Origin of the sequence: Maribacter sp. TH_r10 (genome assembly GCF_033101095.1) — a bacterium.
GTDB classification, from domain to species: Bacteria; Bacteroidota; Bacteroidia; order Flavobacteriales; family Flavobacteriaceae; genus Maribacter_A; species Maribacter_A luteus.
In genome coordinates, this window is the sequence record NZ_JAWMPY010000007.1 from 1 (window position 1) to 115,343 (window position 115,343).

General features: G+C 39.7%; 92 protein-coding genes and 2 tRNA genes (1 of these 94 running past the window's edge). 54 read left to right on the forward strand and 40 right to left on the reverse strand.

What is annotated here, in order from left to right; all coding sequences use genetic code 11:
* The 3 genes from R3X28_RS14925 to R3X28_RS14935 form a co-directional block, all read left to right on the forward strand.
* Positions 1–3,304, forward strand: a 3,304-nt coding sequence (locus tag R3X28_RS14925) for a Calx-beta domain-containing protein (RefSeq protein WP_317665354.1), incomplete at its 5' end; no start/stop codon positions are given.
* Positions 3,305–3,308: 4 nt separating this feature from the next.
* Positions 3,309–4,301: a type IX secretion system membrane protein PorP/SprF gene (locus R3X28_RS14930; protein ID WP_317665356.1), complete on the forward strand. Its 993-nt coding sequence runs from the start codon at positions 3,309–3,311 to the stop codon at positions 4,299–4,301.
* A 90-nt stretch (positions 4,302–4,391) separates the two neighbouring features.
* Complete coding sequence (locus R3X28_RS14935; RefSeq protein ID WP_317665358.1) at positions 4,392–6,320, forward strand: OmpA family protein; 1,929 nt, start codon at positions 4,392–4,394, stop codon at positions 6,318–6,320.
* Positions 6,321–6,344: 24 nt separating this feature from the next.
* Here R3X28_RS14935 and R3X28_RS14940 read toward each other — a convergent pair whose 3' ends face one another.
* The 3 genes from R3X28_RS14940 to R3X28_RS14950 form a co-directional block, all read right to left on the reverse strand.
* Positions 6,345–7,604: an NRAMP family divalent metal transporter gene (locus R3X28_RS14940; RefSeq protein ID WP_317665360.1), complete on the reverse strand. Its 1,260-nt coding sequence runs from the start codon at positions 7,602–7,604 to the stop codon at positions 6,345–6,347.
* Positions 7,605–7,658: 54 nt separating this feature from the next.
* Complete coding sequence (locus tag R3X28_RS14945) at positions 7,659–8,306, reverse strand: vancomycin high temperature exclusion protein (protein WP_317665362.1); 648 nt, start codon at positions 8,304–8,306, stop codon at positions 7,659–7,661.
* Between the two features lie 106 nt (positions 8,307–8,412).
* Positions 8,413–8,724 carry a hypothetical protein gene (locus R3X28_RS14950; protein WP_317665363.1) on the reverse strand — a complete coding sequence of 104 codons (312 nt, stop codon included), beginning with the start codon at positions 8,722–8,724 and terminating at the stop codon, positions 8,413–8,415.
* A 354-nt stretch (positions 8,725–9,078) separates the two neighbouring features.
* Here R3X28_RS14950 and R3X28_RS14955 point away from each other — a divergent pair, with 354 nt between their 5' ends.
* The 25 genes from R3X28_RS14955 to R3X28_RS15075 all read left to right on the forward strand — a co-directional run bounded on the left by R3X28_RS14955 (position 9,079) and on the right by R3X28_RS15075 (position 36,615).
* Complete coding sequence (locus R3X28_RS14955; protein WP_317665364.1) at positions 9,079–9,552, forward strand: UpxY family transcription antiterminator; 474 nt, start codon at positions 9,079–9,081, stop codon at positions 9,550–9,552.
* A gap of 629 nt (positions 9,553–10,181) precedes the next feature.
* Positions 10,182–11,294 (forward strand): GDP-mannose 4,6-dehydratase, encoded by a 1,113-nt coding sequence (gene gmd, locus R3X28_RS14960; protein WP_317665366.1) that lies wholly within the window; start codon positions 10,182–10,184, stop codon positions 11,292–11,294.
* A 91-nt stretch (positions 11,295–11,385) separates the two neighbouring features.
* Entirely contained in the window at positions 11,386–12,468 is a 1,083-nt protein-coding gene (locus R3X28_RS14965) for a GDP-L-fucose synthase (protein ID WP_317665368.1), read from the forward strand.
* 221 nt (positions 12,469–12,689) lie between these two features.
* Positions 12,690–14,036, forward strand: a complete 1,347-nt coding sequence (locus R3X28_RS14970; RefSeq protein WP_317665370.1) for an undecaprenyl-phosphate glucose phosphotransferase — start codon at positions 12,690–12,692, stop codon at positions 14,034–14,036.
* Positions 14,037–14,043: 7 nt separating this feature from the next.
* Positions 14,044–14,805 carry a hypothetical protein gene (locus R3X28_RS14975; RefSeq protein WP_317665372.1) on the forward strand — a complete coding sequence of 254 codons (762 nt, stop codon included), beginning with the start codon at positions 14,044–14,046 and terminating at the stop codon, positions 14,803–14,805.
* 129 nt (positions 14,806–14,934) lie between these two features.
* Positions 14,935–16,473 (forward strand): hypothetical protein, encoded by a 1,539-nt coding sequence (locus tag R3X28_RS14980; RefSeq protein ID WP_317665374.1) that lies wholly within the window; start codon positions 14,935–14,937, stop codon positions 16,471–16,473.
* The gene (locus R3X28_RS14985) at positions 16,473–17,447 is read left to right on the forward strand and encodes a nitroreductase family protein (protein ID WP_317665376.1); all 975 of its coding nucleotides are present in this window, start codon (positions 16,473–16,475) and stop codon (positions 17,445–17,447) included. Before R3X28_RS14980 ends, R3X28_RS14985 begins: the two co-directional genes overlap by 1 nt.
* Before the next feature lie 44 nt (positions 17,448–17,491).
* Positions 17,492–18,550 carry a polysaccharide pyruvyl transferase family protein gene (locus tag R3X28_RS14990; protein ID WP_317665604.1) on the forward strand — a complete coding sequence of 353 codons (1,059 nt, stop codon included), beginning with the start codon at positions 17,492–17,494 and terminating at the stop codon, positions 18,548–18,550.
* Between the two features lie 80 nt (positions 18,551–18,630).
* Complete coding sequence (locus R3X28_RS14995; RefSeq protein WP_317665378.1) at positions 18,631–19,551, forward strand: hypothetical protein; 921 nt, start codon at positions 18,631–18,633, stop codon at positions 19,549–19,551.
* 12 nt (positions 19,552–19,563) lie between these two features.
* Complete coding sequence (locus R3X28_RS15000; RefSeq protein ID WP_317665380.1) at positions 19,564–20,244, forward strand: CatB-related O-acetyltransferase; 681 nt, start codon at positions 19,564–19,566, stop codon at positions 20,242–20,244.
* A 24-nt stretch (positions 20,245–20,268) separates the two neighbouring features.
* Positions 20,269–20,940 carry an acyltransferase gene (locus R3X28_RS15005; protein ID WP_317665382.1) on the forward strand — a complete coding sequence of 224 codons (672 nt, stop codon included), beginning with the start codon at positions 20,269–20,271 and terminating at the stop codon, positions 20,938–20,940.
* A 15-nt stretch (positions 20,941–20,955) separates the two neighbouring features.
* Positions 20,956–22,068, forward strand: coding sequence for a glycosyltransferase family 4 protein (locus R3X28_RS15010; protein ID WP_317665384.1), 1,113 nt, complete (start codon positions 20,956–20,958; stop codon positions 22,066–22,068).
* Between the two features lie 74 nt (positions 22,069–22,142).
* Positions 22,143–23,420, forward strand: a complete 1,278-nt coding sequence (locus R3X28_RS15015; protein ID WP_317665386.1) for a hypothetical protein — start codon at positions 22,143–22,145, stop codon at positions 23,418–23,420.
* A complete protein-coding gene (locus R3X28_RS15020) occupies positions 23,420–24,247 on the forward strand; it encodes a glycosyltransferase family 2 protein (protein ID WP_317665388.1) in 828 nt (275 codons plus the stop codon). The genes R3X28_RS15015 and R3X28_RS15020 overlap by 1 nt, the downstream gene beginning before the upstream one ends.
* Positions 24,238–25,116 (forward strand): hypothetical protein, encoded by an 879-nt coding sequence (locus R3X28_RS15025; protein WP_317665390.1) that lies wholly within the window; start codon positions 24,238–24,240, stop codon positions 25,114–25,116. The genes R3X28_RS15020 and R3X28_RS15025 overlap by 10 nt, the downstream gene beginning before the upstream one ends.
* 34 nt (positions 25,117–25,150) lie before the next feature.
* Positions 25,151–25,405 (forward strand): hypothetical protein, encoded by a 255-nt coding sequence (locus R3X28_RS15030; RefSeq protein WP_317665391.1) that lies wholly within the window; start codon positions 25,151–25,153, stop codon positions 25,403–25,405.
* Between the two features lie 171 nt (positions 25,406–25,576).
* Positions 25,577–27,055, forward strand: a complete 1,479-nt coding sequence (locus R3X28_RS15035; protein ID WP_317665392.1) for a hypothetical protein — start codon at positions 25,577–25,579, stop codon at positions 27,053–27,055.
* Positions 27,056–27,105: 50 nt separating this feature from the next.
* Positions 27,106–27,255, forward strand: coding sequence for a hypothetical protein (locus R3X28_RS15040; protein ID WP_317665394.1), 150 nt, complete (start codon positions 27,106–27,108; stop codon positions 27,253–27,255).
* Between the two features lie 401 nt (positions 27,256–27,656).
* Positions 27,657–28,778, forward strand: a complete 1,122-nt coding sequence (locus R3X28_RS15045) for a glycosyltransferase (protein ID WP_317665396.1) — start codon at positions 27,657–27,659, stop codon at positions 28,776–28,778.
* Positions 28,779–28,786: 8 nt separating this feature from the next.
* Positions 28,787–29,353 carry an acyltransferase gene (locus tag R3X28_RS15050; RefSeq protein WP_317665398.1) on the forward strand — a complete coding sequence of 189 codons (567 nt, stop codon included), beginning with the start codon at positions 28,787–28,789 and terminating at the stop codon, positions 29,351–29,353.
* Positions 29,346–30,197, forward strand: coding sequence for an NAD-dependent epimerase/dehydratase family protein (locus R3X28_RS15055; RefSeq protein ID WP_317665400.1), 852 nt, complete (start codon positions 29,346–29,348; stop codon positions 30,195–30,197). The genes R3X28_RS15050 and R3X28_RS15055 overlap by 8 nt, the downstream gene beginning before the upstream one ends.
* A gap of 3 nt (positions 30,198–30,200) precedes the next feature.
* Positions 30,201–31,574 (forward strand): hypothetical protein, encoded by a 1,374-nt coding sequence (locus R3X28_RS15060; protein ID WP_317665402.1) that lies wholly within the window; start codon positions 30,201–30,203, stop codon positions 31,572–31,574.
* Between the two features lie 17 nt (positions 31,575–31,591).
* Positions 31,592–32,842: a glycosyltransferase gene (locus R3X28_RS15065; protein WP_317665403.1), complete on the forward strand. Its 1,251-nt coding sequence runs from the start codon at positions 31,592–31,594 to the stop codon at positions 32,840–32,842.
* A gap of 349 nt (positions 32,843–33,191) precedes the next feature.
* The gene (locus tag R3X28_RS15070; RefSeq protein WP_317665404.1) at positions 33,192–33,926 is read left to right on the forward strand and encodes a WecB/TagA/CpsF family glycosyltransferase; all 735 of its coding nucleotides are present in this window, start codon (positions 33,192–33,194) and stop codon (positions 33,924–33,926) included.
* Between the two features lie 289 nt (positions 33,927–34,215).
* A complete protein-coding gene (locus R3X28_RS15075) occupies positions 34,216–36,615 on the forward strand; it encodes a polysaccharide biosynthesis tyrosine autokinase (RefSeq protein WP_317665406.1) in 2,400 nt (799 codons plus the stop codon).
* Positions 36,616–37,090: 475 nt separating this feature from the next.
* On the opposite strand, the gene R3X28_RS15080 is transcribed toward R3X28_RS15075, so the two are convergent.
* The 4 genes from R3X28_RS15080 to mutS form a co-directional block, all read right to left on the reverse strand.
* Entirely contained in the window at positions 37,091–38,857 is a 1,767-nt protein-coding gene (locus R3X28_RS15080; RefSeq protein ID WP_317665408.1) for an Ig-like domain-containing protein, read from the reverse strand.
* A gap of 1,116 nt (positions 38,858–39,973) precedes the next feature.
* Positions 39,974–40,057, reverse strand: a tRNA-Leu gene (locus R3X28_RS15085).
* A 101-nt stretch (positions 40,058–40,158) separates the two neighbouring features.
* Positions 40,159–40,231, reverse strand: a tRNA-Gly gene (locus tag R3X28_RS15090).
* A 190-nt stretch (positions 40,232–40,421) separates the two neighbouring features.
* Positions 40,422–43,004 (reverse strand): DNA mismatch repair protein MutS, encoded by a 2,583-nt coding sequence (mutS, locus tag R3X28_RS15095; protein WP_317665606.1) that lies wholly within the window; start codon positions 43,002–43,004, stop codon positions 40,422–40,424.
* 180 nt (positions 43,005–43,184) lie between these two features.
* Between mutS and R3X28_RS15100 the strand changes: the two genes are divergently transcribed.
* On the forward strand, positions 43,185–43,715 hold the full coding sequence (locus R3X28_RS15100) for an RNA methyltransferase (RefSeq protein WP_317665410.1): 531 nt from the start codon (positions 43,185–43,187) through the stop codon (positions 43,713–43,715).
* A 122-nt stretch (positions 43,716–43,837) separates the two neighbouring features.
* Here R3X28_RS15100 and folK read toward each other — a convergent pair whose 3' ends face one another.
* A complete protein-coding gene (folK, locus tag R3X28_RS15105; RefSeq protein WP_317665412.1) occupies positions 43,838–44,983 on the reverse strand; it encodes a 2-amino-4-hydroxy-6-hydroxymethyldihydropteridine diphosphokinase in 1,146 nt (381 codons plus the stop codon).
* A gap of 71 nt (positions 44,984–45,054) precedes the next feature.
* On the opposite strand from folK, the gene sppA reads away from it, so the two are divergent.
* From sppA to R3X28_RS15120, 3 genes are read left to right on the forward strand one after another with little or no spacing between them, the layout of a single operon-like run.
* A complete protein-coding gene (gene sppA / locus R3X28_RS15110; RefSeq protein WP_317665414.1) occupies positions 45,055–46,815 on the forward strand; it encodes a signal peptide peptidase SppA in 1,761 nt (586 codons plus the stop codon).
* A gap of 3 nt (positions 46,816–46,818) precedes the next feature.
* On the forward strand, positions 46,819–47,529 hold the full coding sequence (locus R3X28_RS15115) for a queuosine precursor transporter (protein ID WP_317665416.1): 711 nt from the start codon (positions 46,819–46,821) through the stop codon (positions 47,527–47,529).
* Between the two features lie 51 nt (positions 47,530–47,580).
* Positions 47,581–50,316, forward strand: a complete 2,736-nt coding sequence (locus R3X28_RS15120) for an AsmA-like C-terminal region-containing protein (protein ID WP_317665418.1) — start codon at positions 47,581–47,583, stop codon at positions 50,314–50,316.
* Here R3X28_RS15120 and R3X28_RS15125 read toward each other — a convergent pair.
* Positions 50,309–51,103 (reverse strand): DUF2797 domain-containing protein, encoded by a 795-nt coding sequence (locus tag R3X28_RS15125; protein WP_317665420.1) that lies wholly within the window; start codon positions 51,101–51,103, stop codon positions 50,309–50,311. The two genes, R3X28_RS15120 and R3X28_RS15125, sit on opposite strands and share 8 nt — an antisense overlap.
* A gap of 79 nt (positions 51,104–51,182) precedes the next feature.
* On the opposite strand from R3X28_RS15125, the gene R3X28_RS15130 reads away from it, so the two are divergent.
* Together R3X28_RS15130 and R3X28_RS15135 are read left to right on the forward strand one after the other, a co-directional pair.
* Positions 51,183–52,697, forward strand: a complete 1,515-nt coding sequence (locus R3X28_RS15130) for a GH3 auxin-responsive promoter family protein (protein ID WP_282054657.1) — start codon at positions 51,183–51,185, stop codon at positions 52,695–52,697.
* Positions 52,698–52,757: 60 nt separating this feature from the next.
* Entirely contained in the window at positions 52,758–53,351 is a 594-nt protein-coding gene (locus R3X28_RS15135) for a hypothetical protein (protein WP_317665423.1), read from the forward strand.
* On the opposite strand, the gene clpX is transcribed toward R3X28_RS15135, so the two are convergent.
* The 7 genes from clpX to R3X28_RS15170 form a co-directional block, all read right to left on the reverse strand.
* Positions 53,326–54,561, reverse strand: coding sequence for an ATP-dependent Clp protease ATP-binding subunit ClpX (gene clpX / locus R3X28_RS15140; RefSeq protein WP_154363988.1), 1,236 nt, complete (start codon positions 54,559–54,561; stop codon positions 53,326–53,328). The genes R3X28_RS15135 and clpX overlap by 26 nt on opposite strands.
* 91 nt (positions 54,562–54,652) lie before the next feature.
* Positions 54,653–55,333 (reverse strand): ATP-dependent Clp endopeptidase proteolytic subunit ClpP, encoded by a 681-nt coding sequence (clpP, locus tag R3X28_RS15145; RefSeq protein ID WP_154364727.1) that lies wholly within the window; start codon positions 55,331–55,333, stop codon positions 54,653–54,655.
* A gap of 118 nt (positions 55,334–55,451) precedes the next feature.
* Positions 55,452–56,774: a trigger factor gene (gene tig, locus R3X28_RS15150; protein WP_154363986.1), complete on the reverse strand. Its 1,323-nt coding sequence runs from the start codon at positions 56,772–56,774 to the stop codon at positions 55,452–55,454.
* Positions 56,775–56,988: 214 nt separating this feature from the next.
* Positions 56,989–57,330, reverse strand: coding sequence for a phage holin family protein (locus R3X28_RS15155; RefSeq protein ID WP_282054654.1), 342 nt, complete (start codon positions 57,328–57,330; stop codon positions 56,989–56,991).
* A 73-nt stretch (positions 57,331–57,403) separates the two neighbouring features.
* Entirely contained in the window at positions 57,404–58,987 is a 1,584-nt protein-coding gene (locus tag R3X28_RS15160; RefSeq protein ID WP_317665427.1) for a G-D-S-L family lipolytic protein, read from the reverse strand.
* A 114-nt stretch (positions 58,988–59,101) separates the two neighbouring features.
* Positions 59,102–59,875, reverse strand: coding sequence for an alpha/beta fold hydrolase (locus R3X28_RS15165; RefSeq protein WP_317665429.1), 774 nt, complete (start codon positions 59,873–59,875; stop codon positions 59,102–59,104).
* The gene (locus R3X28_RS15170; RefSeq protein ID WP_317665431.1) at positions 59,872–60,585 is read right to left on the reverse strand and encodes a pyridoxine 5'-phosphate synthase; all 714 of its coding nucleotides are present in this window, start codon (positions 60,583–60,585) and stop codon (positions 59,872–59,874) included. The genes R3X28_RS15165 and R3X28_RS15170 overlap by 4 nt, the downstream gene beginning before the upstream one ends.
* Before the next feature lie 91 nt (positions 60,586–60,676).
* On the opposite strand from R3X28_RS15170, the gene R3X28_RS15175 reads away from it, so the two are divergent.
* The 7 genes from R3X28_RS15175 (at position 60,677) to R3X28_RS15205 (ending at position 68,004) form a co-directional block, all read left to right on the forward strand.
* Positions 60,677–61,333: a CBS domain-containing protein gene (locus tag R3X28_RS15175; RefSeq protein WP_154363970.1), complete on the forward strand. Its 657-nt coding sequence runs from the start codon at positions 60,677–60,679 to the stop codon at positions 61,331–61,333.
* 136 nt (positions 61,334–61,469) lie between these two features.
* Positions 61,470–62,351, forward strand: a complete 882-nt coding sequence (locus R3X28_RS15180; RefSeq protein WP_154363968.1) for an NAD kinase — start codon at positions 61,470–61,472, stop codon at positions 62,349–62,351.
* A gap of 114 nt (positions 62,352–62,465) precedes the next feature.
* Positions 62,466–63,161, forward strand: a complete 696-nt coding sequence (locus R3X28_RS15185; protein ID WP_154363966.1) for a DUF6089 family protein — start codon at positions 62,466–62,468, stop codon at positions 63,159–63,161.
* A gap of 7 nt (positions 63,162–63,168) precedes the next feature.
* A complete protein-coding gene (locus tag R3X28_RS15190; protein WP_154363964.1) occupies positions 63,169–63,909 on the forward strand; it encodes an isoprenyl transferase in 741 nt (246 codons plus the stop codon).
* Between the two features lie 4 nt (positions 63,910–63,913).
* On the forward strand, positions 63,914–66,511 hold the full coding sequence (locus tag R3X28_RS15195; protein WP_154364725.1) for an outer membrane protein assembly factor: 2,598 nt from the start codon (positions 63,914–63,916) through the stop codon (positions 66,509–66,511).
* Between the two features lie 91 nt (positions 66,512–66,602).
* A complete protein-coding gene (locus tag R3X28_RS15200) occupies positions 66,603–67,442 on the forward strand; it encodes an OmpH family outer membrane protein (RefSeq protein WP_154363962.1) in 840 nt (279 codons plus the stop codon).
* Positions 67,443–67,494: 52 nt separating this feature from the next.
* Positions 67,495–68,004 (forward strand): OmpH family outer membrane protein, encoded by a 510-nt coding sequence (locus tag R3X28_RS15205; RefSeq protein WP_109649605.1) that lies wholly within the window; start codon positions 67,495–67,497, stop codon positions 68,002–68,004.
* A gap of 61 nt (positions 68,005–68,065) precedes the next feature.
* Here the strand turns inward: R3X28_RS15205 and R3X28_RS15210 are convergent, their stop codons facing one another.
* The 4 genes from R3X28_RS15210 to gcvP all read right to left on the reverse strand — a co-directional run bounded on the left by R3X28_RS15210 (position 68,066) and on the right by gcvP (position 73,669).
* Positions 68,066–68,920, reverse strand: a complete 855-nt coding sequence (locus R3X28_RS15210; RefSeq protein WP_317665437.1) for a glycosyltransferase family 2 protein — start codon at positions 68,918–68,920, stop codon at positions 68,066–68,068.
* Positions 68,921–68,931: 11 nt separating this feature from the next.
* Positions 68,932–69,465, reverse strand: a complete 534-nt coding sequence (locus tag R3X28_RS15215; RefSeq protein WP_317665439.1) for a methyltransferase — start codon at positions 69,463–69,465, stop codon at positions 68,932–68,934.
* Between the two features lie 131 nt (positions 69,466–69,596).
* Positions 69,597–70,655: a 3-oxoacyl-ACP synthase III family protein gene (locus R3X28_RS15220; protein WP_154363955.1), complete on the reverse strand. Its 1,059-nt coding sequence runs from the start codon at positions 70,653–70,655 to the stop codon at positions 69,597–69,599.
* 158 nt (positions 70,656–70,813) lie between these two features.
* Complete coding sequence (gene gcvP / locus R3X28_RS15225; RefSeq protein ID WP_317665442.1) at positions 70,814–73,669, reverse strand: aminomethyl-transferring glycine dehydrogenase; 2,856 nt, start codon at positions 73,667–73,669, stop codon at positions 70,814–70,816.
* Positions 73,670–73,795: 126 nt separating this feature from the next.
* Between gcvP and R3X28_RS15230 the strand changes: the two genes are divergently transcribed.
* Entirely contained in the window at positions 73,796–74,620 is an 825-nt protein-coding gene (locus R3X28_RS15230; protein ID WP_317665444.1) for a hypothetical protein, read from the forward strand.
* Here R3X28_RS15230 and R3X28_RS15235 read toward each other — a convergent pair.
* Together R3X28_RS15235 and R3X28_RS15240 are read right to left on the reverse strand one after the other, a co-directional pair.
* Entirely contained in the window at positions 74,617–74,841 is a 225-nt protein-coding gene (locus tag R3X28_RS15235; protein WP_317665446.1) for a hypothetical protein, read from the reverse strand. The two genes, R3X28_RS15230 and R3X28_RS15235, sit on opposite strands and share 4 nt — an antisense overlap.
* A gap of 2 nt (positions 74,842–74,843) precedes the next feature.
* Entirely contained in the window at positions 74,844–75,398 is a 555-nt protein-coding gene (locus R3X28_RS15240) for a sigma-70 family RNA polymerase sigma factor (protein WP_317665447.1), read from the reverse strand.
* Between the two features lie 73 nt (positions 75,399–75,471).
* On the opposite strand from R3X28_RS15240, the gene R3X28_RS15245 reads away from it, so the two are divergent.
* Positions 75,472–75,828 carry a rhodanese-like domain-containing protein gene (locus R3X28_RS15245; protein ID WP_317665449.1) on the forward strand — a complete coding sequence of 119 codons (357 nt, stop codon included), beginning with the start codon at positions 75,472–75,474 and terminating at the stop codon, positions 75,826–75,828.
* Positions 75,829–75,958: 130 nt separating this feature from the next.
* Here the strand turns inward: R3X28_RS15245 and R3X28_RS15250 are convergent, their stop codons facing one another.
* Genes R3X28_RS15250 through R3X28_RS15260 form a run of 3 tightly spaced genes read right to left on the reverse strand, consistent with a single transcriptional unit; the run spans position 75,959 to position 79,714 of the window.
* Positions 75,959–77,977, reverse strand: coding sequence for a M3 family metallopeptidase (locus R3X28_RS15250; protein WP_317665451.1), 2,019 nt, complete (start codon positions 77,975–77,977; stop codon positions 75,959–75,961).
* Between the two features lie 27 nt (positions 77,978–78,004).
* Positions 78,005–78,496, reverse strand: a complete 492-nt coding sequence (gene purE, locus R3X28_RS15255; RefSeq protein ID WP_154363941.1) for a 5-(carboxyamino)imidazole ribonucleotide mutase — start codon at positions 78,494–78,496, stop codon at positions 78,005–78,007.
* A 54-nt stretch (positions 78,497–78,550) separates the two neighbouring features.
* Positions 78,551–79,714 carry a 5-(carboxyamino)imidazole ribonucleotide synthase gene (locus R3X28_RS15260; protein ID WP_317665453.1) on the reverse strand — a complete coding sequence of 388 codons (1,164 nt, stop codon included), beginning with the start codon at positions 79,712–79,714 and terminating at the stop codon, positions 78,551–78,553.
* A 138-nt stretch (positions 79,715–79,852) separates the two neighbouring features.
* On the opposite strand from R3X28_RS15260, the gene R3X28_RS15265 reads away from it, so the two are divergent.
* From R3X28_RS15265 to R3X28_RS15275, 3 genes are all read left to right on the forward strand, one after another.
* The gene (locus R3X28_RS15265; RefSeq protein ID WP_154363938.1) at positions 79,853–80,959 is read left to right on the forward strand and encodes an adenylate kinase; all 1,107 of its coding nucleotides are present in this window, start codon (positions 79,853–79,855) and stop codon (positions 80,957–80,959) included.
* 121 nt (positions 80,960–81,080) lie between these two features.
* Positions 81,081–82,082 carry a GTPase ObgE gene (gene obgE, locus R3X28_RS15270; RefSeq protein ID WP_317665454.1) on the forward strand — a complete coding sequence of 334 codons (1,002 nt, stop codon included), beginning with the start codon at positions 81,081–81,083 and terminating at the stop codon, positions 82,080–82,082.
* Positions 82,083–82,148: 66 nt separating this feature from the next.
* Positions 82,149–82,673 (forward strand): DUF4136 domain-containing protein, encoded by a 525-nt coding sequence (locus R3X28_RS15275; RefSeq protein ID WP_282054630.1) that lies wholly within the window; start codon positions 82,149–82,151, stop codon positions 82,671–82,673.
* 53 nt (positions 82,674–82,726) lie between these two features.
* Here the strand turns inward: R3X28_RS15275 and R3X28_RS15280 are convergent, their stop codons facing one another.
* The 9 genes from R3X28_RS15280 to R3X28_RS15320 all read right to left on the reverse strand — a co-directional run bounded on the left by R3X28_RS15280 (position 82,727) and on the right by R3X28_RS15320 (position 99,342).
* Positions 82,727–83,101: a DoxX family membrane protein gene (locus R3X28_RS15280; RefSeq protein WP_317665456.1), complete on the reverse strand. Its 375-nt coding sequence runs from the start codon at positions 83,099–83,101 to the stop codon at positions 82,727–82,729.
* Between the two features lie 100 nt (positions 83,102–83,201).
* Positions 83,202–89,246 (reverse strand): alpha-2-macroglobulin family protein, encoded by a 6,045-nt coding sequence (locus R3X28_RS15285; protein WP_317665458.1) that lies wholly within the window; start codon positions 89,244–89,246, stop codon positions 83,202–83,204.
* Between the two features lie 116 nt (positions 89,247–89,362).
* Positions 89,363–90,148, reverse strand: coding sequence for an SDR family oxidoreductase (locus tag R3X28_RS15290; RefSeq protein WP_317665459.1), 786 nt, complete (start codon positions 90,146–90,148; stop codon positions 89,363–89,365).
* A gap of 86 nt (positions 90,149–90,234) precedes the next feature.
* A complete protein-coding gene (locus tag R3X28_RS15295) occupies positions 90,235–92,313 on the reverse strand; it encodes a prolyl oligopeptidase family serine peptidase (protein ID WP_317665461.1) in 2,079 nt (692 codons plus the stop codon).
* A gap of 10 nt (positions 92,314–92,323) precedes the next feature.
* The gene (locus R3X28_RS15300) at positions 92,324–92,638 is read right to left on the reverse strand and encodes a cupin domain-containing protein (protein ID WP_317665463.1); all 315 of its coding nucleotides are present in this window, start codon (positions 92,636–92,638) and stop codon (positions 92,324–92,326) included.
* 94 nt (positions 92,639–92,732) lie between these two features.
* Positions 92,733–93,221: a GNAT family N-acetyltransferase gene (locus R3X28_RS15305; RefSeq protein ID WP_317665464.1), complete on the reverse strand. Its 489-nt coding sequence runs from the start codon at positions 93,219–93,221 to the stop codon at positions 92,733–92,735.
* Positions 93,222–93,367: 146 nt separating this feature from the next.
* Entirely contained in the window at positions 93,368–95,512 is a 2,145-nt protein-coding gene (locus R3X28_RS15310) for an OmpA family protein (RefSeq protein WP_317665465.1), read from the reverse strand.
* A 2-nt stretch (positions 95,513–95,514) separates the two neighbouring features.
* Positions 95,515–96,453 carry a type IX secretion system membrane protein PorP/SprF gene (locus R3X28_RS15315; RefSeq protein WP_317665466.1) on the reverse strand — a complete coding sequence of 313 codons (939 nt, stop codon included), beginning with the start codon at positions 96,451–96,453 and terminating at the stop codon, positions 95,515–95,517.
* 3 nt (positions 96,454–96,456) lie between these two features.
* Positions 96,457–99,342, reverse strand: coding sequence for a gliding motility-associated C-terminal domain-containing protein (locus R3X28_RS15320; RefSeq protein WP_317665468.1), 2,886 nt, complete (start codon positions 99,340–99,342; stop codon positions 96,457–96,459).
* Between the two features lie 257 nt (positions 99,343–99,599).
* On the opposite strand from R3X28_RS15320, the gene R3X28_RS15325 reads away from it, so the two are divergent.
* Genes R3X28_RS15325 through R3X28_RS15355 form a run of 7 tightly spaced genes read left to right on the forward strand, consistent with a single transcriptional unit; the run spans position 99,600 to position 106,608 of the window.
* The gene (locus R3X28_RS15325) at positions 99,600–100,961 is read left to right on the forward strand and encodes a UDP-N-acetylmuramate--L-alanine ligase (RefSeq protein ID WP_317665470.1); all 1,362 of its coding nucleotides are present in this window, start codon (positions 99,600–99,602) and stop codon (positions 100,959–100,961) included.
* A gap of 55 nt (positions 100,962–101,016) precedes the next feature.
* Positions 101,017–101,715: a RadC family protein gene (gene radC, locus R3X28_RS15330; RefSeq protein WP_282054612.1), complete on the forward strand. Its 699-nt coding sequence runs from the start codon at positions 101,017–101,019 to the stop codon at positions 101,713–101,715.
* A gap of 15 nt (positions 101,716–101,730) precedes the next feature.
* Entirely contained in the window at positions 101,731–103,026 is a 1,296-nt protein-coding gene (locus R3X28_RS15335; protein WP_317665472.1) for a polysaccharide deacetylase family protein, read from the forward strand.
* Entirely contained in the window at positions 103,019–103,708 is a 690-nt protein-coding gene (locus R3X28_RS15340; protein ID WP_317665474.1) for a YjjG family noncanonical pyrimidine nucleotidase, read from the forward strand. The genes R3X28_RS15335 and R3X28_RS15340 overlap by 8 nt, the downstream gene beginning before the upstream one ends.
* Before the next feature lie 53 nt (positions 103,709–103,761).
* Positions 103,762–104,310, forward strand: a complete 549-nt coding sequence (locus R3X28_RS15345) for a hypothetical protein (protein WP_317665475.1) — start codon at positions 103,762–103,764, stop codon at positions 104,308–104,310.
* Positions 104,307–105,740, forward strand: a complete 1,434-nt coding sequence (locus tag R3X28_RS15350; protein WP_317665476.1) for a DUF5723 family protein — start codon at positions 104,307–104,309, stop codon at positions 105,738–105,740. The genes R3X28_RS15345 and R3X28_RS15350 overlap by 4 nt, the downstream gene beginning before the upstream one ends.
* 13 nt (positions 105,741–105,753) lie before the next feature.
* Positions 105,754–106,608 (forward strand): hypothetical protein, encoded by an 855-nt coding sequence (locus R3X28_RS15355; RefSeq protein ID WP_317665478.1) that lies wholly within the window; start codon positions 105,754–105,756, stop codon positions 106,606–106,608.
* On the opposite strand, the gene R3X28_RS15360 is transcribed toward R3X28_RS15355, so the two are convergent.
* On the reverse strand, positions 106,605–107,882 hold the full coding sequence (locus R3X28_RS15360; RefSeq protein ID WP_317665480.1) for a replication-associated recombination protein A: 1,278 nt from the start codon (positions 107,880–107,882) through the stop codon (positions 106,605–106,607). The two genes, R3X28_RS15355 and R3X28_RS15360, sit on opposite strands and share 4 nt — an antisense overlap.
* A gap of 150 nt (positions 107,883–108,032) precedes the next feature.
* Between R3X28_RS15360 and R3X28_RS15365 the strand changes: the two genes are divergently transcribed.
* Complete coding sequence (locus tag R3X28_RS15365; RefSeq protein ID WP_317665482.1) at positions 108,033–108,782, forward strand: rhomboid family intramembrane serine protease; 750 nt, start codon at positions 108,033–108,035, stop codon at positions 108,780–108,782.
* Here R3X28_RS15365 and rlmB read toward each other — a convergent pair whose 3' ends face one another.
* From rlmB to R3X28_RS15390, 5 genes are all read right to left on the reverse strand, one after another.
* Positions 108,783–109,520: a 23S rRNA (guanosine(2251)-2'-O)-methyltransferase RlmB gene (rlmB, locus tag R3X28_RS15370; RefSeq protein ID WP_317665484.1), complete on the reverse strand. Its 738-nt coding sequence runs from the start codon at positions 109,518–109,520 to the stop codon at positions 108,783–108,785.
* 66 nt (positions 109,521–109,586) lie between these two features.
* Positions 109,587–110,093 (reverse strand): lipid-binding protein, encoded by a 507-nt coding sequence (locus tag R3X28_RS15375; protein WP_317665486.1) that lies wholly within the window; start codon positions 110,091–110,093, stop codon positions 109,587–109,589.
* Positions 110,094–110,104: 11 nt separating this feature from the next.
* Positions 110,105–110,845, reverse strand: a complete 741-nt coding sequence (locus tag R3X28_RS15380) for a BT_2262 family domain-containing protein (protein WP_317665488.1) — start codon at positions 110,843–110,845, stop codon at positions 110,105–110,107.
* 11 nt (positions 110,846–110,856) lie between these two features.
* Positions 110,857–112,299 (reverse strand): SusD/RagB family nutrient-binding outer membrane lipoprotein, encoded by a 1,443-nt coding sequence (locus R3X28_RS15385; RefSeq protein ID WP_317665490.1) that lies wholly within the window; start codon positions 112,297–112,299, stop codon positions 110,857–110,859.
* An 11-nt stretch (positions 112,300–112,310) separates the two neighbouring features.
* Positions 112,311–115,343, reverse strand: the 3' portion of a protein-coding gene (locus R3X28_RS15390; protein WP_317665492.1) for a SusC/RagA family TonB-linked outer membrane protein. It continues 147 nt past the right edge of the window; the window shows 3,033 of its 3,180 coding nt (coding positions 148–3,180); its start codon lies beyond the right edge, outside the window — the gene reads right to left on this strand; it ends in the stop codon at positions 112,311–112,313.

A 115,343-nucleotide genomic window follows, 5' to 3' on the forward strand; every position in this document is an offset into this window, starting at 1 on the left:
TGTTCCTTTAAGTGTGACAATTCCGGTATCGTCCTGGGCTTCGGGAGTGGATGTAACGGTTACGGGAGTGAATGATGGAATAGTGGATGGGCCACAGGCTTATACTATTAACACGGGGGATGTCACCTCCGCAGATACGGTGTACGATGTATTGGGAGCAGGGGATGTTACAAATGTATTGGTTACAAATACCGATGATGATAATTTTACAGCTACGATTATAGCGACTGCCAATACTGCTACGGAAGCAGGAACGGTCAATAATGGGACCTTTACGGTAGATTTGGGGGAGATAAACACCACAGGCAGTGCCATAATGGTGAATTTTAACCGGTCAGGTTCGGCGACCCACATTACGGATTATGCGAATATAGGTACGAGTGTAGCAATAGATAACGGACAGCGGACAGGTACAGTTACCATAGATCCTGTAGACGATTCATTGGTCGAAGGCTCTGAGACAGTTACCTTGACCTTGGATATGGGCACGGGTTATGTGATAGGTACGCCTTCGAATGCTACTGTGAACATCACTGACAATGACAATTATACGGCGACTATTACAGCACCTGACAATACTGCTGCCGAAGCAGGCACTACGGATAATGGGACCTTTACGGTCGATTTGGGATTTATCAATACCACAGGGAGTGCTATAACAGTGGACTTTACCCGGTCAGGTTCGGCGACCCACATTACGGACTACGCAAATATAGGTTCGAGTGTGCCGATAGCCAATGGACAGCAAACAGGTACAGTTACGATAAATCCGGTTGACGATGCGTTGGTCGAAGGTTCTGAGACGGTTACCTTAACCTTGGACGCAGGTACGGGTTATGTTGTTGGTACGCCTTCAAGTGCCACGGTAACAATTACAAGTGATGATACTTCAACAATTAGTGTTAACGACCCAGCAGCGGTCAACGAAGGTGATACCGGGACTGCTATATTGAATTTTACAGTAAGTATTGATGCTTCCGATCCTGGGGCAGCAATTACAGTGGATTATACCATAAGTGGAGGCAATGAAGATAGCGATACCGGTACATTGACTTTTCCTGCAGGTACGACCATTCTTTCCCAGACGATTTCCGTAACTACCAATGGGGATACAGTAGTCGAGTCCGATGAGGATGTAAGTGTTACATTAAGTAATCCTAGTTCTAATGCAGCCCTTGCTGCAGATAATGTGGGGGAAAGCAGCTTTACCGATGATGATTCCGCAGGTTTGGTTATTGATGATATTTTTGTGAACGAGGAGGATGGTACGGCAACATTTACTATTACCTTAAATGGCAATGTGTTTTTTGGCACAACGGTTACTTATCAAACGGCTGATGATACGGCAGTTTCTGGGGATGATTACACGGCTACCTCAGGAAGTGTGACTTTTGGATCGGGGAATAATCAAACAAGGACGATAAATATTACATTAATTGATGATGATGTTTTAGAGTCTACGGAAACCTTTTTTGTTGAATTGTCCAATTCATCCAGTTTATTTGTTCCTATAATTGATAATAGGGGGATTGCAACCATTGAAGATGACGACAATTGCGTTGCGGCACCCATTTTAAATACCGAGGTGCAAACCATATTCTGTGGCACGTTAACATATGATGACGGTTCTTTAATGAGTCTGAATGATTATACCGATTCTACTGCTCCGGCAGGTACCGTATTGACATGGAGTTTACTTTCCGATCCTTTGAACGAAAACGCACATTTGACTCCTGCAGAGGTAAATAACCCAACAAACGATGGTTCGTATTTCGGTTTCTTTTATGATGCCGCCAATGATTGCGCCAGTGGTACCATAGAGGTCGAATTAACCTTGAACCCTATTCCTGTAATCGCCGAGACTTTGGGTGATGAACGTTGCGGAGCAGGGGAAGTGACCCTTTCGGCCAGTGGGGCACCGGATGCGGATCAGCCACCGACATTTACTTGGTATGATAGTGCAACCGCCACAACTCCTATTGCCACAGGACCAAGTATCACGAGAAATATATCTAGTACCTCTTCTTATTTTGTAGAAGCAGAGGCCAATGGCTGTGTGTCTGAACGAGAGGAAGTTATAGCAACGATTTACCCTACGCCCTCGGCAGGTACGGTTACGAATTCCTCAGCATGTAGCATAGCGGCCAATGGCACGTCAATTAGGGATTTGGATGATTTGATAACGGGGCAAAGTAGTGGTTCATGGAGTGTGACCACAGACCCTTCCAACTCCATAGTCTTGGGTAGTGATAATATTATTGATTTTGAAGGTTTGACCGAAGGTAGTTATGTGTTTACGTATACCACCGATGATGCAACCCCGCCATTTTGTGAAAACGTAAGTTCGGAAGTGACCATTACGGTAAATGATTGTGATGTGGATACGGATGGTGACGGACTTTTTGATGGTGTAGAGTCAGTTTTGGGTACGGACCCGAATCTAGTGGATACCGATGGTGATGGTATTGACGATGCCACCGAAGTAGGTGATGATTCCGCGGATCCCTTAGACGGGGATGAAGATGGTATTATCGATGCCTTGGATTCCAATATTCTGGATACCGATATGGATGGGGTCGTTGATCAATTGGATCCGGCAAATACAAACCCGTGCTTACCGAACCCTGATAGTGAATTCTGTGAGGCTACCGTAGACTTGGAAATCCTAAAAACAACAAATTTAGAATACTTAAGGATTAATGAGCAATTGACATTTACCGTTACACTAAACAATGTTTCCGACGAAATTGCGAGTGATATTCAGGTAAGTGAGATGCTAGATGCGACTGGTTTTGAATATGTTTCCCATTTTATCGCAAGTGGTGGAGGGGTGTATGATGAGGTTACGGGAATTTGGGATATTCCAGAATTGGGTGCTCGTGAAAGTATAAGCCTTGTTATTTTGGTCAACGCCATTACGGCAGGTACTTTTGAAAACACGGCAACGATTGCAGCGGTTTCCCCATTTGATATTGAGACTGGTAATAATGAGGCAACCGTAACCGTCGAAATAGGGGAACGTAGTAATAATGAATGTGGTTTCTTGTTCAACCAGTTTTCACCCAATGGCGATGGTACCAATGATTTTCTGTATATAAATTGTATTACCGATCCTGAATATGCCGATAATACGTTGGAAATCTATGACCGCTACGGCAATCAGGTGTTCGCCACCAAAGGCTATGATAATACATGGGACGGTACACGCAAGAACGAACAATTACCAAAGGGCACTTACTTCTATGTTTTGGATTTAGGTGATGGGTCCGAGGTTAAAAAAGGATGGATCCAAATCATAAGATAATACAATGATGAACTACAGAACACATATTTCTTCTTTTAAAACAGTCTGTTTAGTCTTTATATTGGCATTAACCGTATCCTTTACCGTACATGGGCAAAAAGAACCCCAATATACCCAGTATATGTACAATATCGGCAGTTTTAACCCGGCCTATGTGGGTACGGTAGAGAAGCCGGAAATCATGGGAATGTACCGTGCACAATGGCTGGATGTTGATGGGGCACCCAGGACATTGCGTTTCGGGGTCAATGTTCCTTTCTCTAACGATAAGACGGGTCTGGGCTTTAACGTGGTCAGTGATCAATTAGGTCCGTCTACCCAAACATACGTAGATGTTGCCTATTCGTATCAAGTAAGTGTATCCGACGAAACCAAACTTTCCTTTGGATTGGATGTAGGGGGTTCTTTCTTGAATGTGGACTATAGTAAAGGGGATTTCGAAATAGAAAATGAACCCTTGGTTAATGAACAGACCGTAAATAAATTTTACCCTACTATTGGGGCAGGGGCATTTCTGTATGCCGACAATTGGTATACCGGTATTTCCATTCCAAATTTTCTTACCAATGGTATTTATGGTGATGAGGTTGCTGTTTTGGTCGAGGATAAAGTACAATTCAATTTTATTGGCGGATATGTTTTCGATCTGTCGAAAAAATTGAAATTTAAACCCGCCTTTATGGTCAATTACCTTCAAGGGGCACCGGTTAATGTGAATGTGTCATCTAACTTCTTGATCAATGATGTGTTGACATTGGGCGCATCTTATAGGGTAGATAATGCGGTAAGTGGTTTGGCAGGTTTCCAGGTCTCTGATAGTATGTTCGTAGGCTATTCATATGATTACAGTACCAATGGCTGGGGAGATTATAACAATGGTTCGCATGAGGTTATACTTAAATTTTATCTTGGAGGAGGAGCGGCACGTAGCAGGCAACCCAAGATCAACAAAGCCAAGGGCCAACCAAAACAAATAGACAGTCCACGATTCTTTTAACTGGTTTCGAGGTAAACCCTAATAGCCAAAGGTTGTAAAAGAAATCATCAATGGTTGTTTGTGATGGGAAAAAATATTGAAAAGAAATACATGAAAACAAAGGCTTTACTAGTATTCAGTTTTATGATCTTGGCCAATTTAATGGCCCAAGAAGAAAAGTCGAAGGCAGATATATTGTTTTATGGCTATGACTATAAAAATGCAATTGCGGAGTATCAACGGGAAATGTCAAAAGCACCCTTGAAGAACGATCAATTGTTGAATCTTGCGGATTCCTATTATAAGGTGGGTAATTATAAAGAAGCGTCCAGGATATATTTGGATGTGAACAAAAAAGATACCATTGCATCTACCCTTCGTTTTAATATGATGCTACAGAGTTTGGCAAAGACCTCCGATGTGGAAAGGGTTAAATCTTTTTTGAGCACAAAACGCGATGTATTTGCAAATGAATTGCTAGAAAATGCCGAATTTAATTATAGTTTATTGGCTTCCGGCGAGAGTGACAATGATGGGTTTCAGGCCATCAACATAAATGCCAATAGTCCGCAAGCCGATTTCGCCCCTAGTTTTTATAAAGACAGGTTGTTGTTCAGCAGCTCAAGGGGAAAAAAGTCAAAAGAAGTGTATAAACCTACTGGTGAGGCCTATTTGGATATTTATATCAGCAGGTTGCGTGCCGATGGCAATGTTCTGAATGCAAATCCTTTTGTCGGTATACCCAATAGCGAATTCCATGAGGCCACTCCATATTATTCGGAGGAATTGGATAAGCTCTTTTTCGTTACTTCGAATACATATGAAGGAGAACTTCGTTTTGATGATAAGGGAAAAAATGCTTTGGCTATTGCCATGGCCGATACTGAGGGGGATGTGCGTTATTTGTTGATGGATTTCAGTATATCATTCTATTATCCATTTTATGATTCCAAAACAACAAGGTTGTATTTTGCTGCCAATTTTGAAGATGGGTATGGGGGAACCGATATTTATTATGTGCTTACGAACAATGGGCAGATAGTGAGTGCACCTCGCAATTTAGGCCCTAGCATCAATACCCCCGGAAACGAGATAGCACCTTATATTTTTAATAATAGCTTATATTTTTCATCCGATGTTTTCTACGGATTGGGGGGGATGGACATGTATAAGGCCAATATGTATGCAGATGGCACATATGGTATTCCCATTAATTTGGGTAAAGGTATCAATACTCCAGCTGATGATTTTGGACTTATTATCAAAGAAGATGGCTCTGGCGGTCTAATGGGGTACTTTTCTTCCAATAGGCCAGGAGGGAAAGGCAATGATGATATTTATGGGTTCAAGATCGCGGAAGAATTGGGTATGAAGACCCTTTCCTTGAAGGGTGTGGTCACTGATTTAAGATACGATCAAGGAATAAACAAGGCGCAGGTACAGATGTTGAATAAGGCCGGTGAGGTGTTGAAAGAGGTGTATACTAATGAAAAAGGTGTGTTTAGGATTGAAATTCCATGGGAAGATCAAGTTACCATAAAATCCACAAAAGAGCGGTATTCCATATTTTCGACTACATACACAGAAAGCCATTATTCTGAAATGGAAGGAAAAAATATAAACATAGCACTTTCGTTGATTGATGATCTTTTGACCGAGACGGAAGGTAAGGAAGTCCTAAGATTACAGAAGTTCTATTTTGCAAGGAACAAGGCGGATATTACCATGGAGATAGCTGCCGAACTTGATAAGGTAGTAGCTGCCGTACAACGTTTCCCTCAAATGAAATTGGCCATTGAAACCTATACGAACAGTAAAGGGGCCAAAAGCACCAATTTAAAACTTTCGCAAAAGCGGGCAGACGCCATATATGCATATCTTATTGGTAAGGGTGTTGATAACTCCAATATCGTATCGAGTGTGGGTTATGGGGAGGAGAAATTGGTCAACAAATGTAGTGATGGAGTGTATTGCTTGGATTTTCTGCACAAACAGAATGATAGGTCACTTATCATAGTCACCAATGCCAGTGAGCTTTAAACAGAGGCTTAAAGTGGTTTTCGTTTAATCTTGGAAAATGACCATCCAAAAATAGTAAACCGAAAAAAGGGCAAGGAAAAGAATGCCAGCGTAAGTCAATACCTGTAATCCTTTTGTAGGTCTTAGTTGTTTCGGAATTTCAGCGCTCATTACGTTTTTAAGGTTCATGTAGCCGATGATGGGAGCTACCACGAAAGATACAAAAGTCGCTAAGGCAACCAACTTCCCCATATTGGAACTAAAACCCAATACCACGGTCAAATTGATTAGTGATAAGAGAATGACAAGTAGGGCAAAAGGCCATTTTTTGTTCTTTAAGTTCACTTTCGGTGCCAAGAGATCTATGATATCAACACTTACCCGGGCAATGGCATCATGGGCGCTCATGCAAGTACTGAACATGGTCGCAAAAGCTGCCGTTGCTATGAAGATATAGGCCCAGGCGCCTATATGGGTAGTGAACAATTGAACTACTTGATCCGCAAAACTCACGGCATTACCACTTAATATCGTATTGGTACCATAAAGGGTGAACCAACCTATGATCATAAAGAAAATGGCCAATGTCCCGGTAAGGATATAACCGATGTTGAATTCTAAAAGGGAATCTTTTAGGGAAGGTTTCAATTTGCCGCTTTTCCATTTTTCAATACTCCATAAGCTCACCCAACTGGAAGCTTCAACCGTAGTGGGCATCCATCCCATTAAACCGATTAAAAATAAAATACCTACTTCATTGAAAATCGGGATAGGTTCAAATCCCGCTACCGGGGTAACCCTGCCATTTAACATCACTAGGACGGTCGTTACCATTAAGGCGATGAACAAAAGGGAAACTACAAGTTTAAGTGAGATTTCCAAGAAACGATACCTGCCGATGATCAATAATCCCGATATGAATAAAAACAATACCAATGCCACCATACTAATGGGGATATCGGTTATTTTAAATAGATTGATGAAAAGTCCGGCGGTAACTGTGTATAATGCCGCGAGAATGGTAAACGTGGAAACGAAAGTGATCAAGGCGTAAAACCACAAGAAGACCTTGCCTCGCTTTAGATACCCTTCAATCAAGGATGTATTGGTGATATTGGTATAACGTACCCCGAATTCAAAGAAAGGATATTTAAAAATATTGGCTAGAATAATGGGTATGACCATAATCCAACCATATTGGGCACCCGCTTTGGTAGATAACACCAAATGGGAAGTTCCAATGGCCATTCCGGCGAACAAAAGCCCGGGACCAAGGTTTTTGATAAGTAGTTTTAATTGGGTCATAAGGCTAGGAAAAGTACACCAAAATACATTTTTTGCGCCAGTTGTTCTAAGGTGTTATTTGATTTCAATCGGATTTCCATAGAATTTAGGTTCCGTTTTCATAAGTAGGTCAATAAAGACCTTTACCCTGGCCAGGTATTCCCGTAGCTGAACCTTTAACCCTTGCTTTCTAGAAATATCCTCTGCGTTGTATCCTATAGCGTTCAGTCCCTTTTGGTTGGCGATGTAAATAGCGCGTTCGTTATGGAATTTCTGGGAGATTACCGTTACATTGTCCAAACCAAAGACCACATTGGCCCGTACCATGGAATCGAGGGTTCTAAACCCTGCATAATCCAAAAATATACGTTCGGAAGGAATCCCTTCGGCGACAAGGTCTTTTTTTATGGTTGAAGGTTCGTTGTAGTAAATCGTTCCATTGTCTCCGCTCACCAATACGAATTCGATTTTATTGGCCTTATAAAGTTCAACGGTAGCATGTATGCGATTTGAATAATAAGGGTTGGGTTGGCCCCCAACAAGTTTTTTTGCGGTACCAAGAACCAGACCTACCTTATTTTTGGGAATAGCGGTCAGCCCGGAATAGGTTTTGCCCTTTGCCCCCGATTCAATTACCGCATTACAGGTAAGGATAAGTAAGAAACCAATAGCGAAGAGTCCGCCTATTTTCTTTGCCAATCCCTTTGTGAATATTTTTCGCATAGTGTGGTATAAAGGTAGCTAATTAGGAAAAGTTAGGGGAGTAAATGAAACAAAAAAGTCCCGACTTTTGTCAGGACTTTTTTGTTTATAGTATCGTCGATAGGTCTTATCGATGAAGTAAAACGATTTTATCTTTCTTTTTCGTCCGGTGTGCCGCGTTCATTCTTTCAGACAGCAATTTGGAATAGGCCAGTTGGTTCTGTGCTATTTTATCGATATCCATTTGAGGGTGGTATGGGTATGGGGCCATACTTTTTTTCGTATCTGGCATAGGGTATTCGGCCACAAAGTTTTCACGGAATATAACGCCGAGATTGGCCCAAAATCGTTGTATACGGGAAGTATGGGCGCGGTGGGTCACTGGCCAATATTTACGCAATGTGTTTTTTTCCTTTTTGGAATGTAGTGTAAGTAACATAAGCATTGGATTTGGGATTGTTACTGAATAACGTAAAATAACGACGAATCGTATATTAATCCGATGAAAAGCAAAGAAAATACTTACAAAATATTGAATAATAAAAAATTTTATATCAGAATAGTTTGGGTGATTGCCGCATTTTTGTTCACAAATAAGCCGGGCTCTCTTAGCATTTTGTTTTTCTGTAAAGAAACGATGTGGTAACATCCTCAGATATATGGTGAAATCAAGGAACTTGAATCCTATTTGTTACTGTCATGGGATAGGCCGGTCATTTAAATAGTAGATGTGTTGGAATAATTTTGGAATTACCGCGTTATTCTTGTAAATTCAAAAATTACAGCAACATCTATGAATTGGTATGTCTTATACGTAAAACCCAAATCTGAGAAAAAAGTGGCCGAAACGCTACGAACAATGGGCGTGGAGGTATACTGTCCTTTGGTTAAGGAGATTCGAAAATGGAGCGATCGAAAAAAAACCGTGGAGAGCCCTTTGTTTAAATCATATGTGTTCGTCCGTCTTAAGGATAGGGAACGGCAAATGGTTTTTGGAGTACATGGTGTAGTGCGTTATTTATTTTGGCTTGGAAAGCCCGCTATTGTTAAGGATGAGGAAATTCGGGCGATAGAGCAATGGTTGAATGATGATGCCGTCGAGAATATTACATTGACCAAATTGATTCCTGGGGATGAACTGTACCTTAAAAATGGCATTTTAAAAGACCATAAGGCGATTATTCATGAAGTGGGGAAAAAACGGATTCGTTTGATTATACCTGGTTTGGGGATGGTTCTTAATGCCAAGATTAGAGATGTGGTTTAGTTCAATTATTTGATCTCCAAGATATACAATGATGTTATGGTTTTTTGATATTAACAGTCTTGTACTATTCGAAAAAGATATATTCTAAGCTATTGATTATATGAGAGTTGGCTTAAAATCAATAGCTTTAGTAGATTTTTTAAATTGACATCTGCATTTTGTCGAAAAAAAGGAGCATTATATCATGACTTTGTTTTTTTATGGTCAATTTCCTATTTGCTATATCTCAAAGTTAAGAGGGCATATCTTCTATATGTTCATTCAATTATTTCTAAAATTATGTACTTCGTAAATCTTAGAGGAGTTTCAATTAAAATATTGCGTTAAAGGAATATGCCTCTTATTTTCGGCAATTGAAAATTTCCCGTAATGGATACTAATATTTTGGGGAATGTTCGGGATTGTCATAAGTGTCCCATTATTAATAGTTTAGAGAATAATTGTCGCCAGGGTTATGTGGCTGACAATGCGTAGCGCTTCTTGCTACTCAAGTTTCAGAGCCAAAAAATCGATGTTCCCCCTCATTGGATTTGTCAATTATATCATATAAAATTTTCTAGTAAACCCATAATGTGTAGTGGGTCTTAAGCAAATAAAAAAATAACCTTTAACATAATTCAACATTTAGTATGAAAGTAGCATTTATCACCGGAGTGACGGGACAGGATGGAGCTTATTTGAGTGAGTTCTTATTGAAAAAAGGCTATGAGGTCCATGGTCTCAAAAGAAGGGCCTCCTTGTTCAATACGGATCGTGTAGATCATTTATACCAAGATCCCCATGTGGAGCACCGTAATTTTATATTGCACTATGGTGATATGACCGATAGTACCAACCTTATAAGGTTGATACAAGAAATCCAACCCGATGAAATCTATAACTTGGCCGCAATGAGCCATGTTCAAGTATCGTTCGAGGTTCCTGAGTATACCGGTAATGCCGATGGTTTGGGTACGCTTCGTATTTTGGATGCCGTTCGTTTATTGGGCTTGGAAAAGAAAACACGTATTTATCAAGCATCCACATCGGAATTATATGGTAAGGTACAGGAAGTACCACAATCGGAAACCACACCTTTTTACCCCCGTAGTCCTTACGCTGTGGCCAAGATGTATGCCTATTGGATTACCGTTAATTATAGGGAAGCTTATGGTATGTATGCCTGTAACGGTATTTTGTTCAATCACGAATCGCCGATTCGAGGGGAAACTTTCGTAACACGAAAGATTACAAGGGCAGCAGCCCGTATCGCTTTGGGACTACAAGACAAGTTGTATTTGGGTAATTTGGATGCCAAAAGGGATTGGGGCCATGCCAAGGATTACGTGCGAATGATGTGGATGATCCTTCAGGCCGAAGAAGCGGAAGATTGGGTAATCGCTACGGGTAAGACTACCCCAGTACGGGATTTTGTGCGAATGGCTTTTGCTGAAGTAGGTATTGACTTGGAATTTAAGGGTGAGGGCGTAAATGAGAAAGGCTATGTAAAAGCGTGCTCCAATCCTGAATTCCAATTGGAAATAGGAAAAGAGGTATTGGCCGTAGATCCTAAATACTTTAGGCCTACCGAGGTAGATTTGTTGATCGGGGACGCCACCAAGGCAAACACCAAGTTGGGTTGGATTCCTGAATACGATCTTCAGGCCCTTGTAAAGGATATGATGGAGAGCGATGTGAAACTCATGCAAAAAGACCAGCATTTGAAAAAAGGAGGGTATGAGACCTTCAACTATTACGAATAGATTCCCGTTAAGGGAACACATCAAATAATGTTTGGGCCTATGGCTACCGGCCATAGGCTTTTTATAGTCTTTAACGGTTTAAAAGATAAAAATGAAGAAAGACGCTAAAATCTATATCGCGGGCCACAGGGGTTTGGTAGGTAGTGCCATACTGAAAAACCTAGAGGCCAAGGGGTATTCGAATTTTATAACACGTACCCATAAAGAGTTGGACCTTACCGATAGCACCGCCGTAGCAAGTTTATTTACTTCGGAAAAACCGGAGTATGTGTTTTTGGCAGCGGCCAAGGTAGGGGGTATTGTGGCCAATAATACCTATAGGGGCGATTTTATATATGCGAACCTAATGATCCAAAACAATGTGATCCACCAAGCTTATGTGCATGGGGTTAAGAAACTCATGTTCTTGGGGAGCACCTGTATTTATCCAAAGAACTGCCCGCAACCCATGAAAGAGGATTATCTTTTGACCGATGTTTTGGAATATACCAATGAGCCTTATGCCATTGCCAAGATAGCGGGTATAAAGATGTGCGAGAGTTATAATTTACAGTACGGTACCAATTTTATATCGGTAATGCCCACGAATTTGTACGGCCCCAATGATAATTTTGATTTGGAAAAATCCCATGTGTTACCTGCATTGATCCGTAAAATGCATTTGGGAAAGGCCTTGGAAAATAACGATTGGGAGGCCATTCGCAAAGATTTGGACCAATTGCCCATAGAAGGTGTTGATGGCTCTGCCGATACCGATGATATATACAGTGTACTCGATAAATACGGCATACAGCGCAAAGGTAATTCGGTACATCTCGAAATCTGGGGTACGGGGAACCCCATGCGCGAATTCCTTTGGAGCGAGGATATGGCCGATGCCTGTGTTTTTCTTATGGAGAACAGGGATTTTAAAGATTGCTATGCCCAGGGTGCCCGGGAAATCCGAAATACGCATATCAATATCGGAACCGGGGAGGATATCGCCATAAAAGACCTTGCCCAAGTCATCAAGGAAAGTATTGGGTTCAAGGGGGTGCTCTTTTTCAATACCGATAAACCGGATGGCACCATGAAAAAATTGACCGACCCTTCAAAATTACACGGTCTCGGATGGAAACATACCATTGCTTTGGAAGAGGGGGTTAAGAAAGTTTACGAATGGTATACACGGTAACATTATAGAACCGGATCGTCAATTGCGCAAAGCTTGCTAATCATGTATTGGTCTAAATTTTGATATGGAATAAGGGTCAAGGGTGGTAAAATAATCGGAACGTACTGTCTTTTCCTATTGTTTGCCATAAGCGGCAAAATACCCCTTGCTTTTTTAACTATGGTTTTTTTAGAATTGCCCTGACGATTGTTCATTGAATATTATATTTTAAGTATATGAAAATGAAAAATTCCTATTTCATTATTCCCATCTCTTTGGTTTTTCATATCGCAACGATAAATTTTTTGTTGTATATGTTTATTCCTGAGGTGTATCTTAATGTTTTCAGTGTTGTCTATTTGAATACGACATGGGTGATGGTGACCCATATGTTGGATTTTTATCCTACAGCAAGGCGGGAAGGTTTTATGACCCATCTTAATAATTTTCTTCGTCTCTTCTTTTTTTATGCCTTTGCTTATTTTGCCTTATTCGCATTGGTGGGGAATGATTCGTATAACATAGATTATTTAACAATGATCTATTTGTTCATATGTACGCTGTTCACGCTGTATAGATTGTTTTTCTTTTGGGCAAGGAACAAGTATCGTTCCCAAGGGCACAACACTGTAAAGGTTGTCGTAATCGGCAGGGACAAGAATTTGAAAAAAATAAGGAACGTCTTCGATAATTCGAACTTTGGGTACCGGTATTTAGGGTATTTCGATAATTACAAATCTAAAAGCCCTACGTATTTGGGGGATATTAAAACCGCCTTTACGTATATTTTCGAAAATGATATCGATGAGGTATATTGTATGGCTTCTCGCTTATCTAAGGAAGAGTTGCGGCAATTGATGTCGATAGCAGATAACAGTTTAAAACGGATCAAGATCATCCCGGATAATAAGGAATTGATATCAAGGGCCATGTCCATAGAGCTTTATGATAGCGTACCCGTATTGAATTTAAGGGCATCCCCGTTAGAGGTGGAGTACGCAACAATGTTGAAACGAATTTTTGATATTTTGTTTTCAAGTCTGGTCATTGTATTCGTGCTTTCTTGGCTTACCCCTTTGGTTTTTATCCTTTTGAAATTGGATTCTAAAGGCCCATTGTTCTTTAAGCAAAAAAGGCATGGGGTCAATCGCCAAAGCTTTTGGTGTTATAAATTCCGATCCATGACGCAAAGTAAGGAGAGCGATACGCAAATGGCTACCAAAAATGATATGCGGATTACCCGCCTGGGTAGAATATTACGAAAAACAAGTATCGATGAACTGCCTCAATTTTTCAACGTTCTTCTAGGTGATATGAGTGTAGTGGGGCCTAGGCCACATATGGAGTTCCATACCGAACAATACGAAAAATCCGTGGATAAATATTTGGTTCGCCATTTTCTAAAACCGGGAATTACCGGTTTGGCACAGATAAAAGGATATCGAGGGGAAATCGTTGAGCAGTCCGATATCGTGAACAGAGTGCGTTATGATATCTTTTATTTAGAAAAATGGTCCATCCTATTGGATTTAAGAATTATATTCGACACCGTTTTTAATGCCGTACGGGGCGAGGAAAAGGCCTATTGATGGTACAATGAACATTATTCCTTGGCTAAATATAAAAACGATTAAGAGTTCCGGTGTTTTATTACGGGTAATACTCCTGTTGGATGTCCTGTTTATCCTTGGGCATGTCTATACCGAATGGGTTTTGGGAGGGGCATATGATTTATTCTTATTGGATGCCAAAGGCTTTGGTTTCCCCGAAGGTTTCCAATATGTAAAGTACATTGGGGTAATAGGAATTATAACCTACCTTATGGGGCGTAAAAAACGATTCGCTTATTTACCCCTACTGGTATTGTTTGGGTTTTTATTGGTAGACGATATTTTTCAATTGCACAACCAGGCCCGTTGGCTTTTTGTCCATCTGCTTCATTTACATTCGTTGTTTGGGGTAAAGGCTTCAAATTTAGGTTTGTTGGCCTATACGGCGACCATGGTAGTGTTTTTTTTCGGTCTTTGCCTATGGCATTATAAATCAGCTTCTGAAGGTACTCGCAAATCGTTTTTGGATATCTTCGTGCTCTTGGGAATTTTCCTGTTTTTTGCAGTAGGGGTGGATCTGGTACAAAGCTTCTTTGAGGGGCATCGCCGTATCGGTTTTGTGTTGACTGTGATTGAAGAAGGGGGCGAAATGGTATCGTTAAGTTTTTTGGTGTGGTATTTTTATCGTTTGATCCGTACTCCCCTTGGGCAACAAGACCAGCTATGGACACGCTGGTTTACAAAATGGGTGTCGGGAGAAATTTGGCAGAACAATAAGGCGACGAAGATCTTTAAATGCACTAAATAGCAAAGTACGGTCTATTCGGGGGTAACGGTTTAAATGTCAATTGTGCTTAAAATCTGATAAGTTGAGTGATTTATGTTCTGTGGAATGTTGGAGCCATGGTTAAAGCATGGGAATAAAAAAAAATAAATTTTGGAACAAGCAAAAAGAGTAGCTAAGAATACGGGTATTTTATATGTGCAGATGGCCATAACAGTTGTTATGTCCTTATATGCCACACGTTTGGTTTTGGCGGCTCTGGGAGCAGAAGATTTTGGCATTTTCAATGTAGTAGGGGGGGCCATAGCAATGCTAACTTTTCTAAATACGGCTATGACTACGGCATCCCAACGCTTTATGTCTTTCGCCCAAGGGGAAGGGAAGTTTGAAAATCAGAAGAAAATTTTCAATGTTAGTTTGCTACTTCACTTCCTTATTGCAATTGCTGTGGTTGTCATACTTGAGGGGGTAGGCTATTATCTTTTTGAAGAAATATTGAAAATAGCTGCAGATCGAATGGATGTAGCAAAATCGATTTATCAATTTTTAATAATCAGCACCTTTTTTACTATTGCTTCCGTTCCCTTTGATGCCGTGATCAATGCCCATGAGAATATGTTTTTGGTCGCCATTCTGAGAATCATGGAGGTTGTCTTGAAATTAACAATAGCTATATACATAACACATGCTATGGTGGATAAATTGTATGTGTACGGTTTGTTAATGGCTACCCTATCGGTTATTTTAATGCTTTTTAAACAGATGTATTGTCATAGGGTTTATAATGAGGTTCGTATCAATTTAAAGAAATACTATAGTAGGTCTATCTTTAAAGAAATGACAAGTTTTGCCGGATGGTCTTTATTGACCAGTGCATCAAGTATGATTACCATGCAAGGGATGACCATATTGATTAATTCGTTTTTCGGGGTTATCGTTAATGCAGCCCAGGCCATTGCACTTCAAATAACAGGGCAAGTAATGGCTTTTTCTACTACCATGCTTAAGGCGTTAAACCCGGTGATTGTTAAAAGTGAAGGGGAGAACAACCGGGATAAAATGTTAAAAGCCTCCATGGCGGGTAACAAATTATCATTTTTCTTGATGGCCTTTTTTGGAATACCGATAATTGTGGAAATGCCGTTTATATTGAATTTATGGCTTAAAGATGTACCGGAATTTGCGATAATTTTTTGTAGACTTAACCTTTTCAGGTCAATATTGTCGCAATTAACCGTTACATTTCCGACGGCTATTGGGGCTATAGGGAATATTAAGAGAAGTCAACAAATTGAATCAGTAATTTGGCTTTTATTACTTCCGGTCAGTTATATCATGTTCAAATGGGGTGCAGTTCCGGAGATGATTTATGTAAACTTGATTTTTATGGTAATGGCTTTGTCCTTCTCAAGAATCTATTTCGCACATCGTATTTGTGGTATGTCGGTGAAGGCCTATTTTTCGGATGTTATTACCAAGGCATTTCTTGTCGTCGTTGGGATGTCGATTATGGCGTTTCTACCAGTTTTGCTTATGCAGGAGAGTTATATGCGATTGTTTTTAGTACTCACGATTAGTTCAATGGCATTTATTGTTTTGTCCCTAAATTTTGGATTAAACCATTCAGAAAAAATACTAATGTTGGCCATGGGTAAAAATGCCTTAAAAAAAATAAAAAAAATAGAAGCCTAATGAATTTATACAAGAAAACTAGAGCCTTATTGGCGATGTTCAAATATTTCTCATACGATATCCGTCGCTATTTCAAACACTTTAACTACATCAATAAAAAAAATAGTCTTGACAAATTCAAGGGAGAATTAATTATGAACTACCATGTGATTGAAAAAGGGTTGACAATGCCGGAAACAAGATTGGGTTTTGGACAAGCGGCCCAAGTTCCTAATTTAATAGGCCTATTAGAAGAATATTTGTCACAGGGATACTCTGTTAAAGAACTTGAATTTGTATATAGTTTAAAAACATTGAATGAGTATTTAGGTTTTCATAAAAAACATGATTTTTCAATCAAGGAAGATTTAATTAGGAGAATTGAAGCACTAAATGAAAAATGTAATATAAGGGAGCAATCAAAGCAGTGCTTATATACGGAACAAGAGTACTTTAAAAACAAAGATGCCGCTTTTGATTTATTTGCCATAACACGTCATTCGGTACGCAATTATTCTTCAAAGGATATCCCAGAAGATATTATCGCACATTGTGTTAAGGTAGCCCAAAAGTCACCATCTTCCTGTAATAGACAGCCAATAAAAGTATATGCCGTTAAAGACGAGGCCAAGAAAATTGAAATCCTCAAATTACAAAGTGGTAACAGAGGCTTCGGACATTTAGCTAATACCATTTTTGTAATCACCTCCAATTTATCCCTTTTTCAAAATTTTCCCGAAAGAAATGAGCCCGCGCTAAATGCCGGTTTGTTTACGATGTCATTTTTATACGCTTTACATCAACAAAAAATCGGAGCTTGTTCTTTAAACTGGTGTGTATCAGTTGATGGCGATAGGGCATTAAGAAAATTACTTGAAATTCCGGATAATGAACAGGTTCATTTAGTGATTTCCAGTGGGTATTTACCTGAGAGATTGGAAGTTGCGGCTTCTCCTAGGCAAACTGTTGATAAAGTTTTAAAAGTAATACAATGAGGATAGGTATTTATACAATTCATGCAGCTTACAATTATGGAGCCATGTTCCAAGCATATGGGACCCAAAGGGCCTTGGAAAAGCTGGGCTACGATTCGGAATTCATTAATTTATATACAAGGGAAGAGGAGAAGAAAAATGAAAACAAATCGTTTGCATTAAAACTGAAACCTTTGCTGATTTATATGTATGCGAGGCTAAATCCGAAACTGCAATTAAAGTATAAAAGATTTAGGGAGTTTCATGGTCTAATGAAACTTACGAAAAGGTATTATAATATAGAAGAAATATATAATAACCCACCAAATTTTGATCTACACTTGGTAGGTAGTGATCAAGTGTGGAATCTTCAGCGTGGATTTCAAAATCCTCCGTATTATTTCTTGGGTTTTTTAGGCAAAGATGAAAAAAGAATATCCTATGCCTCTAGTTTTGGAACTAAAAATATTGATAAAAAATATAATTCCAGACTAAAGGAATTATTGTCTTGTTTTAGTGCTATTTCGGTCAGGGAAGATGATGGTGTACAAATCATTAAAGAAGCTTGTGACTTGGAAGCAACTCAAGTTCTAGATCCTACCTTTTTAATGAATGCGAAAGAGTGGGGGGAGTTGGCAACTAAGGAAAGATTGATCAAAGAAGATTATGTTCTATATTATGGTTTTGATAATTCAGAGCTTTCGCGCCAATTGATAATAAATCTAAAAAAAAGATTGGGTTTACCTGTAGTTGCGGTTTCAGGGGGTGTTTCTTTTCCTTTTAAAGTCGATTATTTTGTTAAAGAGGCAGGTCCAAGGGAGTTTCTATCGTTATTCAAGAATGCTAGTTTTATTTGCACAAGCTCCTTTCACGGTTTAGCTTTTGCAATTCACTTTAGGAAAAGTTTTTTAACCATAAAACATCCGCAGAGAAATTCAAGAATGGAAACGGTTCTCAATAAATTTGATTTATTTGATAGACAGGTTAAAAACGCTAATGATTTATTGATTCAATCTGATGAGGAATTTTTTGTTGACTATTCCAAAATAGAAGATAAAATAGAATTTGAAAGGACAAGATCATTGAATTGGCTTGAAAATAATATAGCAAATCTCATTGAATAAGTTTATCTCGTATTTTTATAATAATGACTGATATCTCCACATATATAATTAAAGCCCTCCGTAAGATCTATCAAAAGTTGATGGGTCAGCAAACTAAATTAGTATGGTGCGAACAAGACCCGGATAATGCTTCCCAATTAATTTATGATACTTTGGTCTCCAAAAAATCGTGTATGATTGCCCGTTTTGGGGGGTTTGAACTCAGTACGGTTGTAAATTATCTTGGGGTTAACAATGACAAAAAAAACATTTTAGAGTACATTAAAGGGGGGCAACCGGATTGGTGGTGGAATAAGTCTTTAATAGGTTTTATGCACACCAACGCAGGGTTTTTCCCCCAAACCATTGCCAAGATCGAGCAATTTTCGGAATTAATGCTTCAGGATATACTACTTGTCGATATTTTGGGGTCTTGGTTAGCCGAGGAGCGTTTTGTCGATAACCGACTAACGGCAAAAAAAGTGCACCTAAGACTCTTGGAACCTTTTTGGAGTGATACCCCATGGACAAAGGCACTCGAAAATAAAAAAGTATTGGTGGTACACCCTTTTCATAAAACGATTGAAGCGCAATATAAAAACAGAAAGCTATTATTTGATAAGGAAGTACTTCCCGAGTTTGAATTGTACACCATCCCCGCGGTACAAAGTATCGGAAATATGGATAATCGTTTTTCTGATTGGTTTGAAGCCTTGGACCATATGAAAAATGGGATAGACAAGGTTGATTACGATATTTGTTTGATCGGCGCCGGGGCCTATGGTTTTCCCTTGGCGGCCCATGTAAAGCGAAGCGGTAAAAAAGCGGTGCATTTAGGGGGAAGTTTACAATTATTGTTTGGTATTAAGGGCAATAGATGGGAAGACCCCAATTACGGCGTTGAAGAATGGGGTATACCTGTGGGGAGTTATGTTAAATTGATGAATGAACATTGGGTACGCCCCAGAGACAATGAAAAGCCTAAAAACGCCAATGTGGTAGAAGGGGCCTGTTATTGGTAATATTGCTGCAACATGAAGCTAAAACAAAGAATAGCAAGAGTATTTTGGTTGCCCTTGGGTTTAGTAAAAGGTTTACTGGAGCTTGCCAATGAAAAGGCACGGGATATTCAAAATAAACGACGGTTTCCCCAAGCCATCATCGATAAGGGATCTAGTTTTACCGAGGATGTTACCATTGGTCAAAACGCACATGTCTGTAATGATTGTACCATCAACAATAGCCATATAGGAGCCTATTCTTATATCAATTATGGGACGTTGCTCCAACATACCACAATTGGTAATTATTGTTCCATAGCCCATAATGTGAAAATGGGTTTAGGGAGTCATCCGCTACACTTGCCTTCAACCTCTCCCATTTTTTATAAGAAGCAAAATGCATTGGGTATACAGGTGATCAATGAAGATGTTGAATTTCAAGAATATACCCCAATTCAAATTGGACATGATGTTTGGGTCGGTGCCAATGCGATTATCATGGATGGGGTTCACATAGGGAATGGAGCGGTAGTAGCTGCTGGGGCCGTGGTTTCAAAGGATGTATCGGCTTATGCCATCGTAGGGGGCGTCCCGGCAAAAATAATAAAATATCGATTTGAAGAGGCCATCAGAAGAACATTGGAAAACTCCGAATGGTGGCTAAACGATCCCGAAAATGTAAATCAAATCAAAGATTCCTTGTTTACTATGTAAACAAAAGAATAATATAAATCAAGAATGATTAAAAAAGTTATTGCTGCCATGAACGGTTTATACCTCTGCGTAATAAGAGGGTCTCAAGATACTTATTCAGGTTTCTTCTTCCTAACTAGGATAAAAAAGGACAGGGACAATATAATTAGTCTTGTTGGGGTAAATATGACAAAAAATCACATCAAAGTTACCGGTAGGGGTAACCTTATAGAGTCAAAAAATAACCTCATTGAAAATTCAAAACTTGTCATCAATGGCGAAAATAATAAGCTGATTCTACATCCGAATGTTAAACTAAGAAATGCAGATGTAGTTATAAGAGGGTCGGATAATGTAGTGGAAATTGGTAAGGGGACCACTTTTGGTGGTGTCCGAATTGTAAATGTAGGCCAAGGAAATGTTGTGGATATAGGGGAGAATTGTCTTTTTTCAGACCATATTGAAGTTTGGGCCAGTGATACCCATAGTATCTTTAATGAGGAAAACGTAAAGATTAATACGGAAAAACCAATACATATTGGCGACAACGTTTGGGTGGGGAGCCGCGTGATTGTTTTAAAAGGAGTGAAAATTGGGGATGGAGGCATTGTGGGAATGGGAACCCTGGTTTCCAAAGATATCCCGCCTAAATCCATTGTTGTAGGAAACCCTAATAGAGTTGTTAAGAATAATGTGTATTGGACTAACGAATATTAATAGGAAAAAGAAATTATGCGCGTTTTACATATTTTTAATGAATTGAAATTTTCCGGGGCCGAGATCATGTATGCCAATGCAGCCTCGTTATTCCAAAAAAAAGGGGTAGAAATGTTGGTCTTAAGTACTGGGGAACAAATCGGTGATTTCCTGCCTCAATTTGAAGCGGAGAATATTGAAGTGCATTATAGGAAGCTTTCGATAAATGAAGCCAACCCACTACGTTTGATGAGCTATTTTCAAAAAGTCTATTTATTTGTAAAGACCAATAATATAGAGGTAATTCATATACATCGTTCAAAACATTTTTGGTTTTTTTCTTTGGTAGGTTTTCTATCGGGAACCCGAACGATTCGCACAGTTCATAATAATTTTAAACACCGAAAATTAACATGGATCAAAGGTTTTCTTGAACGTTATACGGCAACGAAATTTTTTAATGTTAAATTTCAGACTATTGGAAGGAGTGTCTATGAAAATGAATTACATTATTATAAAAACAATTCATATATCGTGAATAATTGGTACGATAGTACTAAGTTTTATCCATTATTGAATTTAGAAGAAAAATTCAAGATTCGTGAATCTTTGGGCATAGCTAAAAATCAATTTGTAATTATCTCAAGCGGTGGTTGTAGTTATGTTAAAAATCATCATGATATCATTAAAGCTTTAGCCATTGTAGATAAGAAAATTGATTGTGTCTATTTACATTTAGGTCAGGGACTTACCGAAAATGAAGAAAAAGATCTTGCAAAACAGTTAGGTGTATATGGCAAGATCAAATTTTTGGGAAACAAGCAAAATGTGAGAGATTATCTGATTGCTTCAGATGTGTATTTGATGCCCTCCCAATTTGAAGGTTTGAGTATTGCGGCAATAGAAGCAATGGCCAGTGGTTTACCATCTGTATTGTACAATTCACCAGGTTTAAGGGATTTGATAGATAAAGATGATAACGGGTTGTTGATTAATCCTGACTATAAGGAATTGGCAAGTTCTCTACTTCAATTATATTATGAGCCTAATATGCGTCTGGAAATGGGAAATCGAGCAGAAGTGTTCGTGAAAAATAATTTTTCAGTGAGAAAAGGAGTGGATGGTATAATGGATTTATATAAGAAATAATTTACTATGGTGAGTAAAACAAACTTTTTACTTTTCAAAAGGAATGTATCTATAAAAAAATAAAATATTTCAGGTTGATTTCCAGACAGGATAAAATATTTTTAACTATTGTATTGTTTTTGATTGCATTACAGACAGTTTCTCCTTGGGGTACCATGCCCCTTGGCAACATCGTTTTATGGTGGGGTATGGATGTATTAGTGTTGGCCCTCATTTTGAAGGTAAGGCCTAGGTTTTATGACCGCGCAAACAAAACAACCTATATCATATTTGCCTACCTCTATTGGAATATAAGCTGTATAGTAAGGGGTGGTTTTGTGGCGGAGAATTATTGGGAATGGAAGAACTTGTTCACTATGGGCTTTGTGCTGTTGCTACCGACAACCATTTTTATAAGCACCAACAGGTTGTTGGTACAGACTATTTTTAATGTGTTTATAAAATACCTGCTTCCGGCATTTATTTTATTTACGGCCATAACATACCCAATTGCATGGGGGGTTTATTTGATTCCCATTAGTGTTTTGCTCCTCTTTTTGCCATTGTTGACACGAAAATGGCAAATAGCCCTTTTGGGAATCGCATTGTTCGCGGCTACGGCCAGTATCGCTGCCAGGAGTAACGTGATTAAATTTGCAGTTCCATTTTTATTCGGACTGTTGTTTTATGTAAGGCCTTTTGTAGGTGTTAGACTATTGGGTTTAGGACGACTGCTCTTGTTAGGGTTGCCTATTACACTCTTTATTTTAGCGCTTACCGGTACCTTTAATGTCTTTAAAATAGACCAATATATGAAAGGGGATTATACCACTGTTCAAGAAAGTGGTGAAACCGAGGATCTTACCGCGGATACCCGAACCGGTTTATATGTAGAAGTATTGGCTTCCGCTATATATAATGAGTATGTGTGGTTGGGGCGTACCCCGGCCCGGGGCAATGATTCTGAATTGTTCGGCGCGGAAATCGAAGCCCAAACCAAGACGGGTAAATTTGAGCGGTATGCGAATGAGGTTTCTGTCTTGAATGTGTTTACTTGGACCGGGTTGATTGGGGTAGTGCTATATTTCTTGGTTTTTTTCCGAGCAACATTCTTAGCGGTTCATCGCTCCAAGAGTTGGTATATGAAAATTTTAGGGCTGTATGTGGCTTTTCGATGGAGTTATGCTTGGGTAGAGGATTTTAGCCGTTTTGACCTTTCTTATATTTTGCTTTGGATCCTGATCGGGATGTGCTTTTCCTCCTCTTTTAGAAATATGACCGATATGGAATTCAAGTATTGGGCCAGGGGTATTTTCGATATCCGTTATAGAAAGGCCACCTTGAAAAAAGTGCGGGTTAAAAAACAGTTTTAATGATGAAATATAAGATTGCCGTATTGCTTACCTGTTTTAATAGGAAGCAAAAAACCTTGGCTTGTCTCGATAATCTATGGCAGACGGTTCCCGACAATGTAGGTATGGACGTTTTTTTGGTAGACGATGGTTCTACGGATGGAACAGGGGAAACGGTACGAAAAAAGTTTCCGGAAGTCACCGTAATCCAAGGTACCGGGAGTTTGTATTGGAACAGGGGCATGCATCTGGCTTGGGAGACAGCGGCCAAGACCGCCCAATATGATTACTATGTGTTATTGAACGATGATACCTTCCTGTATTCCAGTGCCATGGAGGAACTCTTGGAATGTGCTATTGAACGAAATGATGGGGTTGTGGTCTGTGCGGCTTTTTGTGGTGAGCAAAGCGGTGACTATACCTATGGGGGCCGTGATAAGTCGGGTAACCCGGTTATCCCTAATGGTGAGGTGCAACCCTGTTTCCATATAAACGGCAATTGCTTATTGGTGCCTAAAACGGTATATGATGAAGTAGGGAATTTAGATCCGATCTTTCCGCATGCTATTGGTGATTTTGATTATGGTCAACGTGCTATGGACAAGGGCTTTGAATTGGTGACGACCAAAAGATATTTAGGAACTTGTGAAAGCAATGCGCTATTACCTAAGTGGTGTTATGCCCACGTACCCTTAAAGGAGCGAATCAAGGCCTTGTACTCCCCCTTGGGCAATAGCCATCCCAAATACTATTTTATTTATGTGAAGCGGCATTTTGGCTGGTTCTTGGCGATAAAACAATTTTGTTCCATTCATTTACGATTACTAATACCGAACTTGTGGAAGTAAAAAAAGAACCTATTTTTCAGATTGACGACCCTGCCGTAAAAAAGATATACCGGGAAGCGGATAATTATAAGGTCAAATTCCATTCGGGTCCCGCTGTCCAAGAAGACCTTTGTATCATTTACTTTAGTAGTAACGACCTCTATTACCCCAACACCCCAAAGGCCTTTGAAAATAGTATTGTAGCCAAGGACAAGTTTGAATGGCAGCGGAATTATATCCAATACGCCAAAAAACATATTTTTTTACGCGATGTACAAAAACAATGGTATATCGAAGGGATCAGCGAAAAACACGACAATCCCGAGGCGCTATGGGAACTTTTACGGGAATTGACCTCAGGTTTTAGAGTGTATGTCATGGGAAGTTCCGCGGGGGGATTTGCGGCCCTATTGTATGGCAGTCTGTTGCGGGCAGATCGGGTATATGCCTTTAACGCCCAATTGAACCTGAATGTCATCATTGAGGGGTCAAACGCCAAGGTGGATCCCATCCTGTTTCGATATAAAGATCAAGAGCGCTCTAAATATTTTGTCATTGAGGATTTCTTGGATACCGAAAGGGATTATTTCTATTTTCAATCGTCCAAGTCCATTCTCGATATCAAACAATACAATGCCCTTAAAAATACCACCTTGTTGACCCGTATTCCCTTTAAAACCGGCAATCACGGTTTTCCGTTTTTACGCCATAATTTAAGGTATGTCTTGGGGTTATCCAAGGAGGAATTGCACCAACTGTCATTTAAGTCGTATCACCCCATTGCATTTGCGGCTAGTATAGACGGATGGGCAAAGACCGTACAGGTGGTCGTCACGACAGTAGTTAATCGATTTAAAAAGAAATTGAAAGAGAAAAAGGCGGCTTTCTGAATCCTTTTAATAAGTTTGGTACTTTATTGGTAGTATGCAAAAAGAAGTACTTTCCGCCCATGCCTGTGATTCCTCAAAAGGATTCGAACCGGGTAGGGGCATTAAGATTCCCATGGGGGATGAAGAACAGTTCATAGCTGATTTTGCCCAAGCCACAATACGATTAAACGAAGATTGTGAATTGCTTGGGGCCATGGCAAAAAATACGTTTAAGTATAGCAAACAATTCGTCTGGGAGGAGAAAACTAAAAATATGGCCGAAACATTTTATCCTTCTAGATCCTTATAAGTTACTTCTTATAATTGATGTTGTGTGTACAGTGGTTTTTAGCATATTTTTGGAACAGTATTGTGTGCTGTATAGTACTCCCCTTGTCAAGGGTTTTAATACATGTATAGGTGTATTTGTTTAAGGTTTTTTCAAACCGGACAATAGTAGTAGTTAAAGAATTTTTAAGAAATGAATGGATTAAAATTTAGAAGACAGTTCTTGTTAAGCCCATTTACAACGGATGGGTTGCTTCAATGGAATCAATATACCTTAGGGGCGTATTTTTTATATACACATCCTGATTTAATCGTAACGCAAACAAAACGATCGGATAAGGAAATATTTTTATTAGGGCATGTTCTGGATCCAAAAAACCATGAACTCAGTACGCTAGATATTCTTAATAAAATAGCGGAGGCCTCATCGGAATCAGACACCGCAAAAGTACTTTACGGTTTGGTCGGGCGATACGTACTCATAATTAAAACAGGGGAACGTCTGGTTTTTTTCAATGACGCCTGTGGTCTTAAATCATTTTTTTATACACAATATGAGGGCCAACTCTGCCTTGCATCCCAGCCCTTGCTATTAAAATTAGTTACAGGGGATTTGATTTCCAAACAAGAGCGCTATTATAGTTATTTTGAATCCGAGTATGTAAAGAACAGCAAGGAGCATTGGTTTCCAAGTGGTACGTCCCTCTACGAAAAGGTACATCATTTGGTGCCCAACCACTATTTGGATTCGGCTACCATGCAACAGATACGCTATTGGCCTTTAGAACAATTGGAAATAGGGGATTATGAAACCGGTTTAAGAAAATTCTCGGAACTGCTGCGCCAGACCTTGATTGCGGGCAGTAAAAAATATAATTTAGCATTAGGGCTTACCAGTGGTTATGACAGTAGGATATTGTTAAGTGCCAGTAAGGATGTTTCGGAAAACATGCAATATTATACTCTTTTGTATAGAGATCTTAATTGTGAATCCAATGATGTCAAAATCCCTACACTACTTTCGAAGACATTGGGTATAAAGTACAAGAAATTGGATTGTAGGATAGAATTGGACGAGCGTTTTAAAAAACGCTACTTGGAAAGTACTGACATGGCCCATCTGGATGATTGGGGTTATATTGCCTATGGAATTTCAAAAAAACTAACAAAGGATGTAGTTTCCGTTAAGGGAAGTTGTTCCGAAACGGGCCGTTGCTTTTTTTACAAGAATGGAAAACATCCCAAATTAACCGCTGGAGATGATATTTTAAACATTAACCCCAAATGGAAAGGGATACCGTTTATTGTAGATCGTATGCATCAATGGTTTGATGAGGTAAAGGAAAGTACCGTGAACAAAGGATATAATATTCTGGATCTATTCCATTGGGAAGTGAGTACAGGGAGTTGGCAATCCCAAAGTCAAATGGAGTGGGATTTAGTACATGATACTTTTACCCCTTTTAACAATAGGGAACTTTTGGATATCATGCTACATATAGATACGAAATACCGATGTAAACCTAATTATACGATGTATCGAGATAGTATGAATATACTATGGCCAGAGGTGTTGAGCCAACCCATAAATCCACTTACGCCTAAATTGGCCTTAAAGGCCAAATTAAAAAGTCTTTTAGTGGAGGTTGGCTTCGAAAAATATAATAAATAATAGTTGTCACCCTAGTTAGGTTCAAAATAAGAAACTTTAATCCATTGAAAATGAGTAAGCCTGCAGCTGTATTATTATTTGCCTATAAAAGGTTAAATGCTTTAAAGAATACAGTAGCGGCTTTGCAAAAGAATACCTTGACTTCTGAATCCGATGTATTTGTTTTTTCAGATGGAGCACTGCAGAAAGATGAGCAATGAATTGAGGAAATCGAACCGTTTTCTTAAAACAGTTGATGTTTTAAGGTAGTAAGCATTATAGAAGCAACAACATAGGGCTGGCAAATTCTATTATTGGAGGAGTGACTAAAGTAATGGAACGATAAGACTAGGTCATCATTTTGGAAGATGATTTGGTGACAGCACAAATTTTTTAGATTCCCGGGTCAAAGTACTTAGATGTCAAACCTTTTATTAATGAAAATTCAGAAGTTTGTTACTTTTTGTCAGCTCAACCTAAATGGGGTGTAAAATTGCATGTAACACCAAGAATAATGGTATTACCTTTTTAATAACGGCATTGCATATGATCATTGATTTAAATAAAGTCTAGTTTTTAAGGTTTGGATGATCGGTTTAAAGAAAACAATTAAAAGTTTAGAATGAATTTTAAAAAGCCGAAGGCAATAATTTTTTTTCAGTATCTACCACCTTGGCGTATAGACGTTTTTAATGAAATGGCAAAGTACTACCAATTGACTATTGTGTACACAAATGCCGAAACTGAAGGTTTCAAATACGATAGAGAGGATTTATTGAATAGGTTGGACAAGGATATTGAAAATATATTTTTAACGAATGGTTTTAAAATAGGTAAACGTCCTATCAGATTAGGTATTTTCAAATTGATTAAAACAATTAAGCCAGATATTGTTTTTTCACATGAGTATTCACCAGTAAGTATAATCTTGGCTACCTTTTTAAAATTAAACTATTTTAATTTTCAATATGTTATAACGACATCGGATAATACTTTTATTTCAGAAGGAGTTAAAGGGGTGAAATTTTTTTTTAGAAAATATGTATTATCCGTAGCAGATGCTTTGGTGGTTTACAGTAAGGCTGTAAAAGAATTTTACAAAGGCAATTTTTCAGGATTAAGAGTAGAGATATGTCCAAACATACAAAACCCGGATACCTTACTTGAATATAGACAGTATTTCCCTAGTATTTTAAACAATTACATTAATAAGTTTGGCTTAAAAGAGAGTAAAATTATATTATATACCGGTAGGCTGGAAAATGTAAAAGGATTGGATCTATTACTCGAAGCCTTTGCAAAATCGATGAATAGTGGTTTTAAGATTGTATTGGTTGGAGATGGTAATGAAAAAGAAAATTTAAAACAAAAATGTAAAGATTTGAATATTGAAGATCAAGTAATATTTGCCGGCTTTTGTTCAGGTAAGGAATTATATGCTTGGTATGATCTAGCAAATTTTTACGTACTTCCTAGTAGGTTTGAACCCTTTGGGGCAGTAGTAAATGAAGCTTTGGTATTTGGCTGTCCAGTAATGGCGAGTAAATACATAGGAGCGGTAGATTTTGTTAATAGATCTAATGGTTTACTGTTTGATCCCTTAAATGAGCATCAATTTGTGGAAAATTTGAATATTTTTTATGAAAGAACCCGGAAATTAAATAGCAAAGAAAAAATGAATTTGATGCCGGTTTCTTTTAGTGAGTATGTTAAAGTATTTTATGAAATTTATAAAGTGAACTAAATTTTTTCATGATAAAAATTGAATATAACAATATGCCTCAGGGTAGTAGTAAATTTAAATTTGCTTTGCGGTTTTATTTTAATATTTTAAGAACTTGGTACTGTTTTAATATTAAATATCCTTGGGTAGAGTATAGCGGATTTGTACGGGTAATGGGAAAAACGCATTTCGTTAAAAGAGACATTAAAATTGGCAACAATGTACAATTTGGTAGAGGAACGTGGGTTACTACGGATGCACATTTCGGTAACAATATATTGATTGCAGGCAAGGTTAATTTTGTAGGAAAAAACGACCATATTTTTAATATACCAGGAGTTACTATGTGGCATGCAGGCCGGGGTGTTGATAAACCTATTATTGTGAACGATGATGTTTGGATAGGTACAAGTGCAATTATTGTGGCAGGGGTTACAATTGGCAAAGGAGCAATTATAGCTGCAGGGTCTGTGGTTAATAAGAATGTGCCAGAATGCGAAATATGGGGGGGTGTTCCGGCCAAAAAAATTAAGGATAGATTTGAAAATGAAGATTTGAGAATGAAGCATTTAGTTTATTTAAATAAGCATGCCTAAAAAAATATTGATTGTTGGCAGTAGTTCATTTGTGGCAACTGGTCTGTATGAAAAAATGATACAAAATGGTCTTCAGGTAGATTGCTTTTCAAGAGGGCAGGAAAAAAGAGTTGGGGATAAAGTATTCGGTGATGTACTTAATTTAAAGAAAAATAAATTCTTAGAAAAGAATTATGATGTTATCATCAATTATATCCTTATTAAGGATGGTGGTGAATCAAAGAATTTAGCGTTCATAAAGGGGTTGGTTTTGTTTTGTGAAACCGTAAACGCAAAACAATTACTTCATTTTTCGTCTATTATGGTGTATCCCAACACTGAGGTATTAATAAATGAAAATACAGCAATTGAAACGAATACCTATAAGAATGGGTATGCCGCTAATAAAATAGCAACGGATACGTATTTGGAATCTTTAAATGGTTTGCCATTTCAAATTTCATTTATACGTCCAAGTTATGTGTTGTCAGCCGACAGAGCTGCACCTTTTATTAAAAAATTACCATTCGGTTTTATATTGTTGAAAGGACATAAAAAAGCAATTATGCCCATCGTAAAACGTGAAAGTATTCATAAGGCAGTTATTGCAATTATAGCTTTAGAGTCAAAGCAACCAGTATATCTTTTTTTACCAAATAGTAATACTACCAAATATGCATATGCTAAAGGCATTGGATATAAACGCGTAATAACACTGCCTAAATGGTTAGTGTTGGGTACTGCAAAATTATGTCTGAAAGTTGGTGTTTTACCAGCATCATTTTATGTACGTATTGAGAGTAAGTTCATTGAATCAAAATACGATTCATCGATTACTGAAAATGAATTACAATTAACATTTTAAATAATGCATATGAATATTTGTGTAATTGGATCAGGTGCATATGGAAGTTATACAATAGACGCCTTACTTAATAAGTATCCCAATGCAAACATCACGCTATTCGATGTTGGGGATGCTACAATTAAAAGTGAAAAGGAAATTGGTTATTTATCAAACCTGAAAAGAAGGATATATAAAGGGTTAAGTGACGGAAGGTATTTCGGTTTTGGTGGGGCAACAGATAAATGGGGAGGTCAATTGTTAACATTTACAAAAAACGATTTTAAAAATCCAAATCGCTTTTTGTCCGATGTTATTAAGTTGAATGAAAAGTACAAAGATACTATGCTTCAAAAATTTAATATCACCAATGAACATAGTGAAAAATTTGTTACTGATGTCCTTTTCACAAAAACGGGAGTTTGGTTAAGCGCATTTAACAGGAATTTTTTTAAAATTTTTAAAATTCAACAACGGAAGCAAGTAACAATAATATCCAATGCCCGTGTATCGCATGTAAAAACCAATGGAGATAAAAGAATAACAAAAGTTTATTATATAAAGGATGGTATTGAAAAATCAAGTTCTTTTGATTTTTATTTTTTAACTGCAGGTGCTTTTGAAAGTGCTCGTATTTTACTGTCGTCCGATATAATTCCTGAAAAGAAAGTATATTTTTCAGACCATCTTTCCCAAAAGATATTTAAGATTAAAAAGAGTACATATATCGGTAAGGAGGATTTTGTTTTTAAAATGAAAGGGTTTTCATTGATTACCAAAAGACTTATTGGAGAATATAACAATTGTTCTTTTTATGTGCACCCTGTATTTAATATGGATTTTCCTTTTTTTCAAAGTTTAAAAACTATTTTATTTAAAAAACAGATTACACTACAAGCCTTAAAAAATATCATAATTAGTATTCCTCAGGCGATTGGTTTTGCTTGGACTGTTTTGGTTCATCGTCGTATTTATGTATATAAAAATGAATGGTTTTTATATATTGATATAGATAATCCAACAGAGGATAGTTTTATTTCCCTTTCAAAAGAAAAAGATGCATTTGGCATTAGAGGTTTGGATGTAACCTATTCTATAGGAGAAGATGCAGCAGGAGTTTACAAAAAAGCAAAAGATGAGGTTATTGGTCACCTGACACGTTCTAAAGTTGATTTTGAAGTATTGGCGGAGGAAATTGATGTTCAGAATACGGAAGACATATACCATCCCCATAAGATGTTTCTTTATGATGATATGGAAGATTATTATACCGAATTCGATAATATGTTACTTGTTAATACGGGAATCTTACCGCGATCAGGAGGTATTAATCCAACAGCTGCATTGTTACCTTTAATAGATGAATTTATCAATGAAAAGTTGATTAATAAACTATAATTTGTTGAAATAAAACTATGATTTCTGTATTGATCAATGCTTATGCTTGCGCGCCGAATATGGGTTCTGAACCTGGAATGGCTTGGAATTGGATTATCAATTTGGCTAATTATTGTAAAGTAACGGTAATTACCGAAGGAGAATGGCGTAAGGAAATAGAAGTAGCTGTCAAGGAATTGCCTCAAGGGACTAATTTGACATTTCATTACAATCCTGTGAGTGCTGAAATTAGAGCAATGTGTTGGAATCAGGGCGATTGGCGATTTTATAAACACTACAGGAAATGGCAATTTAAGACCTATCAAATAGCTAAGGAAATTACAAAAACAAATAAAATTGATGTACTGCATCAATTAAATATGATTGGTTTTAGAGAACCTGGGTATTTATGGAAAATAACGGATATTCCATTTATTTGGGGGCCAATAGGAGGGTTAAAACAGATGCCACTTGCATATCTGGAGAATGCCGGTTTCAAAATGAAGTTATTCAGTAGGTTAAAAAATATTTTAAATGTTTTACAACTTAAATATGACAAAAGAGTAACAAAAGCTCTAACACGGGCAGATTTTTTGATTAGTTCAATACCAGATTCATATCATGCGATTAAGAAGCATAAACATTTAGAAAGTATAATAATTCCGGAAACAGGTTGTTATGTGACAGAGGATATCTCTAATAACCGTTTTGATAATGATGAATTTCATGTAATGTGGGTTGGTAAATTTGATTTTAGAAAGCAGTTACCATTGGCTTTAAGAACTATAAACAAAACAAAAAACAAAAGAATTATTTTAAATGTTTTTGGAAAAGGAACTGCAGCCCAAGAAAAAGATGTTAAACAATTGGCTCATGCTTTGGGTATTTTAGAACAAGTTGTTTGGCATGGAAACCAAAGTAACGAACTTGTATTGAAAACAATGAGAAAAGCACAGCTTTTTTTCTTTACAAGCATTAGTGAAGATACTTCTACTGTTGTTTTAGAAGCGATTAGTAATCGTCTTCCGGTATTATGCTTTAATGCTTGTGGTTTTGGTGCGGTAATAGACAATAAGGTAGGTCGTAAAATACCTTTGTCAAATCCTAGTATATCTGTTAATGATTTTGCAAAAGAATTGAATTATTTAGAAAATAACAGACATCTTTTAAAGGAGATGTCCATTAATTGTAAAGAACGCCAAATAGAACTTTCTTGGACTGTAAAAGTGAAAAAAGTATTGGAATTATACAATAGGAGTATACAATTAAAAATTTATCAAGAAGATTAGAATATTTATTGATTGTTTGAAAATATATTAATTGTAAAAAAATATCATCAATCCAGGTATTTTATTTATTGGAATAACAGTTCCCTAATTGGAAAAATGGAAATACTTGCCTGTACTAGAAGAGCCCAATGAACTTAAACTGTCAGTAATTTTGGTTTAATATAAGGGGTATTGGCCTTGGTACATACGAGCAACAATTTTGTTGGTAGAATTAGCCTTATACTAGATAAAATACGCACCACATCACTATACCATTGTAGTCAATAAGTTAGTTATATTGCTGATAATTTAAAATTAGTATTTATTTAGGATAGTATCTATTTACATTAAATGCAAAAAGTTATAACATATGACTAAATTTTCTACCCTTACATGCATGGGATATAAGGTCTTTATCGATGATTTAGGCGTTGTTTATTCAAAAAGTAAAACGATCATCAATACGGTAAATCAATATTCGTATTGTATGGCCGAAAAAGACCCTTTATTTAAAGAGGCATTACATGCCTCCGATGTGTTGTTGCCCGATGGGGTAGGGATCGTTGCCGCTGCAAAATGGCTTAAAGGTAAAAGGATAAAGAAAATCGCCGGGGCAGACCTACATGCTTTCCTCCTACACCGATTGAACGAAGAAGGGGGGTCTTGTTTTTATATGGGGTCGGCCCCTGAAACCCTGAAAAAAATCGAGCAACGTTTGGCCAAGGAATATCCCCATATACGGGTCGGGAGTTATTCCCCCCCGTATAAGAAAGTATTTACATCGGAGGAAAATGCCGAAATTATTAGCGCGGTAAATACCTTTCGACCCGATGTGTTGTTCGTAGGGATGACCGCCCCCAAACAGGAAAAGTGGAGTATGGCGCACAAAGAAGCCTTAGTGGTCAATGGCCCCATTTGTGCCATAGGTGCCGTTTTTGATTTTTATGCGGGTACCGTAGAACGGCCCGGTAAGGTATGGAGGGACCTGGGCCTTGAATGGTTCGGCCGCTTGGTAAAGGAGCCCAAGCGGATGTGGAAAAGGTATATCTACTACGGATTGGTTTTTGGAGGGTACTTGATTAAGGTAAAGGTCAAAGGTAAATGAGTATTTCAACCAAAGAATTTCAATGTTCAACGAATATTCCGAAAAGTCGTAGGCTAGCTCAGTAGTTACTGCGCGATTGTCTTAGATTTTGGGATTAAAGAAATCGCAGATAGTGGTAACGAAGCATGATTTGTAAAAAGAAAGTTCAGATAGCCTAAAGGAACCGTATCTGTATATCTCTGGGAAATTACATAGGTATACTGTGAATGGTTTTAATACTGTGGATAGGGGTGGTCATTAACAAACAGAAGAATTTATAAATAAACAGAAATTAAATTTCGTATAACTTATGAGTAAGGAGCAGTATAAATATTTACCCATTGCGGAAGAAGAATCGGAATTCAATGTACGGGAAATATTGGATCGGTATTTACGGTATTGGCCGTGGTTCATCATCGTGGGGGGCTTGGCCGTGGGTATGGCATTCCTATATCTCAAATATACCGAACCCACCTATCGGACGGTTTCGACCATTATCATCAAAGATGAGGATAAGGGCACGGGTTCGGATCCATCGGCCATGGTCGATTTGGGGATGATGGGGGGTATGGCCACCAATAGTATCAGTAATGAACTGGGGTTGTTGACCTCAAAAAGAATCATGTGGAACACCGTAAAGGCCCTGGATCTGAACGTGCAGTATTGGAGTGATGAGGAGTTGCTTTCCAAAGAACTCTATGATTTCAGTCCGATCAAGGTCGAGATTTTCCGATTGGACGATCGGGGGCTCGAAAAGGCCATCTTAAGCGAAAGTAATGTATATAAAGTGCATAATCTTGGCGGGGGCAAGTTGAGCGTGGTCAATGAAGCCACCGAACAGGAGGTGCAGACCGACTTGGGGCAGATGGTGGAACTCGATTATGTGGATTTCAATATTCAGGAAAAGGAAGATATGGAGGGGATGGCCCAAGACGAAGCTTGGACGACCGTACGTATCAAATTTGTATCCCTGGGTAGTGTGGTGAATCAATATCGGGGCAAATTAGAGGTCGAGGTGGTCGAAGACCAATCGACCTTAATCCAATTGAGTTTGATTGATGCCGTTCCGAAGAAGGCCCAAGATGTCTTGAACCAAGTGGTTTTTGAATACAATCGGGACGCCATTGATGAAAAGAACCTGATCGCCAAGAACACGGCTGATTTTATAGATGAGCGTTTGGCCATCATCAATCGGGAGTTGGATTCGGTGGAAACAGGCAAAGAACAATTCAAGGCGGCCAATAGCCTTACCGATATCGGGGCAGAATCCAATATGATCATTCAAAACGTTAGCGAATACAATAAGCGGCAACAAGAGGTGCAGACCCAATTGGAACTTACCAATTCGATGTTGAATTATATGAATACCGATCAAATGGTGCTGTTCCCTTCCAATCTCGGTATTGAGGAAACCAGTGTCAACCAGTTGATCGCCGAATATAACAGTATGGTGGTACAACGGAACCGGCTTATGGCGGGATCCACCGAAAAAAACCCGATTATTGTTCGTTTGGATGCCCAGATAGCGCAGATGAAGAACAGTGTTCGAAGTAGTTTACAGGGTAGGCGTGACAATCTGCTTATCTCAAGTGGTAATTTACGTAGGCAATCGGGAAGACTGGGGTCCCAGATATCCGCCGTACCGGGTCAGGAACGTAAATTCCGGGGAATTGAGCGGCAACAGGGCATAAAGGAATCGTTATACCTGTATTTATTGCAGAAGAGGGAAGAGAATACCTTAAAATTAACGGTACGGGCGCCGAAAGCCAAATTGGTAGATCAGGCCTACAGCAATTACTCCCCTGTTTCGCCCAATCCTAAAAAGGCCTTGGCCATAGCCCTGTTCCTCGGTTTGTTGCTGCCCGTAATGGTGATAGAGGGGAAAGAACTCTTGAACAACAAAATACGCAACCGTAGCGATTTGGAGAAAAAGGTAAAAGGGATTCCCATTTTGGGGGAATTGCCTAAATTGGGCCGTAAGGATAAAGAGCTCGATTTAAATAGCAGTAGGTCCCTCTTGTCCGAATCCTGTAGGATCGTTTTGGCGAACCTACAATATACCATGGTAAAGCACGATACGAAAAAAGGGGGGGTCTGTGTGTTCGTGACCTCTACGGTAAAAGGGGAGGGGAAGACATTTACGACGATGAACCTCGCGCATACCCTGGCGACGACCGGGAAGAAAGTGATCGTGGTGGGCGCCGATTTACGCAATCCGCAATTGCAGCGCTATAAAGATGGGTTGAACAAGGTTCTGGGGGTCAGTGACTACTTGGTAAGCCGAAACCAGGAGCTGAAGCATTTGATCCAAGACTCGGAACAACATCCCAACCTAAAGTTCTTGCCTTCGGGGAGTATCCCCCCGAACCCGGCCGAATTGTTGCAGTTGGATAAAATGGGAACCATGTTACAGGAATTGGAAGCGGAATACGACTATGTGTTCGTAGATACGGCCCCATCCATGCTATTGGCCGATACCTTTTTGATCAGTAAATATGCCGATGTAACCCTCTATGTGGTACGTACCGGGTTTACCAAAAAGAACGTCATTAATTTTGCGGTGGATGCCAGTAAGGAAGGTAAATTAAAGAACATGAACTTCGTACTCAATGATGTGGGCTTGGACAATCTGGGCTATGGTAGTAAATACGGCTATGTATATGGGGAAGACCAACCCGGGTTCTGGCAGAAGTTAAAACATAGTTTTTAAAGAAAACCGTAAAGGGCTTAGTTTATAGAGACCGTTTTTAAGAAAAAGATGAAGGGTCGGGTACCATTTTTATGGTCTCCGACCCTTTTTATTTATAGGGGTATTATTCCGAAGTGGCTGTATATGGCACTATTCAAAGGCTGGGCTGGGCAAAAGGATATAGCTATGCTATTTCAATAGTAGAAAACATATCATTATTTCCCATTTTTACGTCATTCAACAACCCTTCAATTTCGCTTTTTTCCTTAAACTATATTCTTATAATCGGTAAAGATGAAAAAACCTATGCGTATGCGAATTTTTGGTGTAAGGGTAAGGATCACAGCGGCCCAACTATGGGGCGCTACTTTCTTTTTTATGTAGGCTATTACCCAGCTAAGGGCCCGTGCTATTTGTATAATTGTATGTGGCCATATAAAATAGAGTACGGGCAATAAGTTGTAATTAACTGCTGGTTATAAAGTAAACGCTAGGTTTAGTTAAAGAAATACACCTCCATTTCTAACCATGCGGCGCCTAATAAAAATTTTCCTATAGCACCATCAGAACCTTGGTAAACTCCGTCCAAATAACTGTTTTTTGATGGGTACCCTGCACTTGTATTGTATAAATAGAAATCCTTGATGTCCTGATCTTTGTAGTATAGATTGGCAATGGCCTGAGGTATTGAATAATCCCTTTCGCTTAAACCAGTCATATTTAAAGGGGAGCCATCATAAAATCGTATGTCATTCCATCCGCCTTTGGCTGAACTTCGGTAATATTTAGATTGGCCCATTATAAAGGTTTTTAAAGATTTTGGGGTAACACCATCTGTCGTACTACTTCCGACATAACCATTTGGAGCTGTAGGGGTTAGATTCGTGGATCCGTTTAAAATCCCCTCAGTGGTTTCGTAATCATATAATAAATCATCGGGATAATGTTGTGCCATGGCATCTTCATGCGCCATTTTTACCATAGATTGTAATGTGGAAAAAGAATAATGAACTCCAAGAGCATTAATGTTATATACATTCTTATTCCTTATCAATTCCCAAAAAGTGCCATCAGGGAACAATCCATATTTTAGGGCGTTTTTAAACCATTCCCTTGTAAGGTGTTCATACGTTGTGTCCCCATAATTAATCGACCAAGAATGTAGAAAAGCTATACTTTCTGAAATTCTATTGTTAAAATTATTCTGCGCCCCTGCCATTGCATAATCCATGTTAGGGTTTCCGTTTATATCTTCAATAGGATAGCCCGTTTGGTATTCTGTTTCGTTAGTTTCATTTTCGCCCATAAATTTTTGTAATCCAATGTTCTCCCAATCTTTACCCCAATAGCCGTCGTAATAAGGGTCAATCCATGATTTAACATGAAATGCATAATCACTGAACCAATCTTCTATAGTTGTTTTGTCAGCATTGGATAAAACAGTCTGTATATTTTCAATAAGATGATAAGAATCCATTAACTTCCCTATTTCTGTAGATTGCACCCATAGATTATTATCAGTTCCGAAATTAGGATTCGTATCCCAATAAGACTCGCTCATACTGTTTGCTTTTACAGTGGATAGCAATTCGGTCATTACGGTATTCGCAACAGGAATATCATCCGTAGCATATGCATATAATGCTGCATAGTGAAAGTTTTGTCTTATCGAATTTGATATATAGCTATATTTAGAGCCAAAGTTTTGTCTATTGGATGAAGGTGAAGATAAAAATGAATCTTTTCCATTAATAGCTCTTGTTATATCATCGGAAAACCCTGGGCCCGTGACATACCCTTTTTCAAAACGTTCTTTAAGTATATTTTTGGCTTCCGTTGTGAATAGGTAATTACCGTCTACCCCAGCTTTAATGGTGACGCTTCCCGTATCTGCAATTGTTGATCCGTTGGCATCGGGAGCTTCGGTATTGTACGTAAACGTATCCATGACCTCACCCTCCGTTAGTTGTTCTGTTACTTCGCTATTGGGGGTGTACGTTAAGGTCTCGTCATCATTGATTACCACCGTACCGTTAGAGGGTGTCGAGGTTTCCGTTATTATGACCTCGGCTTCATTTTCAAAAGTGTCATTCGACAAGACATCGAGGACCATAGCAGTATTGGAAAACACCTGAAAAGAGTCATCTACAGCCACGTTCGAGATGTTTATGGCATCCTGCGTTTCTGAAAGCACATAATCTGTAAGGAGGTCGTTGTCCTTAGAACAAGAAAAGTGCAGTAAGATTATGCATAGTACTATCATACAATGGATCAGTGGGGTGGGGCGGTTGGTCATAGCAATGTAGGTAATTTAAATAATATGTAAATTCTATCTGGGAACATAAAATTATTTAAAAAATAGACATTGTCGATGAAAAGATATGTTTATTCGATGAACTACACTGTTGACGTCAAAAAAAGTGTTGTTTACCGATAAAATTTGAGTTGGAAGCCAGAATTCCAATAGATTGGAAAAGTGTAAATTGTTTCTCATACCATATAAATAATTGTAGTGCCCATTAAATCAATTACTTCCTGACCGTGTTTTTAGGTTTAAAAAACGTTTGGCCTGGAATACGTTTTACTTGTATTACAATACGTTGGGGGAACAATGCCTTATGATAGTAACGTAAATATATACGACCTAGTTTTATAAACGGTTTTTTCAATTTCACTTTTGCCATAAATTTTTATTTTGATGTATTTTGATGCGGATACTACAGAAAAATGTGTTCTCATTTAAATATCTACAAGATTTCAAGGATTCGGGAATGGGGTTATGCAAGAGGCTGTTTTTTTAGATTTTTTTCTGCAAGTGCCTCACAAACCTATTGGGAAGAAAAGACCGGTTCTTTCGATATAATGTCGTAGCCATAAATAGATGTGAAGCGGCCTATTTTAAATTTGGTAAGAAATCAAGGGCTTTCCACTAGGGCTTTTGGAATCCATCCAAAGAGCATTTCACGGTAGTGAAAGCGGCCTGGATGGTGCGGCCGTGGAAAGATTGTAGATTTCAAGAAATTAAAAATCAGCCTAGATTTTTTTGGATACTTTTTTGATCAATACAAAAAAGTATTGTACCGAACAGGATACGTTTGTTTTAGGTTATTTGTAACTTTTGAATACATTCATTTTATAAAGGATATATGCCGTTGGAAGTGGTGAAGCGGTCTAATTTTTATTAGAATAAAAATAGGAAGTCATTTCTAAGACGGGAATTACCTCCTTCGTCGGTGAGTCCCGTACGAACATGTTGAAGTTGAAAAAGTCCTCATTTCATGAGGCTTTTTTGTTTCGTCCACCTTCACCCAAGCTAGCTTGGCTCGGTTACCGGAAACAAAAAAGTCCCGACTATTGTCAGGACTTTTTCAACTATCTGTACTCGAGATGGGACTTGAACCCATACGGACTAATGTCCATTGGATTTTAAGTCCAACGTGTCTACCAATTCCACCACTCGAGCCTTTAGGCCGGCCTTTTTAAGTTTTAGTTGATTCCCGAAAGCCTTCGGGGCCAATACTTAAGGCGAACTTAAATAAAAAAACGCTGACAAGCAGCGTTTTGAGCGAAAAACGGGATTCGAACCCGCGACCTCCACCTTGGCAAGGTGATGCTCTACCAACTGAGCTATTTTCGCATTTTAAAGAACGTCACATCGTTTGTGATGCGGATGCAAATTTAATACAATTCTATAAAACGCAAAGAAAATTCTTTTTAAAATGTTCAAACTTGTTAAATCCTAGAAACAGGTGGGGTTATCACTCTTAAAATACCAAAACTGCTCGATTTTAAAAGTTATGTAGGTTTGTTTCTATTATACAAATTACTTAGGAAGTAGCTTTTTTGTTTTTGGTGAGCAATCGTTTAATTTCATTCAGTTTCATCAAAGCCTCGACCGGAGTAAGGGTGTTGATGTCCAAATGGATTATTTCCTCTTTTATCTGTTCCAGTAGGGGGTCGTCCAGATTAAAGAAACTCAATTGCATCTCATCTTGTACGGCATGCAGCTTATCGGTCAGCTCCTCACTGGAATGTGATTTTTCCAGTTTTTTAAGAAGTTTGTTCGCTTTGAGAATCACTTGTTGGGGCATGCCGGCCATTTTTGCCACATGGATTCCAAAACTATGTTCACTACCCCCTGGGGTAAGTTTGCGTAAGAAAAGGACCTTGTCTTTCATTTCCTTGACCGATACGTTGAAATTCTTTATGCGATCGAATGTAGAGGCCATTTCATTCAGTTCGTGATAGTGTGTGGCGAAAAGTGTTTTTGCACGGGCAGGATGCTCATGTAAATATTCCGATATGGCCCAAGCAATCGATATGCCGTCGTAAGTGCTCGTACCACGGCCAATTTCGTCTAAAAGGATAAGACTTCTCTCGGATAGGTTGTTTAAGATAGAAGCGGTTTCGTTCATTTCGACCATAAAGGTTGATTCGCCCATGGAAATATTGTCACTGGCGCCCACCCGGGTGAATATCTTGTCCACATAACCGATTTTCGCACTTTCCACCGGTACGAAACTACCCATTTGGGCCAACAACACGATTAAGGCCGTTTGCCTCAAAATGGCCGATTTACCACTCATATTGGGTCCTGTGATCATAATGATCTGTTGGTTGTCCCTATTGAGCACCACATCATTGGTGATATATGCTTCCCCGAGTGGTAATTGTTTTTCAATAACTGGGTGGCGACCCCCAATGATTTCCAATTCGGTAGAATCATTGAGTTGAGGCTCGTTATAATTATTGGTCTTGGCCAGTTGGGTAAAACCGCAGAGGCAGTCCAAAGTTGCTATTTGATAGGCATTGTTCTGTACAGGTATTATATATTCCTGCATCCAAACGACCAGTTGGGAGAACAATTGCTGTTCCAATTGCAAGATGCGTTCTTCGGCCCCAAGGATCTTTGCTTCGTATTCTTTAAGTTCTTCGGTTATATAACGCTCGGCATTGACCAAGGTCTGTTTGCGGATCCACTCTTCCGGTACTTTGTCTTTATGGGTGTTCCTGACCTCGATATAGTAACCGAAAACATTGTTCGATGCTATTTTCAATGAGGTTATACCGGTTCTCTCGGTCTCCCTTTCGAGCATTTTATCCAAATATTCCTTGCCGGAAAAGGCCAAACCACGAAGTTCATCGAGTTCTTCGGAATACCCTCGTGCAATGGCATTGCCCTTTAGTACGTTGACCGGGGCTTCCTCATTGACCATTTCCTTGATTTTATTGCGGAGCATATCACAGGAATGCAATTGGTCCCCAATGAGCTTAAGCGCCTCATTGTCACAATTGGCCGTAAGTTGTTTTATGGGTAGGATGGCTTCCAAGGAATTTTTAAGTTGGATGACCTCCTTCGGGTTTATTTTTCCCGTTGCCACTTTGGAGATCAAACGCTCCAGATCACCCATTTGCTTCAGGTGGTGCTGTAGTTTCTGAAATCCGGTTTCATCCTTGGTCAGATAAGAAATGACCTGATGGCGTCTTCTTATTTTTTCAATATTCTTTAAGGGTAGGGCCAACCAACGTTTCAACATTCTACCTCCCATCGGGGAAATCGTATGGTCTATAACTTCCAATAGGGTTACCGCATTGGTATTGGTAGAATGGTATAGTTCAAGGTTTTTGATGGTAAAACGGTCCATCCATATGTATTCTTCCTCGGCAATACGTTTTATGGTATTGATATGTTGTAGCTGTCTATGTTGTGTTTCCGACAGATAATGGAGTACTACGCCCGAAGCAATGATGCCATTGCTCAATTGGTCCACGCCGAAACCTTTTAAGGAATTGGTCTTAAAATGATTGGTGAGGGTTTCCAGCGCATAATCTTCCTGGAATAACCAATCTTCGGTAAAAAACGTATGGAACTGCTTGCCGAAAATGGATTGGAATTCGGTTTTATGGGCCTTGGATACCAAAATTTCATTGGGCTCCAGGTTTTGGAGTAATTTGTCTATTTGTTCCTCATTGCCTTCGGCGACTAAAAATTCGCCGGTAGATATATCCAAAAAGGAAACCCCTAATAATTTTCTCCCGAAATGTACGGCGCAAAGGAAATTGTTGGTTTTGGCATTTAAAATGTCATCGTTAAGGGCCACGCCAGGTGTGACCAATTCGGTAACCCCACGTTTTACAATGCTCTTGGTAAGTTTAGGGTCTTCCAGTTGGTCGCATATGGCCACCCGTTGACCGGCCTTTACCAATTTTGGAAGGTAGGTGTTCAAAGAATGGTGCGGAAAACCGGCAAGTTCGGTGCGGTCCCCTCCATTATTACGATGGGTGAGGATAATTCCTAAAATCTTTGAGGCCTTTACGGCATCTTCACCAAAGGTTTCATAAAAGTCACCCACGCGAAAGAGAAGTAAAGCATCAGGATATTTGGTCTTGATGGTGTTGTACTGCTGCATTAAAGGGGTGACCTTCTTTGTTTTCTTCTTGTCTGCCAAAAGTGGATTTATTAGTTATTTTTGTACCCGAACTATCAAAAGCGAAATGTACGGTTTTTGATAGGGTTTAAAAATGATTGTTGATATTTTCGGAAAAGTTTACAGGCCTTTTGCGTTTGTAATGAATAAGATCAAAGAGCTATGCGCAAGTTAAGGAATGAGGAATTGAACCGATTGGATGTTGAGGCTTTTAAGGAAGCGAAGAAAACCCCTTTGGTTATCATATTGGATAATATACGCAGTTTGAACAATATTGGCTCGGTGTTCAGGACCGCAGATGCCTTTTTGGTCGAGAAAATTTACCTCTGTGGCATCACCGCTACCCCTCCTCATAAAGATATTCGTAAAACCGCCTTGGGTGCCACCGAAAGTGTTTCTTGGGAGTACTGTGAAAGTACTTCGGAATTAGTATCCCGATTAAAGGATGGGGGATATCAGGTGCTTTCGGTTGAACAGGCTGAAAATGCCAAACTACTGAATGGATTTTCTGTAGATGAAAAGGCCAAATACGCACTTGTCTTCGGAAATGAGGTAAAGGGGGTTGGTCAAGAAGTGGTTGATATGAGTGATGACGTTCTGGAGATTCCGCAATATGGCACCAAGCATTCCTTGAATATATCGGTCAGCGCGGGAATCGTAATTTGGGATTTTTGGTCAAAAATCAATAAATAAAAAACCCTGATGGTTACACCAGGGTTTTTCGGATATGTAGTTTGAGTTAGTCAGCTGCTCGTTAAGCAGATGCTAATTAATGAAAACCTATGGTTTTACACAAGTAATATGTGAAATATTTCTTAAAATTTTAGGTCCAAGGCAAAATCTTGAATCTTGCTGATTATGGTTTCATAATCCTCCGAACGGGCCACGAAATCCAAATCCCCTACATCTATAATAAGGGTGTTCTGTTCCGGATAACTCTTGAAGAAATCAAAATAACCTTTGTTTATCTTATTCAGATAAGTAGCTTCAATGCTTTGTTCATAGGCTCTTCCGCGCTTCTTGATGTTTTCGAGGAGCCTTTCGGTAGATTGGTATAAGTAAACGTAGATTTTCGGTTTTTGTACTTCTTTGTACATAAGGTTGAAGAGTTTTCGGTAAAGTTCAAACTCATCATTCTGTAAAGTGACCTGTGCGAAAATCAGCGATTTATAAATATCATAATCGCTGACCATAAAACTTTTGAATAGGTCGAACTGCGAGGTATCATCGGTAAATTGTTGATAGCGATCCGCTAAAAATGACATTTCCAACGGAAAGGCATAACGCCCTTGGTCTTCATAGAATTTAGGTAAAAAAGGGTTGTCCGCGAAGCGTTCCAAAACTAACTTACCGTTGAAGTCTTCCGCAATCTTATGGGACAGTGTGGTTTTTCCTGCGCCTATATTACCTTCGATGGCCATAAAACTGAGGTTCGAGAATAACTCCTCTCTGGTTTTATAAAGCCTTTGTGTTGTTTTGTGAACACGACCTTTGTCTTTGCATTCCTGTATCAGGTTCCGGGTGTCCTTCCCAAGGATCGGATGGTAAAATTGGGGGGCGATATCGGCAAGGGGCAAAAGAACGAACTTTCGCTCTTGTAGCTTGGGGTGGGGAATGGTCAAAGTATCGGTCCTTACCCTTTCATTTCCATAGTATATAATATCGATATCGATGGTCCTGGATGCATATCCTTTTTCAGAATTACGCTTTCTGCCTAATTTTTTTTCAATGGAAAGTATTTTTTCCAGCAGTTCTTCAGGGGGTAAATGGGTTTCAATGGTGATACATGCATTTAGGAAATCATCTGCATCGAATCCCCATGATTCACTTTCGAAGACTTTGGAAATAGCAGGTACAGGGCCAATTTCGTTATGTATCTGAAATATGGCGTTTTGCAGGTTTTGAAGGCGGTTGCCAAGGTTACTGCCAATAGAAATGTAGGCCTTTTTACGTTCGTTCATAATATTAGGGCAAAGTAAACAAAACAATTTCACTTTGGTTATCTTTGGCTCCTAATAATAATACGTTTGAAATGAATTTTTTGAGAAATCTTTTAGCGGCCATTCTCGGGTGTCTGATCGCTTTCGGGATTATGTTCGTCATGTTTATCATGTTCGTGAGTCTTATTGGTGGTGCGGATGAAGGTGTTGTGGTCAAATCGAACTCTATTTTGGAGTTGCAATTGCAACAACCGGTAAATGACTATGTGGGGGAAAATGAGGCGGATCCGTTCGCTAGTTTTTTTGGGCAAGCACAGGGTTTGGACGAGGTTCTGCATGCAATTGAACTTGCCAAGACAGATAATGATATTAAAGGGATAAGTATCAATAATAATTTTCTGATGACCGGCCTGGCCCAGACACAGGAATTGCGCAAAGCCTTGAAAGATTTTAAGGAAAGTGGAAAGTTCATCTACAGTTTTGCGGATTATTATTTGCAAAAGGATTACTATTTGGCTACCGTGGCCGATTCCGTGTTTTTAAATCCGGTTGGAGGGATGGATTTTAAAGGACTTTCTTCCGAAGTACTTTTTTACAAAGATCTTCAAGAAAAAACAGGGGTTAAGATGGAGGTGATTCGTCACGGTAAATATAAAAGTGCCGTAGAACCTTTTTTGGCAAATGAAATGAGTGATGCCAACAGGACCCAGATCAAGGAGCTACTGAGTTCTTTATGGAATACCATGGTCGCCGATATTTCGGATGGAAGGAATATTAGTGAAGCCGATGTGAACGTCATTGCCGACACCTTAGGGGGAAGATCACCGAAATATGCAAAAGCTTCCGGATTGATAGATGATGTGCTTTTCTATGATCAGTATGTGGCAAAACTTCAATCCGCATTGTCCCTAAGTAAGGATGATGAGGTGAATATGGTCTCCGTAGTCGACTATGCCAAACGAGCCAACAAAAAATCAATATATAAGGGGGATGATAAGGTTGCCGTGATTTTTGCCCAAGGGGATATCTTATATGGTGAAGGAGGCCCGGATGTGATTGGACAGGGAATTATTACCGAAGCGTTGAAAAAAGCGGTTGATGACGATAAGGTGAAGGCTATAGTGTTGCGTGTTGATTCGCCCGGTGGGAGTGCTTTGACATCGGATATTATATGGCGCGAAATCGAGTTGGCCAAAGAAAGTAAGCCCATAGTGGTTTCAATGGGTAATGTTGCCGCTTCCGGTGGTTATTACATTGCAGCCGGAGCCAATAAGATATTTGCCGAACCAACAACGATAACAGGTTCTATCGGGGTTTTCGGAACCATTCCGAATATCAACGAATTGGCTGCTGATATAGGAATCAATGCGGAACAAGTGGGAACGAACAAAAATTCGGTCGATTACTCCGTTTTTGAACCTATGACCGATAACTTCAGGAATGTGGTACAACATGGTATCGAAGAGATTTATGAAACCTTCTTGGATCGTGTGGCAAAAGGTCGTAATATTACCGTTGCCCAAGCCGATAGTTTGGCCCAAGGACGTGTATGGAGCGGGACAGATGCCAAGAGATTGGGATTGGTAGATGAATTGGGAAATTTGGATGATGCCATTGCAGCTGCAGCGGAACTTGCAGAAATCAATACTTACGGAATCAAGAAGTATCCTAAATATAAATCCGGCTTTGAGCGGTTCATGGAAGATATGAGCGCAGCGAAATCAGAAATCGGAAAAAGTATCATAAAAGAGGAAATTGGGGAAGAGACCTATGGTATCCTTGAAGAAATGAAATCTGCTATGGAACAAAAAGGAATACAGGCGAGAATGCCTTTTGTTCTGGATATAAAATAATATATGGTCCCAAAGGATAAAAAACTTGCTTTTACCGTTTACCTCTATTTGGGCGCCATGTTCATTACCTCTTTGGTTGTGTCCAATTTGATTTTCCAAAAGTTTTTTTATTGGAAACCGTTTGGGGATGTCAGTATTTTTGGCGCCAACCTTTTTGAGATTTCAGTCGGTATTTTGCCCTATCCCATAACTTTTCTGATTACCGATCTTATTTCAGAGATTTATGGGAAGAAAAAGGCGAATCAGATTGTAACAGCTGGTATTTTCGCTTCTTTTTTTTCCATGGGAATCGTGCTTTTGGCCGACAATGTGCCAGCGGTAACATATTCTCCCGTAAACAATGAGGTTTTCAGCAGGGTGTTTGCGCTTTCACCCATTGCTGTTTTAGCATCTATGCTGGCTTATTTGTTTGCCCAATATGTTGATATCGCCATATACCATTTTTGGAAAAGGTTGACCAAGGGTAAACATTTGTGGCTGCGTAATAATTTCTCGACCTTTTTGTCGCAGTTCATTGATACGTTTACGGTGGTAGGTCTTTTATGCCTGTTCAAAGTATTGCCATGGGACATGTTCTATGGGTTGGTAATCAGCGGTTTTCTGTTCAAAGTTTTAATTGCATTTCTCGACACCCCTTTTCTGTATTTTTTCGTATATCTCTTACGAAAACGCTTTGGGTTGAAAATTGGGGAGGAAATTAATTTAGAAGCATAAAATAATCCCAGTATCCTTGAGTTATATTCCTAAACGAAAAGCTATTGTAATATGAAAAAGAAAATCCTGAAAATAGTAGGAGTTGTTGTGTTTCTATTTGTGGGCGTACTTATTGCGGCTCCCTTTATTCTAGAAGCAAAAATTGGTGACATACTAAAGAACAATGTCAATAATAATGTCAATGCCACATTGGATTTTTCGGAGGCCAAATTAAGTCTGATCAAGAGTTTTCCCAGTGCCGAGGTGTCGTTAAAAGGGGTTTCCTTTTTGAATAAAGCCCCATTTGAGGGTGATACGCTTTTCGCTGCCAAAGAGGTTGGTTTAAAAATGGGAATTGGCCAACTTTTCAAAAACGAAGGGGAAGCGATTGCCATTAAATCCTTAACGGTTGATGGTGCGTTTTTGAATATAAAGGTCAATGAAGAGGGTGAAGCCTCCTATGACGTAGGTAAATCGGAAGAAGGTGATGCTTCTGAGGGCGCTGCAACCGATGGGTTTACGTTAGACTTACAATCCTATGAAATTACCGATTCGAAAATAGTTTATGATGATTTGGTAGCAGGGATGACCTTGGTTTTGAGTAATCTGCAGCACAAAGGTTCTGGGGATTTGTCATTGGCCAAATCTGAATTTGATACAACCACGGAAGCATTGGTTTCGTTCTCTATGGATAGTACAAAATACCTCAATGACAACGCAATAAAGCTAGACGCCTTGATTGGGGTAGATCTTGAAGAAAACAAATATAGCTTCTTGAAAAATGAGGCGGTGGTAAATCAATTGCCATTGGTATTTGACGGTTTTGTAAAGATAAACGAAGATAATCAGGAGGTCGATATCAATTTCAATGCGCCTTCTTCAGATTTTAAAAATTTCCTCGCCCTGATTCCTGAGGCCTATTCAAAAGATATCGAGAATGTGACCACCACTGGGGAGTGTTCCGTTTCGGGGGAGTTTAAAGGAATTGTTGATGATGAGCATATTCCTACTTTTAAAATTGCCATTGCCTCGGATAATGCATCCTTCAAATACCCGGATTTACCCAAAACAGTGAAGAATATTCAATTGAACATAGCTTTGAACAATGCTACCGGTTTAACTAAGGATACCTATGTGGATATTAAAAAAGCCTCATTTACGATTGATGGGGATAAGTTCAATCTTACTTCGAAAATCACCGATCTGTTGGGGAATACCAAAGTTAATGCCCATTTAGATGGTATTATGGATCTTGCAAATATTTCCCAAGCTTATCCGCTACCTGATGGTATGGACTTATCAGGTAAATTAAATGCGGATGTAACTACGGCCTTTGACATGGCCTCTATTGAGAATGAACGATATGAGAACACAAAGACCTCTGGGAAAATGCAGCTTACAGGTTTTGAATATAGTTCCCCGGAACTTAAAAACCCGGTTAGGCTAAAGACCACGTCCATGACCTTTAATCCGTCCACCGTAACGTTGAATGAGTTAGACGGGACTACAGGGCAGACAGACTTCAAGGCAAAAGGGACCATAGACAACCTTTTGGGCTTTATGTTCAATGATGAAAAAGTAGAAGGTAAATTCGACCTGTCTTCCAATACTTTTGCGGTCAACGATTTCATGAGCAGTGAAGATGTCGTGGCGACGGATGAAAATCCGAATCCCGAAGAGCAGTTGAAAATTCCATCGTTTTTGGATTGTACGATAAATGCATCGGCAGCAACAGTGATTTATGATAACCTAACCTTAAAAGATGTCAAGGGTAATTTAAGGATCGTTGATGAAAAAGCGGTGCTTAGTAATATGACTTCTTCCCTTTTTAATGGGAAAGTGTCTTTTGACGGGGAGGTTTCCACAAAGAACGAAGCACCCACTTTTGCCATGAAATTGGGAATGGATCAATTGGGAATCGGTGAAAGTTTCAAATCTTTGGAATTGTTCAAGGTGCTGGCGCCGATTGCAAGCGCCATTCAAGGTAAATTGAATTCAGATATTTCGTTGTCAGGTAATTTGAACAATGATTTTACACCGGATTTAACGACGATTACGGGTAATATGTTGGCGGAATTGCTGTCTCCAGAGGTCAATACAAGTCAGGCCAAAGTACTTTCGGCCTTGGACAGTAAGTTTAATTTCATTGATATGGATAAGCTGGACCTTAAGGGTTTGAAAACCGCGCTTTCTTTTGAGAACGGAATCGTAAAAGTTAAACCGTTCACTATTGCTTATCAAGATATCGCCATTAATATCGATGGGAGCCATACGTTTGATAAAAAGTTGAACTATACCGCTACTTTGGATGTTCCTGCAAAATATTTGGGGAATGAGGTGAATTCACTCATCGCCAAAATCGATGATAAGGAATTGGATAATCTTACCATCCCGGTTACGGCTTCCATTGGGGGAAATTATACTAGTCCAGAGGTCAATACGGATTTAACCTCTGGTGTTAAAAGTTTAACGACGAAATTGATCGATATACAAAAACAGAAACTGCTCAACCAAGGAAAGGATAAAGCCAATGAGCTTATCGGCAATATATTGGGAGGTAACTCCAAGGAAACAGATTCTACCTCCACTTCCCAAGACGACACCAAAGAGGCTGTTAAAGGGGTTTTGGGTAATATTTTGGGAGGCAGTAAAACATCCCAAAAAGATCCCGTTGTGCAAGAGAGTGATACTACTACAACTACTCCGGCCAAAACTACCGTAAAGGAGGCAACCAAGAATATCTTGGGCGGCCTATTGAGTGGTAAAAAGAAAAAGGAAACTGAAGCGGAAAAGGATTCGGTTAACTAACACGTATCGAAACATAATACCCCTCACTGCTACGAACATTGAAAACGGTATTGTCCTCGAAAATAAGGTATTGCCCTTTTATGCCCTTTAATATCCCTTTATAGATAGGGGTCTTGGTAAGGTTTAGGCTTTTTACCTTTTCAGGATATTGTAGCACGGGAAACTCCATGTGGGTTTCTTGGTTATTATCGATAAAATAATCTACTGCTTCTTCAGGAATGTATTCCTTAAGTTTATTACGCCATGTGACCAGATCTTCATCGTCGACATTATTCGTAAGCATCTTGCGCCAATTGGTCTTGTCACCAATATGGTCTTTAAGGGCAACTTCGGTAATGCCGGCCAAATATCGGTTGGGTACTTCAACGATTTCAATGGCCTCATGGGCACCTTGGTCAATCCATCTTGTGGGTACTTGTGATTTTCTCGTTACCCCGACCTTTATGTTGCTAGAATTGGCCAAATAAACAATATGTGGCTGCAGTTGGGCCTTTTTTTCGTAATCAAGGTCACGATCCTCTTTGCCGAGGTGGGCCGTACTCAATTCGGGCCTCATGATCCAATCCCCGGCCGATGGCGTTTCAAAAAAGCAAGATTTACAAAAACCTTGTCTAAAAATGGGCAAGTCCTTTCCACAATTTAGACATTGGTATTTTATGAATTCTATTTGAACTTCTTTGTTCAGAAGTTGGTTCACATTTAAAAAATCGTCTTCAAAAAGCATGTAATATTGAATGGGGTTGCCCATTTCGGTCTGCATTTTTCGTAGTACTCCCTCGTATTGCATATTCGTGATTCTTATTCGGTATTCTATTTGAAAATGATAACTATATAGGTTATTTTTAACTTGTTAAAGATACCCAAAAATGCCCATACCTTTATTTAATTCCATAGCAAGCTGGTTGCTAAAGAAACGCTATCACCAGATAGAACTTTTTTTGAAGTATCCGGCCGAAGTGCAGGAAGAGGTGTTACATCAATTGCTCGAAATTGCCGAGGATACGGAAATAGGTAGAACCTATGATTTTGAGTCCATTACAAACTATCAAAGCTTTCGGGAACGTGTGCCTATCATTTCTTATGAGGAGTTAGAGCCAATGATTGAGCGAACAAGAAAGGGGGAACAAAATGTTTTTTGGCCAACCTCTATCAAATGGTTTGCCAAAAGTAGTGGTACCACAAATGCCAAAAGTAAATTTATCCCGGTAAGTTCCGAGGCGTTGGAAGACTGTCATTATAAATCTGGCAAGGATCTTTTGTGCCTGTATTTGAACAATAATGAGAATTCCCAGTTGTTCACAGGTAAGAGTCTTCGTTTGGGCGGCAGTAAGGAACTTTATAAGGATAACGATTCTTTCTTTGGGGATCTATCTGCTATCTTGATCGATAATATGCCGCTTTGGGCAGAGTTCAGCAGTACACCGAGTAACAAGGTGTCGCTCATGAGTGAATGGGAGAGTAAACTCAAGGCGATCATTCATGAAAGTACCCAAGAGAATGTTACCAGTTTGGCCGGTGTACCCTCTTGGATGTTGGTGCTGTTAAATAATGTACTTCAAGAATCAGGGAAAGATAATTTATTCCAAGTTTGGGAAAATCTGGAGGTTTATTTCCATGGGGGAGTAAGTTTTGTTCCTTATAAAGAACAATACCAGAATTTATTGCCACGTAAAAGTTTTAAGTATTACGAAATCTATAATGCTTCAGAAGGGTTTTTCGCTATTCAGGACAGAAATAATGCGGATGACCTTTTATTGATGCTCGATTATGGTATTTTTTATGAATTCATTCCGATGGATACCTATAAAACGAATGAACAAAAGGCCATTCCACTTTGGGAGGTGAAAGTGAATACGAATTATGCGATTATCATTACCACCAATTCCGGCTTATGGCGATATAAGATAGGGGATACGGTTCGTTTCACTTCTACTAGTCCGTATAGAATTCGTATTACCGGAAGAACCAAGCATTTTATCAATGTATTTGGGGAAGAGTTGATCATTGAGAATGCAGAAGAAGCCCTTAAGCAAATCTGTGCTAAAACAGGGGCTGAGATCAAGGATTATACGGTAGCGCCGATTTTTATGGTCGGTAAGGAAAAAGGAGCCCATGAATGGATAATTGAATTCAGGAAAGCACCTGATGACCTGAATTATTTTACCGAGGTTTTGGACAATGCACTGAAATCCCTCAATTCTGATTACGAAGCGAAAAGGTACAATAACATTACCTTGAAAATGCCTAAAGTGCATGCAGCTAGGGAAAATCTGTTCTATGATTGGCTTAAATCAAAAAACAAGTTGGGCGGGCAACATAAGATACCAAGATTGTCGAACAAAAGGGACTATATCGAGGAATTACTTCAGATAAACCAATAAATGTTGATTTTCGGAATTAAGGGGTGAAATTAGTAATTCAACTAACCTTTAATCAACATCATGGCAGAACGACTTGTTGTAATATCGGATACATGGGGTGCTAAAAAGGGCATATGGGCCAACTCTTATTTAGTTTACCTTCAGCAGTACTTTAACCTTACCTATTTAGATAGTCAACGTTTGGCGAAATTGGATTTGGATACGGATTCCGAAGAGACGATACATACTGCTTTTTTTAAGGGTGGTATTGATACTGCAGTTGGGGAATTGGTAAAATTGCAAAAGGGGCCTTGCCATTATTTGGCCTTTGGTATCGGCGCGACCATAGCGTGGAAGGCTGGTTTAAAAGGTTTACCGATGAAATCGTTATATGCCATATCCCCTAAACGGATACATCAGTTCAATAATGCCCCGAAAACACCTACAAGGTTGTTGTTCGGCGATTTAGATGCGGAATTACCTACAAATGATTGGTTTTCCGAAATGCACGGCATAAAGGAAGAAATCATCGAAAGTTATGGTCATAGGCTTTATGCCAATGATGCTGTCATAAAAAAGGTGTCGAAAGACCTCTTGTCACTGGTAACCCACAAAATCGAAAGTAAACCAAAAGTAAATGTAACCCGTATTAAGAAACCGCTTTTAGTTTCTTAATGGTTTCATAGGATAATTTATTTTCGGCATAAGGTTTGGAAACCTTGAATTCGGTTTCCCCGTTGCTGGGCATTTCGAACATTGCATCTGTAAAGATCGCTTCACATAAAGAACGAAGTCCCCTGGCCCCCAATTTATATTCAACTGCTTTTTTAACGATGTAATCCAAAGCCTGATCGGTTATTGTGAATGTGATGTCATCCATGGCAAATAACTTCTCATATTGTTTTATGATTGCATTTTTAGGCTCAGTTAATATGGCCCGCAATGCTTTTTCATCTAATGGGTTCATAAATGTCAATACCGGTAATCTTCCTATGATCTCGGGAATAAGTCCAAACTCTTTTAAATCCTTTGGAATAATATATTGAAGAATATTGTCCTCATCTATGTGCTCATCGGCTTTGGAGGCACTATAACCTACTGCTTGCATGTTCAAACGCTTGGTTATCGCCCTTTCTATCCCGTCAAACGCACCACCTGCAATGAAAAGTATATTTTCGGTGTTTACCTCGATGAACTTTTGGTCTGGGTGCTTTCTACCTCCTTTAGGTGGCACATTCACAACTGTTCCTTCCAATAATTTAAGAAGGCCTTGTTGCACACCTTCCCCGGAAACATCCCTGGTTATAGATGGATTATCGCTTTTTCTGGCGATTTTATCTATTTCATCGATGAATACGATTCCACGTTCAGCTTTCTCAAGATTATAATCGGCGGCCTGTAATAAACGCGTTAAGATGCTTTCCACGTCCTCCCCTACATAACCTGCCTCGGTAAGTACGGTAGCATCGACAATGGCCAAAGGTACATTGAGCATTTTTGCAATGGTTTTTGCCATAAGGGTCTTACCTGTGCCTGTTTGGCCCACCATGATAATGTTACTCTTTTGGATCTCAATATCATCTTCTTTGCTACTAGGCTGTAGTAATCTTTTGTAGTGGTTGTACACGGCAACCGACATTACTTTCTTAGTCTGTTCTTGCCCTATGATGAAAGTATCCAAAAAATTCTTGATCTCCATTGGTTTTTTCAGCACCAATTCTGAAGATAGGTCGTTGTTTTTGGCTTGATTTGACTCCTCGGCAACAATGCCGTGGGCTTGTTCGATACAGCGATCACATATATGTGCATCCAGACCGGCGATCAAAAGATTGGTCTCCGGTTTTTTCCTTCCACAAAAAGAACATTCTAAATTTTCTTTAGCCATAGTATAAGTTTTCTATCTAAAATAACGATAGAATTTTGATTTTGGTTTATCACCTATGAAACAGAGGTGATATTTGTTGAATTTGTCGGTATTACTCCTTGTCCCTTACTAGGATCTCATCGATCATGCCATATTTCATGGCCTCTTCTGCTTTCATCCAGTAATCCCTGTCACTATCTTCTTGTACTTTTTCCAAAGTTTGACCGGAATGCTTCGAGATAATCTCATAAAGTTCATCCTTTAATTTAAGGATTTCCCTTGCAGTTATTTCGATATCACTTGCCTGTCCTTGTGCACCGCCCATAGGTTGGTGGATCATAACACGTGAGTGGGTAAGGCCACTACGTTTTCCCTTTTCGCCGGCGCATAATAAAACCGCGCCCATCGAAGCCGCCATTCCTGTGCAGATCGTAGCTACATCGGGTTTAATGAATTGCATGGTGTCGTAGATGCCTAAACCGGCATAAACACTTCCGCCAGGGGAGTTAATATATATCTGAATGTCCTTGGAGGCATCTGCACTTTCCAAAAACAACAATTGGGCCTGTACGATGTTCGCAACTTGGTCGTTGATGCCCGTTCCTAGGAAAATTATCCTATCCATCATCAATCTTGAGAACACGTCCATGGCAATGGCGTTCAATTGCCTTTCCTCAATAATGTTTGGGGTCATGTTCATAGGGTACATGCTGCTCATGATCTTATCATAATACATGCTACTGATTCCCTGATGGTTTATCGCGTAATTTTTGAACTCTTTTCCGTAATCCATGTGGTTCTTCTTCAATATTTTAGATAAAAAAGGTGCCGAAAACAACGCTTCGGCACCGTAAAGATACTTATTTTAATGAGACATTTAAAGCAAAGGAATTTGCTTTTTGGCCCAAATTTTATCCGTAAACTTCTTTAACAAAGTTTTCGTAAGTAACTTCTTTAGTCTTTAAATTTACTTTTTCCTTATAAAGGGTAAGCAATTTTTGGCTCATCAATTGTTCAGAAAGTCTTTTGACCTCGTCTTGGTTACCCAAAACCCGGGCGGCTATATTATCCAATTCCTCTTCTTGAGGGTCCAATTGGCCAAATTGTGCCATTTGCGTTTTTATGAATCCTTTGGCGAACTCCTTAAGTTCGTCAAATTGGATTTGGATATCGTTGTCCTTAATGATTTTCCCTTCGATCAATTGGTAGCGCAATCCTTTTTCTGATTTCTCATATTCCTCACTTGCTTGGTCATCGGAAAGCGGTTGCTCCCCTGTTGTTTTGATCCACTTGGTCAAGAATTCAGATGGAAGGTCGAATTTTATGTTCTCTATGAAATATTCGGTAACATCATTCAATAATTTTTGGTCGGACTGTTGTTCAAACTGTTTTTCGGAATCTTCCTTGATACGGGCTTTCAGTTCTTCTTCCGATTTAATGGCGTCCTTACCGAAAAGTTTGTCAAATAATTCTTGGTCAAGTGCGGCAGCTTCCCTTTCATTGATTTCCTCAATGGTGAAAGCTACTTCAATATCCAAGTCTTTTGCTTTTTCCTGGGAAACACCCAAAACGCTTGAAAGTAGGTAATCTTCCTTGAAAAGTCCTTTAGTGGCAAGAACGACCTCATCACCTATTTTTTTACCGATCAAGGCTTTCAAAGCTGTTTTGCTTTTGACCTTGTCCAACTCTAAAGTGGTCTTGTTTTCGATTTCCTCTTCTTCGTTCTTAAATGTGCCGATTACCTCGTAGTCCTTGGCTATTTCGTTTTGGCTCACCAATTTACCGTATTGTTTTTGAATACGCTCAACTTGTTCGTTGATCATTTTATCGTCTGCGACGATTTTATATTGCGTCAAGGCTTTTTTGGTCTTCAAGGGAACTTCGAAAGATGGGGCAAGGCCTAATTCAAATTCAAAATCCAATTGGTCATTGTCCCAATCAAAATTATCCTGTTGTTTAGGTAGTGGATTTCCCAATACGTCCAATTTTTCCTCGGTAAGGTATTTGTTGAGGTTGTCTTGAAGTAGTTTGTTGACCTCATCGACCAAAACCGCTTTGCCATATTGTTTTTTGATCATGCCCATAGGAACATGGCCTTTTCTGAAACCAGGGATGTTCGCCTGTTTTCTATAATCATTAAGGATGCTTTCTACCTTATCTTGATAGTCTTCCTTGGTAATGGCAACTTTTACAACTGCGTTTAAATCGTCAATTTGCTCTTTCGTGATGTTCATTTGCGTATCTTAATTTTGCATACATCCTTCTTCATGTTCGCTTGGGCAAACCGGAAGAAAGGGGTTATTTTTTCATGTTCTCCCATATATTGAATAATGAGAGGCCTTCCTTGCATTTCAGTCCATTTTATTTAAATGGCATGCAAAAGTAGTACATTTTGTATACCCGAGCAAGTTTTTAAGTTGCTGTATTCCAAACTATAAATGGTTTTATTCAGTCTTCTTTCAATAATGAAAATAGTATCGATTGTAAAAAAGAAAGTAGAAGGCTGAATAAAAGGGCCCACCAAATACTGTCCACGGAAAACCCGGTAATCAGATTATCAGCCAATAATATAATGATCGCATTGATGATCAATAAGAAAAGTCCTAAGGTCAGGATGGTCACGGGAAGGGTCAATATCACTAGAATCGGTTTAACGATAAAGTTCAATAAACTCAGGACTATGGCAACGATGATGGCAGTTGTGTAGGTGTCTACACCGACACCTGGCAATATTTTGGAGAGTACGACCACTGCCAAGGCACTAAGAAGAATTCGTAAGATAAGTTTCATAGATGAAATGTTTATAAATTGAAAAAGGTATCGGGGTTTCCCGATACCTTTAAAAGTAAAAAGATATTTTCTATTAATTAATATAAAGTCCTTTATAATCCAAAGGATTTACGCCGGGTAAATCGGAACCGTACTTTGTGTTGATCGCATCTATGAATAGAAGTGCCAATAGGGAATAGCCTCTTGGTGACGGGTGTACACCATCAAGGGAGAATCCCCCCCCTGTTGCATAGGTAGCGGTTAATGTACTACCGTCCGGTAATTGGATTCCTTCATTTGCAACGGTAGTTAAAAAGGATGCAACATCAACAAAGGCGAGGTCATATTGGTTGGCCAAGGCTTCGATGGTTTGGTTATAAGCTGCATGTGCGGTAGCTACGGGCTCTTGCTCTGCTGGGGTAAGTACCCATTTGTCTTCTAAAGGATACGTAATTCCGTTAACGGCCAACTGTCCTGCATTGGCAGCTGGTAAGCCTAAATTTTGTAGCGTGGCAAAGGCTTCCTCGTTCAATTGGGCAATTACCGCTTGGCTAGGGAACACGATCAAGTCGTCTTCATTCGCCATACGTGCTTGACCATAAAGGTAACCGTATATTCCGGCAGTACCGGCGTCAAGGCCACCACCGACCAAAACCTGTGTTATTTGGGCAGATAAATCCATTAAGGAATCATCTTTTATAACTAGTGAGCTAGCGCTGGTAGTTGAGAATTCGATTGCCCTCTCGGGAACACCTAAATATTCAAATACCCCGTTCAATTGTGCGAAGGTTGCGTTTAGCGTAGGAATTTGTGGTCCAAAATCAGGATTCGTAGGGTCTAAAGGGTTGTGTGGAACTGTTGTGAAATAAGGTATGGTGGTAATATCCGGAATGTTTGCAACCACCCCGTCAGCACCATTTGCTGTTAATGCCTGTAAAAGTCCGTCATAGACACTCGCGAAAACGTTAGGGTCGGTTATATCTGAGCTTCCGTAAGTAGATGGATCTAAATTATCTTTTTGGTCAACGCCCACGCCACCGCCCGTAGCGTAACTTAATATGTCATTGTTTCCTATCCATAGGGAAAAGAACGTAGGGTTTTGTGCAACGGCGTCACCGATCACCGTGGCGGTGGCGCTTGATGCGAATCTTGCAAAATACGGATTGGCCAACCCATCGGCTACCCCGGCGACATTACCATAACCAGGAGCGCCTAAATGATAGCTTTTCGCCCCGGGAACCCCCATGTTGTTAAAGGTTCCTGAAAGTGTATTCGTTATTTCCGTGGATCCCGAACCTTCTACAGGTGTAGGGGTCGGTGAGCCTGAAGCAAAGGATAATACCAATCTGTTTCCTAAAATCGGTGTGCCACCCAAAGAGGCGCCACCAAGATTGTCTGACATGAATGGAATATTGAAGTCGCCACCACCTACCAAAGCAAAATTCGATGCTAACATGGCAGGAAGGGAGTTGGTTTGACCGTCTACAAAAAGTGCGGCATCGGAATAGCCGGCAGTAAGTGAATTACCAACGGCAACATAATTTGAAAAATCGGCAGAACCACTGGTGTAAGTTATGGGGGTGCTATCTGTTGGCGTGGTCTCTACTGCAGGGTCATCATCACTACAGGAGACAAATAATAAGGCACAGATCGCCAGTGTTGAAAGGAACTTTTTCATTGCGTTGTTTGAGTTAATTAGTTAAACTGGATAAATCCAAATTTAATTAAAATTATCACATTCGCAATAAATGGAGCAAAAAAATTATGCACGCATAATAAAAGATGGTATTTATTATGATTTTATGAAGTCAATCGTTTTATTGAAAAACTGAACGGGATTTTCTGCATGTAACCAGTGTCCTGCTTTGTCGATGGTCTCAATTCTGGCGTTAGGAAAATGCCTTAGGATAACCTCGTTGTCCGAAGGGCTTATATACTCTGATTTTTCTCCGCGCAAAAAGAGGGTAGGGCCTGTATTTTGGTCTGTGGCACTAAGATTTTCGCCAATTTCCTCCATTTTATTGCTTAAAACCTTCAGGTTGAACCGAAATGCGAGTTTTCCTTTCTCGATCCAATAAAGATTTTTAAGTAAAAATTGGCGTATGCCTATTTCTGGTATGTATTTGCTCAATTCTGAATCGGCCTGTCCCCTTGATTTTATCTGGTCGAAATCCAATTGGTTCAGCCCGTCGATGATGAACTGGTGGTGCGGGGGGTAATATTTTGGGGCGATATCGGCCACTATCAATTTGCTGAGTAAATTCGGGTAGCTCATTGCAAACTGCATCGCTGTCTTTCCACCCATGGAATGTCCTATTATAATGACATCTTCCAAATCGTGGGCTTCGATATAGGTTTTTAGGTCTTCGGCAAGAATGTCATAGTTGAATTCTTCTGAATGGAAGCTTCTGCCATGGTTACGCTGGTCTATCAAATGAACTTGAAGTCCCTCTTTAGCGTATTGGGAGCCAAGGGTTTTCCAGTTATCCGACATTCCTAAAAAACCATGTAGGATCAAAAGGGGTTGCCCTGTTCCTAAAATATTGGAATGTAATATCGGATTCATCGTAGTTTGTTCAAATACATGTTCACAACATTTTCCAATCCTAGGTAGAGCGATTCACAGATCAATGCATGCCCTATGGATACTTCCAACAAATTTGGTATGTTCTCTTTAAAATGTTTTATGTTCTCTAAACTCAGGTCATGGCCGGCATTTATGCCTAAATCCGATTTGGTGGCCGCCTCTGCAGCCTTGATAAACGGTAAAATTCCATTTGTTTGCCCTTTGGAAAAAGCTTCCGCGTAGCTTTCCGTGTAAAGTTCAATGCGGTCTGTTCCTGTTTCCGCGGCCCCTTCTACCATTTTGATGTCGGCATCAACGAAAATCGATGTTCGTATCCCGTTTTGTTTAAAGGTCGCGATCACCTCCTTTAAAAAAGTTTTGTGGGTAATGGTATCCCATCCTGCATTGGAGGTAATGGCGTCAATGGAGTCGGGTACCAAGGTTACTTGTGTTGGTTGTACCTCTAGAACAAGATCAATGAATTTTTGTATCGGGTTACCTTCAATATTGAACTCAGTCGTGACCGCACTTTTTAAATCCCGTGCATCCTGGTAACGAATGTGTCTTTCGTCAGGTCTAGGGTGTATGGTTATTCCTTGGGCACCAAAAGATTCAATATCCTTGGCGACTTTTAGTACGTCGGGTACATTGCCTCCTCTTGAATTTCTCAAGGTGGCTATTTTGTTGATATTTACACTAAGCTTCGTCATGGGAAAATATAACATATGTTAAAAGGCAAAAATACAAAATAGGCATGCCTTTTGATATATTTAATTAGTATTTTGCGTTTTATTTAAAGCTATGCAGATTCAAACACACATTATAACATCAATACCTGTTTTTGAGGTCGATGAACCTTTAGAGGGTTTGGTCCAGTTCTTTGTTGAAAACACCTATTCCCATGTTGCCATTGTGCATGAGAAAAGGTTTATAGGGGTGTTCAATGAAAATGATTTGGAAAGTTTTGATGTGGGCCGTAAAATTGAGGATTTCAAATACAGCCTGGAGTCGTTTTTTGTTCGAAAGGATACCAGTTGGTTCGATGTGCTAGAGACCTTTGCCCGAAACGAGGCTAATTTGGTTCCTGTCTTGGGTGCCGAAGATGAGATCCTGGGCTACTATGATATAACCGATATCGTGAGTGTTTTTATAGAAATGCCATTTTTTACAGAACCGGGCGGTATATTGGTCGTTAGTAAAGAACTGAAAGATTATTCCTTTAGTGAGATCGTGCAGATCGTTGAAAGTAACAATAGTAAGTTCATAGGTGGTTTTATATCCGAAATGAACAATGAAGAGGTTCAGATTACGATTAAGATAAGCGGTGAATCAATGAACGAGGTTCTACAGACGTTCAGGCGTTATAATTATAGTGTGTTGTTCGGGAATGTAGATGATCAGTTTATAGATGATCTGAAACAAAGGTCGGACTATTTGAATAAGTATTTGAATGTGTAAAAGACAATCTGTTAATTTGGTTGTTTGTGAAATCGCTAATCCATGAGGGTTTAATGAAAAGAATATATCAGGTAAGATGGATTTCGTTTTTCTCATCAGTAGTGTTGGCTATTGAAAATCCATTAAACGAAAATACATGAAAGTTGCCATATACGGACAGGTGTACCAGGACAATGCCCTGGAATATGTAGAAGAACTTTTGGATGAGCTCAAAAAGCAATCGGCAACAGTGGTCATTGAAAAGCAATTTAAACATCATTTGTCCAAAAGATTGAATGTGGAAGCCTACGGGGTTTTTTCTGAAACCGCAGGGTTGGACAGTTCTTTTGACATGTTCGTCAGTTTTGGGGGCGATGGTACCATTCTTAGGGCAACGACCTTTGTGCGTGATTTAGGAATACCTATAGTTGGTGTGAATACGGGAAGGCTGGGATTTCTTTCCACATTCAAAAAGGAAGATGTGCGCAAAGTGGTACAAGCATTTTTGCAAGGGGAATATTCGATTGTCGAAAGAAGTTTGATAGAAGTCAATGAAGGGGTACAATATGATGAAATCGGTGATCTTAACTTTGCTTTGAACGAGATTGCCGTAAGTAGAAAGGATACCACCTCCATGATCACGATAGAAACCCATCTCAATGGGGAGTATTTAACATCGTACTGGGCAGATGGTTTAATTGTTTCCACTCCCACTGGTTCTACGGGCTATTCACTGAGTTGTGGCGGTCCGGTAATCGTTCCTACGGCAAAATCCTTGGTATTGACACCAATAGCACCGCACAATTTAAATGCCAGACCTTTGGTGATTTCAGATGACACCGTGATTCGTTTGAAGGTTTCCGGTAGGGAAGATCAGCATCTGGTTTCTTTGGATTCTCGAATCGCAACAGTGGCCAATGGAACCGATATAGAAATAAGAAAGTCGGACTTCACCATAAATATGATAGAATATACTTCCGAGAGTTTTTTGAAAACACTTCGTAATAAATTATTGTGGGGGGAGGATAAGCGCAATTAGGGCCTTGAAAACAATATTTATGGTCAAATGTTGTTTAACATGTGGTGACATGGGTGTAAAATATAAAGGTATATATCCATTTTTGAAGGTTAATTTGCAAACGTTGTAGAATTTATGAAGAATTATTTTTTTTCGATTCTTTTTTTACTTGGTGCTTCGCTGAGTGCACAGACTTATGAAATTGGGGCTTTTCTCGGTGGGGCCAATAATATTGGTGATGTGGGTAGGACCAACTTCATTTCACCTTCCGACATAGCCGTGGGTGGTTTGTTCAAATGGAATAAAAGTAGGCGATATGCTTGGCGTGCTAGTTTAATTTATGGTAAATTTACGGCCGATGATTCAAAGTCGAACCTGACCGATAGGCAGCAGAGGGGTTATGTGGTAAACAATTCCATTTTTGAGGCTTCGGCAGGTTTGGAATTCAATTTTGTGGAGTACAACCTTCACAAGTTAGGGCCGGCGTTTACGCCATACCTGTATACGGGATTCACCTATTTCAGGTATGACTATGATTACATAGATGCAGGTCAGCAATTGAGCCTTGATCAAAAAGATGGCTCTTTGGCCATTCCTATGATCGTAGGTCTTAAAATGAGGTTGAATCAGTTCTTGGTTATTGGGGCAGAAGTAGGGGCCAGATATACCTTTACGGATAACTTGGATGCCAATAACCCTGAAAAGTCGAATGTGAATCAACAATTGGATGTTGATTTTGGTAATATTTTTAGTGACGATTGGTACGTTTTTTCCGGGGTAACCTTAACATATACCTTTGGTAGAAAGCCATGTTCCGATTGTTTTGAGTAAAACTGACATGAATACAATCGAAGAAATCGACGATCGGAAAAAACCTAGGCATATAGCTATTATAATGGATGGTAATGGTCGTTGGGCCAAAGAAAAAGGCCGGCTTAGGGTTTTTGGTCATGAGAATGGCGTTACTACAGTCAGGAGAACCGTCGAAAGTTGTGTTAAGTTCGGGATCGATTATCTTACCCTTTATACCTTTTCAACCGAAAATTGGAATCGACCTAAATATGAAATTGATACCTTGATGAGGCTTTTGGTTTCTTCCCTTAAAAAGGAGCTTAAGACTTTTAATAAAAACAACGTGCGTTTCAATACCATAGGGGATATTAAGGCATTGCCCAAAAATGCCTACGAAGAACTTTTGGAGGTAATGGAAAAAACCAAGGAAAATACAGGTATGACCCTGACTTTGGCACTAAGTTATGGGGCTCGGGACGAAATGTTGAACGCTGTTAAACAGATTGCTGTCAAAGTTAAAAATAATATAATTTCTCCTGAAAATATTGACGAAACCATTATTAATAACCATCTTTACACGCACAATTTACCTGACGTGGACTTGCTAATCCGAACCAGTGGAGAACACCGGATAAGCAATTTTTTATTATGGCAAATTGCATATGCAGAATTATATTTCATTGATGTCTATTGGCCCGATTTTAAGGAACAACATTTGATTGAGGCCATTATAGATTACCAGAACAGAGAACGAAGATTTGGAAAAACTAGCGAACAACTCAACTAGCGATATGAAAAGGTTCATGTCCCTTGAACCATTAATTACTTTCTTATTACTTTTTATCGTAACAATTACCTCGGCGCAAGATGTTTCTTACGAAGATGGTAAAAAATATATCTTGGGAGGTCTTGAGGTAACAGGTCTCCAAAGTTATAATGAACAAACGGTCAAGACTTATACCGGTTTACGGGTAGGTCAACCCATTACACTTCCAGGGGAGCAGATCAGTGCTATTATCAACAAACTATGGGGGTTGGAGCTTTTTACCGATATCGATTTTTATGTGACCGATGTGCAAGGGGACAATGTTTTCCTTGAACTTAATATCATTGAGCGTCCTACTTTGTCAAAGGTGAAAATGAACGGTGTGAAAGAAAGAAAGGTCGATGAGATCTTAAAGGATACCGATCTTAAGAAAGGAAAGAAGATTACCGAAAGTCTTATTGCCAATAGTAAGAATTATATTCAAAATCAATTCAAGAAGAAGGGGTATTTGAATGCTAAGGTCAATATTATAACCGCGGTAGATACTTCGGCTACCAATGCACGTAGCATGGTCGTCAATGTTGATAAAGGGGATAAGGTAAAAGTAAAGGATATCATTTTTGAGGGCAATGATAAAATCCCTGCCAAAAAATTGCGCAAGGCCTTGAAAAATACCAAGAAAAAGAAACTGGGTCGTTTTTGGAAAAAATCGAAATTCATAAAAGACGATTATGAGACCGATTTGACATTGCTTGTAGATAAATATGCCGAAAACGGTTATAGGGATGCCCGTATCCTTTCCGATACCGTAGAAAACGTTGATGAGAACAACATCAATATAAAAATCAAGGTTGAGGAAGGTAATAAGTACTATTTCGGGGATATCGACTTCGTTGGTAATAGTGTTTATACCGATCAGATGTTAAGCAGGGTTTTGGGTATCAAAAAAGGTTCTACATATAATGGTGTACTTTTAAGGGAACGTATCGCTGATGATACCAAGCCTGATGCCAATGATGTTACCAGTCTGTACCAAAACAATGGGTATCTTTTTTCAAGTATCAATCCAGTAGAGGTTTCAGCGGAGAATGATACCATTAATTTTGAAATTCGAATTGTAGAAGGTAAGGAAACCTTCTTGGATCACGTTACCATAAACGGTAATGATAAGACCAATGACCATGTTATCTTCAGGGAGCTTAGAACGCGTCCAGGTCAAAAATATAACAAGTCCGATATTATAAGGAGTATTCGTGAGTTGGGGCAACTTGGTTTCTTCGATGCCGAGCAGATCAAACCGGATATTATAAATCCTAAACCTAATGAAGGTACCGTGGATTTGGATTACGGTCTTGTTGAATCGGGATCTAGCCAGATAGAACTACAAGGAGGTTATGGTGGCGGTGGTTTCATCGGTACTTTAGGACTTTCGTTCAGTAATTTTTCTTTGCGTAATATTTTCAATGGGGAAGCATATAAGCCGGTACCCATGGGTGATGGCCAGAGTTTTGCCGTGCGTTTGCAGGCAAGTAGAACGTATCGTGTATATAGTTTGAATTTTTCCGAGCCTTGGTTGGGAGGTAAAAAACCGGTTCGTTTCAATTTGTCATTGTCCCAGACGAAACAGTTCAGTTCGAGTTATTCCAGTTCTGGATCCATAGAAGTTGATAAAGATCGGGGCTTCTCGATTACGGGAGTCTCTGCCGGATTGGCCAAAAAGGTGCAATGGCCCGATGATTTCTTCGTGATTTCGCATTCTTTGGGATATCAACGTTATGAATTCAACGATTATAACTTGGGGTTGTTCAACTTCGGTAACGGTAGCTCCAATGCTTTTTCATATACTTTGGGAATTTCCAGAAATGCCACTGCAGGTGGCAGGATCTTTCCGAGAGGAGGTTCCAATTTTGAGATAACCGGAAAATTCACACCTCCTTATTCCTTATTCAGTAGTAAGGATTTCAGGGAATTAAAAGACGAGAGTGAAGAGCTGACCGATAAAAGATATTCAGAAGGGCTTACTACGGAAGAGTCCGATCGTTTGGAAGAAGTTGACCAAGAACGTTTCAGATGGTTGGAATATTATAAAGTTAAATTCAAAGGGGATTGGTACACTACCCTTGTAGGTGATCTGGTACTTAGGACCAATGCTGAATTAGGGTTCTTGGGTAGCTACAACAGTGCAGTGGGCGATGTGCCTTTTGAGCGTTTCTATGTAGGTGGAGATGGTATGGGTAACTTTACCTTGGATGGTAGGGATGTGGTTCAATTGAGAGGTTATGACAACCAAGCATTGACACCTTTGAATCCTGATACAGGTTCGTCTGATGGGGCTTTATTGTATAATAAGTTCTCTATGGAGTTAAGATACCCACTTACTTTAAAACCTTCGGCCTCTATCTATGGATTGGCATTTTTAGAAGGTGGTAATGGTTTCAACAATTTTCAGGACTTTAATCCGTTTGAAATAAAACGGTCGGCCGGAGTGGGGCTTAGGATATTTATGCCGGCATTCGGATTATTGGGAATAGACTTTGGGTATGGTTTCGATGAAGACTATCAATCTAGTTCAACAGGTCCCAGTGGATGGCAAACACACTTCATTATCGGTCAACAGTTTTAATTTAAGAATCGTGGCATAGTCTAAACTATTCATTTTAAAAGTTTTAGTATTTTTGGCACGATATTTTCTATGTATTAAAACGGAATCAAAAATGAAACCAAAAACAAAAGTTCTTTTACTAGTCGCCATAGTGCTTTCAGCATACCAGACTTTCGCCCAACGTGGAGTTAGGATAGCCTATGTAGACATGGAATACATCTTGGAGAATGTCGAGGAATATCGCGAGGCCACGGATCAATTGGAAAATAAGGTTGAAAAGTGGAAGGTAGAGATAGAGCAAAAGCAAAGTGTCGTTGAGCAAATGAAAAAGGATTTGATGGCCGAAAAGGTGCTTTTGACCAATGAATTGATCGAAGAGCGAGAGGAAGAAATACTCATACTTGAAAAAGAAATGATCGAGTATCAGCAGGATCGTTTTGGCCCTCAGGGAGACCTTGTGTTACAGAAAAGGAGATTGATCCAGCCCATACAGGATCAGGTCTTTAATGAAGTACAGAAAATAGGGGCCAATAAAAAGTATGATTTTATTTTTGATAAATCTGCGGATGTTGTAATGTTGTATTCCGAAAAAAGACACGACATCAGTGATTTGGTGTTGCGGGGTATAGCAAGGACAAGAAAAATAAGTAAACCTAAAAAATCGGACACCAAAAATCGTTTGTCTGATTTTGAAGGGGACGATGCCCCAGCGGAAGAGGAAATGAGCGATGCTCTTAAAGAGCGGATAGAATTGGCCAAACAAGCCGAGGAAGCTCGAGCAAAGACAGCAGAGGAGAAAAGGGCCGAACAATTAAAGATAAGGGAGGAACGTAAAAAGGCTTACGACGAACGTAGAAAGAAACTCTTGGAAGAGAGAGAGGCCAAGAAGAAAGCGAAAGAAGAGGAGAGAAATAAGGAATCCGATCAAGAAGAGACGGAAGAGACCAAATAAATAGTAAGAATCATTAACTTAAATTAACACTCAAATATTTTAATTAGAAATCATGAAAGAAGTAAAGAAAATAGTAGTTGCCTTGGTTTTGTTCGTAGCAGCGACAAGTTTTGTTCAAGCTCAAAGTAAAGTGGCACATATAGACGTAACCCAGCTTTTATCGCAAATGCCCGAGATGAAATCCGCTGAGGCCGAATTAAAGAAACTACAGGAAACCTACAGGGCCGATATAGAAAGTTCAATGACCGAGTTGAAGAATAAATATACCCAGTATTCCAATGAGTCTGCCTCTAAATCCGAAGAGGAAAACCAAAAAAGGGCCCAGGAGTTACAGGTGTTCGAAAAGAACATTGGTGAGGCACAACAGAATGCCCAACAAGAGCTTCAGAAAAAGCAAGCCGAATTGTTCGCCCCAATCTCTGAAAAAGCCAAAGCCGCTATTGAAAAAGTAGCTGCGGCCCAAGGGTTCGATTATGTGATCGATGCCCAAGCCGGTGGTGGATTGATAGTCGCTAAAGGAAAAGACCTTCTTCCTGAAGTTAAAAAGGAATTAGGCTTCTAGGAATAGAACTTAAAATTTTGAAAGACCATCCTGGCGATAATGTTAGGGTGGTTTTTTTTGTTTACCCGATAATCTTTTTCCGGATCCCCTTCCATCTTAAACTACGGATGAATTTTCCTTCTTCCGGTGATACCATTTTTTGATGCTGCGTCTTCTTCGCCTTAAAATAGCCCTTCATATTATGATAAAGGGTTTTCGGGTTTTTCTGTTTCAACGCCATTTTGAAAGAAGCTATTAAAGTTAGCCAAAATCCATAATCCATCGCGTACATGGCTTCACCTTGCATGAGTTTCGCTTTGGCATTGTAGGCTTTTCCTGTTGGGCGAAGATGCTTTACTTTCAATTCATCCAAGGTAGCTATTTCAAAACCATGGTACTGGGTCAATAATTCATCAATGGTATCCCAACCCATTGCGTTTTTGAGTCCGCCGATACTTTTGAAACATGTCTTTGTATAGGCTTTAAATGCCCCTCTGACGTGTTTTTTGTTCATGGGGTGGTTCAGTACCCATTCGTTGTTCGAATCGAGCTCATAAACGAACCCACCGGCCAGACCGATATTTTTGTTTTCGTTGAAAACCGAGGCAATGGATTCAAAATAATTTTTGGGAAGGATTAAGTCGGCATCGAGTTTTACGATAAAGTCATAATCGTCATCCAAAAGCGCCAACCCTTTTCTGAAAGCATTGATGACCTTACTTCCGGGAAGGTGTTCCTTAGAGGAGCTTGTGTTCAATTTTTGATAAAAACCGTATCCCTCGCAGTAGGTATCGATTATAGCTTCGGTATTGTCGGTAGAATTATCATTGACAATGATTACTTTTTTGGGAAGAAGGGTCTGTTCGGATAATGAGCTTAAGGTTTTTTCTAAAAAAGCCTCTTCATTATGCGCGGGTATAACAATGTAGTACTTCAAGTCAGTGTTTTTTACTTTGCCTTTCTTATCCTTTCGGCATAAATGATATAATATCTTGGGGTAAAGCTTCGTAAGAGGGGTCTAAAACCGATTTTTTTAACAGGGTTCGTCCATTTATCCCTGTCCATTATTTTCCATCCGGCCTTTTCCAATAGCCAGTCAAATTGCCAATCCTCAAATTCGTGATAGTGTCTGTCCCAAGGGTCGGTCTTGCTTTGATAGGCAGGTGAAAACCACAAGCGTAACGGAATACTTGCAACGAGTTTGTTCGCCTTTATTTCTCGTAGCACATTGAAAGGGGCGATAAGGTGTTCAAAGATCTCAAAGGCCGTGACAACATCGGTATTGCTGTTGGATATGGTGTCGAAGTTCAAGTCTAAATCCTCTCCTTTGGTGTTACTGACCGTATATCCATGCTCTTTCATGATTTTTGAAAAAGGATTTTCGACCCCTAAATCCAAAATCGTTTCTTGGGTAGTGATATGTCTTTCTAGGAAAGAAAGGGTTTTTTCGAATCGTTTATTGGGAAAAGTTTTTTCGTACATCTAAAATGGACAGTAAGTTGAAATAACCAAAATTAGGTTGTGCAATGTATTGTTGGTACGAAGTTAAAAAAATATGCAGAGGCATAACCAAATACCTCTGCAATTCTTTATTTAAGCCGTTTTTGAACTATTTATACTTCGTATACCATGGCATTGATGTTCATACCGGCACCTACGCTGGCAAATAGGACCACATCACCTTTTTCTATGCTATGGCCTTCTATGTTCCCTTTTCTTACTTTATCGTAAAGGGTGGGTATCGTGGCAACGGAACTGTTTCCCAATCTACCAATGGTCATAGGCATAATACCTGTAGGGGGTTTAAGTTTATATTGTCTATAGAACCGTTTTACAATGGCCTCGTCCATTTTTTCATTGGCCTGGTGAATGAATATTTTTTTGACTTCCGAAATATCCCTTCCTGTTTTATCCAAGCATTCTTTCATGGCCTGTGGCACATGGGAAATGGCGAACTCATAGATTTTTCGACCATACATTTTAATGTAACGTCTATCTTCCTTAATATCCTTGTTATATGATTCACCGAAGAACAAATAAAAGGCTTCGTCGTTGGCATAAGTTGCGGTTTCATGGTTAAGAAATTGTCCCTTACCCTCAGTTTCCTCTATGATTGCCGCACCCGCACCGTCAGAGTATAGCATGGTGTCACGGTCATATTCATCTACGACCCTTGATAGGGTATCGGCGCCTATGACCAAACATCTTTTTGCCATTCCCGCTTTTATGAAAGCGTTGGCCTGTATAACGCCTTCGATCCAACCAGGGCAACCGAAAAGCATGTCATAAGCTATGCATTTAGGGTTTTTGATGTCCAATTTATGTTTTACGCGGGTCGCAAGGCTAGGGAGGGTGTCACCTTGTATTTTGCCAGGTGAAACATCACCGAAATTATGGGCGAATATGATATAATCCAATGTTTCTTTGTCAATCCCAGCATTTTCAATAGCTTTCGCTGCTGCCAAGTGTCCAAGGTCAGAAGTGTTCAGCTCATTTTTTGCGTAGCGTCTTTGTTCGATGCCAGTAATTGATTTGAATTTTTCTATGATGACTTCATTCGGCCCTTCGATGATCGAACCGTCAGTATTCAAGAATGTATTTTTTTCGAAATTTGAGTTTTCAATGATGATGGAAGGTCTAAAGGACCCTGTTCCGGTAATCGCTATGCTCATTATTGATAAAATTTTACGCAAATTACCCAATCCCTAAATTTCGTGGGATTTAAAACGGGGTAACAATACGATGTTCAAGATTATTTGATATAAATAAATTAGTAAACAAATGTATTAAAGATTAACAAAAAGGCACTTGTTTACGGGGGTTTATAATTTTATTCAGATTCAATATAGGCTTCAATGGGTGTGCAACTGCAAATAAGATTACGATCTCCATAGGCATCATCGACCCTCCTTACCGTTGGCCAAAACTTATTGTCGGATACATAGGGCAAAGGAAAAGCCGCTTCTTGTCTGCTATACGGAAACTCCCAATCATCACTCGTTAGCATCGACATGGTGTGCGGGGCGTTTTTCAAGGGGTTGTTTTGGGGATTGTCCGCAGCTGATTCGATCTCATTCCGAATGGCGATCAAAGCATCACAAAAACGGTCTAATTCGGCCTTGCTTTCACTTTCTGTGGGTTCGATCATTATCGTTCCGGCAACAGGGAAAGAAACCGTAGGGGCATGAAATCCATAGTCCATAAGGCGCTTGGCTATGTCGGTTACTTCGATGCCATTTTGTTTAAACGGTCGGCAATCGATGATCATCTCGTGTGCGGCGCGTCCATTTTCGCCGGTATAGAGTACTTCATACTTTCCGCTTAAGCGTTCTTTTATATAATTGGCGTTCAGTATGGCTATTTTGGTGCTGTTCGTCAATCCTTTTTCCCCTAACATTTTAATATATGCATAAGAGATAAGGCATACAAGTGAACTGCCCCAAGGAGCTCCCGAAATAGCGGTTATGGCATTACTTCCTCCTGTTTTTACCAGAGGATTGCCGGGAAGGAACGGTTTTAACTGTTCGGCAACGCAAATAGGTCCTACACCAGGACCGCCACCACCATGCGGAATGGCAAACGTTTTGTGTAGGTTCAAATGACAAACATCGGCGCCGATCGTGGCGGGATTCGTAAGTCCCACTTGGGCGTTCATGTTGGCACCATCCATATACACTTGGCCACCATACTCGTGTATGATTTTGGTAATATATTTTATAGAGGATTCAAATACGCCGTGTGTTGAAGGATATGTAACCATTAACGCGGCTAGGTTTTCGGAATGTAGTTTGGCTTTCTCTTCCAAATCAACAATATCGATATTGCCTTTATCATCGGTTTTGGTAACGACAACCTTCATACCGGCCATCACTGCAGAGGCAGGATTGGTTCCGTGGGCCGAAGCCGGGATTATACAAATGTTTCGATGTTCTTCTTTTCGTGATTTGTGGTAAGCCCTAATGAGCATTAGTCCTGCGTATTCGCCTTGTGCCCCGGAATTTGGTTGTAATGAAGTGCCGGCGAAGCCAGTAATGGTAGTCAGGTCTTTCTCCAGTTCTCGAAGAACTTCTTGGTATCCTTCTGCTTGTTCAATAGGTACGAATGGGTGAATATTGCCCCATTCGGCCCAACTCAGTGGTAGCATCTCACTGGCCGCGTTCAATTTCATGGTACATGACCCTAATGAAATCATGGAGTGGTTCAACGAAAGGTCCTTGCGTTCCAGTTTTTTGATGTAACGCATTAATTCGGTTTCCGAATGATAGGTATTGAAAACCTCATTTTCAAGAAATGGGGATTTTCGCATTAACAGGGCGGGAATGATCTCACCTGAAACTTCTTTCGATGAATTCCTTTGGTTCGGAAGGTTCAATTCGGAAAAACAAGAAAGAATTGATTCTATGTCCTTGTCGTCGGTTGCTTCATTTATGGAAATGGATACTGTGTGCTTATCGATGTAATTAAAATTAATGCCTTTGCTTTCTGCAATGGCTTTAAGTGAAGTCGTATCCGAAACGTTGATTTTCAGGGTGTCGAAAAAAGTCTCGTTCACCTGTTCAAATCCTTGCTGGGCAAGTCCCTGATTCAGCTTTTTAGCTTTACTGTGTACTTGCTCGGCAATATATTGTAATCCTTTTGGGCCATGATAAACCGCATACATTCCGGCCATCACGGCCAAAAGCACTTGTGCGGTACAGATATTGGAAGTTGCCTTATCCCGTTTTATATGTTGTTCCCGGGTCTGTAATGCCATTCGTAAGGCAGGTTGCCCATCGGCATCTTTTGTTATTCCAATGATCCTGCCCGGTATATTTCTTTTGTATGTTTCCTTGGTTGCGAAAAAAGCGGCGTGTGGCCCTCCGTATCCTAACGGAATTCCAAAACGCTGGGTGGTGCCTACAACAACATCCGCACCGAATTCTCCAGGAGGTGTAAGTAATACCAAACTTAAAATATCGGCAGCAACCGCGACTTTTATTTCGCTTTCTTTGGCTTTTTCAACGAACGAGGCGTAATCATAAACCTTTCCGTACTTGCCGGGATATTGTAGCAATGCCCCAAAAAAGTCAGTCCCGAACTCAAATTCTTCGTGATCGCCAATAACCAATTCTATGCCGAGAGGGGTAGATCGTGTTTGTAATAAGGATAAGGTTTGTGGTAAAACTTCCTCGGACACAAAGAATTTAATGACCCCATCTTTCTTTTGGGGACGGGAGCGGACATCGAACAACATGGACATGGCTTCTGCTGCGGCCGTACTTTCATCTAATAATGAAGCATTGGCAAGTTCCATTCCGGTAAGATCGGCTATTACCGTTTGAAAATTCAGAAGAGCCTCCAAACGGCCTTGTGCGATTTCGGCTTGGTATGGGGTATAGGCCGTATACCAACCTGGATTCTCTAAAATGTTCCTTTGAATGACCGAGGGAACAATCGATTCGTGATACCCTAAACCTATGTATGACTTAAAAAGTTTGTTTTTGGAAGATAATGCCTTGATGTGCGAAAGAAAATCGTGTTCGCTCATCGCCTCGGATAAAGGGAGCGGTTGTGCCAATCGTATGTCCGAAGGAATGGTTTCGGCAATGACTTGGTCCAGACTTTCAGCCCTTACGGTCTCGAGCATTTGCCCAAGGTCTCCTTCGTTGATTCCAATGTGGCGTAAAGCAAACAAATCGGTTCTCATATCTGCGAATTTTTGATGCGCAAAATTAGGGATTTTATCTGTTTTAATTAAGTCGTGCACGTATGTATTGGACTAAAGTTTTTAACGATATAGAGCTGTTATAAACAGTTTGGTTAAATTTACTCGATGAACTACATGGGGCGACTGTTCAATTTTTATTTAGATGCTAGTATACATGTGGCTTTTGCCGTCGTTTCCTTGTGTATGGCTACCTCATTTCTTTTTAATGTTCAATTGGAATCCCACCTTTTTTATTTTGTCTTTTTTGGAACGATCATCAATTATAATTTCATTAAATATGGTATAGAGGCCAAAAAGTATATTTTGGTGGGTAATAGATACCATAAGAACATTCAGTTTTTTAGTTTTATTTGCTTCATTATGGCATGTTATCACGGTTGGTTTTTAAGTGCCGATACATGGCTGATACTATTTATTTTGGCCATTTTTACAGGTTTATATGCCTTGCCGGTTTTGCCTAGGGCTAGGAACTTGAGGAGTCTTGGTGGGCTTAAGATTTTTATTGTGGCCTTGGTGTGGTCCGGAATTACCGTTGTTTTGCCCTTGGTTGAAATTAAAATGGTTTTGGGTTGGGATGTTTGGGTAGAAGTGGTACAGCGAATATTACTGGTATTGGTGTTGTTGATTCCCTTTGAGATTAGGGATTTGGCTTATGATCAACCGGAATTAAGGACTATCCCCCAACGCATGGGTGTAACACGTACTAAGGTATTCGGCGCTTTTTTGGTAGTTATGTTTTTTGGTCTTACCTATCTAAAGGATTTGATAACGGAAATTGAATTGATCGCGAAAGGTGTTCTTTTTCTGGTCTTAGGTGGATTGATGTTCGTGACCAAACGTAATCAATCCATATATTTTTCCTCTTTTTGGGTAGAGGCCGTTCCTCTTATTTGGTGCGGATTTATTTGGGTCCTGGTTTACCTCTTTTAGATTTTTTCCTCAATTTCTTTTTTCATTTTAACCTTGTCTTTTTCAGGTAATGCGTGCAAGTGTGCCTTTTTACAAAGTGATGTGAGTTCGGAGTTTTTTTTAGAGAATTTGGAGCAGGTTTTACAGAAAAAAAGGTGTACGATCAATTTGAACTTTTCGGTAAAAGTCGCCTCCTTGTATTGTTCTTTATTGCAGATAATAGCTGCTTCTTCACACGTCATAATTAAAACCAATTTTTGTTCAGGCAATCCATTAAGGCCGTTCTGGCCCTGTGGATCATTACCCAGAGATTAGACGGGTTTATTCCTAGTTCTTTACAAATATCCTCGGTGTCCATTCCTTGAATTGTTTTCATTGAAAATACTAAGGATTGTTTTTGTGGAAGTTTGGAGATGCATTCTTGAATCGCAAGGCCTAATTCTTCATTTTCTATATCGTCGTTTTCAAGTATGCTCAAAGGGTCGGCAACCTGTTCTTCAAGCCAATCGCCATCGGCATCCATTTGGCTGCTATAGCCCATGCGTACTTCGGCCTTGCCTTTATTGGAATTTATCTTACGGTAATAATCAATTACCTTTCTTTTCAAAATGGCGATAAGCCATGTGCGTTCGGCTGCCGTGCCTTTATAATTTGCTGCGGATTTTAGTCCTGCGAAGAAGGTTTCCTGTACAAGATCTTTTGCGATTTCGGCATCACTGATCCTGCCCACCGCATAATTAAAAAGATAGTCTGCATATTTGTCGACCCAGGTTTCAGGATGTAATTGATGTTCTGCCATGAAATTGTTGCTGACATCAAAAATAAATTAAATTTAATGATTATACCTATTTTTGAAAAAAAGAGCATATTATATGAGATTAGTTATTTTGATGGGTATGGTGTTGTTTGTGGGCTTGGGTTGTTCACAGATCAAGGAAAAAAACATAACGGAAGTTGCCCGGACGGAATTGGATACCATTTTGTTGGTAGATGTAAGAACGCCTAAGGAATATAATGAAGGGCATTTGGATAATGCAGTGAATATCGATTGGATGGATGATGGTTTTGTGAGTGGCTTTGAAAAAATAGATAAGGATAAAACGATTTACCTCTATTGCCGCAGTGGTAGGCGAAGTGCCAGTGCCGCTAAATACTTGGATTCATTGGGATATAGCGAGGTTTATAACCTAAAAGGCGGTTATATGGCCTATGAAAATGCACGGAAATAGTTATTTCCGGGACAATTTGAAAATGGAAGAAAGCCATTAATATGAAAATATTCCTATTAATGGCTTTCATTACTATTGACTGTTTTTTGTGTTTTTCCTTTAAAAGGAAATAACAAAATCAGGTATTTAATTACAATAACCCTGCTCTTTCCAATAGGGCCTCAACCTTAGGTTCCGCACCCCTGAAACGTTTGTACAAGACCATAGGTTTTTCCGTACCTCCTTTTGAAAGAACGTTCTCTTTGAATTTGGTCGCAATCTCTTTATTGAATATTCCTTTCTCCTTAAAATAAGCAAATGCATCCGCATCCAATACTTCTGCCCATTTGTAGCTATAGTAACCTGAGGAATAGCCTCCTTGGAAAATATGGGAAAACGCCGTGCTCATGCAGGTCTCTGGAGTGTCGGGATATAATTGTGTTCCTTTGAAGGCTTCAGTTTCATGACTCTTTACATCTTTGATGTTCGAAGGGTCGGCACCATGCCAAGCCATATCCAATAATCCAAAACTCAATTGGCGTAAGGTGGCCATGCCTTCATGAAAGGTGGCCGATTCCTTTATTTTGGTAATCAATTCCATAGGAATGGTTTCCCCGGTTTCGTAATGCTTGGCGAAAAGTTCCAATGCTTCTTTTTCATAACACCAATTCTCCATTACCTGACTGGGCAATTCTACAAAATCCCAATACACCGAAGTGCCCGATAGGCTAGGGTAGGTGGTGTTGGCCAGCATACCATGAAGGCCATGCCCAAATTCATGGAATAATGTGGTGACTTCATTGAAGGTCAGTAAAGAAGGTTTGCTAGGGGTGGAACGGGTGAAATTACAAACATTGGAGATATGTGGACGAACATTTTCGCCGTCTTTTATATATTGGGGCTTAAAGGATGTCATCCAAGCTCCGCCACGTTTTCCGGGTCTCGGGTGAAAATCGGCATAGAACAACGAGATAAAGTTTCCTTTTTCGTCGGTTATGCGGAACGTTTTCACCTCTTCATGGTAGGTGTCGATATCATAGACCTCGGTAAACTTTAGTCCGAACAATTTCTCTGCAACTTTAAAGACCCCGGCGATTACGTTTTCCAGCTTAAAATAGGGTTTCAACTTTTCGTCATCCAAATCAAAAAGTTTCTGTTTTAACTTCTCTGCATAATAAGAACCGTCCCATTTTTGTAAATGGTCTATACTATCAAGGTCTTTGGCAAAATCTTCCAATTCCTTGAACTCCCTTTCCGCAGCGGGTTTGGCCTTTACCAAAAGCTCGTTCAGGAATTCATGGACTTTTTCCGGGGTTTCCGCCATGCGTTCTTCCAATACAAAATGAGCATGGGATGGGTAGCCTAATAGAATGGCCCGTTCATGTCGAAGATTGGCAATTTTAAGTACGTTTTCCTGATTATCGTATGCATTGCCGTGAAAACCTTTGCTGCCAAAAGCCAGGGATAGCTTTTTACGTAACTCCCTGTTTTTTGCATATTTCATGAATGGAATGTAACTGGGGTAATCCAAGGTTACCAGCCAGCCTTCCTTATCTTTAGCTTTGGCCATTTGGGCCGCAGCCTCTTTTTCCCCCTCGGGCATCCCGTCCAGTTCTTTCTCGTTGGTAATATGCAATTCGTATGCATTGGTCTCGGCCAAAACGTTTTCCCCGAATTTTAATTTAAGTTTGGAAAGTTCGGTATCTATCTCTCGGAGCCGTTTCTTTTTATCATCCGGTAAATTGGCGCCATTTCGGCTGAAACTTTTGTATTTCTTGTCAAGAAGTGTGTCTTGCTCAATAGTAAGATCAAGCTCGCTCTTTTGGTCATAAACGGCTTTGATTCTCTTGAAAAGAGCTTCGTTCAGCGTAATGTCATTACTGAATTCAGAAAGCAAAGGAGAAACCTCCTGTGCGATTTCCTGGATTTCCTCATTGGTCTCGGCCGAATTCAGGTTAAAGAAAACACTGGAAACCCTATCCAGTTGTTGTCCTGAAAATTCCAAGGCCTCGATGGTGTTTATAAAGGTTGGGGCATCGGTGTTTTTGGTTATTGCATCTATTTCAGCACGTGCATCTTCGATAGCTTGCATAAAGGCGGGCTTAAAATGCTCGTTTTTTATTTTTGAAAAAGGTGCTGTATCGAAAGATTGAAGAAGTGGGTTGCTCATAAAAATTAATGTGTTGTGGTATTTTCTTTATTTAATCTCCTTTACTTTTTCCGCACCATCGATCACCTTTTGTTTTAATCCTTCTTTGTAAAGGATTATTTTATCGAGAACGCATTTATCGGAACTACCGATAATCTGTGCCGCAAGGATTCCCGCATTTTTTGCTCCGTTCAGGGCTACCGTGGCTACAGGTACGCCACCGGGCATTTGAAGAATGGAAAGGACGGAATCCCATCCATCTATCGAATTGCTGCTTTTTACAGGAACCCCGATAACCGGTAATGGGGACATTGAGGCGACCATACCGGGAAGGTGGGCCGCACCTCCAGCTCCAGCAATAATAACCGAAATTCCGTTTTTATGTGCGTTTTTACTAAAGTCGAATAATTTTTCAGGCGTACGGTGGGCCGAAACGATATCAACTTCGATTTCGATATCAAAACCCTTTAGGATGTCAATGGCATCTTGCATTACCGGTAGGTCGCTAGTGCTTCCCATAACTATGGCTACTTTGCTCATAATATTCAAATTTTAAAACCAGGTTACGTTAGTTATTTAGGCTTTGGTATTTGTTCAATGCGCATTTCGCGCTATTACTTTAATCGTTTCTTTTACTTGTTGGGCAATTTTTCGGGCTTCCTTAAGGTCTTCGTTTACAATGGTAACGTGTCCCATTTTTCTAAATGGCCTTGTTTGTCTTTTACCATAAATATGTGGTGTAACACCATCCAGCTTTAATATTTCTTCAATATTTTGGTATACAACATCACCTGTATGTCCTTCGACACCGACCAAGTTCACCATGATTCCTGCGACCTTACTATCTGTATTGCCCAATGGGAGGTCCAAAATACTACGAATATGCTGCTCAAACTGGTTGGTGTAACTGGCTTCTATACTATAGTGTCCACTATTGTGGGGCCTTGGAGCTACTTCATTGACCAAGATTTCATCCTCTTTGGTCTGGAACATTTCTACGGCCAAAAGTCCTACATGCTGTATTTTGTGTGATACTTTCAAGGCGATTTCACGGGCTTTTTCGGCCACTTTCCCATCAATACGGGCAGGGCATATGACATACTCCACCTGGTTGGCTTCCGGGTGAAACTCCATCTCAACAACAGGATATGTAATAACATCCCCTTTTACGTTACGGGCTACGATGACCGCAAGTTCGTTTTTGAACGGAATCATTTCCTCGGTTATGCATTCCCCCGGAGGCAATCCTTCCAGATCCTCCATATTTCGTATGATCTTTACCCCTTGGCCGTCATAGCCGAATTGGGCACTTTTCCAAACAAAAGGGAATTCCAGGCTTTCATGTTCCACACTGTCTTTCATCTCACTGGCATATGCGAAACGGGAGAAAGGCGCGGTAGGTATATCATTATCGATATAGAACAACTTTTGTTTGGCCTTGTTCTGTATTATTTTAAGTGCTTTTGTGGGCGGGTATACTTTTATTCCTTCGTGTTCCAATTTCTCAAGGGCGGCAATATTCACATTTTCGATTTCAATGGTAAGTACATCTACCTTTTTGCCAAAGTCATAAACCGCTTCGAAATCGAGGAGATCGCCGATGACAAACTCATTACAGGCCAATCTGGAAGGAGCGTCTTTGGAAGCATCCATCACTTTGGTATGGATGTCGAATTTACGGGTTTCGTAGAGCATCATTTTGCCCAATTGTCCACCACCTAAAATTCCCAATTTAAAGTCAGAAGAAAAATAATCCATGTGTTGTATCGTGTCTTTGGGTTTATGTTTAGACGGAAAACTGTAACAAAAATACATCGAATTCTTAAAACTCAAGGGTTGTCATTCAAAAAGAGAAATCAAAATGGTATCTTTGCCGTCTTATAAAAAACCAGACCATTGATAAAACTACACGATAAATATTTTAAACCCTTTCTAAGTGAGGAGCAGATTCTTGAGGCCGTAAAATCTATCGCCCAAAAAGTTGCTGATGATTATAAGGATGAAATCCCTGTTTTTGTAGGTGTCCTGAATGGGTCGTTTATGTTCGTGGCCGATTTCTTGAAGGAGTATAAGTACAACTGCGAGGTGTCTTTCATAAAATTAAGTTCTTATCAAGGCTTGACCTCGACGGGAATCGTAGAAACTTTGTTGGACGTACCTGATAATTTAGAGGGTAAGAGTGTGATAATATTGGAAGATATTATAGATTCTGGCCGTACGCTGAAAGAATTGGTACACCTTTTCAACAAGACCAATGTAAAGGAATACAAGATTGCAAGCTTGTTTTACAAGTCTGAAGTATATAATGGGGAATATGCGATTGATTATGTGGGTATAGACATCCCTGATAAATTCATAGTGGGATATGGCCTGGATTATGATGAGTTGGGTCGAAACCTAAGAGAAGTTTACCAATTAAAACAAAAACATATGATCAATCTAGTGCTATTCGGCAAGCCCGGGGCAGGAAAAGGTACCCAAGCCGAATTTCTAAAAGAGCAATACAATTTAAAACATATCTCAACTGGGGATGTTTTTCGTTATAACATCAAAAATAGTACGGAGTTGGGAACTTTGGCCAAGTCATATATGGACAAAGGCGATTTGGTTCCTGATGAGGTAACCATTAAAATGTTGCAAGACGAAGTTGAAAAACATTCGGATGCAAGCGGGTTTATCTTTGATGGTTTTCCACGCACTGTGGCCCAGGCCCAGGCATTGGACGAGTTTTTAGAGAGTAAGGATATGAAAATCGATGCCACTCTTGCACTCGATGCGGACGATGAAATTTTGATTCAACGTTTATTGGAACGTGGTAAGGTAAGTGGTAGAACCGATGATCAGGACGAATCCAAAATAAGGAATCGATTCGAGGAATACAATCAAAAAACAGCTCCTTTACAGGCGTTTTATGAAAAGCAAGGTAAATATCATAGTGTAAACGGTATCGGGGCTATAGAGGATATTACCCGTCGCTTGGGCAAGGTGATAGAAGAATTATAGTAGACCTTTGAAAGTTCCCTTTTTTTAGGATAAGGAACTTTTCAAGTTATGGGAACTGTATGTTTTGACATGTAAGAATATCTTCAATACATGTTACAATAAAGACAAATTATAATTAAAAATGACCGAAGGCAATTTTGTTGATTACGTAAAGATCCATGCCAGCTCTGGGAATGGAGGTAAGGGTTCTGTGCATTTGCATCGGGAAAAATATATCACTAAAGGAGGCCCTGATGGAGGTGATGGAGGTCGTGGCGGACATGTGATCGTTCGTGGCAATAAGAACTTATGGACCTTGGTGGGCTTTAAGTTCCAGCGTCATTTTAAGGCAGGTCATGGTGGGCACGGAAGTAAGAACAGGAGTTCCGGAGCCGATGGCGAGGATGTGTATATGGAAGTTCCTTTGGGGACCGTGTTCAGAAATAGCGAAACCAATGAGATCCTATTCGAGATTACGGAAGAAGGAGAGGAAAGAATACTGGTAGAAGGTGGTATGGGTGGTCGAGGTAATTGGCATTTTAAAACCTCTACGAACCAAACACCGCGTTATGCCCAATCTGGGGTAAAAGGCCAAGAGGTCGATATTATCCTGGAATTGAAAGTTTTGGCCGATGTTGGTTTGGTCGGTTTTCCCAATGCCGGAAAATCTACTCTTTTGGCCGCCATTACGTCCGCTAAGCCCAAAATAGCGAATTATGAGTTTACGACCTTAAAACCGAATTTGGGTATAGTTCAACACCGCGATTTCCAAAGCTTTGTCATGGCCGATATTCCTGGAATTATCGAAGGGGCAGCCGAGGGCAAAGGTCTAGGTCATTATTTTCTAAGGCATATAGAACGAAATGCAATGCTGTTGTTCTTGATACCGGCAGATAGTAATGATATTAGTAAGGAATATGAAATTCTGTTGGATGAGCTTCGCAGATACAATCCCGAACTTTTGGATAAGGAAAGATTGGTCGCAATCTCAAAAAGTGATATGCTCGATGCGGAGTTGATGGATGAAATGAGGATTGAGCTCGATAAGGATTTCAAGGATATCCCCTATATGTTCATTTCTTCAGTATCCCAATTTGGGGTTCAAGAGCTAAAGGATAGACTTTGGAAGATGCTCAACAGTTAATCGAAAATTTCATAGGTTAGGGACAAAAAGCTTAATTTTTCTTTACTTTTAGGAAAAGCATAGGCGATGAAAATCTTACACTACTTATTATTGGCCCTTTTGTTTACTTCTTGTCAGGCGGTTCGTGTGCAAACCGATTATCAAAATGAAACCGATTTCACCAATTATGCGACCTACAACTATTATGATGATATGGAGACCGGTTTGGGCGATTTGGAAGAAAAACGATTGATAAAGGTGCTCGATGCTGCCATGCGGAATAAAGGGTTACTTCTTTCCGAAGAGCCCGATTTTTTAATCAACATTCAAAGTAAAATGTACCAAGCGGCCAATGGAAACTCTGTTGGGCTCGGCGTAGGAGGTGGTGGTAGAAATGTTGGTGGTGGACTTTCTGTAGGAATTCCCATTACATCTTCGAAAGTGCAACGTGAAATCATTTTCGATTTTGTAGATAGCCAAAAAGAAGAACTGTTTTGGCAGGCAATAAGTGTCAGTAGTTTCAATGAGAACCTTTCCCCAACAGAACGCGAAGCCAAACTTTTGGAGATAGTAAATCGGGTGTTGTCTAAATATCCGCCTAAGACCAAATAATAAAACGGTTTCACCATTCAAATAAAACCGTTTTTTGCTGTTGATTTTAAAGTTTAGCCGTTCAGTAAATCCCTATACTTGTCTTTATAACAGAATAACAATGCGATGTTCAGGATAAGCAGTACAGCTGATCCCATAATATTGGCTGGATCCAGAACAGCGTGGAACAATACAGCATTTATTGAGACACTCATCAGAATAAGAAGCATGAGGGCGGCATATTTATTCAACAATAAAGATAAGCCTCCAACAATTTCAACAATAGCGACAAGCGTCATTGTTTTTGAGGAAATCAGAGCTGCAAAATAAGCACCTGCGTCACCAGTTGGGGCTTCCATTGGAATAAAGTGAAAGAACTTGTTTAACCCGAAAACAAGAACAAAAAGACCGAGAAGTATTCTCAGCACCATAAAAACTTTTGAATTCATAATATTTGATTTAGTTGTTGATATCCTAAATATACGAATTAATTAATCTCTTTGTTATCTGTTAAATACTTTGTATTCAGTAACTTAAAGATGGTTTTGGTTATTTGATATTTAGTCTGACACCCTCGCTATGGCTACTGAACTCAGGGGCATACATGCTTTGGATGGTCGTAATCCCATTACTGAAGTTACCGGCATTGTTCACCCTAAGGTCATATTCGAATACATAAACACCTTTTGGTAAATAGTCGAAAAAGAAATTGGTACTTGCATCTTTCGTGCTTTCATAATAACCGAGTCCATCTTGCCATTTATATTGGGAAAGTACATTTGTAGGTTCCAAACCTGCTGCTCGCATGTCTTTCATATGAACGAATTCCATATTCCGGTCAGGGCGCAGCTCTATACGTACCCGTACAAGATCCCCTACCTTTAAAGCTGTTTTAGGGGTTATTTCTGAAATTTCCTCACCGGTATCGGTATGGTTTCTTAAAAACAATTTCTTTTTTAGTTGTAAAGGGGTTTTGGCCGATGTTATTTTATCCAAGTCCTCAAAATACTGCCAGTAAAGTGCGCCCCAAGCAATACCCTTCCCTTTTTTGGTAAGTTGTACGCTTCCTAAATCTGAGGTGATTTCATTGTTGGCCCACGATGTTTTGTAATAACCTGTACCGGCTTCAACACGTACATTTTCCATTTTTGAAGGTTCTATTTTTTTACCACCGACCAAAACATCCACGGCATCTGTGACCGAGAGCCAATCACTACCTTGGAGTAATAGGGCGTAAACTGCATCGGTCGTTGCTTTAGTGGTTTTCCATTGATTGGTCTGTTTGTTCTTCAACAACCATATTTTAAGATTGTCGATGGTGGTAATGTCATTTTCGATTTCCGAAAATGCTTCAATCAGTAATGACTGGGTCTCAATTGGGGCTTGGTGCCAATACCAAGATCCGTTGTTTTCCTTCCAGTACATACCCATTTCCTCTGAATTTATACTGTTTTCCTTCAGGGAACGTAGAATTTTGGCAGCAGTTGATCGTTCATTGTTCCTGTGTAACACCAAAGCCAATATCCCTTTGGCATATAGACTTCTTTTGGTCCAATACTTTTTGGCCTGACCATTGTAATATTCCATGATATTCGCAACCTTTTTGGAGGTTTTGATATCATCGAAGAAACTTCGCATGTACAGATAATGCATTTGTGTATAGCTCAAGTGATCATCATTGATATCGGTCGCATATTTTTTCATCTGTTCATATTCCTCAAGGAACTCATTATCTAAATAGCGAACGGCCTTAATAACCATTTCGTGCTGCTTTTTGTCTTCATTGGTTACTACCGAAAGCTTTTTTAAATGACCAAGACCTGTAATGATATGTTGTGTTATAAAACGGTTTTCCCTTCCACCTTTAAACCATGCCCATGCCCCATTGGACATTTGGTTTTGTCGGAGTTTGTTCAAGGCATTGGCTTGTTCTTCTTTCATCTTGTTCATATTGAACAATAGGGCAATGCGTTTTTTCTGTTCGGTTTCCGATTGGGCATCCCGTAGCCAGGGAGTTTCCTGAATCAAGAGTGCCTTCAATTCTTGGTTCTTTTCCAAATTACCCAATAACGCATCTGAATTGGCCCATTGGTCAAAAACCTCACGAATACGTGGTGAACTATTTGCGATATGACTGGCTAATGAGTTCGCGTAATATCTTGAAAAAACCTGTTCGTTGCAATCATAAGGGTACTCCATTAGGTAGGGGAGTGCCTGAACGGCATACCATGCAGGATTAGAGGTTATTTCTAAGGTAAGTTTATGGTTTTTGAGCGTTGTTGAGGTATTGTCCTTCAATTTATCCAAAGTAAAAGTCTTGGTTTGGTTGCTTCGAACCCACATGGGTAAGGTTTCGGTTACGAGCATACGGTTGGTCAAAACCGGGAGCATATTTTGTTCTCCATCACTGAAATCACCGGCTTTCGCAATGATCTTATATTGTAGGGCCTGCAGGTCTGCAGGAATCCTAAGCTGCCAAGAAACTTGGGTGTTCCCCAGTGAATCCACCGAAAAAGAAACCTGTTTTGCTCCTGTTTTTGAGTCGGAAAGTAAAAGTTCTGTAGAAATTTCTTTTCCGGAAATGGCATCGATCAGCTCTATAAATGCCTGTCCCTCCAATTTGTTCTCAGTAAGATTGGCGATTTTGGCACTTATGGTGATCTTGTCTCCTTCACGAAGAAAACGGGGCACATTGGGTGTAACCATTAATTCCTTTTGAGTAACGGTCTTCAAGGTGCTCATCGCACTTTGTAAGGACTTGGTATGAGCCAAGAGTTGTAATTTCCATTGGGTCAAAGCTTCGGGTGTGGTAAAGCTGAATGATACATTGCCCTCCTTGTCGGTTTGCAATTGGGGAAAGAAAAATGCCGTTTCCTGCAGGTTTGTTCGTACTTGGACATCACCTTTGTCTTCTTCAATACTTTTCGCTTCAGGTTCATTCGTTTCTTCCTTAAAGACCAAATTTCCAGTGACGACGTCATCCAAAACTTCCTCATTCAAAGCTTCCCCTTCGGCCATGTCCATTGCCATCATAGGTGCGGCACTTCTCATGACCTTTTTTCGAAGGTACATACCATAGTTATACCCAAAATGCAGACCAAACCAATTAAAGGAGTCATAGTGTTGGGGGGTATACCAATTTTCATGGGATTGGTCGTTGTGGACCAAAAATGAGGCATTACCAAAACTTTGGTATGCATTACTGTTATAGTTAGAATAATAGTAGGGCTTATGTATGGGATAAAAACTCCAGTAGTGGCTTCTAAAAGTATCCAAAGAGGCATCGTACATACTGGCTAGAACTTCGGCCGATACCTTTTCTCCTTCGGGTCCTTTTATTTTAAAGCTCCATGTTTCATCGGTTCCTGGTTTTATCTTGTTCCTAAAGGTCAAGGTTTCGATCTCCAAATCGGTTTTGGGATAAGGAACCGTAATGGGCAGGGTGTTCGAAATAAAGGAGTTGTAGGCTGAAAAACCATAGTTAATTGAAAATCCGCCTAAATCGCCATGCTCAACTGGGATTTTAATGGTTTTTGAATTGTTGTTGAGGCGAATTATTCGGGTGTCGATGATTTTTCGGTCTTTCTCTATTGCCAATGTTACCGCCAAATTTTCCGAACTTGATGATAGCGTTATGCTAGCTGTTTCCCCGATTTTGTATTGATCCTTATCGGTGTTAATACTGAAAAGTTGATGGTCCGCCAATGTTTTGTCCTTTCCACTGAAAAGGGTCGTATGGGTAAGGTCTTTTACCGTTTGTCCAAATTTATCCTTGGTTTCAAGGGTTATTCGGTATTTCCCCGAAATCCATTTTTTAATGCTGCCAAGGTTTATTTCATTGGAAGAACCTGTATCGAAAGATTTTTCCATTACCATTTGCCCGTTTTTCCATTGGGTCTGGTCATTTTCGTTTGTATAAGCATCATTCGGATAAAGCCTTCTAAATTCATCTTCGGTGAAACCGGCATAATCCGGGGCTTCCCAAGGCCTATTTCGCAATACGTGGGCAGGGGATTTCAGCTTGTATATTTTCAGGGTACCCTTTGCAGGTACGGATTGACCGTTAAGGTTATTGGTATATACGGTAATTGTATGGTCTTTTTTATCCTTATCAATGGTTTCGCCAACCACGATGTTAGCGGTTAACGTATGGTACCCTACGCGGACAGTGGTCGTAGCACTATGTGTTTCCCCGTTAATATCGGTAACGTCTGCGCTTATTTCATAATTGAAAACGGGCATACTTTCCCTATCGGCCGATTTGTCGGGAATGGCCATAAATTTAACTTCATAGTTCCCAGAAGCATCAGTGGTCGTTTCCCCATGGGTTATTTCTTGGGGAGAGCTATTGAAATAAGGTCGGTACCAATAATACCATCTCGGGAAATTCACGATACGTTTTACCCTATAGGTTACTTTGGCATCGGTTATAGCGCTTCCGGCATAGGCCATGGCCTTCCCTGAAACCACTACGCTATCATTGACTTTTACCGATGAGGTTATTGGGTTAAAAGACGTTTCGAATTTTGGGCGTTTGTACTCTTCCACAGAGAAATTCGCAGCACCATTTATATTAATGGCCTTTGAACGTACTTGCAGAGAATAATTACCAGTGAGTCCGTTATTGGGCAGGATGAATTCCCCCGTAAATGAACCAAATTCATTGGTCGTTGATTCTTGTAAGCTTATCTCTTGGTAATTGGCGTCACGCAATGCAACCGTTATTGTTGTATTCGGTTGTACATTGGATTCCCCATTTTGTTGGGAAATGGCAATTCCCTTAAAATATAAGGGTTGCCCCGGTCTATAGATGCTTCTATCGGTAAATAAAAAGGCATTGTAATTTATATTCGACTTGTTGCTTGTATTTCTTTTTTGATTGATATAATACTCCCCAAAATACGCCGTATCATCCCCAGAGGTTATCGTGGTATGAATGCGGGTCCATTGTTTATTGGGTAACGCAATTTTTACTTGGCCCTGATCATCGGTGACGAAGGATTTTGTCAAAGTTTTTCCGTCGTAATTTTCTCGATACGAAAACTTTACTTTTGCCTGTTTTTTGGGTTGGCCATTGTTCCTGTCGATAACTTGAAAACGATGTTCCGATGGGGAGCGGGTCTCGACCAAGGCCAAATCGGTAACCTGAATATCGGAATAGGCAAATGAAGTATTTTCATCTTTTGGTGTTGCCAGGATAACGTAAATGCCGTTGTTCAGCTCAGGGATAAGAGCCTCAGTACTATGGTTTTGATAATCGCCCTCGTTTTTTAAATCAGTATCCCATGATTTCACCAATTTCAATTTTTTGATGAAGTCAAGTTTTTTGGGTTCTGGGTACAATGAATTCAGTTTTTCCAGATCTGAGCGGGTAATCGTATAGGCAGAAAGTTTTAATCCTTTAATGTTTTTGTAATTGACCAATATCCGGGCAGGTCGGTTAATGGGGATAAAACGTTCCGTCGTGAGTTGTAGGTTGGTTTTAAGAATGTTGGACTTAAGGTCCCTACTTTTATCGGCTGCTTTGCCTTTTGGGGATTCCTTGATGATGTCATCGCATATGGCAACGGCCTCTTTCAATTTCCATTGATGTTCATTGTTGGTTTTGGCTTGGTACGTTCTTCCCCATTGTTGGTACAAATAAGCGATTTCATATTGGTAAAGATTTGCAACCTTAACGTTGGCGATTCCGGAGGAAGAATTCTGTAAAACTTCCAGATAGTGTAATTCTTTATCTGGGAAAATCGCATTTTGATGTACATATTTAAGGCGTTCAATATCTACATCGACCATTGCCATGAGATTGTTATTGTTGAGGTGAAAACCAATTAATTTCTGGTATACTTCAAGCGCTTTTGCCTGTAGGGAGGTTTTGTCCTCTGTGTTCACCTTTACTTTTATAAATTCATGGGCCTCACATAAAAGGGAAGGATCACTGATTTCAAATTTGTCCGCAGGTCGGGTGATGTTCGTTTCTTGGGTCTTATAAAATTCCAACGCCGTGTGGGCCAGAATATCAAATAGGGTAGGGCGATAGGTTTCCGAACCTTTTTGGTCGTTTATGATCTCTTTAAAACTTTCGACCCCAATCTCTTGTAAGGCCTTGGGATTAGTCAGGGAATTACCGAAGTGATGTTTTATCTCTTGAAAAAGAGTCGTAACATCCCACGTTCTAAAATCGACCGAATCTATTTTGGTTTCAGTCTTGGTCCTATTGTAAAATTGATACCTGTTTTGTTGAAAATATTGCCAATATAGATTGGCCAAATAGCTTTCCAAAACATTTTTGGTGGGGGATTCCGCCTTCGATATTTCCTGTTTGAAATCGTTGATAATAGTCAATTGGGCATCTTCCTCGAGTGTAAGTGCGTATTTGGAGGTATATAAAAGTGACTTTATGATTTGACCGGAATTGTTTTCTTTTTTCGCCTTTTTTGATATTTTCCGTACGACTTCCAAGGCAGATTTGGTCAAGGCTTCCTTTTCGAATTGGGCAACATCCTCCCATAACACATCGTACGATTCATTATTTTTTTGGGAGTGCGTCATTTGGGAAAACAAGATTACCGTTAATACTACAATGAGATTTTTCATAAGTATAAAATTACAGAACAAAACTGAGCAAAATCAATGCCAATCAAAATGATAAATGAGGGAATGATACTATTCCGTTAGTGAATAGGACTCACCTACCATAGTTTGGCCAAAGTCTAAAGACTTTTTAATAGTCCCCCATCAATCGGGATTTGGGTGCCTGTTATATATGCGGCTTGATCTGAAGCTAAGAAGGTGGTAAGGTATCCATATTCCTTTGGGTCCCCGATTCTCCTGACCGGTACTCTGGTTTCCATTTCAGCAAGGACTTCATTCTCGTGAATACCTAGCTGTTCCGCTTTTTTAGCGTTTAACTGGGCTATGCGTTCGGTATCAAAATAACCCGTAAGAACGCTGTTCACGGTAATCTGATATGGGCCTACATCCGTTGCCAAAGTTTTGGCCCATGTAACCAATGCCGCCCTAATGGAATTTGATAGGGCCAAATAACTTAGGGGTTCCTTAACCGAAACCGAAGCTACATTGATGATACGGCCCCATCGGTTCTTGATCATATGCTCCAAAGCCAATTCCGTTGTATAAACAACGCTTTTGAAAAGCAGGTCGAACGCTGTTTGGTAATCATCTATATGCACGTCCATTGCCCCACCGGCTTTGGGCCCCTGGGTATTATTGACCAAAATATCGATGGTGTTATTTTTAAAATAACGTGTAATAGTGGTTTTATATGCTTCAAGATCATTGAAGTCTACCACTAGATAATCATGGTGTTGGCCGTTATGGGTAGGCAATGAAGCAATGATGTTTTTCAATTTTTCCTCGGTCCGCGCCATAAGTGTTACTCGGGCACCGCTATTGGCCAATTGTTCTGCGATGGCCTTTCCTATTCCTCGGCTACTGCCGCCGACCAATGCGTTTTTACCTATTAGTGAAATGTTCATATGAGCAATTAATTTATTGAATATAAGTATAAGTTAGATTGAATATTATTGAAAGCTCTACTGCAGGAGTATTGGATATTTAAAATTTATAATTCATTGTTGAAAAAGAGCATTGCTGAAAAAGTTTCTTGAGGAACATAATGACCTTCATCCTCGTAAACATCCAATAGGTAGGTGCGTTTTGGATCGGGGCAGTAATTCTGCAACAATGCTATATACTTGGCCGTATTGTATAGAGGTATTTGTTCGTCCAATGCTCCTGACATCATCAACGTACTTGGGTAAACCGTGTTCTTTTTGAAATTAACCACCGGGTCAAGTGCCATGAGTGATTTGAATCCATCAATGGTACTTATGTCACCGAAATCATAATCGTAATCACTGGCATCATAGTTTTCTTGGTATCCTAGTCTCGAAGGGTTCAAAGTGGGAACTGCCCCCACAAAGGCCTTGAACATATCAGGGTTTTCGTTAACAGCCATTCCCGCGGTAATGCCCCCTGCACTGGAACACCACACCCCCAATCGGTCTTTGTCGACATAACCCTGGTCCTTTAAATATTGGGAGCACCACAAGAGGTCCTTCCAAGAATTGGATTTTTTTTCCTTGATTCCGTCCTTGTACCATTTCAGTCCTTTTTCGGCCCCGCCCCTTACATGGGCAACAGCGAAAACATTTCCCTTGGAAACAAAGTCCAAAAGGGGCATTTCGTAAAAAGGTTCCACTGAGAAACCATAAGCCCCATAGGCATAAACGACCCCCTTACCCTTGCCATCCTGTTTTTTTTCCCTGTTTCTGACTATGGTCATCGGGACCATGGTACCATCATGGGATTCTACCTCTATGATCTCCGTAGTGATATCCTTAAAGGATTCAGGGGTTTTCCTGGTTAGCTTATCAAGGGGCTTTATCTCCAATGAATCGTTGATACTTAAATAGGAAAGGTTGTACTTCCAATCGTTCTGTATTATGGTTATTTCATTTGATGTGGTGGATGTATGGTAAAATTGAATATCGGAAATAGGGTAATCCAGTTCTATTATTTCAGATTTTCCTTGGTTATCGACATAATATAAAGTCTCATCCATCCCGTTCTTTGAAGTAATGGCATAAACATTTTTTTCGGAAACCGCATAATCGGTAATGGTCATCTCTTCTTTTTCCGGCTTGAATAGAACCACGTCCTTGGTGGGGTCGCCCATTGATTCCAATGTTGATCTCATCAATGTTTTTTTTCCTCCCTTATATCTAAGGAAATACATGTTGTCACCCCTTTGTTTTGGCCAATATAATATGCTGTCCTTTTGGCCATATATATATTCCCAGGTATAATCCGATTCTATATTGGAAATATCCGCGCTATATCCCGTAAAATGTTCGCTTGCGGTAATGACGAACGCCTGTAGTTTGTTCGATCCGACGGATATGTCCGGGCGTAAAAAATCCTCGGGATCATAATCTTTGACCTGACCCCCGTCGAATATGACCTTTATGGCCCCGGTACGGATATCGGCCATGGCTATATAGGAATTCCGTGTATCTTCAGTGTGCGGCCATCCGGTATATACGATATGGTCCGTCGAGGCCCATACGGCCCAAGAGGCCTGCTGCATGTTCATGTCCTTGTCCGTTTGGAATAATGTATCGCCGCTTTCGGTGGAGATCACCTTTAAAAAATCCCCCTTTTCATCACTGATGAAAAGTATGAATTTTGAACCGTCGGGGTGGGGGGAATAAAAATGGACGGTATTGTCCATTGAGGTGGAAAAAACCGGTATTTCACCCTTACCTGAAGAATCACTTTTAAATAGCACCTGTGTGCTATCGTTGTCCAACCAATAAAAATTATGCTCTTTGTATGCTTCGTACTGGTAACGATTGTAATCATCCCCTACATATAGATCGCTAAAATAATTGAAGGCGCTCTCTCTATCCACAGATTTATAATAATCGGCCGTAAGACTGTCTTGTTTCAGGAACCAATTTTGGTTAACCTCTTTTTTGATGTCTTCTAAATTGGAGTAGTCGTTATTATATTTGATACCGAATTCTTCAACATCTGTTCTACTGTTATCTATCTTAGGATAGTTTATTGTTTTAGAAATTTCTTGTTTACAGGACAATAATAAACAGAAAGAAAATAAGGAAAATAAAAATCTATTCATAAGTTAATTTTCAAATTTTATATTCTTCTCGTGTGGGGCTAAAAACATCCATTAGTTTACAAGGTGTCAATGCCTTGCCGCTATGGGGTACATTCGGGGCAATGATTACCAAATCTCCTGGAATATACACATCGGTAACTCCATCTAAAGTAAATTCAAAGGTACCCTTTATAACATGCATAATCTGTTCGTTCATATGGGAATGTTCAGGGACCTCCGCACCTTTTTCGACTTCCCAGAAGGCGATGGACATGTTTTCGGAGTGCACCAATTTACCATGGTAACCGGGCATTATTTCTTTAGAAGGAATATTGGATAGGATCATGTTGCAATTTTTTTATAGTTTGTGTTTAAAACGTACCGAAGGAAAATGTAAACTTTTCGGTTATATTAGTAACACCATTTAAAGACAGTTTAAGTTATTCATTCAAATCTTTGAACATAATAAAAGTGTCGACCAATCCTAGTTCAGCGTGTCTGAATCCTTTAGGCGTAGTTCCGATTATTTTAAATCCGTATTTTTTCCATAATTCAACAGCTCCTTTATTGGTGCTTACCACAATATTGAATTGGATTCCTTCAAAACTATTTTCCTTCGCTATTTTGAGGGAATGTTCACAAAGTTTCTTTCCAATGCCTTTTCCTTGGGCTTTTGGACTTACCATATAACTGCAATTTGCAATATGGTTTCCTAAATCTATTTGGTTCGGTTTAATGATATACGTGCCAAGAATTTGTCCATTTTCTTCAAGCACATAAGTTTGCATGTAATCGGCAAACCAATGCTTTGTTAAATCTCTTTTAGGTGTATTGGGATTGAATACGTATGTATCTCCAGTTTCAATCACTTTTGAGAATATGTCCCAGACTTGGTCAATATCGGTTTCTGTTGCTTTTCTAATGTTCAATTTGGTCGTTGCTTTAATTGTCCGTAACGAAGATATAAAGAATACCGAAAGAAATAAAAAAGCCCCAAGCCATATATGACTTGGGGCAAAATCCGGGGTGAATGTTATCTTATTGTTTTATTCCAGGACTCGGCAATTGGGATGCGTTATTCCCATTTGACCACTATGAGTTCACACCTTCTGTTCCATTCATGATCTTCTTCAGAACAGCTTTCCTCGGTTTCACATTTTACGATAGGTTGTGATTCCCCATATCCTTTTGCGATGACACGTTCTTTCGCAATTCCGTTTTTGACCATGAATTCCTTGGCAGAGTCGGCCCGTTTCTGCGAAAGATCACGATTGTATTCCGCATTGCCTCGAATATCGGTATGTGTGCCTATTTCTATGACCATGCCAGGGTTTTGTTTCATTATGGTAATGACTTTCGCCAATCGCTCCCGCGATTCGCGCCGTAAATACCAAAGGCTATAATCGAAATGGATTTCTTCTGTTTTGATGACAATCCGTTCTTTATCCTTAACAATGGCATCTTCTTTGGCAATTATGGCATCAATCTTTTTGAGGCGCTCACGCTCCTTTTGTGCTTGTTCGGCCTTTTGTTTAATGGTATTTTCTTTCTCTTTTTGAAGGCGTGCCAATTCGGCGACTTTCTCTTGTTCTTCCAGTCTTTTTTTCTCTGTCAATGCCTCTTTTTCCGCCGCCTCTTTTTTGGCTTTAATTTCCTTCGCCTTTTGGGCTTCCCGTTTTTGAATGGAATAGAGCGCTAATGAGCCGTCTTTTGTCGCATCCCTTTCGGTATCGGTGATAATAGTCTTTGAATTGTCTTCATAACCTTCCTTAAAAGCTTTTAATTGATATTCAAAGGTACACGTTACTTCGAATTTGAAAGAAGCATCAGTAGTGGTAGTGATCTTTTCGATTAGATTTCCATCAGCATCCAAAAGTTCCACCGTTGCATTGGCTAATGGAATTTTTGTTGTTTTGTCGGTAATGACCCCGGTAATGAACTGTTTGCAATCTTCGATGATAAGTGGTTTGGTTTCCGAGAAGGAATAAATGTCATCACTACCTTTTCCACCGGGACGATTGGATGAGAAATATCCGGTATTCGAATTAGGATCCAGTGACAATGAAAAATCATCATAACCGCTATTTACCGGTAATCCTAGGTTATCGGGTTTCTTAAAGCTTCCATTTTTGGATTTAGATAAGAAAACATCCAACAATCCAAAACCTGGGTGGCCGTTAGAGGCAAAATATAGATTGCCGTTTTCATCAATAAACGGAAATTGTTCTTTTTTATCGGTATTGATTTCCTTACCTAGATTTTGCGGGGTTCCGAAGATACCATCCTTTTGAATACTTACGACATAGAGATCAAAAGACCCAAAACCCCCTTCACGGTCCGATGCGAAATAGAGTTTTGTTCCGTCAGGACTTAAAGCAGGGTGTTCCGTGGAGAAATCATCACCGTTAAAAGGTAAAGGGGTAATATTTTTCCAAGCCCCATCAATTAATTCCGCGCGATAAATCTTAAGGTTACTGATTTTATCGTCCTCGGTTTTTTGCTTGCTGTTTCTGGTAAAATAGATTGTTCGTCGGTCTTTGGTCATCGCAAAAGTGCCCTCGTGCAATTTTGAATTGATGGTACTGCTCAATGAAACGCTAAGACTATCCCCCATGGTTAGTTTGTCTATGGGATGACTGTAAATATCAAGGTATTTTTCGTTGTTCCAGCGATATAATTTCGGTAAACCTATTGCGTGTTTTCGGGATGCACTATACACCAAGTTGGCATCTATGCGTGCCGCACCGAATTCCGATGTAGACGTATTTATGTTGAGGTTTTGTATTTTGAATCGTTCCCCAATGGCACGTACGTTTTCAATATAGTTGAAGTCTTCCTGCATAGTAAGAACCTTGTCAGGCTTACCTTTTGCCGTATAGAAATCGATGAGTGTATTGTTTGCTTTTTCGTATTCACCTATTGCCTTGAGGGATTGGTTCAGTTTAAAATAATAGCTTTCATCAATACTTTCACCATAATTGGAAGTTAGATAGCCGTACCATCGGGCCGCTGCCTTCATGTTGAACGTATGGTAATAACAATCCGCAAGGTTTTTTATGAGTTTTGAGCTTTTGTTTCTCGGTAGCAATTGCTCATAAAGTGGAATGGCATCGCTATAATAGGCGCGTTCAAAATAAGTGTTTGCCCGTTTAAGTTCTTGTTGGCCATAGGTTTGCACCGTAAGACCCAGAATAAACAATATGAAGAGTGTTTTTTTCATGTTTAGTAGAATCTTGGTGATTTGTCGTATCCTTTGCCTAGGCCAAGTAAATCGAGGTTAAAAAGAACAAATATTTCGTGGGAACCGGAACTGTACGTACTCAGGTTAGATAGTGTGTAATCATAAGCATAGCCTATTCGTAATCCTGGTGTGGCCGCAATATTGAACATGGCACTTACCGAATCTTCCAAACGATAGGATAATCCGCCTTCAAAACGGTCCAAGAAAAGAGCGTTGAGTGAAACATCGAAAGTCAATGGAGAACCTTGTACCATTTTAGCGAGTACCGAAGGTTTTATTTTCACGTCCGTATTCAATTCATAAACATAACCAGAGGTTATAAAAACATGGATGTTCTCTGAACCAATACGATTAATGCCGTTTTCGTTCTCAAGATGTTTTGTGGTTAGCAGGTTGGGGGCGGAGATTCCTGCATAAAAATGTTCACGATGGTAAAAAGCACCGATACCAATATTCGGGAAAGTGCTGTTCATGTTTTCATTGAAAGCGGGGTCATCCTGAAATTCAGGAAGCATAAAACCGTTGAAATTGGTCTCAAAAGTGGTAATACCGCCTTTAAGGCCCAATGAGAGATTACTTTTTTCATCCAATTTCAATATATAAGCAAAATCAGCATAGATGTTGTTTTCCTTTAGGGCACCATCACCGATATCGTCAGTAATGAAAGAAAGGCCCATTTCAATTTTATCGCTCATAGGGGCATGTGCGAAAAATGTAAGTGTTTTGGGACTGCCCACGGCATTTTTCCATTGTGAGCGGTATAGTGCACCTAAATTGAGCATACCCACTTCATTGGTGGTATAGGCTGGGTTTACAACGCTCATGTTGTACATGTACTGTGTGTATTGAGGGTCTTGTTGCCCATAGCCCATGGCACACACTAATATCAGGAAAATAAAATAATGGTGTATTTTTTTCATGGTTTAGCGGTTGAGGTACAATCTGCCCTGAACTGGGGTGTGACCTTCTTTGTTATAGTCAATAATGTAGAAATACACGCCGTTCGGGGCGGTGTTGTTTCCGTTTTTCCCGTTCCAAGCGGGTTTGTTCCTATCTCCTTTGAACAAGGATGTGCCATAGCGGTTTAGTATTTCCAAGGTGAATTCGGGAAAGATGACTTCGATGTTTGGTACAAAAAAAGTATCATTGCGGCCATCTCCGTTTGGTGAAAATCCGTCAGGGATGAAAAAACCGTAATCCTCGGGTTCACAGTTCGTAAGGTCAATGGTAATGGCCATTCGTTCAGGGTTCATACAACCCGTATCCGGATTGTAGCTTTCCGCATAATACGTTGTACCTGTAGTCAATAAAGTGCTATCGTCCAAAGGAGTGCCATTTTCGGGTGTATCATACCAAAGCACGGTATAAGAAGAATCGCTCTCGGCTTCACGTAAATCTGTAATCGTAGGATCGTCCAATCCGCAAAGCGCCAATGTGGAAAATTCCAAAGTAGCCGCTTCAAGTTCATATACAGTGGGTGTTATCTCTATTCTCTCCGAACTTTGGCAAAGTCCGTTAATTTCTGTTGCAGCATAGTAACTTTTTCCATTGGTAAGGGCAGTGTCATTGCTCAGTGCTGTTCCGTCGGTGGCGGATTCGTACCATACAATTTCCCCGCTGCTGGATACGCTTGTATTCAAATCGGTCACTGTCGGATTTTCAGAACCACAAAAAGTAGGGTTTCCAGCCAGTAAGGTGGGCGATTCCGGGTCAGAAAGGTTAACGGTAACTTGAATTCTGTCAGAACCTTCACAGTTGTTGTTCGGGTCTATGTTCGATATAAAATAATCTTCACCATCGACAAGTTCGGTATCTAACGGAAGAATATCCATATCGGTAGCAGTGTCATAAAATAACATTTCACCATTGGCGATTACTATGATATCCTGTAGGGTTGGTAATCCTGGTGAATATTCGGCCAAACAAAATGTTTGTACAGCTTCGGCTTCAGGTAAGGCCGGCACACCTTCAACGGCAAAATTCTCACTTATCTCAAAATCAAATTCCGTTCTACACGGAGTGGTATCGTTCTGTGTGCTCTTTACGGTTACCGTATAATTGCCCTGTTCAAGGGTGGTAACATCAATTTCATAGTCCGCGGTACCACCATTAAAATTTATCGAGTTATTAATAAGTATGGTATTTGTCTCTTGGGAGATTACTTCGTAGGTCACTTCATATGCACCGTCATCCAGAGTAGGGGCACTGACCATTACATCTATACTGGTAGCATTGCAAGAATTATCGACCAGAAGATTCAAATCAATTGCTTCGGGTATGGGCGTGATCATTGCCGTATCGGTTATTTCACAATCCAATGGAAAACCGTTTTCCACTTCAAAATTAAAAGTGTATTCCCCAGTTTCTAGAATTTGGGTAGCAGGAATGGTGAAGTTCGCACGACCAGAACTAAAAGCGATAGCATTTGCTTGGTGCACGGTTTCAGTGCCACTTGGTGCGGTTATCGTATAATTGACATCATAGGTGCCATTGGCCAAATTGTATGACGGGTCAAAGATATCGCTCAAGGTAACTGAAACGGAATTTGCTTCACAAGCATCGGTTACATCTACCATGGGGTCCGTTTCAATGAACTGTATGGGCGATACCTGAATGTCCGGACAAACATCCTCTCCTAAAGATATAATGGAAAGGGTAGTGGTCTCGTTCGTCTGTACAAGATTGGCATCAATTTGAAAAGAGCCGGTTTTGTCATTGTTCAGTATCAAGGCAGTGGTTTCTGAATTTGTTCCACTTGCGGAACTTAATCCGTAAGTGACGGAATAGGTGCCATTGCCGATCAAGGTATCGTCATAATCGGTGATATCTATTCGATATTTAGTGTCGCCCGAACAGAAATTGGATGCGTTCATTGTTGCGATCAATGTGGGCAGTATCGTAATTTCTACTTGGGTTCTATGAATGTCACATACCGCATGTGAAGGGTAAACGGTGTAAGTGAAAGTGAAAGTGCCATAAGTATGGCGATCCCTAATCGCTTGTATGTCTATATTTTGGTCGGTAAGGTCGGATAATTGATCCGTATTTGGTCCTTCGGACCAAGTCCCGTTTATATCTTCGTCTTCAAGCAGGCCATTTAAATTAAAATCCGTATAACCTGATAGGTCATCTGTTGTACAGACCGTTAGATTTGAACCGATACCTGAATTGGCAGGTCTTTGTACTTCTAAAATTAATCGTGCCTGACGGCTAGGACAAGGACCAACAGCGGGTACGGTATGCGTAAATTCGTATATACCAGGACCAGCCGATGCCGCATCGAAAAAGTTGAGTGATAAATAAGGGGCCGCTTCTGGTGTCACGGCATCCCAGGTTCCATTGAAATCTTGGAATTTACCTTCTGTTTCATCACCAATATAACCGTGTAGATTTACTCTGGGGTCGTCACCACATGCATCTGCCGAACCATCGATATTGTCTTCCCCGGGGTATCCGCCCAAATTGATTGTAATGGTTGCGGATTCCACGTTTCCACTACAATCATTCGTATAAGTGAACTCATGCTGGCCAGAATTTTTAACATCCCAAAGATTTAGGATACCGGTGTTTCGGTCTAACGCATAAAAATTAGCGGGATCGTTGGTAGACCATGTGCCTCCGGTAGTGGGACTACCTCCTAATTGGGTAAAAAGGTCAAATGTTTTGTTGGTCTCATCGGCATCTTTTGTGCATATGGTCACCGTGTTGTCGGTACCTGCGCATTGTGCCATGGTTTTTGTTGAGAAGAGCAATATGCAAAGTACGAAAGCTAATTGCAATAAGGTCTTCATTAAATTTAAATTGGTCATTCTATGTTGTTAATGGTAAAATGGATTTTACCCAAGAACAAATGTATATCGGTGATTAAGTGTGGTATAATAAATGTTGTAAACGAATGTATATGAAGGGTGAATCTTACAAAAACAGTAGCTAGATTTTTTAAAATTTGTGTATTTCATCGAAAAAAGGTGGATTTTGTGGGTAATTTGAATTGATGTACAGGAGTAGGTTTTGAGGTTTTTTTTCGGGACGGCAATGCCTATCTTTGCCTCATAATTAGATTTTCATGCAAATACATTTTATCGCCATAGGAGGTAGTGCCATGCACAATCTTGCCTTAGCGCTTCACCATAAAGGATATATCATTTCAGGAAGTGATGATATCATTTTTGAACCTTCAAAAACCAGGTTGGCCGAAAAAAATCTACTCCCGGAGGAGTTTGGTTGGTTTCCTGATAAAATACATGCGGGATTGGATGCCGTTATTCTTGGGATGCATGCCAAACCGGATAACCCTGAGTTATTAAAGGCACAGGAATTAGGTGTTACCATTTATTCCTATCCTGAATTCCTGTATGAGCAATCCAAGGATAAAACCCGTGTGGTCATTGGGGGCAGTCATGGGAAGACGACCATTACCTCGATGATCTTACATGTATTGAATTATCATGGTATCGAAGTCGATTATATGGTCGGGGCCCAATTGGATGGGTTTGACCGTATGGTACATTTGACCGAGGAGAACGATTTTATTGTCCTGGAAGGGGATGAGTACCTTTCCTCACCAATTGACAGAAGGCCGAAATTCCATCTTTACAAACCTAATATCGCTTTGTTGAGTGGTATTGCTTGGGACCATATTAACGTGTTTCCTACTTTTGAGAACTACGTGGAACAATTTCAGATTTTCGTTGATAGTATCGTTAAGGGAGGAAGTGTTACATATAATGAGGAGGATCCTGAAGTGAAAAAGGTAGTCGAAGCCTCAGAAAATACAATCAGAAAGTTACCTTACCGTACTCCGGAGTATTCCGTTGAAGATGGTCAAACACTGCTTGAAACACCGGAAGGTCCTATGCCCATAGAGGTTTTCGGGAAGCATAACCTGAGTAATTTGGCAGGTGCTAAGTGGATTTGTCAGAACATGGGGGTCGATGAGGATGATTTTTATGAGGCCATCGGTACGTTTTCAGGTGCATCTAAGCGATTGGAGAAAATTGCGGAATCCAATACCGCGGTTGTGTATAAGGATTTTGCACACTCACCTAGTAAGGTGATGGCCACTACCAATGCGGTAAAGGAGCAGTATCCTGATAGAAAGGTAATCGCTTGTCTGGAACTGCATACCTATAGTAGCTTCAATGCCGATTTTCTAAAGGAATATAAGGGAGCGTTGGATGCTGCCGATGAAGCGGTTGTTTTCTTTTTACCGGAATCGGTAAAGATCAAAAAATTGAAAGAGGTTACTCCAGAACAAATTTCAGAAGCTTTTGATCGGGATGATTTAAAAATCTTCACCGAATCGGAAGCCTTTAAAGATTTCGTGTTTGGTCAGGATTATGGCAATTCCGTTTTATTGTTAATGAGTTCGGGTAATTATGGTGGGTTGGATCTCTCATCGGTAAAAGCATTGGTTCAAGGCAATTAAATATCTTTTTTCAGGTATTTTCGTATCGAAATTATTTGTTGACTATCTTTAACAAATGCAAGACAAGCCAACTTCCTTTTCCATAAAGCACTGGTCAGATGATGATAAGCCAAGGGAAAAATTGGTTCAAAAGGGTAAATCCGTTTTATCCGATGCTGAACTGATCGCTATTTTGATCGGGTCTGGTAGTAGGGATGAAAGTGCAGTTGAGCTTTCAAAACGTATATTGGCTTCTGTGAACAATAACCTTAATGAATTGGGGAAACTCTCCATTAAACAGTTGATGCAATTCAAGGGAATTGGGGAAGCTAAAGCCGTTACCATTGCCGCCGCTTTGGAAATAGGCCGAAGACGAAGAGGGGAAGATGCCCAGAAAATTACAAAAATATCTAGTAGTAAGGATGCTTTTGAACTTTTACAACCCCATTTGGGCGAATTGCCCCATGAGGAATTTTGGATCGTGTACCTGAACAATTCCAATAAGGTAATTCACATGGCACAATTGAGCAAAGGGGGCATCACAGGAACATTGGTAGATGTTCGCTTGGTCATGAAACAAGCGCTGGAGTTAGGGGCTGTCGGACTTATTTTGGCACATAACCACCCATCAGGTGGCTTAAGGCCGAGCAATGCCGATAAACAACTGACACAAAAACTTAAGAATGCCGCCTTGGCCTTGGATATAAAAATATTGGACCATTTGATCATTACCCAAAAGGATTACTTTAGTTTTGCCGATCAATCTATTTTATAAATACTTAGGACATAAATGTTACTGATCTATACGCATAAAATTACACCACGGTTTAGTTACGTTATGCGCCAGGTATTTACCAGGATACTTGGGATAAAGGTATCCTATACCACAAAGGTCGAAGACTTTATCAAGCATTCAGGGGCTAAGATTACCTATACGAAACAACCTTTGCAAAATGAGTTCTTTGTGCGGAGCAACGATCTTCTTTTTGAACAAGGTATCAATGATATCCAAATCAACGTTTCCGATTGGGAAGGTGTTCCCTGTTTTTTTTCTACGGGTGAGAACAGTGCCCTGCCTTTCGACATATTTTCTGCCAGTTTCTATTTGCTTTCAAGGTATGAGGAATACTTGCCCCATGTAAAGGACATGCATGGTAGGTTTTCCCCAAAGGATAGTTTAGCGTACCAAAATAATTTCCTTACCCTTCCTGTTGTAGATATTTGGGCGAATAAATTATTGGATAGGTTACTCGAGCGTTTTCCTGATATGGAAGTCAAAAAACCAACCTATAAATACACTTCGATCATCGATGTTACCACTTCCCATTGCTATGCGCACCGTGGATTTACCCGCAGTCTTGCAGGTTTTTTACTCGATTTGGCCAATTTTAGGCTAAAACGTTTATATGAAAGGGTCGTGGTCTGGTTCAATCCTAAGAAAGATCCTTATGATAATTTTGATTTCCTTATTCAAAAAAGGAAGGAATATGATCTTAACTGTAAGTTCTTTTTTCAGTTCGCTTCATATTCCACCTATGACAAGAACGTATCCCCCAATAATAACAATTTTCGCTTTTTGATAAAATCAATAGCCGATTATTGTAAGGTTTCCTTGGCAGCATCTTATAGTTCTTTCAATGATGTTGAATTATTGAGGAAAGAGAAAAAGGACCTTTCGAACGTTATCAATAGGCAGGTTGATTATGTGAGGATGCGATATAATAGGGTAGATGTGCCACAGACCTATAGAAATTTGGTCGATGCTGAGTTCACTGATGATTTTACCATGGGATATACCCATGAAATAGGCTTTAGGGCCGGTACTTCATTTCCTTTTTATCTGTATGATATCAATATGGAATTACAACAGCCTATTAGGGTACATTCTTTTGCATTTCAGGATTACGCCCTTCAGGATGAAGCGTCTTTTCATAGTATTTTAGAGAAGGTAAAGGCATTGTACCAAGAAGTGAAAAAAGTAAATGGAGCTTTGATCACGGTATTTTCTAACGAGATTTTAGGTGATGAACACCATATAGATTGGAAAGAAACCTATGAGGAAATAATAAAGAACTACCATGTATAACGAAAAGGTTTCAGATGTTTTTTTTGACTTGGACCATACCCTGTGGGACTTTGAAAAGAATTCGGCACTTACTTTTGAGCGGATCTTGAAAGCCAATCAGGTCGATGTTGACCTTAATGACTTTCTTGAGATATATATCCCCATAAACCTTGCCTATTGGAAACTCTATAGGGATGAAAAAGTCACCAAATCAGAATTGCGATACCAACGATTGAAAAAAGTATTCGATAAATTGAAATATGGGGTGTCAGATGATACGATCGATCAACTGGCAATCGATTATATAGAAAACCTCTCGACTTTCAACCATCTTTTTCCCAATGCGATCGAGGTGCTCGAGTATTTGAAGCCAAAATACAAATTGCATATTATTACCAACGGGTTTCATGAAGTACAGGAAAGGAAGCTGAAGAACGCCCATATCCGTGATTTTTTCGATCAAGTAGTGAACTCGGAAATGGCCGGAGTTAAAAAACCGAATCCATTGATTTTTGAAATGGCATTGGAAAAGGCAAAAACCACCTCGGAAAAGGCCATGATGATCGGTGATAGTTTAGAGGCCGATATCCTTGGGGCCAAGGCGGTAGGGCTCCAAACCTTACACTTTAACGCACATAACGAGCCAGACCACGAAATTTGTCAAATGATTCATGATTTGGGTGAAATAAAAAGTTATTTGTAGAGTTATACATAGTATAACATTATATGCTTTTTGTCGATAAAAGGTTATGAACAATGAAAAAGTCAGGTAGGTATTTATATGCTGTTCTTGCTGCAATGCTGCTTTTTTCCTGTGTTGAGGAACAAGATTTCAATCAATATGATGATCTTAGTGTAACCCCGACCTATGAGGCCAGTGTGCTTTATTTAGAGGTTCCGGAAAGTGCCATAAATCTTTTGCCTTCTGGTTATACATATTCCCAAGATTTTAACTTCGATGCTTTCAGCGAGGATATTTTCGCTGATCGTGTTTTGGAAGGGGTAATCACCTATAATGTGGAGAATACGACCAGCAAACCTATCGAGATTCAAATAGAGTTTTTGGATGAAGCAGGAGCGGTCTTGGATACTGAACAATTTGTTTTGCCCTCCGAACCTACTGCTGTTTTACAAAGGGAAATAGCCTATGGCCCTTCTGGCCGTAGCTTAAATATAATCCGAAATACTTCGAGTATTTCTGTGACCGCTACCAATAATGGGGATAATGTAAGCACTTCTTCGCAAGACGATCCCATGGTAACCTTAAAGAGTAGCGGTAAATTCACTGTTCGCATTAAAGGATGATAATAAAGAGATTTTTAGTCATAACCCTGTTTTTGGCCGGTATAAGTATGCATGCCCAAAACAAACAGTTGTTATATGATTTTAACGAGGTTCCCCAAGCTTTGATGATCAATCCCGGTATGGAAACCGATTTTTCTTGGTATGCAGGTATCCCGGCCTTATCCGGTATTTCTTTTCAAGCTGGATCCAGTGGAATTTCTGTCAATGATATTTTTGCCGATGATGGACTCGATATCAATGATAAGGTTCGTGACCGGGCCATTTACGGTATGTCCGTTCAGGATGAGTTGAGTGGTACCTATCAATTGGAAATATTCAGTGGCGGGTTTCGCGGTAAGGACCCCAGTGTATTTTATTCTTTCGGGTTATATAATGAAGGGGATGCCATAGGGTATTGGTTTCGTGATTATGCCATTTTAGGTTATGACGGTAACGCGGACCGACTTAATGAACGTTTTGATCTGAGTCATTTGAAAACAAGGGGTGAAATGCTCAATGTATTCCATTTTGGTGTCAATAAACAGATGAACAAGGATTTGATCCTTGGGGCTAGAGGGAAAATATATTCCAGTATTTTTGATTTCAATTCAGTGCATAATGATGGGTATTTTGTAACCACCGAAGGTGAAAACAATATTTATGCCAGTACTTTGAATGCCGATATGGAATTACGTACATCTGGGGTAAATGCCATAGACCATGCATTGGATGATGACGATGTTGCCGCAACGATTATAGAAAGAGGTTTGTTCGGGGGTAATCTCGGCTTAGGTGTCGATTTGGGTTTTACCTATTATTTAAATCCCCAAACGGTCGTTACCGGTAGTTTGTTGGATCTTGGATTTATATACCATGCCAACGATGTTGAGAATTTTACTTTGCAAGGTGAGGCGACTATTGAAGGTATGGAGATCATATTACCCGATGCCCTGGTGGATCCAAATCAGGATTTTTGGCAAAATTTAGTAGATGATGTAGAGGAATTCATTCCTTTTGAAAAAGAGTATAGCTCTTATGTTACTTTTAGGCCAACAAAACTATATGGCTCCATTAGGTATAATTTTGGGGAACCCATGCAAGGGGCCGCATCATGCGATTGTGATTACCGAACAGGTGGTAAAAGTCGTAACATTATCAAATACAGGAATAGCATCGGAGGTCAGCTTTATATGATCAATAGGCCAAGGGGCCCCCAAAGTGCGATTACGGCTTTTTATCAAAGAAGATTCGGCAACTTTATGACCATGAAAGCGACTTATACCGCCGATAAATTCACATTTACCAATGTTGGGCTAGGGGCAAGCATCCAAGCTGGTCCTGTTAATTTCTATCTAATGGCAGATAATTTACTCGCTTATAGTAATATAGCAGATAGTAATTATACATCTTTTCAATTCGGATTAAATATCATATCTTGGGGTAAGAAATGATAGAACGGATTTCATGAAAAAACTTATCGTATTGCTTGTTGTTTTTGGTATATCCTATGGGTATTCCCAAGAAAATTTAAACGCCTATAAATATGTCATCGTACCCAAAAAGTTCGATGCTTTTAAAAAGGAGAACCAATATAAAACCAGTACCTTGGTTAAGTATCTCTTCACCCAGAATGGCTTCGATGCTGTTTATGATGATGCCATGCCTCCTGATCTGGAGCGTAATCGCTGTTTGGGATTGCAGGTTTTTATTAATGATGAGTCCTCGATGTTCACCACAAAAACATCGATTACTTTGAAAGACTGTGCTTCGAAAGAGGTGCTTACGACCATTATGGGAACTAGCAAGGAGAAACAATATGAGAGTTCCTATAGGGAAGCATTGACAGAAGCCTTTTCAACTATTAAAGACTCTAATTATAAGTATTCCCCGTCAGGAACGGAGATGGTTTCCGCAGTGGTTGTTCCTGCTGAGGTAGGGGATAAACCGGTTGTGCCGAAGAACAAGCCGAATGTTGCGGTTGTTCAGCAGGTTGCCACCCCCGAAAACCAATCTTACAAAAGCAAGGAGCCTGTAACGTCGACTATTAAAAAATCAGAGCCTGTTGAATCGGTGGTTATGGCTGAAAAGGAAGATTATTCCGGTATACTTTACGCTCAGGAAATAGAAAACGGTTATCAGCTTGTAGATAGCACCCCTAAAATACGTTTAAAAATATATCGGACTTCCATGCCCGATGTTTTTTCAGTTGCCAATGAAAATGGGGCCAATGGTATGGTGTTCAAAAAAGATGGTAAATGGTATTTGGAGTATAATACAAACGGTAAGATGACAACTGAGGAATTGAATATAAAATTCTAAAGGTCATATTTGCCTTTCCATCGTTTTTTCAAAAACTCATCGATGGCGTTTTCACGTGGGTTTTTACCGGGTTTGTAGAAACTGGTTCCGGTTAGTTCTTCTGGTAAAAACTCCTCATCCACGAAATTGTTTTCATATTCATGGGCATATTTGTAGTCTTTACCATACCCTAAATCTTTCATTAATTTTGTCGGGGCATTACGTAAGGCAAGCGGAACGGATAGGTTTCCTGTCTGTTTAACGGTCTGTTGGGCCATATTGATGGCCATATAGCTGGCATTGCTTTTTGCCGAAGTGGCAAGATAAATGGCACATTGGCTTAAGATAATCCGAGCTTCCGGATAGCCGATTGTCGTAACCGCCTGAAAAGTATTGTTGGCAATGACCAATGCCGTAGGGTTTGCCAATCCTATATCCTCTGATGCGGAAATCAACATTCTACGGGCAATGAACTTTAGGTCTTCCCCGCCTTCGATCATTCGTGCCAACCAATATACCGCACCATTGGGGTCACTACCGCGTATCGATTTGATAAAGGCCGAGATAATGTCATAATGCTGTTCCCCGGTTTTGTCATAAAGAACGGTGTTGCTTTGTACTTTGCCCAAAACCAACTCGTTCGTAATTGTAATACTGTCGGATTGTTCCGAATTTACGACCAATTCAAAGATGTTCAATAGTTTACGCCCATCACCACCCGATAAGCGTAGTAAAGCCTCTGTTTCTTGAAGTATTATTTTTTTTGATTTTAATACAGCATCCTGCTGCATGGCCCTTGATAGAAGCGCTTCAAGGTCTTCTTTGCCAAAGGCATTCAAGACATAGACTTGGCATCGTGATAATAAAGCCGGAATTACCTCAAAGCTGGGATTTTCGGTAGTGGCCCCGATCAAAGTCACCCATCCTTTTTCAACGGCGCCTAATAAGGAATCTTGCTGCGATTTACTGAACCTATGTATTTCATCAATAAATAAAATGGGGTTTTTAGAAGTAAAGAGTCCACCACTTTGTTTGGCCTTGTCAATGACTTCACGAATATCCTTTACCCCGCTGTTTATGGCACTAAGGGTATAAAAGGGTCTTTTGCTCTCTTGGGCTATGATATTGGCCAGTGTGGTCTTTCCTGTCCCTGGAGGTCCCCAAAGAATCAACGACGGAATAATCCCTTTTTTTATCTGATGGGTCAATGAACCCTGCTCCCCAACCAAATGGTTTTGACTAATATACTCATCTAAGGTTTTAGGGCGTACCCTTTCTGCCAATGGTTCATTCATGGGGTAAATTTAAAACAAAGTTACGATTGATCCGTTTCTTACCATATAGTATTGTAAACAATTGAAGGTGACAATAGGGAATAAATGACAATTTATCATGTTTATCGATTACGGTAGGTTTTTTGTTTATAATAGAATTATTTTAGGATAATGTCTGAAAGCAACTATTTTAAGTTCACCAATTCGGTAGTGGTTGCCCCTTTGATAGGGGTAATATTGATATGGGCCGTTTTTTGGTTAGAGCTGCAGCTGCATACCAATTTTAACCATTTTGGGGTATACCCCAGATCATTGAAAGGGTTGAGAGGGGTTTTATTCAGCCCGTTTATCCATGGTTCTGTTGAACATTTGTATAACAACACCATACCATTAGCCATATTAACCGCCTCCCTGTTTTATTTCTACAAGGATATCGCCATAAAAGTATTGGTATATGGCTTGTTGTTCTCCGGGCTGTTTACTTGGGCTGTAGGAAGGCCATCTTACCATATTGGGGTAAGTGGAATTATCTATGTATTGGCCAGTTTTATATTTTTCAAGGGTATTTTTTCAAAATATTATCGGTTGGTTGCATTGTCATTGGTAGTGGTTTTTATTTACGGAAGCCTTCTTTGGTATGTTTTTCCCATCAAGGATGGTATTTCCTGGGAAGGACATCTGGGAGGTTTTCTAGCTGGACTTCTACTTGCCTTTTTCATAAAAGCGAATACCCCATCATCCAAAAAGTTCGATTGGGAACATGAAGATTATAATGAGGATGCCGACGAATTCTTAAGGCATTTTGATGAAGACGGTAATTTTATTGAAAGAAAACCGGAAGAAATCCATCAAGAAGATGAGCCCGTTCGGATAACCTATCACTACAAGACGAAGGATGGAGGGAATGCCGCAAAGGATTGATCAATCCATTCTTTGGCGAACAACCTCGTAAAGAAAAACTCCACATGCGACCGATACGTTCAAAGATTCTATCTCACCCAATAACGGTAGTTTTGCTGTATAATCCGCCGCTTTAATGACTGAAGGTGAAACACCTTTATCTTCAGATCCCATAACAATGGCAGAAGGTTTCTTAAAGGAAACATCATATATGGTGTCATTGGTTTTTTCTGTTGCTACCGTAACTGAAATTCCGGAAGCTTGGAGGTAATAGACCGCGTCTTTGATATGGTCCACTTTCGCAATAGGCACTTTAAAGGCAGCACCGGCAGAAGTTTTGATGGTGTCCGCGGTTACGGGTGCGGCACCTTTCTTTTGGATGATTATGCCATCAACACCTGTACATTCAGCCGTTCTGATAATGGCCCCGAAATTTCGCACATCGGAAAGTTGGTCGAGCAACAGGAACAAAGGGGCCTCTTTGTTTTCTATTACCTTTTCGACAAGGGTTTCAAGCTCGTAAAAGGTAATCGGTGAAATATTTGCGATAACCCCCTGATGGTTGTTCTTGGTGAGTTTATATAGCTTCTCTGGCGGAACGTAAGAGGCATTTATCCCGTTCTTACGGATTAGGCCTTCCAATTCTTTCGATAAATCACCTTTAAGCCCTTTTTGAATAAAGATCTTATCAATGGCCTCACCTGCGTTAATAGCTTCTATGACGGCTCTTATACCGTAAATTTGAGTGGGTTTTTGCATTTGGCAAAGGTAAATAAAAAAACCACCTCGATTGAGGTGGTTTTGTTTAATATTTGGTTGAACGGATTAATGTTCGTCCTCGGCTAATCCTGTTCTTTTGTAACCTGCAAACTGATATATGGTTCCAGGATCATCAGAAAATTCAGCTTCAAAATATATACTGTCAACTACATTTCCTCCTGTTGAAGTAGCACCATCTTTGATAATTGTACCATTGGTTATCTGTAAGGTTACATCATAACCGTCTACACTACTTTCAAGATCTGAACCATCGAATTTAAGACTTTCAATGTCTATTGGGCATTTCGCCTTGAATTGCCAAATGTTGGCATGATCATCTATCCATATTGAAGTTTCATCGGCGCTATTGCTAGTCGTTAGTAAGTTATAACCTAAGCCATATACATCAACGCCGTCTATTAAAAACTCTACATACCAATCTCCACTGGCTTCCACTAGAGCAGTTGTACCAACATCCAAATCCTCATGCTCATCACAAGAAACGGCCAAAGACAGTAAGGAAACAAAGAGAATTGCCCTTGCAAGAATATTATTTTTAAATATATTTTTCATTAGATAATTTTTTAAAATTCAACCTTTGTTAAAGTTACATCAAAACTATAGGCAGCAACTGTTCCAGCATAATCCCAGTCAGTTACGAAGTTGATAGTTTTGGCTGATGGGTCTATTGACAATGAAGTCATGTAAACGGTTCCGCCCCATGGTAACGTTGATTCAGTGCCACTAGTGAAAGTATTTGAAGTTAAATCAAAATCAAAAGAAAGGCCTTTAGCAGCATAAGCACTTCCATAACCGGATCCAAAATCGTACCAGCCCCCGATAGCATCACTAACGCCATAGGAACCATCTTCGTTTTTCCATACTATTATATACTGCATGTCACTTCTTGTACTAGATCCGTTTCTAGTAACGGTAGATGTATATAGGCCTTCAATACTTGAGTTGAAATCGCCGTCTCCCGCTACCCAAATGGTTCTAAAAGCACTTCCATCAAAACCATCTTGGTTTGTAGCTGAATATTCAATAATGTATTGATCGGATACATCTGTATCCAATCCACTAATTGCTCTATATGTTCCTGATTCGAAGCTTGTTGTAAGTTCAATTTCTGAACCTGCTTCAGTGGCATTTGCTCCAGGTTCCACATATTCTTCTCCTTCGGTAATGAACATTTCCGTATCACCATTTAGTGTGATTAAAGGAAATGATGTCAGTTTTGAAACGTCTGCGGTATCATCATCAGATGAGCACGAGGTAAATAACCCGAATGCAAACGCAAATATTACGATTAATTTATTTTTCATTTTATAGTTTTTTAGTTAGCGTACCATGTCTTTTCAGTGATGGCAATTTGGCTAGGGGTGTTGGTATTTCTTTGTGTTTCATCTAGAGGGAACAAGAACCTTCTTGGAAATAATCCGCCAGTTGTTCCTTCTACAGAATAAGTAAGTTCGCCAGGAACATAAGAAAGGTCATCACCATCAACACTACTTATAGCAGGATAGCCCGTTCTATTTTGTTCAATAAAGCTTTCGAAGCCATTTCCAGGAAAAAAGGAAACCCATTTTTGTGTGATTATCGCTTTGATGTTTTCTTCATCGGAACCATCAGGATAAGCATAAGAACCGGAAACAAAAGAAGTGCCATCCAATTCAAATTGTTCAAAAGCGGCAATGACGCCTTCGTCATAAAGTTCTTTGGCTCCTGTGCCACCCATATACCTTACTCGAGCTTCTGCCTGTAAAAATTTACTTTCTGCTTTGGAAATAAAATAAAATGGGGCTGTAGCTTCAAGAACAACTACGGATGCATCACTTGATCCATCTTCGAAATCACCTTGGATTTGGAATGTTGTCCCATCGTAAAAGTTAGCTAATCTGGGGTCTGAGTTATCAACTAAAAATGAACCCATTGTATTACTTGCCCTTAGGTTAGTACCCACATTCAACTGTCTTTTTTCGTTTTCATATAGTGGGTTACTTCTACTTGCCTCATCAACAAATTGTGTAATAGCTGCTGATTCATCAAGGAAAAGAGCTCCAGAATTGATTAAAGATTGAACTCCGGCTTCTGCTACAGTAGGTCGTGCATTTGATTGTCTAAGATAGATTCGCAATAATAAAGTATTTGCAAATCTTGTCCATTGTTCCATATCACCACTGAACAAAAAGTCTGTTTCCCCGGGAACATCATCTGCGGGTGAAGAAGATAGGTCCTTTGCCAATGCTGAATTTAAGCTAGAGGCCATTAGGTTGTATATTTCTTCAGAACTTTCGAACTCAGGGGTTAAAATAGAAGGGTCGTTTGCTTGGCTGTAAGGTACCGACTCAAAGTAATCGGCCAATAATTGGAAGGAATAAGCTTCCAAAGTAGATGCTATCAAATAATAATTCCAGTTCCCGTCAGCTTCAGCGTTAGCCTTGATGTTTCTGATATCCGTTAGGGCATCATACATTTGAGACCAGCCTGAATTAAAGAAAGCATGGGTGTTTGTCAATGAATAATCATCAACAGTCACGTATTGGTTGGCAACTGCACTTTGTGTCCAAAATTGACTCCAAAATCCTCCTGGAATCGCAAAATACGTACCTGCTGCTGCTGCTATTCCAGTTTCGGAAGTTGGCAATTCCGAGGCCATAGGAATTTGTTCCGGGGTTAATAAATCCGGATCAGAATTAATGTCAAGTTCATTGTCACAAGAAGTATACAATAGTAACCCTGTGAAAAGCATTATGCTATATAAAAATGTTTTTTTCATCGTTGTTCTTTTTAGAATGATAGTTTTACAGTGGCTCCGTATGACCTTTGAGAAGGGTTGGTTGCAAATTCACCAAATTCACTACGAATACCTCGACCATAGGTCGTTGTTTCTGGATCAACATAAGTATTGTCGCTTGGAGTCCATAAGAAAAGGTTCTTTCCGTATAAAGAAAACGACATAGAGCTTAAACCTACGGATTCAACAAAGGACTTAGGTAAGCTGTAACCTAAAGACATTTGACGTAATCTAATGAAAGATTTGTCAATAACAGATTCACCTTCGATAGCGGGATTGTTAGAAGCATTGTAAAAACCAGTGACATCTTCGTAATCTACGTACGTTGAATTTTCACTGTATGTACCATCACCATTATCTACAACTGAATTAGGGATAATGAAAGGCTGTCTGTCGTTATAAGTGGTTTCCTGAGCGTTTCCAACAAAATAACTTAGGCGTTTAGTGTAAGAATACATTTTTCCTCCTTTTTTCCAATCCCAATTAAAAGAGAATTTGAAATTTTTATAGGTAAATGAGTTTTGCAATCCCATTACGAAATCCCTTTGTGATGACCCTAAATAATCTTCTTCACCATCGTAAGTGTAATAACCTGTATCGGCGTCGGCTATTATTTGACCGTCTTCCGTTGTGTCAGGTGTTGGCCCATAAAATGCACCAAGTGGTTTCCCTTTTTCGGCATAGAAGTTTATGTTGTAGGCACTATAGATGGAAATTTTATCTTGGTCACCGGCAACATCGGTAACTTCACTTTCGTTTTTAGTGAAAGTATATGTTAAGTCCCATTTAAAATCGTTGGTAACAATTGGTCTTGCTGTCAACGTAAGTTCTACACCTCTATTACGAAGGTCTACAAAGTTTCCTGTTATACTTGAATATCCTGTTGATCTAGGTACATCAAGACTTACGATAAGGTCGTCTGTCTGACGATTGTAGAAGGCAACATCCAATCCTAACCTACTGTTAAAGAATCGGCTTTCAAAACCTAACTCTACTTCTGTAGTTGTTTCAGGTTTTAATTCTTGGTTTTCGATAGTTCCTAAGATTTCATAACTGTTGATGCCTCCAAATGGGTATTCTATCGCACCAAAGTAACCTTGGTTATATGCTTGGCCTGCAGTAGAATAGATTTGATACATGTTGGTATCGTTACCTATTTGAGCCAAGCCCCCTCTTAATTTTATAAATGATGAATTTGTATCTAATACAACCGCAGCCAATGAAGCGGAAGGATAGAAGTAAGAGTTATTTTCTACTGGTAGTGTAGATGAAAAGTCATTCCTAGCAGTTAAGGTTAGGAAATATTTGTTTTGGTAACCAAATTCAGCACTTCCGTACAAACCAAAAACCCTTCTGAGGTAATCGTTTTGTGTTAATGATGGGGTAGAGGCTGAGTTGCTCAATTCATAATAATCCGGTAAATCCAAATCAGTTACAACAACTGATAAGTTGTCACCGCTTCGTTGGTTGTAGTTATAACCAATTAAAGTACTTAAAGTAAGATCATCACTAAGGTCTTTGTTGTAATTGATGTTGAAATAAGCATCTAATTCTTTGTTAGTGTACTTGTATTCCCCAACAGCACCAACAACTTCATTGGCACCTGCCAAATTTTGAGGGGAGCCTTCTATATATTCTATAATGGCTCCGGTTCTTTTAATGTATTCATTTTCAACATCACCACCTACTTGAAAAGTAAAGCTCAAATTATCATTGTAACGATATTGAAGATTAACATTACCGAAGAACCTATCCTTAAGCGAATGAACTTTATTGCTTTCTAAAGTTGTATAAGGATTGGTTGCGTAAGGTGTGTAAAAATAACTGGGTGTATTGAAGATATTGGATTGGTCTTCCATGTCGACAAGACTAACGTCATTCGGCATTTGTATCAATTCTTGCATAAGAGATTTACCAAAACTGGCATCGTCACCTTGACCCGTAGGAACGGCCCATTGATCTTTGTGTGTGTAGTTGGCCGTAGCTTGTACACTAAGTTTGTCAAAGTTCATTCCAGCTGTAAGTCCAAAGTTATCTTTTTCAAAAGAATCTGAATCTGTTGGGAATACACCATCAGAATCCACTCTTGAATAAGTGAATGAAACATTGGAATTTTCACCGCCACCTCCAATAGTAATGGAGTTAGTGTATGTGTTGCCAACATCGAAGAACTCCCTTAGGTTGTCTTCTAGGGCCTCATAAGGTTTAATAAGTTGTGTATTGTCCACGATTCGACTCCATGCTCTCATTTCTCCGTCAAAAGCAGCACCCCAAGATCCATTTTCGTTACTTGCAGCGGAAGATCCTTCCCCGGTTACATTGGAGTATGATTGTCCTGACCAACCTGTTCCGAATTGTTGTTGTGAATCGACAAGTTTACCTACTTCGCTATAATCTATTGAAGAAGATATGGATACATTGATTTTACCTTTACCCTTTTTTGTGGTAATTAAGATTGCACCATTCGCAGCTCGTGATCCGTAGAGTGCAGTTGCTGAGGCACCCTTTAAGAAGTTAATACTTTCGATATTGTTCGGGTCGATATCAACGAGACCGGAACCAACGTCAAAAGAACTGGTTGACCCTGAAGAACCATTTGCTTGGTCCAATATAGGTGACCCGTCAACAATATAAAGAGGGTTGTTGCTTCCAGTAATCGAGCCAAATCCCCTTGAGACAACTTTAACTGAGGCACCAGGTTGTGAAGGAGCGGAAATATCTACACCGGCAACTTTACCTGAAAGGGTTTCAAAAGGGTTGGATGTTGCAACTTCGGTCAACTCATCTGAGTCGACTTTTGTAGTAGCGTAACCAACTGATCTAGCTTGTTTTTTGACACCAAAGGCGCCAACCACAATGACTTCCTCCAAAGCTTGTGCATCCTCCTCCATCTGAACACTTATTGTACTGGAACTGCCTATGGTTTGGTTTTGGTCTTTATAGCCAATGTAAGAGAAAACCAATGTTTGTCCTACGTTAGCCTTAATGACGTAATTACCATCAAAGTCAGTTTGCGTACCACGAGT

What these genes read in the sequence shown, in the direction of transcription:
- R3X28_RS14930 (WP_317665356.1), top strand. Translation starts at nt 3,309, where the DNA reads ATGATGAACTACAGAACACATATTTCTTCTTTTAAAACAGTCTGTTTA.
- R3X28_RS14935 (WP_317665358.1), top strand. Translation starts at nt 4,392, where the DNA reads ATGAAAACAAAGGCTTTACTAGTATTCAGTTTTATGATCTTGGCCAAT.
- R3X28_RS14940 (WP_317665360.1), bottom strand. Translation starts at nt 7,604, where the DNA reads ATGACCCAATTAAAACTACTTATCAAAAACCTTGGTCCCGGGCTTTTG.
- R3X28_RS14945 (WP_317665362.1), bottom strand. Translation starts at nt 8,306, where the DNA reads ATGCGAAAAATATTCACAAAGGGATTGGCAAAGAAAATAGGCGGACTC.
- R3X28_RS14950 (WP_317665363.1), bottom strand. Translation starts at nt 8,724, where the DNA reads ATGTTACTTACACTACATTCCAAAAAGGAAAAAAACACATTGCGTAAA.
- R3X28_RS14955 (WP_317665364.1), top strand. Translation starts at nt 9,079, where the DNA reads ATGAATTGGTATGTCTTATACGTAAAACCCAAATCTGAGAAAAAAGTG.
- gmd (WP_317665366.1), top strand. Translation starts at nt 10,182, where the DNA reads ATGAAAGTAGCATTTATCACCGGAGTGACGGGACAGGATGGAGCTTAT.
- R3X28_RS14965 (WP_317665368.1), top strand. Translation starts at nt 11,386, where the DNA reads ATGAAGAAAGACGCTAAAATCTATATCGCGGGCCACAGGGGTTTGGTA.
- R3X28_RS14970 (WP_317665370.1), top strand. Translation starts at nt 12,690, where the DNA reads ATGAAAAATTCCTATTTCATTATTCCCATCTCTTTGGTTTTTCATATC.
- R3X28_RS14975 (WP_317665372.1), top strand. Translation starts at nt 14,044, where the DNA reads ATGAACATTATTCCTTGGCTAAATATAAAAACGATTAAGAGTTCCGGT.
- R3X28_RS14985 (WP_317665376.1), top strand. Translation starts at nt 16,473, where the DNA reads ATGAATTTATACAAGAAAACTAGAGCCTTATTGGCGATGTTCAAATAT.
- R3X28_RS14990 (WP_317665604.1), top strand. Translation starts at nt 17,492, where the DNA reads ATGTTCCAAGCATATGGGACCCAAAGGGCCTTGGAAAAGCTGGGCTAC.
- R3X28_RS14995 (WP_317665378.1), top strand. Translation starts at nt 18,631, where the DNA reads ATGGGTCAGCAAACTAAATTAGTATGGTGCGAACAAGACCCGGATAAT.
- R3X28_RS15000 (WP_317665380.1), top strand. Translation starts at nt 19,564, where the DNA reads ATGAAGCTAAAACAAAGAATAGCAAGAGTATTTTGGTTGCCCTTGGGT.
- R3X28_RS15005 (WP_317665382.1), top strand. Translation starts at nt 20,269, where the DNA reads ATGATTAAAAAAGTTATTGCTGCCATGAACGGTTTATACCTCTGCGTA.
- R3X28_RS15010 (WP_317665384.1), top strand. Translation starts at nt 20,956, where the DNA reads ATGCGCGTTTTACATATTTTTAATGAATTGAAATTTTCCGGGGCCGAG.
- R3X28_RS15020 (WP_317665388.1), top strand. Translation starts at nt 23,420, where the DNA reads ATGATGAAATATAAGATTGCCGTATTGCTTACCTGTTTTAATAGGAAG.
- R3X28_RS15030 (WP_317665391.1), top strand. Translation starts at nt 25,151, where the DNA reads ATGCAAAAAGAAGTACTTTCCGCCCATGCCTGTGATTCCTCAAAAGGA.
- R3X28_RS15035 (WP_317665392.1), top strand. Translation starts at nt 25,577, where the DNA reads ATGAATGGATTAAAATTTAGAAGACAGTTCTTGTTAAGCCCATTTACA.
- R3X28_RS15040 (WP_317665394.1), top strand. Translation starts at nt 27,106, where the DNA reads ATGAGTAAGCCTGCAGCTGTATTATTATTTGCCTATAAAAGGTTAAAT.
- R3X28_RS15045 (WP_317665396.1), top strand. Translation starts at nt 27,657, where the DNA reads ATGAATTTTAAAAAGCCGAAGGCAATAATTTTTTTTCAGTATCTACCA.
- R3X28_RS15050 (WP_317665398.1), top strand. Translation starts at nt 28,787, where the DNA reads ATGATAAAAATTGAATATAACAATATGCCTCAGGGTAGTAGTAAATTT.
- R3X28_RS15055 (WP_317665400.1), top strand. Translation starts at nt 29,346, where the DNA reads ATGCCTAAAAAAATATTGATTGTTGGCAGTAGTTCATTTGTGGCAACT.
- R3X28_RS15060 (WP_317665402.1), top strand. Translation starts at nt 30,201, where the DNA reads ATGCATATGAATATTTGTGTAATTGGATCAGGTGCATATGGAAGTTAT.
- R3X28_RS15065 (WP_317665403.1), top strand. Translation starts at nt 31,592, where the DNA reads ATGATTTCTGTATTGATCAATGCTTATGCTTGCGCGCCGAATATGGGT.
- R3X28_RS15070 (WP_317665404.1), top strand. Translation starts at nt 33,192, where the DNA reads ATGACTAAATTTTCTACCCTTACATGCATGGGATATAAGGTCTTTATC.
- R3X28_RS15075 (WP_317665406.1), top strand. Translation starts at nt 34,216, where the DNA reads ATGAGTAAGGAGCAGTATAAATATTTACCCATTGCGGAAGAAGAATCG.
- R3X28_RS15080 (WP_317665408.1), bottom strand. Translation starts at nt 38,857, where the DNA reads ATGATAGTACTATGCATAATCTTACTGCACTTTTCTTGTTCTAAGGAC.
- mutS (WP_317665606.1), bottom strand. Translation starts at nt 43,004, where the DNA reads ATGCAGCAGTACAACACCATCAAGACCAAATATCCTGATGCTTTACTT.
- R3X28_RS15100 (WP_317665410.1), top strand. Translation starts at nt 43,185, where the DNA reads ATGCGCAAGTTAAGGAATGAGGAATTGAACCGATTGGATGTTGAGGCT.
- folK (WP_317665412.1), bottom strand. Translation starts at nt 44,983, where the DNA reads ATGAACGAACGTAAAAAGGCCTACATTTCTATTGGCAGTAACCTTGGC.
- sppA (WP_317665414.1), top strand. Translation starts at nt 45,055, where the DNA reads ATGAATTTTTTGAGAAATCTTTTAGCGGCCATTCTCGGGTGTCTGATC.
- R3X28_RS15115 (WP_317665416.1), top strand. Translation starts at nt 46,819, where the DNA reads ATGGTCCCAAAGGATAAAAAACTTGCTTTTACCGTTTACCTCTATTTG.
- R3X28_RS15120 (WP_317665418.1), top strand. Translation starts at nt 47,581, where the DNA reads ATGAAAAAGAAAATCCTGAAAATAGTAGGAGTTGTTGTGTTTCTATTT.
- R3X28_RS15125 (WP_317665420.1), bottom strand. Translation starts at nt 51,103, where the DNA reads ATGCAATACGAGGGAGTACTACGAAAAATGCAGACCGAAATGGGCAAC.
- R3X28_RS15130 (WP_282054657.1), top strand. Translation starts at nt 51,183, where the DNA reads ATGCCCATACCTTTATTTAATTCCATAGCAAGCTGGTTGCTAAAGAAA.
- R3X28_RS15135 (WP_317665423.1), top strand. Translation starts at nt 52,758, where the DNA reads ATGGCAGAACGACTTGTTGTAATATCGGATACATGGGGTGCTAAAAAG.
- clpX (WP_154363988.1), bottom strand. Translation starts at nt 54,561, where the DNA reads ATGGCTAAAGAAAATTTAGAATGTTCTTTTTGTGGAAGGAAAAAACCG.
- clpP (WP_154364727.1), bottom strand. Translation starts at nt 55,333, where the DNA reads ATGGATTACGGAAAAGAGTTCAAAAATTACGCGATAAACCATCAGGGA.
- tig (WP_154363986.1), bottom strand. Translation starts at nt 56,774, where the DNA reads ATGAACATCACGAAAGAGCAAATTGACGATTTAAACGCAGTTGTAAAA.
- R3X28_RS15155 (WP_282054654.1), bottom strand. Translation starts at nt 57,330, where the DNA reads ATGAAACTTATCTTACGAATTCTTCTTAGTGCCTTGGCAGTGGTCGTA.
- R3X28_RS15160 (WP_317665427.1), bottom strand. Translation starts at nt 58,987, where the DNA reads ATGAAAAAGTTCCTTTCAACACTGGCGATCTGTGCCTTATTATTTGTC.
- R3X28_RS15165 (WP_317665429.1), bottom strand. Translation starts at nt 59,875, where the DNA reads ATGAATCCGATATTACATTCCAATATTTTAGGAACAGGGCAACCCCTT.
- R3X28_RS15170 (WP_317665431.1), bottom strand. Translation starts at nt 60,585, where the DNA reads ATGACGAAGCTTAGTGTAAATATCAACAAAATAGCCACCTTGAGAAAT.
- R3X28_RS15175 (WP_154363970.1), top strand. Translation starts at nt 60,677, where the DNA reads ATGCAGATTCAAACACACATTATAACATCAATACCTGTTTTTGAGGTC.
- R3X28_RS15180 (WP_154363968.1), top strand. Translation starts at nt 61,470, where the DNA reads ATGAAAGTTGCCATATACGGACAGGTGTACCAGGACAATGCCCTGGAA.
- R3X28_RS15185 (WP_154363966.1), top strand. Translation starts at nt 62,466, where the DNA reads ATGAAGAATTATTTTTTTTCGATTCTTTTTTTACTTGGTGCTTCGCTG.
- R3X28_RS15190 (WP_154363964.1), top strand. Translation starts at nt 63,169, where the DNA reads ATGAATACAATCGAAGAAATCGACGATCGGAAAAAACCTAGGCATATA.
- R3X28_RS15195 (WP_154364725.1), top strand. Translation starts at nt 63,914, where the DNA reads ATGAAAAGGTTCATGTCCCTTGAACCATTAATTACTTTCTTATTACTT.
- R3X28_RS15200 (WP_154363962.1), top strand. Translation starts at nt 66,603, where the DNA reads ATGAAACCAAAAACAAAAGTTCTTTTACTAGTCGCCATAGTGCTTTCA.
- R3X28_RS15205 (WP_109649605.1), top strand. Translation starts at nt 67,495, where the DNA reads ATGAAAGAAGTAAAGAAAATAGTAGTTGCCTTGGTTTTGTTCGTAGCA.
- R3X28_RS15215 (WP_317665439.1), bottom strand. Translation starts at nt 69,465, where the DNA reads ATGTACGAAAAAACTTTTCCCAATAAACGATTCGAAAAAACCCTTTCT.
- R3X28_RS15220 (WP_154363955.1), bottom strand. Translation starts at nt 70,655, where the DNA reads ATGAGCATAGCGATTACCGGAACAGGGTCCTTTAGACCTTCCATCATC.
- gcvP (WP_317665442.1), bottom strand. Translation starts at nt 73,669, where the DNA reads ATGAGAACCGATTTGTTTGCTTTACGCCACATTGGAATCAACGAAGGA.
- R3X28_RS15230 (WP_317665444.1), top strand. Translation starts at nt 73,796, where the DNA reads ATGAACTACATGGGGCGACTGTTCAATTTTTATTTAGATGCTAGTATA.
- R3X28_RS15235 (WP_317665446.1), bottom strand. Translation starts at nt 74,841, where the DNA reads ATGACGTGTGAAGAAGCAGCTATTATCTGCAATAAAGAACAATACAAG.
- R3X28_RS15240 (WP_317665447.1), bottom strand. Translation starts at nt 75,398, where the DNA reads ATGGCAGAACATCAATTACATCCTGAAACCTGGGTCGACAAATATGCA.
- R3X28_RS15245 (WP_317665449.1), top strand. Translation starts at nt 75,472, where the DNA reads ATGAGATTAGTTATTTTGATGGGTATGGTGTTGTTTGTGGGCTTGGGT.
- R3X28_RS15250 (WP_317665451.1), bottom strand. Translation starts at nt 77,977, where the DNA reads ATGAGCAACCCACTTCTTCAATCTTTCGATACAGCACCTTTTTCAAAA.
- purE (WP_154363941.1), bottom strand. Translation starts at nt 78,496, where the DNA reads ATGAGCAAAGTAGCCATAGTTATGGGAAGCACTAGCGACCTACCGGTA.
- R3X28_RS15260 (WP_317665453.1), bottom strand. Translation starts at nt 79,714, where the DNA reads ATGGATTATTTTTCTTCTGACTTTAAATTGGGAATTTTAGGTGGTGGA.
- obgE (WP_317665454.1), top strand. Translation starts at nt 81,081, where the DNA reads ATGACCGAAGGCAATTTTGTTGATTACGTAAAGATCCATGCCAGCTCT.
- R3X28_RS15275 (WP_282054630.1), top strand. Translation starts at nt 82,149, where the DNA reads ATGAAAATCTTACACTACTTATTATTGGCCCTTTTGTTTACTTCTTGT.
- R3X28_RS15280 (WP_317665456.1), bottom strand. Translation starts at nt 83,101, where the DNA reads ATGAATTCAAAAGTTTTTATGGTGCTGAGAATACTTCTCGGTCTTTTT.
- R3X28_RS15285 (WP_317665458.1), bottom strand. Translation starts at nt 89,246, where the DNA reads ATGAAAAATCTCATTGTAGTATTAACGGTAATCTTGTTTTCCCAAATG.
- R3X28_RS15290 (WP_317665459.1), bottom strand. Translation starts at nt 90,148, where the DNA reads ATGAACATTTCACTAATAGGTAAAAACGCATTGGTCGGCGGCAGTAGC.
- R3X28_RS15295 (WP_317665461.1), bottom strand. Translation starts at nt 92,313, where the DNA reads ATGAATAGATTTTTATTTTCCTTATTTTCTTTCTGTTTATTATTGTCC.
- R3X28_RS15300 (WP_317665463.1), bottom strand. Translation starts at nt 92,638, where the DNA reads ATGATCCTATCCAATATTCCTTCTAAAGAAATAATGCCCGGTTACCAT.
- R3X28_RS15310 (WP_317665465.1), bottom strand. Translation starts at nt 95,512, where the DNA reads ATGAAAAAAACACTCTTCATATTGTTTATTCTGGGTCTTACGGTGCAA.
- R3X28_RS15315 (WP_317665466.1), bottom strand. Translation starts at nt 96,453, where the DNA reads ATGAAAAAAATACACCATTATTTTATTTTCCTGATATTAGTGTGTGCC.
- R3X28_RS15320 (WP_317665468.1), bottom strand. Translation starts at nt 99,342, where the DNA reads ATGACCAATTTAAATTTAATGAAGACCTTATTGCAATTAGCTTTCGTA.
- R3X28_RS15325 (WP_317665470.1), top strand. Translation starts at nt 99,600, where the DNA reads ATGCAAATACATTTTATCGCCATAGGAGGTAGTGCCATGCACAATCTT.
- radC (WP_282054612.1), top strand. Translation starts at nt 101,017, where the DNA reads ATGCAAGACAAGCCAACTTCCTTTTCCATAAAGCACTGGTCAGATGAT.
- R3X28_RS15335 (WP_317665472.1), top strand. Translation starts at nt 101,731, where the DNA reads ATGTTACTGATCTATACGCATAAAATTACACCACGGTTTAGTTACGTT.
- R3X28_RS15340 (WP_317665474.1), top strand. Translation starts at nt 103,019, where the DNA reads ATGTATAACGAAAAGGTTTCAGATGTTTTTTTTGACTTGGACCATACC.
- R3X28_RS15345 (WP_317665475.1), top strand. Translation starts at nt 103,762, where the DNA reads ATGAAAAAGTCAGGTAGGTATTTATATGCTGTTCTTGCTGCAATGCTG.
- R3X28_RS15350 (WP_317665476.1), top strand. Translation starts at nt 104,307, where the DNA reads ATGATAATAAAGAGATTTTTAGTCATAACCCTGTTTTTGGCCGGTATA.
- R3X28_RS15355 (WP_317665478.1), top strand. Translation starts at nt 105,754, where the DNA reads ATGAAAAAACTTATCGTATTGCTTGTTGTTTTTGGTATATCCTATGGG.
- R3X28_RS15360 (WP_317665480.1), bottom strand. Translation starts at nt 107,882, where the DNA reads ATGAATGAACCATTGGCAGAAAGGGTACGCCCTAAAACCTTAGATGAG.
- R3X28_RS15365 (WP_317665482.1), top strand. Translation starts at nt 108,033, where the DNA reads ATGTCTGAAAGCAACTATTTTAAGTTCACCAATTCGGTAGTGGTTGCC.
- rlmB (WP_317665484.1), bottom strand. Translation starts at nt 109,520, where the DNA reads ATGCAAAAACCCACTCAAATTTACGGTATAAGAGCCGTCATAGAAGCT.
- R3X28_RS15375 (WP_317665486.1), bottom strand. Translation starts at nt 110,093, where the DNA reads ATGAAAAATATATTTAAAAATAATATTCTTGCAAGGGCAATTCTCTTT.
- R3X28_RS15380 (WP_317665488.1), bottom strand. Translation starts at nt 110,845, where the DNA reads ATGAAAAATAAATTAATCGTAATATTTGCGTTTGCATTCGGGTTATTT.
- R3X28_RS15385 (WP_317665490.1), bottom strand. Translation starts at nt 112,299, where the DNA reads ATGAAAAAAACATTTTTATATAGCATAATGCTTTTCACAGGGTTACTA.